The organism is Micromonospora sp. MGP-C2 (assembly GCF_057766525.1).
The window spans coordinates 3,243,426-3,355,268 of sequence record NZ_JBYMEN010000002.1; the positions used below are offsets into that span (position 1 = coordinate 3,243,426).

The window sequence follows — 111,843 nt, forward strand, 5'->3', positions numbered from 1 at the left end:
AGTTGCAGCACCTGCTCTCCGCGCCGGGCAGCGGGCCGGTCAACTGGGACCTGGCCCGGCAGGTAGCAGCCAGCCAGCTCGCGGCCGCCGGCGACCCGGCGGTTTCACCGTATGAGCGCAACGCCGTCGAGGAGGCGCTGCGCCTGGCCGACCTGTGGTTGGAGCCGGCCTCGGCGTGGCCGTCCGGCATCCAGTCCCCGGTCGCCTGGAACCGCAATGAGTGGATCTTCAAGACGCTTGACGTGTGGCGCAAGCTCTGCGACCCGGTGGCCAGCCGCATGGTCGGCGCGATGGGCGACCTGGTGCCACCGGAGGCCCGCGCCCAACTCGGCCCCATGCAGTCGATGGTGGCCTCCCTCGGCGGCGCGCTCTTCGGCGGTCAGCTGGGCCAGGCCCTCGGTTCGCTCGCCGCGGAGGTGCTCTCCGCCGGCGACATCGGGCTGCCGCTCGGCCCGGCCGGCACGGCCGCGCTGATCCCGGCCAACATCCGGGCGTACGGCGAGGGCCTGGAGCTTCCCGAGGACGAGGTCCGCCTCTACGTGGCGCTGCGTGAGGCCGCCCACCAGCGGCTGTTCCAGCACGTCCCGTGGCTGCGCGGTCACGTGCTCAGCGCAGTCGAGATGTACGCCTCGGGCATCCGGGTCAACCGGGAGGCGATCGAGGAGGCGATGGGCCGGGTCGACCCGACCGACCCGGAGTCGATGCAGGCGATCGCCCTGGAGGGCATCTTCACACCGGAGGACACTCCGGCGCAGAAGGCATCACTGGCCCGGCTGGAGACCGCACTCGCCCTGGTCGAGGGCTGGGTCTGCCACGTCGTGGACAGCGCCGCCAGCGACCGGCTGCCCAACGTCGTCCGGCTCGGTGAGGCGTTCCGCCGTCGCCGTGCCGCCGGCGGCCCCGCGGAGCAGACCTTCGCCGCACTCGTCGGCTTGGAGCTGCGCCCACGGCGCCTTCGCGAGGCCGCGGCACTCTGGGCGGCGCTCACCCAGCACCGTGGCATCGAGGGCCGCGACGCCGTGTGGGGCCACCCGGACCTGCTCCCGTCGGACGACGACTTCGCCGACCCGGTCGCCTTCGCGATGAACGACATGGACCTCAGCGAGCTGGACAGCTTCGACTTCACCGCTCCCGGTGGGGTGGAGGAGAAGTCCCCGGGCCAGCCCGACGAGACCGACGGCGAGGACGACACCAAGTCCTGAAGCCTGGGTCGCGATGCCTGGGGCCGTGATGCTTGAAGCCGGGTGCCCGCGCTGCTCGTTGGCGGGTGCCCGGCGTGCAGGTGGCCCTGGGGGGCAGCAGGTGACGGCCCTCGGTCGGGAAGCGTGCCGGTCAGGCGGGGCGGCCCGAGCCGGAGAGCAGGGCGCGGGTCGCCTCCCAACCTTCGAAGGCCGGGTCCAGCGTGGCCAGGTCGGCCGGGCCGCGCAGTCGCCGCCAGCCGGCGGTGACCGCCACGTCCCCCGGTCGAGGGGCACCGGAACGAACGTCCGTCGGCGTTGCCGTGTCCAGGTTCAGCGGGGGTAGCCAACCCGCCACGGGCAGCCGCACAGCCACCCCGAGCAGGCCCGGACCGCCGCCGTCGACCGGAGCCACCGCGACGGGTCGGGTGGTGAGCGGGCGCAGCAGCTTGCCGACAGTCAGCGCGGGCAGGTCAGGCACGTCCCCGACCAGCACCGCCGCCTGGTCGTAGCCCTCCAGCGCGGCGAACACGGCATTCGGCGTCGGCTCGGTGACCTCGTAGACCGCGGTGCCGGGCCAGACCAGCGCGTCGGCGAGGGCTCGGTCGGCCGGCGTGACCGCGACGGCGATCTCCACCTCGTTGAGCGTGGCGAGCAGGTCGATGACGTCTTCCGCGAGCGCCGCTCGCCATTCGGCCCGGTCGACGCCCGGCGGCGACCAGGGAACCGGTCCGAGCAACGCCACTACCACCCGTCGTGCCACCCCCCGACCCTAGCGCCCACCCCGGCCGCCCCGACCACCCGCTCACCCGCGTGGTGCGCGGGCACACGAGCATGACCGACTCGCTTTCATTGAAATCGCGGTGTCCGAAGGGCATCGATAGCCCGGTCTTCAGGAACGCGAGTCGATCATGCCGGCGCGCGGGGAGCGGGGCAGGGCAGAGCGAGGGGCTCGGCAGCCCGGAGACTCGGGGTCTGTGGATCAGGTGGGGAGCGGTGCGCAGGAGGCAGCGGCCACGCCTTCGAGGTAGCCGCGGGCGCGTTCCGCCTTCGGGTAGCGGCCGACCAACGCCCAGAAGCGGGCGTTGTGGCTCGGCACGATGAGGTGCGCCAACTCGTGCAGGAGCACGTAGTCGATCACCCAGTCGGGCATTTCCTGAACGCGGTGCGAGATTCGGATGCTGCGGTCGGCAGGGGTGCAGGAGCCCCACCGGCCGTTCTGGTTGGTGACCCATCGGACGCTGGCCGGCACGGCCTTCGTGGGGTATTCGGCCAGGTAGAGGTCGATGAGCCGGCGCGCCCGGGCCAGCAGCTCGGCGTCGGAGCGGGCCAGGCGCCCCTCCCGGGCGGCGAGCCGGGCGAGCATGCGGTCGACCCACTCGCTCTCCTCGGCTCGGGAGAACTGGTCCGGGATGAGGACGACGACCCGCTCACCGTCACGGTACGCAGACACCGTGCGTCGTCGGCGCTGGCTGCGCCGCACCTCGACGACCGGCTTGCGCGTCCCCGCCATCACTGGCCCGCGCAGCCTCGGCTACGTGTCACGAAGGAAAGCTAATGCGTACTGACCAGGGGTCCGCAAGGGTCAACCACGCGACACGCGCCCAGAAAATGGTGATTGGTCGCCAGGCGTCCGGAAAATTTCTTGACGACGGCCCCACCACGCCATCTCGTCACCCTTCGTGAACGCCGATGGCGGTGTCGCACGACGCCTCTCCACCGTAGGTGATCACCGGCCGGAGGCCGCGCCGGGGGCACTCGCACGGGTGGCTGTGAGGGTTTGGTCGGCGTGTCCCCGCCAAACTGACTTATCCGACCTATTTCGCCATGCACACTCTCGACGTCGACTTGCTCACAGTGTCGATGCACAGCTGACATGGAACTGCCCAGACCTGGGTAGGGTCCGCGAACCAGCGGTCACGAAGGTGGCCGCGGAGTGAGACCCAGCGCCGGCGCCCCGTGTGGCCCGCCGCCGGGCACCCCGCCGGGACGGCATTGACCGGCGGACGAGACGAGGAGGGCACCGTGGCCGACCAGGCCCAGACGACCTACAACGGTTACTGCGTCAAGTGCAAGGAGAAGCGGGACTTCGAGGGGCACGTCGAGGTCTCGAAGACCGGAATGAACATGGCCAAGGGCAAGTGTCCGGTTTGCGGGACAACAGTGAACCGCATCCTGGGCAAGGCCAAGGTCTGACCGTACGGGTGACGGGGGCGGGGTGGCCGGTGGTCACCCCGCCCCGTTGCCGTCCTGGGCGGTCGGCGGGTCGTCGACCGCCTGTCGGGTGACCGACAGCCTCGTCGGCAGCCTGTGGAAAACCCGGCAAAGCCTGTGGACAACGCTGGACAGCGGCCTGGGCGCCTGTGGACAACGATCGACCGAACGCGAAGTCACGGTCACGATTGGTGACCATGAGTCGCACCGTACTGCCCCGTCCCACGCTGCTGCCCGGCCTCAACCGGCTCTGGCGGGACCGGCACACCCTCCAGCTCGGCGTCGGCCCGGGGCCCGCCGTGCTGCTGGAGCTGGCCAATCCCCGAGCCGCCCATCTGCTCGACCTGCTCGACGGCACCCGCAGCGAACGCGCCGTCCTGACGCAGGCGGCCACCGTCCGGGTCACCGTCGACGAGGCACGTACGCTGCTCGACGCCCTGCGTACGGCCGGCCTGCTGGTGCCCGCGCACAGCCTGCTCCCCCGTGACCTGGCCGGCCCGGTCCGCGCCCGGCTGGCGGCGGAGGCCGGCGCGTTGGCCCTGGCTGCCGCTCGACTGCCCGGCACCCCCGCACAGGTCCTGCGCCGTCGGCGGACCACCCGGGTCGTGCTCACCGGCGCCGGGGCGCTCGGCGGGCCGCTGACGGTGGCGCTGGCCCAGGCCGGCGTAGGGCAGGTGATCCCCCACCTCACCGGCCCGGTCCGCCCCGTCGACCTGGTCGGCACGGGCATCCCCGCCACCGAGCTGGGTCACCCGCTGGCACCGGCCGTGCGGGCGGCGGTCAACCGTGTCGCGCCAGGCACCGGCACCCAGCGGGGCCGGTCCACCCGGGTGGACCTGGTGATCCAGCTCGGCACGGACCGGCCACCCGCGCTGGTCGCCGCCGGTCTGGCCCAACGCCGGCAGCCACACCTGCTGGTCACGCTGCGCGAGGGCGTACCGGTCGTCGGGCCGCTGGTCCGCCCACCGGCCGGGCCCTGCCTGCACTGCGTCGAGCTGCACCGGACCGACCGCGACCCGGACTGGCCGCGGCTCGCCGCCCAGCTCGCCGCCACCGACCCGGTCGCCGCCGGCGCGACCAGCACGCTGCTGGCAGCCATCGGGTACGCGCTGGCCGAGGCGCTGACGCAGCTCGACGGCGGTCAGCCCGAGACCCTCGGTGGGGCCATGGAGATCACCGGCGCGGGCCGCTTCCGCCGTCGGGGCTGGCCGCCACACCCGGCGTGCGGGTGCTCGCGAGGTCGAGTGTCCGCACCAGCCCGGCCGCAGAGCAGCAGCGGGGCCCTCCGGTCGGTAACAATGACCGTGTGACCGACATACCGCGCCGCGCCGTGTCCCGCACCGCCAAGCTCGCCGCCCTGCCGCTCGGCTTCGCCGGCCGGACCGTTCTCGGCATGGGAAAGCGCGTCACCGGGCTCGCCTCCGACGTGATCTCCGCGGAGATCCAGCAGCGCACCGCCGAGCAGCTGTTCAGCGTGTTGGGCCAGCTCAAGGGTGGGGCGATGAAGTTCGGCCAGGCGCTGTCGGTCTTCGAGGCGGCACTGCCGGAGGAGATCGCCGCGCCCTACCGCCAGGCGCTCACGAAGCTCCAGGAGGCGGCACCACCGCTGCCGGTCGCCAGCGTGCACAAGGTGCTGGCCGAGCAGCTCGGCCCCGACTGGCGGGACCTGTTCGTCGAGTTCAACGACACCCCGGCCGCCGCCGCCAGCATCGGCCAGGTGCACCGGGCACGGTGGCGGGAGCCGGGGTTCGACGAGTCCGGCGCACCGAACAGCCGCGACGTGGCGGTCAAGATCCAATATCCGGGCGCCGGTGAAGCGCTGCTCTCCGACCTCAAGCAGCTTTCCCGGCTGGGCGGGATGTTCCGGGCCATCCAACCCGGTCTGGACGTCAAGCCGCTCCTGGTCGAGCTGCGCGAGCGGATCACCGAGGAACTGGACTACGAGCTGGAGGCCGAGTCGCAGCGCGCCTTCGCGGCCGCGTACGCCGACGACCCCGAGATCTACATCCCGCAGGTGATCAACGCGGCACCCCGGGTGCTGGTCACCGAGTGGGTGACGGGCACCCCGTTGGCCGACATCATCCGCGAGGGCACCGAGGAGGAGCGGGACGAGGCGGGCCGGCTGATGGCCACCCTGCACCTCTCCGCTCCGCAGCGGGCCGGTTTGCTGCACGCCGACCCGCACCCGGGAAACTTCCGGCTGCTGCCCGACGGCCGACTCGGGGTGATCGACTTCGGCGCGGTGGCCCGGATGCCTGAGGGAACGCCGGAGCCGATCGGTCGCATCGCCGCGATGGCGCTGCGCGGCGACGCCGACGAGGTGGTGGCGGGGCTGCGCTCGGAGGGGTTCATCGGCGCCACCGAGCAGATCGACGCCGAGGGGGTGCTCGACTTCATCCGTCCGATGCTGGAGCCCATCGCGGCGGACGGGTTCCGGTTCACCCGGGCCTGGCTGCGGGCCGAGGCGGGTCGACTCGCCAGCCCGCGCTCCCCCACGTACCAGCTGAGCAGGCAGCTCAACCTGCCGCCGTCGTACCTGCTGATCCACCGGGTGACGCTCGGCTCGATCGGAATTCTCTGCCAGTTGGAGGCGAAGGCTCCGTACCGCAGCATCCTGGAGCGTTGGCTGCCCGGCTTCGCCCCGGTCGCCTGAGGACGTCCAGAAGGGCGGGTGCCGGTCGGCACCCGCCCTTCTGTGTGCGGTGGTACTAGAGAACGCCCAGGTCGCGTGCCGTCTGGTTGCGGCTGTTCATGGCGACGGTACGGGCGGATCGGGTTGCCTCAGTGCTCGTGGTGGTACGACCGGCCTGAGGCCGGCGCATTCGAGCCCGGGACAACGCTTCGTGGAGTAGTTGCATCTCGAAGGCTCCACTCGGGACGTTGAACATCGTCTTCTCACTCACTGCCGGTGTGACACCGGCGTAGTTGGTACGGATCGGGAACACGTCAGGCTGCCAGCCGGACCGCGCCACGCACCTCGGACAGCCCACTGGCCGCCAGGCGCGCCTCGGCCTCGACCCGAAGCTCGGCGTCACGAGCGACGTCCTCCTTACGCGGACGGCCACGGGGCCGCTTACGCGGGACGACCGCGCCACGCTCGAAGATCTCGCCGCCCCAGACGCCCCACGGCTCCGCTCGCTCAACGGCTCCGGCCAGGCATTCGACACGCAGCGGGCAGTCCCCGCAGAGCGACTTGGCCAGCTCGAGCTCGGTGGGCGAGTCGGAGAACCACAGGTCAGGGTCGAACTTCCGGCAGGGCAGGTTCGCCTCCATCTCGATGCTCATGTCGAGTGGGGCCAACGCCAGACTCATCTCCCGGTCACCTCTCTCTCACATTCGATCTCGTGGATCGCATTCCGACGTACTTACGGCGGGCAAAAAACTGAGGCCGCGGATCCCGGTAAGCGGGTTCCGCGGCCTCGAGGTGAGCCGGTGTCTGATGATCAGACCGGTTTACCTCGAGGTGGAACGCCGCGGACATCCATGCGCTTCTTGGCGACCTGGATGCCATTGCCCGTGAAGCCACTGGTCCCCTCGACTCCGACTGGTGCGACGGTCAGGCTCAGCTCGGTCTGAACCTGGTGCACCTGCGGAACCGACGGTCGTGCAGCCGTGAGGGCCACCCGGACAGCCGACAGCGGAGCGTGGACAGACGGCATCACCGCCAGACGCTCATAGGTGAAAATCTTCACGGGACCCACCTCCCTCACGTTCCTCGGATCGACTGGACCAACCCCGTGAGCAGCCGGAATGGCGCCGCTCGCGTGGTGTGTTCTGAGGCTATTCCTCGCGCCGGGGCGAGGGCAAACGAATTTACGACGAGATTTCGAAAGTTTTCTCAGGGCAGACATCGTCCACCCCCGCGCCCCCCACCAGCGCCAGCACCGACTCCCCGTAGAGGCCCAGCTTGCGGGGGCCGATACCGGCGATGGCGATCAGTTCCTCCGACCGCTCGGGCCGCCGCTCGGCCAGCGCGATCAGCGTCGCGTCGGTGAACACCACGTAGGCGGGGACCTTCTGCGCCCCGGCCACCCGCTGCCGCCACTCGCGCAGCCGTTCGTGCAGCTCATCGTCGATGTCGGATGGGCAGGTGGGGCACCGACCCAGCTTGCGGTCCGGGCCGGCGAGCAGGGTGGCGCCGCAGATCCGGCAGGAGACGATCTGGGTTCGACGCCGCTCGGTGCGTTTGGCCGCCGGACCGGTGCCGCCGCCGGACGCCCGTTCGGTGCCGCCGGAGCGGTCCAGCTGGGGCAGGAACCGCGACGGCCGCCGGGCCCGTCCGCCCGGCGAGCGTGCTGCGGCGTACGACAGCCAGAGCCACTGCCGCGCCCGGGTGATCCCGACGTAGAGCAGCCGACGCTCCTCCTCGACCTGCTCGACGGTCTTGGCGTACGTGGTGGGCATGGTGCCCTCGGCGAGGCCGACCAGGAAGACCGCGTCCCACTCCAGCCCCTTGGCGGAGTGCAGCGAGGCGAGGGTCACCCCGTCCACAGTCGGTACGTGCTGCTGGGCGGCCCGGCGGGCGAGCTCCTCGGTGAAGTCGGTGAGCGTGACGGGACGTTCCACCGACGCGGCCTCGCCGATCGGCACCACCTCGAGGCTGGCCGCGTACTCCTCGGAGAGCTGGACCAGCGCGGACAGCGCCTCCCACCGCTCGCGGGCGGCGCCACCGGCCGGGGGTGCGTCCGGGGCCCAGCCGACCGCGGTGAGCGCCTCGACGACGGCGGCCGGCAACGGCGTCCTCCCCGGGGATCGAGCGGGTGGCGGCGCGAAGCGCGACCATCGCCTGGCGTACCTCGGTCCGCTCGAAGAAGCGCTCCGCGCCCTGCACGACGTACGGCACCGCGGCCTCGGTGAGCGCCTTCTCGTACGCCTCGGACTGCGCGTTGACCCGGAACAGCACGGCGATCTCCTTCGCCGGCGTGCCCGCGTCGATCAGGGCGCGGCAGCGCGCGGCGACCGCGTTCGCCTCGGCCGGCTCGTCGGTGAAGATCCGCAGGTCCGGCTCGGGGCCGGGTGGGCGCTGCCCGCTCAGCTCCAGCCGCAACCGCGCCTCGGTGCCCCGGGCCTGGGAGATCACCGCGTTGGCCAGCCCGACCACCTGCGGGGTGGAGCGGTAGTCGCGGACCAGCCGGACCACAGTGGCGTTGCGGTGCCGGCGGGGGAAGTCGACCAGGTACGCCGAGGTGGCCCCGGTGAACGAGTAGATCGTCTGGCTGGCGTCGCCGACCACGGTCAGGTCGTTGCGGCCGGCCAGCCAGGCGTCCAGCAATCGCTGCTGGAGTGGGTTGACGTCCTGGTACTCGTCGACCACGAAGTGCCGGTACTGGGTGCGGATCTGCTCGCCGACGTCCGGGTGCTCCTCGATGCCCCACACCGCGGCACGCAGCATGTCCTCGAAGTCGATCACGCCGTTCGAGCGTTTGAGCTGCTCGTACGCGGTGAACACCTCGGCCACCTTCGCCGGCTCGTGCGGTGTGTCGCGCAGCGCCCGGGCGGCGGCCACCACGTAGTCCGTCGGCTCGACCAGCGACGACTTGGCCCACTCGATCTCGCCGGCCAGGTCGCGCGCGGCGGCCCGGTCGGTGCGCAGGCCGACCCGGGCCGCGGCGAGGGTGACCAGCCGCACCTTGCTGTCCAGCAGCTCGGGCATGGCCCGGCCGGACAGCAGGCGGGGCGCGAAGTACCGCACCTGCCGCAACGCAGCGGCGTGGAAGGTCCGCGCCTGGACACCGTGCGCCCCGAGCAGAGTGAGACGGTGTCGCATCTCGGCGGCGGCACGGGCGGTGAAGGTGACCGCGAGCACGTGCCGGGGGGATATCTCACCGGAGAGTGCCCGGTGGGCGATCCGGGAGGTGATCGCCCGGGTCTTGCCGGTGCCGGCGCCGGCAAGGATGCAGACCGGGCCGGCGGGCGCGGTCACCGCGGAGCGCTGCTCAGGGTCCAGCCCGGCGAGCACGTGTTCCGACGCTGAGTGAACCGCCACAACCAGGAATCATCTCAGCTCCCCTCAGCGTTGCAGCGAACAGCCTCGGCTTGATCCGCAAGCCGCGGCCGGAGGAGTTGGAGGATCCGACCATGTTGACGATGTATTCCACCCCCTGGTGCGGCTACTGCCACCGGCTGAAGTCGCAGCTCGACCGGGAGGGCATCGGTTACGAGGTGGTCGACATCGAGCAGGACCCGAAGGCCGCAGAGTTCGTGATGAGCGTCAACGGCGGCAACCAGACGGTGCCGACCCTGCGCTTCGACGACGGCAGCGCCCTGACGAATCCCTCGATCACCCAGGTCAAGCAGCACCTGGAGACCCTCACCGCCTGACCGGCCAGATGACCGTCGACGAGCGGCCGCCCCACTCGGGGCGGCCGCTCGTCGTGTTCCGAGGTCGGTCATCGTGGCGGCGGAAGGTGGGTGCCGGTCGCCAGCGGCCGGTCGGCGTCCTCTGCCGGTCGCCGGGGTGCCGGGAGCACCGGGAGGGCCGGCGTGGGCGGGCGGGTGCCGGGCGGCGCGCTCAGGTGCCGGCCCCGCCAGAGGTAGCCACCGGCGATCAGGGTGGCCGCCCCGACCAGCGCGAAGAGCAGCCGGTAGTCCAGGAACCCGACCAGCAGGGCGCCCGCCCCGATGGAGAACGCCTGCGGGCCGCTGACCACCGCCTGCGTGGCCGCGGCGACCCGGCCGACCAGCGTGGGCGGGGTCCGACGCTGGATCAGCGTGTGCAGCCCGACCATCGTCAGCGGGAGCGACACGCCGGCCAGCAGCACCGCCGCAAACCCGAGCCGGATGTCGGGGTACGCGAGCGCGAGCGCGGCCGGGGAGAAGAACGCGACACCGGCGGCCAGTGTGCCGACCTCACCGAGCCTGCGGACCAGCGCCGGTGAGCAGAGCCCGCCGAGCAGCCCACCCACGCCCTGCACGGTGACCAGCACGCCCACGAACGCGGCGTCCCGGTTCAATCCCTGGTCGACGTACGCGAAGATGAGCGACTCGCTGAAGCCCATCACCAGTGATCCCAGGCCATAGCCGAGCAGTGCCCGGCGCAGGGCTGGCTCGCCGGCCAGGTGCCGCAGGCCCGCGCCCAGCTCGGCTGGCCAGCGCAGCCGCACGGGCGGTGGCGCCTGCTGCGGAGTGGGTAGGGCGGTGACCACCGCCGCGGCGGTCAGAAATCCGACGATCCCGATCCCGGCCAGCGCCCACCCACCGAGCGCCGCGTAGAGCGCCGCGCCGGCCAGCGGACCGATCAGCCGCATCCCCTGCCGTACGGTCTGGAGCAGGCCGTTCGCCTCGGCCAGCAGCTCGACCGGCACCATCTCCCGGATCAGCCCGCTGAGCGCCGCGCCGAGCGTGATGGACGACAGCCCGTAGAGGGCGGCCACCAGGTAGACGATCCAGACGTCGCCCGCGTGCCGGACGGCGAACAACGGGGTGAGCAGGGCGGCGGTGAGCACGTTCGCGGCCAGGAAGAACGGCCGACGCGGGTACCGGTCGACGAACCAGCCGACCAGCGGTGCCAGCATCATCGGCGCGATGACGGCGAAGATCGTGGCACCGGCCAGCCCGTTCGAGCCGGTCAGATCCTTGACCCAGATGGCGAGCGCGAGCAGCAGGATCGACTCGGCGGTCATGCTGGCCAGCAGACCGCCGAAGAGCAGGCGGAAGTCGGGTCGGCGCAGGATCGTGCGCATGGGTCCCTCCGGCGGGATGGCCTGCCCGGCTGGGCGAGGTCGACGTGGGCCGCGACCGCGGGTCCGTCATCGTCCGGCATTCCCGTGGTCCGATTTTTGCAGGACACGCCCCCGCCGGAACCTCCGACACCGGTCGCGCCGTCCATACTGACCGTGGGGGGCGAATTTCATACAGTTACCGTCGCGGCAGCGGCGGTCGACGGGAAAGAGGACACTGTGCCTCCTGCCGCACCCAGCCCGATCCTGCGTCGTCGCCGATTGGGCGTCGAGCTGCGCCGCCTGCGTGAGGCTGCGGGCCTCACCGGCGACCAGGTGATCGAGCGTATCGGTTGGGCCTCCGCGTCCAAACTGTCCCGTCTGGAGAACGGCCGCAGCCGACCGGACCCGCAGGACGTCGGCGACCTGTTGGATCTCTACGGCGTCGACCAGGCGGTGCACGACGAGTTGCTCGGCATCACCAGCGAGGCCGGCGACATGCGCGGCTGGTTGAAGAACTTCCCGGTGATGACGCAGCAGCAGCGCAGTTGGGCCGAGCTGGAGGCGGGCTGCGCCGAGATCTCCGAATACAACCCGGTGCTGGTGCCCGGCCTGTTGCAGACCCCGGGCTACGCCCAGGTCCGGATCGTCTCCGCCCGCCAGGTGGGCGCGGGCGCGGGCGAGCCCGAGCCCGACGACGAGCCGGAGACCGAGGTGCAGGCGCGGATGGCCCGTCAGTCGTTGCTGACCCGTGAGCCGCACGCGCCCCGCTACACCGCGGTGCTGGAGGAGGCCGCTCTCGGCCGCCGCGCCGGGCCGCCCGAGGTGCTGCACGAACAACTGCTCCAGCTCTGTGAGCTGGCCCTGCTGCCGAACGTGACGCTGCACGTGCTGCTTCGCGACACCCAGATCGGCAATTGGTACCTCCCGCCGACCGCGTTCTCGGTCTACCGGTTCGCCGATCCCCTCGATCCGGAGACATTGGCCATCGAAGGTGGCTTCACCGACGTCATGTCGACCGAGGCAATCGCGCTAAATCGCTATAAAGTGGTGTTCGAGTGGCTATGCACGTCGGCACTGAACGCCGAGGACACCCTCTCCTGGCTGATCGAGTCAACGGGACGGATGACCGAGGCAGCGCCCCCATCCACAGTGGCGTTCGGGCCGGCAACGGCGCCGACCCAGCGCCGCCGGGCCTCGGGGCGGCTGACGGATCGGTGATCCACGGGGGACCGACCCTCCGTCGGGGCGTGCGGCACCACTCGTCCCATCGGATCGCTTCACATCAGGAGCAGAACCATGAACGACATCCGTAACACGCCGTCCGTCTCCGCTCACTCGCTGGCGGATGCCCCGTGGCGTACCAGCACACGCAGCCAGACCTCCAACTGCGTGGAGGTCGCCCCACTCAACGCCGGCCCGTCGGCGGTCGCCCTGCGCGACAGCAAGGACCGAGGCGGCCCGGTGCTGCTGTTCAACCGCGCAGGGTGGCTCGGTTTCATCACCGGAGCCAAGAAGGGCCAGTTCGATCTGAACTGATCCGGTGACAGGTACGGGGCCGTCGGCGCACTGCCGGCGGCCCCGTCGCTGTATGCGCCCGCCGACCCCCTGAGCTGCATCGGCCGATCGGACGACGCTCCGAACCGATAGGCGCGTTTCAGTTGCTGGGACGAACACGGGGCGTAACATGGCCCTCGGATACGTGGAACTTCCACACTGGCTTATCCATCGCGGCTCATCCGGAGACCCTCATGCGGTTCCTGATCGTTCGCACCGACATCCGCGCCGTCGCCGACGGGGACATCGCCGCTGCCTGGGCAGACGGCCACCGACTCCGCGACGAGACGACCACCCCCGAGCCACGACGGCAGACCGTGCACGCCGAGGACCGGGACGCCGCACTGCTGCTGGCCCGCGCTCTGGCCACGGTCGGCGCGGTCCGCGCCGGCAAGCAACGGGTCAAGGTCGTGCCGCTGATCGAGCCCCGCGCGGCCTTCCGACACAGACCGGGCCGCAACGGCACCTGACTCGACAAGACGTCCGTCGTGGTCGGATCGGCTCCCCCGCCGCGTTTATCGCACCCACCGACCACGACGGCCCGTGTTCCCGGCCCGTGACCGCCGCGGCAACGGCGGCCACGGGTCGGGACCGTGCTTCACCTGTCGGCGTCCACCCAGCCGTCCAGCCACCGGTGGATGAGGAACAGCGCGATCGACGACGGCGGCGGCAGGATCAGCTGGGCACCGTCACCCACGTCCACCGTCCGCCCGGCCAGCGCCGCCCCGATCTCCCGGCGCGAGAACCACCGGGCGTACGCGATCTCGGACGGGTCGACCCGCACCGGATCGTCCGGGTTCGCGGTGGCCAGGAAACCCAGCATCAGCGAGCCGGGGAACGGCCACGCCTGGCTGCCCACGTACCCGATGCGCTCGACCCCGATGCCCACCTCCTCGCGGACCTCGCGCAGCACGGCGGCCTCCGCCGACTCGCCGGGCTCGACGTAGCCGGCCAGGCAGGAATAGCGCCGGCCGCCCGGGGTGCCCGGCCAACCGGCGTTGTTGCCGAGCAGGCAGCGACCGTCCGGGCCGTCCACACCGTCGTGCACCAGCACGATCATCGCCGGGTCGGTACGCGGCCAGATCCGCCCACCGTTACGGTCCACCCGGGACCAGCCCGCCTCGTCCATCGCGGTCGGCGCCCCGGTGCTCGTCGAGTAACCGTGCCGGGTGTGCCAGTTGAGCAGCGCCAACCCCGTGGTGAAGATGCCGGCCTCCCGGTCGGCCAGCAGGTGGCCCACCTCGCGCAGGTTGACCGCCCGGGTCCCCGGCAACGCCGGCAGCGGCGCGTCGACCGCAAAGACCGGCACCCCGTCCGGTTCGACACCGAGGAACATCGCCGTCGACTCGGACCCGGCCGGCACGTCGGCCGCACCGAACAGCACCAACGCCGGTGGCGACGTGTCGGTGCGGGCCAACGTCCGACCCTCGTCGGTCGAGTCGAGCAGCAGCACCCGGCCACGCAGCCACGCCTCGGTCAGCCACTGCGAGTCGCCCCGCCGGTGCGCGGCCCGATCCAGCGTGGACCGCGCCAACGGCGGCGCCGCCTCCCCACTCACGCCAGCGCTCCGCTTCGCTCCACGCCGCCGTGAGACGGCCCACTGCTGAGCCCCATGGCTCGCTCGCTGCGCTCGCTCACACCAGCGCTCCGCTTCGCTCCACGCCGCCGTGAGACGGCCCACTGCTGAGCCCCATGGCTCGCTCGCTGCGCTCGCTCACACCAGCGCTCCGCTTCGCTCCACGCCGCCGTGAGACGGCCCACTGCTGAGCCCCATGGCTCGCTCGCTGCGCTCGCTCACTGCTTCGGCTCGGTGTGGACCGTGGTCAGCGCGGCGAGGCCCTGGGTGACCCGCTCGGCGTCACCGAGCACCACGATCGCCGCCCGAGCCGGTGCCAGGTACCGGGCGCCGGCACGCGCGACATCGTCGATGCTCGCCTTCGCCAACCTCGCCGCGTACTCGGCGAGAAAGTCGAGACGCAGCCCGTTGCCCGCGTACGCGCTGGTCAACGCCGCCAACCCGGCCTGGGTGGACATGCCGAGCTGGAGAGTGCCCAGGGCGTACTGACGGGCCTGCTCCAACTCCTCGGGCTTCGGTGGCAGCGACGCCAACCGGCCCAACTCGTACGTCGTCTCCAGCAGCGCCGGCCCGGTGACCTCGGTGGCCACCTCGGCGGAGGCCACCAGCACCGACCCGGCCACGGAATGCTCGATCCCCGAGTGCGGGCCGTACGTGTAGCCCTTGTCCTCGCGGATGTTCTCCACCCAACGGGAGGAGAAGTAACCGCCGAAGATCAGGTTGGCCAGTTGCAGCGGGGCGTGGTCGGGGTCGGTGCGGGACACGGCCGGAAGCGCGATCCGCAGCGAGGACTGCACCGAGCCCGGCCGGTCGACCAGCAGCAGTGGGCCCGGCTCCAGCGGCGGCGTCGCCGGCAGCTCGGCCACACGCCCGGCGCCGGCCCAACCGCCGAGCGCCCGCTCGGCGGCGTCCAGTGCCTTCTCCGGCTGCACGTCACCGACCAGCACCAACTGCGCGCCGGCCGGGTGGACCCGCTCCGCGTGCAGGGTGCGCAACGCCGCCGGTCGGACGGCGCGGATCTGGCCCGGCTCCGGGGTCTGCGTCGCGTACGGGTGCCGGCCGTAGATCCGCTTCAGCAGCGCCTCCCGGGCAAGGTGCGCCGGCTGGCTCTGCGCCACCTGGATCCGGTCGACCAGTCGGTCCCGTTCGGTGGCCACTTCGTCGCTCGGGTAGCTGGCGCTGGTCAGCACCTCGGCCAGCAGCTCCAGCATCCGGTCCAGGCCGGTGACCAGCCCAGCGCCCGAGAGCATCAGCCGGTCCGGGTCGACGCCCGCGGAGAGCCCGCCACCCACCTTCTGCAACTCGGCGGCGAGCTGCACGCTCGTCATCGACTCGGTGCCGGAGAGCATCGTCTGCGAGAGCATCGCGCCGCGAGCCAGGTGCACCCGACCGAACGGAACCCAGAGCCGCAACTCGACCAGCGGCACGGCGGGCCGGCGTACGGCGATCACGGTGAGACCGTTGCGCAGCGTACGTTCGGCCTGCTTGGGCACCTTGAGCTTGCGGGTCGGCCCCAGCGGCGGCAGCGTACGCGGCCCGACGGGAGCAGTGGTCGTAGTCACTGTGCCACCTTCGTTCGCGACTGCGGGGCTCGCAAAACCGGCTCACTCCTCGCGCTCACCGGGCGCCTCCGGCAATGACCTCGATGGCGGCCCGGCGCTCCGGTCGCAGAGTGGCCGCGGCGGCCCGGACCTGGTCCTCGGTGACGTCGCCGACCAGCCGGGGCAACTCGTTGAGCAGGCCCGGTTCGCCGCGTTGCTGCTCCAGCACGGCCATCCGCAGCGCCCGGCCGAGCACCGCGTCGGTGTCCCGCAGCAGATGGGTCGCCATCCGGGCCTGGGTGCGGGCCAGCTCACCGTCGGTCAGCCCGTCGGTGGCCAGCCGGTCCAACTCCTCGTCGATGGTGCGCAGCACCTTGTCCACGTCGCCCCCGGGCGGGAGATGCGCCTGCAGCAGCAACGCGGTGGGGTCGCGGACGTCGAACGGGTCACCCATGAAGCCGAGGTATCCGCCGAGGCTGGTCACCGTGCGGTCGCGCTGCACCAGCCGCTCGACCAGCCGCGACGCGTCGCCGTCGGTGAGCACCTCGGCCAGCACCACGTACGGCAGGTAGCCGGCGAAGTCGGTGACCGGGTCGGGCACGCGCCAGGCGCCGGCCACCGCCGGCAGCGGCGCCAGAGCATCGGTGTACGAGGTGCGCCGCTCGGCGGTCAGCTCGGGCTCGGTGAAGTCGGGCCGTTTCGGCGCCGGTCGGGCTGGCACGTCACCGAAGTGCCGGGTGACCAGCTCGGTCGCCTCGGCCACGTCGATGTCACCGCTGACGGCGAGGACCGCGTTGCCGCTGGCGTAGTAGCGGCGGAAGAAGTCCGCCGCGTCGGCGACGGTCGCCGACTCCAGGTCGTCGAAGGAGCCGTAGCCGTCGTGCGCGTTCGGGAAGGTGTCGAACATGACCGGCGGCAGGGTCAGCCAGGGGAAGCCGCCGTACGGCCGGTTGAGGACGTTGACCCGGATCTCCTCCTTGACCACGTCGACCTGGTTGCGCAGGTTCTCCTCGGTCAGTCGGGGGCCACGCATCCGGTCCGCCTCCAGGAACAGCGCGCGTTCCAGCGCGTTGCTCGGCAGCGTCTCGAAGTAGTCGGTGTAGTCCAGGTGGGTGGAGCCGTTGAAGGTGCCACCAGCGCCCTGCACGTGCCGGAAGTGGGCCAGCTTCTCAAGGTTTTCCGAACCCTGGAACATCAGGTGCTCGAAAAGATGGGCGAAGCCCGTACGCCCCTCCGGCTCCGAGCGGATGCCGACGTCGTAGACCACCGCCACCCCGATCACCGGGGCACTGCGATCAGGGGTGAGCACCACCCGCAGGCCGTTGTCGAGGGTGAACCGCTCGACCGGATACTTCGTCGCTGGAATTCTGGATCTCCGCGCCGCCACGGGATCGACCCTAGCGCGTCCACACCCCCGCCACCCGCGACCTCCCGGAGCCGCCGCCACCGCGAGGGTGAGACGACGGGTGCGTCGGGCGGTGGGGTGACATCCGGGACCGGTGGGAAGCGGGCGACCGGCCGTGCGGGGACAATGGGGAGATGAAACGAGAGACACGCCTGATGCGGTTGACCGGGGCGCGCGCGAGCGGCGCGGCGGCGACGGGCGCGGCGGCGACCGGCGCGCGGGCTACCGGCGCGGCGGCGACCGGCGCGCGGGCTACCGGCGCGCGGGCTACCGGCGCGGCGTCGCTCGGCGCCCTCGCCGTGGGGGCGGTGGCCGTCGGGGCCGTGGCCGTCGGGGCGCTGGTCATCGGGCGGCTGGCGATCCGCCGGGCGGTCGTGCGGGAGCTGCGCGTCGGCCGGCTGGAGATCGACGAGCTGGTGGTGCACAACCGACCCACCGCCGAGGGATAACCCGCGCCAGCGCGGACCACGTCGAGGGAGGCTTACCGCGCCCCCACGCGCCGTTCATCACCCGCCGCGTGATGCCGCTCGGGTGTCGGGCGGACACGGGGCAGCACCTCGGCGCCGACCCGCTCGGCCTCCTCCCGGTGCGGCCAGCCGGAGAGGACGAACTCGTCCACGCCGAGTGCCGCGTACTCGTCGATGCGGGCCGCCACCTCGGCGTAGCTACCGACCAGCGCGGTGCCGGCGCCCTCGCGGACCAGGCCGACGCCGGCCCAGAGATTCGGCGCGACGGTGAGCCCGTCGGTGCGACCGGCGTTGAGCGCGGCCATCCGGGCCTGGCCCACCGAGTCCATCCGGCGGAACCTGGCCTGTGCGGCGGCGATCCGCTCGGGGCTCATCCCGGCCAGCAGCCGGTCGGCCTCCGCCCACGCCTCGGCGCTGGTGGGTCGGGCGATGACGTGCAGCCGCAGACCGGTGCGCAGGGTGCGGCCCTGCTCGGCGGCGAGCGCCCGGACCCGGGCGGCCCGGGCGGCGATCGACGTCGGCGGTTCGCCCCACATCAGGTACACGTCGGCCTGTCGGGCGGCCACCGTCTCGGCGGCCGGGGACGCGCCGCCGAAGTAGACCGGCGGTGGCTCGGCGAGCGGGGTGGCCAGGCCGCCCTGGTCGACCCGGTAGTGCGTCCCGGCGTAGTCGAAGGGCCGGCCGGCCCAGGCGCGGCGGAGCACCTCGATGAACTCGCCGGTGCGCGCGTAGCGGTCGTCGTGCCCGAGGAAGTCGCCGTACGCCCGCTGCTCGGCCGGGTCGCCGCCGGTGACGATGTTGAGCGACAGCCGGCCACCGGAGATGGCCTGGAACGCCTCGGCCTGTTGGGCGATCAGGGTGGGCAGCGCGAAGCCGGCCCGAACGGCGACCAGCATGCCGAGCCGCTCGGTGTGCTGGGCGACCGCCGCGCAGACGATCCACGGGTCGGGGCAGCCGGCGCCCACGGGCGTGAGAACGGCGGCGAAGCCGTGCGTCTCGGCGGCCCGGCCGACCTCGGCCAGGTAGGCCACGGTGGCGGCCCGGTCGTGCCGGGCGGCGCCCGCGGTGACGGTGGCGGCACCGACCTGGTCGCCGTCGCCGGAGGTGGGCAGGAACCAGTGGAAGCTCATCGCGAATTCGCCTCTCTGCCGATCACCGAGTCCGGTTTAACCTAGCAAGCTGGTAGGAAATACCTACATAACTGAGACGCGTCATCCCGCCATGTGGATGGGTCTTGACGCTGATCGCGGCCTGGCCCAGTCTTCCTACCAACTAAGTAGGAATACTGCGGATTGGATGGACGATGAGACGGCTTCCCATGCGCCGGTTGGTCACCCTGGCCACTCTCGCCGCCCTCGGTGCGGCGACCCTGGGCAGCACCGCCGCCTGCGGCGACGACAGCGAGGGCACGGGCGGCAGCTCCGGCCCGGTGACGCTGCGCCTCGGCTACTTCCCCAACATCACGCACGCGCCGGCCGTCGTCGGCGTGGAGAAGGGCATCTTCGCCGAGAAGCTCGGCGCCGACGTCAAGCTGGAGCCGAAGACCTTCAACGCCGGCCCGGCCGCCATCGAGGCCGTGTTCTCCGGCGCGCTGGACGCCACCTACATCGGTCCGAACCCGACAGTGAACGCCTTCTCCAAGTCCAAGGGTGAGGCCGTCCGGGTCATCTCCGGCGCGGCCTCCGGCGGCGTGGCGCTGGTGGTCAAGCCCGGCATCGCCGGCGCGCAGGACCTGAAGGGCAAGAAGATCGCCACCCCGCAGCTGGGCAACACCCAGGACGTGGCGATCCGCTACTGGCTCAAGCAGCAGGGTCTGACCACCACCAAGGAGGGTGGCGGCGACGTCAAGATCGTCCCGCAGGAGAACGCCCAGACGGTCGAGACGTTCAACAGCGGCGCGATCGACGGTGCCTGGGTGCCCGAGCCGTTCGTCTCCCGCCTGGTCAACGCCGGCGGCAAGGTGCTCGTCGACGAGCGCGACCTGTGGCCGGACAAGAAGTTCGTCATCACCAACCTGCTGGTCAGCACGAAGTTCCTCAAGGCACACCCGGACGTGGTGCAGAAGCTGGTCGACGGCCAGGTGGCCGCGAACGAGTTCGTCAACACCAAGCCCGAGGAAGCTCAGCAGGCCATCTCCGAGGCGATCGGCAAGATCACCGGAAAGCCGCTGGACCTGAAGCTCATCAAGCAGGCGTGGCCGACGTTGGAATTCACCAACGACCCGATCGCGACCTCGCTCAAGGCCGGCCTCGACCACGCCGTCGAGGTCAAGCTGACCGAACCGGTCGACCTCAAGGGCCTGTACGACCTCAAGTACCTCAACAACGCCCTCAAGTCGCAGGGCAAGCCCGAGGTCGTCCAGCCATGACGTCGACCACGACGACGCCGCAGAGCGCGACCACCGCGGTCGCGCTCTCCGGCGTGACCAAGGTGTACGGGCGCGGGCCGAACGCCGTCCTGGCCCTCGACGGTGTGTCGCTGGACGTCGCACCCGGCGAGTTCGTCTGCCTGGTCGGTGCCTCCGGCTGCGGCAAGAGCACCCTGCTGAACCTCGTCGCGGGGCTGGACCGGCCCAGCGGCGGGCAGATCACGCTGGCCGGCGACGCCAACCCCGGGCTGATGTTCCAGGAACCGGCGCTGTTTCCCTGGCTGACCGTCGACGGCAACGTCGAGGTGCCGCTGAAGCTGCGCCGGCTGCCCCGGGCCGAGCGGCGCGAGCGGGTCGCCGAGTTGCTGCGTACGGTGCACCTGGCCGACTTCGGCCGCAAGCGCCCCCACGAGCTCTCCGGGGGCATGCGGCAACGGGTCGCGTTGGCCCGCACGCTGGCCCTGGACACACCGGTGCTGCTGATGGACGAGCCGTTCGGCGCACTGGACGCGATGACCCGGGACATCCTGCACGACGAGCTGGAACGCATCTGGTCCGAGCGGAACCTCTCGGTGCTCTTCGTGACGCACAACGTCCGCGAGGCCGCCCGACTGGCCGACCGGATCATCCTGCTCTCCAGCCGACCCGGCCGGATCATCTACTCCACCGAGGTGGACATCCCGCGCCCCCGACGGATCGACTCCCCCGAGGTCGCCGCCATCGCCGCCGAGGTCACCGAGCGGCTCCGTACGGAGGTGGGCCGCCATGGCCAGTGACACCCTGACCAACACGGCGCGTACCGACGCGCAGATCTCCGGCCTGGACGCGCTGGAAATCGCCGGCCGGGACCCGGAGGTTTCCCGGGGTTCCCGGTTCTGGGCAGCCACCTGGCCCAAGCTCGCCGCGCTGGCCATCGCCATCCTGGCCTGGCAGCTGGTGGTCTGGTCGGGTTGGAAGCCGCCGTATTCGCTGCCGGGGCCGCTGGAGGTCGGCCGCGAGCTGGTCAACCAGGCTCAGGGCCCGCAGCTCTGGGAAGGCCTGGTCACGACGTTGCGGCGGGCCGCCGTCGGCTATGTCTTCTCGGTCGCGGTCGGCCTGCTGCTGGGCCTGGCGGTGGCCCGGTCCAAGGTGCTCCGGGCCGCCATCGGCTCGATGATCACGGCGTTGCAGACCATGCCGTCGATCGCCTGGTTCCCGTTGGCCATCCTGCTGTTCGAGCTGAGCGAGAAGGCGATCTTCTTCGTGGTGGTGCTCGGCGCGGCGCCGTCCATCGCCAACGGCGTGATCTCCGGTGTGGACTACGTGCCACCGCTGCTGCTGCGCGCCGGCCGCAACCTGGGCGCTCGGGGGCTCAACCTCTACCGGTACGTCATCGCGCCGGCCGCCCTGCCGGCGATCGTCGCCGGGCTCAAGCAGGGCTGGGCGTTCTCCTGGCGCAGCCTGATGGCCGGTGAGCTGATCGTGGTCGGCATCTCACAGACGTCGCTCGGCGCGCAGCTGACCTACTCCCGCGAATTGTCCGACGCACCCTGGCTGCTCTCCACCATGATCGTCATCCTGGTGCTCGGCCTCGGCGTGGATGCCGCCTTCGGCGCGGCGGACAAGGCGATCCGGCGGCGCTGGGGCGTGCTCGACCAGGCGGGCAACTGACCGTGTACGTCTCCGCGCGCAGCGACTACGCGCTCCGGGCGATGCTCGCCGTCGCCGCCGCCAGTCGCGGCGGCGGGAGCGGAGGCGGTGAGTTGGTGAAGGCGGCCAGCCTGGCCGAGGTGCAGGACATCCCGCTCAGCTTCCTGCAGGGCATCCTGCTCGACCTGCGCCGAGCCGGTCTGCTGCACAGCCATCGGGGCACCGACGGCGGGTACGCGCTGACCCGCCCAGCCGACGGGATCACCGTCGGAGACGTGTTACGGGCGGCCGGCGGTTCGCTCACCACCGTGCGCGGCCTGCCGGCCGAGCGCGCCGGCTACCACGGTGTGGCCGCCGGGCTGACCGACGTCTGGCTGGCGGTGCACGGGGCGATCGCCACGGTGGTCGACAGCACCACCCTGGCCGACCTGCTCACCTGCAACTCGACCGACCACGCCCCCACCACCTCGTGAAACGACGGCGGTGATGTGGTCGGGTCGGTGCCCCGCCGACCCGACCACATCTCGTACCGATCCTGACCGGGCCTGCCCCTCCGCCGGCACCGGTCGGCCGGTCGCTGCTCAACCCACGTGGGCGACCGCCGGGCGGGAGCCCTGGTCGCCAGGGCCGTGCAGCTCCACCAGACCGGCGGGAGCGTTACCCGCCGGGGTGGCGTGCCAGGGTGCGAAGGCCGCAACCATGGCGAGCAACAGCCCGGCGAGCGCGACCGCGACCACCAGGATCAGTTCGCGTAGTGCACCCGAGCCGGCTTCGCCCGCCATGGTCACCCCTCCCGTGCCGGGCCCCCCGCCCGGCTTTCCCCCGGTGGTCAGCCTTGACCACCGTCAGCGATGACGCAGTCGGCCAGCCGACCGAGCGGAGGCTGATTACCGACTCAGAAGTCTGGCCGGCCAGGGCCGAAGACAGACCGACCCGCCTCGCCGAAGCGGGGCGGGTCGGTCGAGGCGCGGAAGATCAGACGGTACGGGGGCGGCGCGGACGGCGGGACCGACCCGACGCCCGGTGCGTCGGGCGGGCGCCGCCATCGGTGGCAGTGCCACCGACACCGCGTCCCCCACGAGCGGCGGGAGCCGGAGGCGCGACGATGGTCACCGGCACCCCGGACGGCTCACGCGCACCGGTGACCCGGGCCAACGCCTCGCCATCGGAGCGCACCTGAACCGACTCGGGCCGGATGCCGGCGGTGGCCATCAGCCGGGACATGTCCCGACGCTGCTCGGGCAGGACCAGGGTGACCACAGAGCCGGACTCGCCGGCCCGGGCGGTACGGCCGCCCCGGTGCAGGTAGTCCTTCGCCTCGGTCGGCGGGTCCACGTTGACGACCATGTCCAGGCCGTCCACGTGAATGCCCCGAGCCGCGACGTCGGTGGCGACCAGAGCGGTCACCTGGCCGTTGCGGAACTGCTCCAGGATCCGGGTGCGCTGCGGCTGGGACTTTCCGCCGTGCAGTGCGGCCGCGCGTACGCCCTTGGACAGCAACTGACGGGCAAGGCGGTCGGCGCGGTGCTTGGTGCCCATGAACAGGATGGTGCGGCCCTCACGGGCGGCGATCCGGGTCAACGCGTCGGGCTTGTCCAGGGCGTCGACGTGCAGCACGTGGTGGGTCATCGCCGTCACGGTGGCGGTGCCCGGGTCGACCGAGTGGGTGACCGGGTTGCTCAGGAAGCGGCGGACCAGCCGGTCCACACCACCGTCCAGAGTGGCGGAGAAGAGCATCCGCTGGCCCTGCGGCGCGACCTGCTCCAGCAGCTTGGTGACCTGCGGCAGGAAGCCCATGTCGGCCATCTGGTCGGCCTCGTCCAGCACGGTGATCTCGACCTGGTCGAGCCGGGCGTCGCCGCGGTTGATCAGGTCGTGTAGCCGGCCGGGGGTGGCGACAACCACCTCGGCGCCGGCACGCAGAGCGTCGGCCTGCCGCTGCAACGACAGCCCGCCGACGACTGTGGTGCAGCGCAGCCCGACAGCGCGGGCGTACGGGGCGAGCGCGGTGGTGACCTGCTGGGCCAGCTCACGGGTCGGCACCAGCACCAGGGCGAGCGGGCGACCCGGCCGGGCCTTACGGCCGGCGGTGCGGGACAGCAGCGCAAGCCCGAAGGCGAGGGTCTTGCCGGAGCCGGTACGACCCCGGCCCAGCACGTCGCGGCCGGCGAGCGAGTCGGGCAGCGTCGCCGACTGGATCGGGAACGGCTCGTTGATGCCCTGCGCGGTCAACGCGGTGAGCAGCGCCGGTGCCAGCCCGGTATGAGCGAAAGAAGGAATAACTGTGGTCATGCGGGAGCCTTCCTCGACGCGGCACGTGTCGAGGGAGGGCGCCGAAGTCGGCGCTGTCACCGGCGGCAAAAAGGCAGCCAGGACTCACAAGCACGAACCGATTGGAGTACGGGCCGGCCCGCCACCGGGCCGTCACCTGCGGAGGCAGGCAACGGCGAGGCGGGCCGGTCCCGTCACCGTCACACCCGGAGGGCGCGACAGGTAATGCTGACCGATCCGAAGATCAGAGCGGGCGGATGTTCTCCGCCTGCGGGCCCTTCTGGCCCTGGGTCACCTCGAACTCGACCCGCTGGTTCTCGTCCAGGCTCCGGTAGCCGGAGGACTGGATCGCCGAGAAGTGGGCGAAGACGTCAGCGCCGCCGCCGTCGGGGGTGATGAAGCCGAAGCCCTTGTCAGCGTTGAACCACTTCACGGTGCCAATAGCCATGTGTTTCGTCTCCTTGACGGAACGTCGGACTCGCACTTGTTGCGTGCCCGAAGAGGAGCGCTCCGCGCGGGGATGCGCGAATCGCCTGTCGCTTCTGGTCGCCCCGCCCGGAGAACTCCGGACACAACAAAGAGCGCCTGGGGCCACAATCCCGCCAGGCGCACACAGAGTCTCTGGTAACCAAAACTGCAACCCGGCCAACGTATCATGGTTTTCCCGCCAGCGGTCAAGCTTGGGCGGAATCTTCGGGCAACTGGGCGATCATGGCCGTGAGCCCCGTCACATCCAGCAGGTCGGCGGGCCGAACCGTCACACCGTGCCGGACGTAGTGGAAGGCCGCGCCCACCCGGTCGACCGGCACACCAGCCAGCTCCGCCCAGGCCAACCGGTACACCGCCAACTGCACGGCGGCCACGTCAGCCGCCGGCCCGGTCGGCTGCGCGCCGGTCTTCCAGTCGACCACGTCGAACCGCCCACCCGGCCGGGCGAAGACCGCGTCCATCCGCCCCCGCACCACCACGCCGGCGATCACCGTGGCGAACGGCACCTCCACCTCTACCGGTGACCGGTCGGCCCACTCGCTGGCCAGGAACCGCTCCTGCAACTCGACCAGCGCCTCGTCGGGCGCGGCATCCGCGTCGGCCGCACCGGGCAACTCGTCCAGGTCCAGCAGGCGGTCGGCGCCGAAGCGCTGCTCCAACCAGGCATGGAACGCGGTGCCGCGACGGGCGTACGGGTTGGGCTCGGTCGGCACCGGACGGCGCAGCGTACGGGCCAGCCCGGCCGGGTCACGCCGCAACGCCACCAGCTGGGTGACGCTCAACTGCCCGGGCAGGGCCACCTCGACCGCACCGGAGAGCCTGGTCAGCTCGGCCCGTTCGGCCAGCAGCAGATCCGCCTCCCGCTGCCAGCGCGCCACCTCCGGGTCCACCTCCGGCTCGACGGTCACCATCGGCCCGTCCACCACCGAGCCGACCGGTCCGGCGACCACCGAGGCCGGCCCGTCGGTCATCAGGCGGCGCACCAACCCGGCCGCCTCGGCCAGTGCCGGCCGGCGACCGCCCAACGGGTCGGCCGGCCACTCCGCGCGGAGCACCACCTCGGCCGTCGGGTTCGTCGCATCCGGGGTCGGCTCCGGCGCCCACACGTCGATCAGGTGCCCCGGCCCGCCGTCGAGGCAGGCGTCGTACACCTCACGCAGGAAGACCGACGGACCTCGTGGCCGCTTCGTGCCCTCCCCCCACCAGTAGCCGGAGCAGAGCAGCAGCCGGCGCGGCCGGGTGACCGCCACGTACGTCAGCCGGCGTTCCTCCCGCTCGTCATGGGCCCGCCAGGCGTCGGTGAAGTCGGTCACCGCCCGGGCTACCGCCCGCTGGTCGGCCGCCTCGTCGAGCGCCAGCTCGGGCAACCCGTCGGCGTCGCCGCGCAGCGGGAACGGCAGCACCCCGAGCCCACCCAACCAGTGGTCGGAGTTGCGGACCGGACCCGGCCACAGCCCACGGCTCAGCCCGGCCACGGCCACCACGTCCCACTCCAGGCCCTTGGCGGCGTGCGCGGTGACCACCTGCACCGCGCCCTCCACCACCTCGACCTCGCCCGGCGCCAGACCGCGCTCCTCGTCCTCGGCCGCGGCCAGGTAGGACAGGAAGCCGGAGAGCGTCGCCCCCGGCGTCTCCCCGCTGAAGCGGGCCGCCACGTCCCCCAGTGCGTCCAGGTGACCCCGGGCCAGGCCCGCGTCGCCGGCGCCGTCCCGGCCGGCCCGGACCGCGACCTCCACGTCCAGGCCGATGGTCCGCTCGATGTCCGCGATCAGGTCCGGCAGTGGCTGGTCCAGCCGGTAGCGCAGCAGCGCCAACTCCAGCCCGTACGCGCGCAACCGCGCGAAGCCCTCCGCCGAGTACGCCTGCGCCGGGCCGAGATCGGCCAGCGCCTCCACCAGGGTCGCCTCGTCCAGCAGGTCGGGGCTGATCTCCGAGGTGTCGTCGGCGGCAACCTGTCGCCGGGCGTTGGCGATGGCCCGGGCCCGCTTGTGCAACGCCACCAGGTCACGCGGCCCGATCCGCCAACGGGCGCCGGTGAGCAACCGCAGCAGCGCGGCACCGTCGGTCGGGTCGGCCAGCACCCGCAGCGTGCAGACCACGTCGCGTACCTCGGGGGTGTCCAGCAGGCCACCCAGCCCGACCACCTCGACCGGGAGACCGCGCTCCCGCAGTGCCGACTCGATCGCCGGGATCTGGCTGCGGACGCGCACCAGCACTGCCGTCGTCGGGCGTTGCGCCACCGGGATGTGCTCGGGTGCCGCGCCAGGCATCCGGGCCGCCCCACGCCAGGCCGCGAGCACGCTGTCGGCGATCCAGTCGGCCTCGTCGGCGTACGTGGGCAGCATCGCGCAGTGCACAGTGCCGCCGGCCGCGCCGCCGGGGCTGCGGTGTGGGATCGGGTCCCGGACGGTCAGCGCGGAGCGCAGCTCCGGCACCTGGGCGCCCGCCGCACGCAGTGGCGTGGACAGCGCGTTCGCCACCCGGAGGATCTCGGGGCGGTTGCGCCAGCTCGTGGTGAGCCCGAGCGCCTGGGCGGGCTGCCCGTCGGCGCGCGCGAACTCGGTGGGGAACCGGTCCAGTGTGCCCGCGCTGGCCCCCCGCCAGCCGTAGATGGACTGGCACGGGTCCCCCACCGCCGTCACCGGGTGCCCGCCACCGAACAACGCGTTGAGCAGCACCACCTGGGCGTGGCTGGTGTCCTGGTACTCGTCGAGCAGCACCACCCGGAAACGGTCCCGCTCGATCTGACCGACCCCCGGGTGGTCCCGGGCCACCCGGGCCGCCCGGGCGAGCTGGTCGGCGAAGTCCATCGCCTCGAAGTCCTCCTTGCGCCGGGCGTACGCCCGCACCAGCGGCAGCAGGCGCAGCCGGGTCTGCTGGAGGGTGAGCGCCTTGCGCACGTCGGCGTACACCCGGCCCGGCCGGGACTGCACCTCGGCGAAGAACCGGCCGGTCCAGGCCGCCAGCTGGTCCGGCGCGACCAGGTGCTCGTCCAGCTCACCGGCGAGCGCCAGCACCGCGTCGGTGATGGTGCTCGGCATCCGGTCCACCTCGGACATGTCACCGTCGTAGTTGCGCACCAGCAGGTCGACCAACTGCCAGCGGGAGGCCTCGGTGAGCAGCCGGGTGGACGGCTCGTAACCGGCCCGCAGCCCGTGCTCGGTGACGATCCGCCCCGCGTAGGAGTGGTACGTGGAGACGGTGGGTTCACCGGCGAGCGGGTCGTCCAGCGGGTCCCGACCCTGCCGGCCGACGCGGCGGATCAGCTGGTCGAGCCGGGTCCGTACCCGGTGGGCCAGCTCGCCGGCCGCCTTCCGGGTGAAGGTCAGCCCGAGGATCTGCTCGGGGCGCACGTACGAGTTGGCCACCAACCAGACCACCCGCGCGGCCATCGTCTCGGTCTTGCCGGACCCGGCGCCCGCGACCACCAGCAACGGCTCCACCGGGGCGGCGATGATCGCGGCCTGCTCCCGGGTGGGCGCCGGCAACCGCAGCAGCTTGGCCAGCTCGACGGGCGTGTAGCGGGGGCCGGAGTCCGCCAGCCGGGGCGTCGGCGCGGGGCCCGCGCCGAACAGGGTGGGCTGGGTCATGGGGTCTCCGGACGTCGGACGGTCGGCGGCTCGACCACCTGGCGCCCCTGCCCGGAGACCGGGCAGCTGGTCCGCACCGGGCAGACCCGGCACTTCGAGTTGGCCACCGCGGCGAACGTGGCGGCCGCCATCGTATCGGCGGTCCGCCGGACCAGCGCGGTCGCCCAGCCGGCCGCCGGCCCCTCACCGGGCGCCGGCTGATTCTGCTCCCGGGCGTCCTTGGCGGAGGTGCCGAGCTGCACCAGCGCAGCACCCCCCGACTCGTCTCCGAACTCGGCGAACGCCCCCGCCTCCACCGCCGCCTGGTAGGCGCCGAGCTGCGGATGCTCGGCAAGCTCGGCGCCGGTGACAGCCGTCGACTTGCCGGTCTTCAGGTCGATCACCACGAGCCGCCCGGCCTCGTCGACCTCCAGCCGGTCCACCCGACCGGTCAGGTCGACCGGCCGGTTCGGGTCGTCCAGGCGGACGGCGAACTCGTGCTCGATCGCGAGCAGCCGACGCGGGTTGGTGGCCAGCCAGCGCAGCAGCTTGTCGACCATCGCCTCGGCGCGTTCACGCTCCGGCCCGGCCATCCACCGGGCCGCCAGCTCGATCGCGTCGAACCGCGCGGCCACGTAGTCGAGCAGCGCGCCCCGGTCGGCGCTGGCGTCCTCGGCGAGCATCGCGGCGGCGTGGACCAGGTTGCCCACCCCCTGCGCGGTGCTGGTCGGGCCGCTGCCCCCGTGCCGTTCCAGCAGCCACCGCAGGCTGCACCGCAGGGCGCTCTCCATCGCCGACGGGGTGACCCGCACCGGCTTGCCCTCGTCGACCAGCGGCCGGTCGTCGGAGAGGCCCCGCAAACCCCACCAGTCGTCGGGGTGCGCGCCGGGGACACCGGCGGCCGCGAGCCGCGCCAGCTCGGCCGCCGCGGCGCGCCGCCGGGCCGCCGGGGCAGCCGGGTCGGTGATGGCGGTACGCAGCTCCGCGACCAGCGCCGGCAGGGTGAGCGCCCGGGGTGGACGGGTGACCGGCAGTGCCCCGGGGCGGTCCGGCTCGGCGTCCCCGTCCTCCCCCGTCGTGTCACTGGGGTCGGCGGGCGGCGGGCCGGTGCGCGGCCCGGGTGGCGCGGTGGGTGGGGTGGGCGGACCGGGTGGCGGGGTGGGTGGGGTGGGTGGACCGGGTGGCGGGGTGGGTGGGGTGGGTGGACCGGGTGGCGGGGCGGGTGGTGCGGTCGGGCCCAGCTCGTGCAGGAACCGGCTCGGCTGTTCCTCGTGGTCGTCACCGCCGACTGCGGCCGATGCCACGGCACTGACCAGCAGTCGGTGCCGGGCCCGGCTGATGGCCACATGGAAGAGCCGGCGTTCCTCGTCCAGCAACGCCGAGGTCTGACCCACCACGTTCGCCACAGCCGCGCCGCCGACCGATCGACCCGCCAACACGTCGACGAGGCGCTCCGAGCCGAGCAGGCTGCCGCGCAGTCGCAGGTCCGGCCAGATGCCCTCCTGCACGCCGGCCACCGCGACCAGGTCCCATTCCAGGCCCTTCGCGGCGTGGGCGGTGAGCAGACGGACCGCCGCGCCCCGGTCGGCGGTCGGGGCGATGGTGTCGGCCGGCAGGTCCTGGGCGAGCACGTGGTCGAGGAAGACCTCGGTGCGGGCACCGGGCAGCCGGTCGGTGAACCGTGCCGCCGCGTCGAAGAGCACCAGCACGGCGTCCAGGTCACGGTCGGCCGCCTCGGCCCGCCGCCGCCGGGCCAGGTCTCCCTCGCCGGCCGCCGGCCGCCCCTGGATGATCGCGCCCGCCCAACGCTCGGCGAGACCACTGGCGTCCCAGACCGCCCAGAGCACGTCCTCGGCGGTTGCCCCTGGTTGGGCGGCGGCATCCCGTGCGGTGGCCAGCAGCCCGGCCACCGCCTGCGCCGGCTCCGCCCAGCGCCGGTCGATGTCGGCCAGCTCCGTCGGATCGCGCAACGCCTCGACTATCAGCTCCCCGGAGGGGCGTCGGTCACCGCCGGCCAGCGCGAGCGCACGCAGGCCCTGCCGCAGCCGCCGCTCGGCCAGCGGGTCGGCTCCGCCCAGCGGCGAGTGCAGCAGCGCGACCGCCGCCTCCTCGTCCAGGCGGGCCGGTTCGAGCGCGCAGCGCAGCAGGAGCAGCAGCGGCGCGACCGCCGGTTGCAGGTGCAGGGGCAGGTCCTCGCCGTGCACCACGGTGGGTACGCCGGCAGCGTGCAGTGCCCGCCGCAGGGTGGGCAGTTGCAACGCGGTGGACCGCACCAGCACCGCCATCCGCGACCACGGCACGCCGTCGAGCAGGTGGGCCGAGCGCAGCGCGTGGGCCAGCCAGGCCGCCTCGCTGGTCGCCGAGCGGAACGTGTGCACCTCGACCACCCCGGGCGGCGCGTCCGGCAGCGGGTGCAGGCGGCGGTGCGCCGCCGGGCCGCGCAGCCGGCGACCCAGCCGGGCGATCGCCGCGAGCAGACCCGGCCCGGCCCGGTACGACGTGGTCAGCAGCACCTGTGCGGCCGGTGCCCCGGAGGCGGTCCGGAAGCGGTGCGGGAAGGTGGCCACCCCGGCCGGGTCGGCGCCCCGGAAGGCGTACGTGGAGGAATCCGGGTCGGCGAACGCGACAAGTGACTTGCCTCCGCCCGCGATGACCGAGAGCAGCTCCACCTGGGCGGGGTCGGTGTCCGCCAGCTCGTCGAGGTACACGTGGGTGAGGCGGCGACGCTCGGCGGCCAGCAGCTCCTCGTCGTCGCGCAGCAGCCCGGTGGCCGCCCGGACCAGCTCGGCCGGGTCGTACGCGATGGAGCCCCGGTTGCTGACGTCCCGCAGCGCGAGCACTGCCACGTACTCCCGGAGGAAGCGGGCGGCGGCCGGCCAGTCCTCGCGGCCGAGCTTCTCGCCCAGCCGGGCCAGGTCGACAGGGCCCACGCCCCGCTCGGCGGCGCGCATGAGCAGGTCGCGCAGCTGACCGGCGAACGCCCGGGTGCGCAGGGCGGGACGCAGGTCGGTCGGCCAACCGACCGGGTCGTCCTCGGGCTCCTCACCCACCACGTTCAGCAGCTCGCGGATGATCAGATCCTGCTCGGGGCCGGTGAGCAGCCGGGGTGAGGGCTCACCCCGTTCTGCGGCGGCTCGGCGGAGCAACCCGAAGGCGTACGCCGGGAAGGTGCGCACCAGCGGCTCGCGCAGCACCCGGTGGCCGTCCTGGGCGATCCGGGCCTCGATGCGCTGGCGTAGCGCGGTCGCGCCTCGGCGGCCGAAGGTCAGCACCAGGATGTGTTCGGGGTCGACCCCCTCGGCCACCCGGGCGGCGACCGACTCGACGAGCGTGCTGGTCTTGCCGGTGCCCGGACCGCCGAGCACGAGCATCGGCCCGTCGGTGTGCCCGACCACCTCGGCCTGCACCGGATCGACCCGCCAACCGCCGTCGCCGGCCAGCTCACGCCCGGCCGCCAGCTCAGACCCGGCCACACCTGCGGACCCGCCGACCGATTGAGGCCGCGCCCCGCGCTCAGGCCCTCCCGTGCGCTCTGGCCCACCCGACTCGCCGACACCGCCCCTGGGCGCGCTGCCGGCGGGCACGGAAGCGCCGGAAGGCGCTGCCCCGTCCCCCCGCGCCGGCCCTCCGGACCGCCGCACCAACCGGTACGCCTGCATCAGCTCATCCCATCAGACCCGTACGACACCCACCCCAACCCACCGAACCCCCACCCTCCCACCCAACCCCACCACCCCAACCCCACCCCATCCACCTCCGTCGATCATGAAGTTAGCCGCGCGACACGCCGACGGCGGTGACGCTAACTTCATGATCGACAGGGTGAGGACGCCCGGGGCCGGGGGCAGGGGTGGGGGGGAGGGCGGGGTCAGGTTAGGCGGGACTCTAGGGCGTTCAGGGCTTCGGGGACGGTGGTGGTCACTGTCAGGAGGTTGCGGCCGGCGGGTTTGAGGAAGTTCTGGTCGGCCAGGGCGTCGAGCCAGTCCAGCAGGGGGCGGTAGAACCCGTCGGTGTCGATCAGCACCATCGGCTTGGTGTGCAGGGCGAGGGTCGCGGTGGTCCAGACCTCGAACAGCTCGTCCAGGGTGCCCAGCCCGCCGGGCAGGGTGAGGAACGCGTCCGACTTCTCGATCATCAGCGTCTTGCGGCTGTCCATCGAGTCGGTCACCAGCAGCTCGTCCGAGGCCAGGTCTGCGACCTCCAGATCGACCAGCGACTGTGGGATCACCCCGACGGTGCGCCCACCGGCGGATCGGGCACCGTCGGCCAGCGCGCCCATCATGCCGACGCAGCCGCCACCACTGACCAGCGTGTGCCCGCGCCGGGCCAGCTCCGCGCCGGTCTCGGCGGCCAGGTCCAACCAACGCTGGTCGAGGGTGCGGGACGAGGCGCAGAAGACGCAGATCGCCGCCATCAGCTGTCCCGGGGCTGGTCGGCGGCCTGCTCGGCGGCAGCCTGCTGGTCGGCGCCGGTGCGGGCGACGGCCTCGTCACGGACCGCCTCCTGCTCGACGGAGAGCGCGGCCTCCGCCTCGACGATGTGGCGGACCGCGGCGTTGACGTCGTCGGTGAGACAGATCAGTTCCAGGTCGACCGGGCCGATCTTGCCGTCGGCGGCCATCGTGTCGCGCATCCAGTCGATCAGCCCCTGCCAGTACGCGACCCCCATCAGCACGACCGGGAACCGGGTCACCTTGCCGGTCTGCACCAGCGTGAGCGACTCGAACAGCTCGTCCATCGTGCCGAAGCCACCGGGCAGCACGACGAACGCCTGCGCGTACTTCACGAACATGGTCTTGCGGGCGAAGAAGTAGCGGAAGTCGATGGCGAGGTCGACCCACTCGTTGATGCCCTGCTCGAACGGAAGCTCGATGCCGAGCCCGACGGAGAGCCCACCGGCCTCGCTGGCACCACGGTTGGCGGCCTCCATCACCCCCGGCCCACCCCCGGTGATAACCGCGTAGCCGGCCCGGGCCAGCGCGCCGCCCAACTGCTCGGCCAGCTGGCACTCCGCGCTGTCCGGTCCGCTGCGGGCGGAACCGAACACGCTGACCGCCGGTGGCAGGTCGGCGAGGGTGTCGAAGCCTTCGACGAACTCGGAGAGGATGCGCAGCGCACGCCAGGCGTCCTTGGTCTTCCAGTCGCCCCGCCCACGCGAATCCAGCAGCCGCTGGTCGGCGGTGCTGCTCGGAATCGCCCCTCTGCGCAGTGTGACAGCGCCCCGGTGCCGCTCCTGTCCCGGACCGCGACCGGCCTCCCGCCCGTTGTTCTGGCTCATGGGGCAACCGTAGTGGAGCGACACCGGCCGGGTGTGCGGGGCGGGGACGCCGAGAAATAGTTCGGGATCATGGGCAACTATTCGGCTCCCCCGTACGTCTTACTATTCACATACCGGGTATGCCCGGGCGCGCGCCTTCGGGGGAGGAGACAGCGTGATCAGCAACAACGAGATGATCCGGATCCGTCGCCAGATGCAGCGACGGATCCGAGACGTGGTGGCCGAGCGCCGCCGCACCCGCGAACAAGACCCAACCCCCGCCTCCCCCGCACCACCCGGAGCTGATCAAGAGGTTTGCGTCGCCGACAACGGGCCAGGCTGACGCAAACCTCTTGATCACCGGCTGAGCGCCAGCAGGCGCGAGAGGGGACGGCCGGGTCAGGCTGGTGCCAGCCAGCGGTGCAGGGTTGCCGCGCCGTCGCGGATCTTGCTGATCTCGACGTGCTCGTCGGGGTGGTGGGCGAGGTTCGGGTCGCCGGGGCCGAAGTTCAGCGCCGGGATGCCCATGGCCGCGAACCGGGCCACGTCCGTCCAGCCCAGCTTGCCGATCGGCGCGGCACCGACCGCCGCCAGGAACTCCTTCGCCGGGGCCGCCTCCAGCCCTGGGGCAGCGCCCGGCGCGGTGTCGGTCACCACCACCTCGAAGCCGGCGAACACCTCCCGCAGGTGCGCCTCCGCCTCGGCCGGGCTGCGGTCCGGAGCGAACCGGTAGTTGACCTCGACCTCACAGTGGTCGGGGACCACATTGCCGGCGACCCCACCGTTGATCCGCACCGCGTTCATGCCCTCGCGGTAGTCGCAGCCGTCGATGGTGACCCGCCGCGCCTCGTACGTCTGGAGCCGCCGCAGCACCTCACCGGCGGCGTGGATGGCGTTCACCCCGTGCCAGGAGCGCGCCGAGTGGGCGCGTACTCCGGTCGTGGTGACCACCGAGCGCATGGTGCCCTGACAGCCCGCCTCGACGATGCCGTACGTCGGCTCCAGCAGCACCGCGAAGTCCGCCTCCAGCCACTCCGGGAACGCCTGGGCGACGAGGTTGAGCCCGTTGTACCGCGACTCGATCTCCTCGGCCTCGTAGAAGAAGTACGTCACGTCGTAGCGCGGGTTGGGCAGCGTCACCGCCAGGTGCAGCGCGTACGCGGTGCCGGACTTCATGTCGGAGGTGCCGCAGCCGTACATCAGGTCGCCACGCATGGTCGACGGGAAGTTGTTGTTCAGGGGCACCGTGTCGAGGTGCCCGGCCAACACGACGCGCTGCGACCGACCGAGGTCGGTGCGCGCCATCACCGTGTTGCCGTGTCGGTGGGTGGTCAGGTGCGGTACGCCCCGCAGCACCTCTTCGACACAGTCGGCGATCGCCTTCTCGTTGAGGGACACGGACTCTATGTCGACCAGAGCGCGGGTCAGCTGCACCGGATCGGCGAGGACCTCGGGGGTCAGCGGGTTCTCCATGAATCGCACGGTACCTTCAGGTCTGTAAGCGCGAGGAGCGAGCCGAGGTCAGCTCGGCCGTGACCGAGAGGTGTAACAGTGACGTCCGCAGATTCCGCCTGGGGCATCGGCCTGGCCACGGTCACCGCCGACGAGCAGGTGCTCGACACCTGGTACCCGACCGGCAAGCTGGGCCTGGGTGAGCTGCCGCTGGTCTCCGGCGAGGACAAGGCGGACGTGCTCGACCTGCCGCCGGCCGCGCTCGGTGACCGGTCGCTGCCTGGTCTGCGTACCGTCCAGGTGGTCACCGTGATCGGCTCGCTGGACGACCCGATCAAGGACGCCTCCGACGCGTACCTCCGGTTGCACCTGCTCTCGCACCGCCTGGTGCGACCCAACCAGCTCAACCTCGACGGCATCTTCGGCAAGCTGGCCAACGTGGCCTGGACGTCCGCCGGGCCGTGCCCGCCGGAGCGGGTGGACGAGCTGCGAGTGATCGAGCGCGCGGCCGGCCGGCACCTGTCCGTGTACGGGGTGGACAAGTTCCCCCGGATGACGGACTACGTGGTGCCCTCCGGTGTGCGGATCGCCGACGCCGACCGGGTCCGTCTCGGCGCGCACCTGGCCGCCGGCACCACGGTGATGCACGAGGGCTTCGTCAACTTCAACGCCGGCACCGTGGGCACCTCGATGGTGGAGGGGCGCATCGTGCAGGGCGTGCTGGTCGGCGACGGCTCCGACGTCGGCGGTGGCGCCTCGATCATGGGCACGCTCTCCGGTGGCGGCACCGAGAAGGTGAGCATCGGCGAGCGCAGCCTGATCGGCGCGAACGCCGGTGTCGGCATCTCCCTCGGCGACGACTGCGTGGTCGAGGCGGGCTGCTACATCACCGCCGCGTCGAAGATCACTCTGCCGGACGGCCGGGTGGTCAAGGCCCGGGAGTTGTCCGGCGTCGACGGCCTGCTGTTCTGGCGCAACTCGGTGAACGGCGCGTTGGAGGCCCGGCCGCGCACCGGCCGGGGCATCGAGCTCAACGCCGCCCTGCACGCCAACGACTGACGGACCCGCCGGGTCCGCGGCACTCGGCCGCGGACCCGGACGGGGTACGCCTCAGCGCAACCGGTACGCCTGGATGACCCGTTGGGTCACGGTGTTGCCGGCGGTGTCCCGGGCGGTGGCCCGCAGCGACACGTAGCCGGGGCCGGCCGGGTGCCGCAGCAGCGCCGACCAGCCGTCGGTGGAGGTGCGGACCAGCTTCGCCTTGCTCCAGGTCTTCCCACCGTCGTACGAGACGTCGACAGCGAGCTTCTCCACCCGGGTGGCCGGAGCGCCGGGCTGCCGCTGCACGCGCACCGGGACTATGAAGCCCTGACCGGCCGGAGCGCTGTTGTCGACCCGCAGCTGCGGCGCGAAGCGCACCGCCGACAGGGGCAGTCGGGCCGGCGTCTCACCGGCGACGTGCCTCGACCGGAAGGTCCAGCTGGACTCCACCTCGGTGCTCAGGTCGGTGAAGCTCCGCTTCGCCGACGTGACGAGCCGGTAGTCCGCCGCGCCCGGTGGCACGGCGAACTCTCCGGAGCCGGCGTACTCACTCTCACCGACCAGCTTGCCGTTGCGCCACAGCGTGGTGTGCTCGCTGTCGGTCAGCGAGGCGCCCGGGTGCCCGGCCGCGTCGCTGAACATCGGCACGCCGACCAGGATGGTGTCGCCGACCCGGCTGACGCTCTGTTCCGGCCAGCGCGGTTTCGGGAAGGACGGCGAGTACGGCGCCTGGTTCCAGATCTCCTGCACCGTCCGCCCGGCCCGGTAGGCGGTGGGGACGGAGAAGAGCGCCGCCTGCACGTTCAACCAGCCTTCCTCGTCCCGCTTTCCGAAGTCGATCTCGGACTCCCACTGCACACCCTTGGTGTTGTAGTACTCGACCCGCTGGCCGGGCACGGTGGTGGGGAGGATCAGGGCGGAGCCGCCGACGTTGTACTCCAGCACGGGGAACACGATCCGCTCGGCCACCATGCCCGGGTAGTCACCACGGAACCGGTGCACGACGGTGGCCAGGTCCCGTCGGGTGTAGTCGCGGACGAACCCCGTGGGCATCCGGCCGGGGACCGCTTCGGCCAGCGCGTACAGGTACGGGCTGTTGGCCGTTTCCGCCGGGGTCCACTGGCTGCTGACGGTGGCGACGAACTTGTCGGCGGGGACCGGCTTGCCGATCTGACCGCTGGTCAGGCCGGTGAACGTCTCCGCCCAGAGCCCGACGCCGTACCCACTGCCGTCGTCGGCGGTGAAGTTGCCGCTGAGGTCGATCAGTTGCGGGACGGCGGTCCGGTCCGGCACTGTCGTCCGCACCGGCTTGGCCCGGCGAGCGTCCACGACGATGCGGGTGTCCCGCTCGATGGTCAGCACGGGCTGCATCAACAGGGACATCCCGGGCTGCTCATCGTCCGGTCCGGGCTCGAAGACGAGACCGCTCAGGCCGTAGTGGCCCTTGGGCACCCGAACGGTGGCCACCCCGTCGGAACTGACGAGGTCCCAGGAGCCATAGGTGTCCATCCCGAGCAGGAGGGTCCAGTGGTCCGCGGTGCGCGCGCCGGCGCGGTTCAGGTGCTCCACGGTGAGCGTGTAGCTCTCCACCTCCCGGTTCACGGCCAGCGGGGTGACCGCGACCGCCGCACCGGACCGGGCCACGATCCGCCCGGTCCAGTAACCGTCGGCGTCGCCGAGCCGGGTGTCCGTGGTGACGGTCGTGGCGGCCGTGCCGCCCGCCGGCACTGTGAGTTGGTTGGTGCCCAGGACGAACAGGCCGGCCGGTAGCGCGCGGCCGCCGGGGCCGGCGCCCTCGATGCTCAGGTCCACGGTGACCGGGGCCGGACCGTCATTGCGCCAGGTCACCGTGCGGGTGATCGGGGTGTCGTCACCGTGCGGCCAGAGCGTACGCCCGAACGAGATGCTCACCGGGTCGCTGGTGATCTGTTGGGTGATCGCGTGTGCGACGTCGACCCGCCCGGCACCCTGCTGGTACGCGGTCTGGTCCGGGTGTGGCTTGGCGGCGGCCATCAGGGTGGCCTTGAGCCGGTCGGCCCGCCATCCCGGGTGCTGCTGGGCCAGCAGCGCGGCCGACCCGGCCACGTGCGGGGTGGCCATCGAGGTGCCGGAGAGGGTGACGTAACGGTCCCCCACCGGGTCGCCGATGACGCCGTTGGCGGACCGAGCGGCGACGATGTCGACGCCCGGCGCGGTGATGTCCGGCTTCAACGCGTCGTCGCCGACTCGCGGTCCCCGGCTGGAGAAGTCGGCCAACTCGTCGTCGCGGTCCACCGCACCCACGGCGAGCCCGGCGTCGGCGCTGGCCGGTGAGCCGACCGAACCGTCCGAGCCGTCGTTGCCGGCGGCGAGGACGAACAGCGTGCCGGTCTGGGCGGTCAGGGTCTGCACGGCCTCCTCGACCGGGTCGACCTCCGGGGTGTCCCAGCCGCTGAGGCTCATGTTGACCACTGCGGCCTTCTTCTCCACCGCCGCCCACTGCATGCCGGCGAGGATCGCCGAGTCGGTGCAGCCCGCGTCCTCACAGACCTTGCCGTCCAGCAGCGTCGCGTCCGGCGCCACACCCCGGTACTTGCCGCCCGAGGCGGCGCCGGTGCCCGCGATGGTCGAGGCCACGTGGGTGCCGTGGCCGACCGTGTCCCGGGCGTCGGCGACCTCGGTGAAGTTGCGCGCCTCGGCCACCTTGCCGGCCAGGTCCGGGTGGGTCGCGTCGACGCCGGTGTCCAGCACGGCGACGGACACTCCCGCCCCGGTGAAACCGGCCGCCCAAGCGGCGGGCGCGCCGATCTGCGGCACGCTGTGGTCGAGGGTCACTCGTCGATGGCCGTCCAGCCAGATCCGCTCGACGCCCCCCGCCGCGTCGAGCCGGGCCCCAGCGGGACCGGTGGTGACCGTCTCCCAGACGGCGTCGAGGGAAGACTTGTCGCTGCTCAGTGCGGCGCCGCCAATCACCGGCAGGTCGCGGGTCACCCTCGTGCCGGGCAGAGCGGCCGTGGCACGCCGGGCGGCGCCCGTCGAGGCGTACGCCACCAGCAGCGGCAGGGTCTTGCGGTGGGCGTCGTCGTAACCCGCCTCGACCAGGCCGGTGACGTCGAAGAGTCGCCGGTCCACCCGACCCGAGCGCAGCAACGGCAGCGCGTCCGTCGGTGTCACAGTGAGTCGACCGCGCTCACGCTGAACCAGGAACTGCACGTCCTCGCGGCCGGCACCGCGCCGGACCGAGGCGCCTGAGGCGGTGACGGTGACCCGGTCACCGGTGATCAGCGTGACGGTGACCGAGCGGTTGGCGGTGGGTCCACCCGGAGTGGACTGTTGGTCGGTGCCACCCGGTGGGGCGGGCACGGCGGCTGCGGCTGAGACGGGAGCCGGCGCGGAGAGCGCAAGCGTGAACACGAGGCCGAGGGCGGCCAATCTTCTTCCCTGGTGCAACGGATCCTCCTCGTCAAGCGTCTTGATGGATGAGAGTCACATTGACAACCCAGAATTGCATACCGGGTATGCAGAATGAAGTCCTAAAAATGACGGACCCGCCACGAGCCGACGAACCGGGCCGGCATGATCGGGCGGTGACCTCCATGAAGGACAAGATGCTCGCCGGCGAGCCATACATCGCCGACGATCCCGAGATCATCGCCGACCTGGACCGCGCCGCCCGACTCATGGAACGCTTCAACACCAGTCCCGCAGCCGACCCACAGACCCGGATCGCGGCACTGGGTGAACTCCTCGGCGAACTGGGCGAGGACACCTGGATCCGCCCGCCGTTCTACTGCGACTACGGCTGGCAGATCCGGATCGGGCCCCGCAGCTTCGTCAACTACCAGTGCGTCTTCCTCGACGTCGCACCGATCACCATCGGCGCGGACGTCCAGATCGGACCGAACGTCCAACTGCTCACCCCGACGCATCCGGTCGAGCCCGGTCCGCGACGGGACAAGTGGGAGGCGGCCAAGCCGATCACCATCGGCGACAACGTCTGGCTCGGCGGTGGCGCGATCGTGCTGGCCGGCGTGAGGATCGGCGCGAACACCGTCGTCGGCGCGGGCGCGGTGGTCACCCGGGACCTACCGGCCAACGTGGTCGCGGTCGGCAACCCGGCCCGGCCGGTCCGCGAACTGGACTGACTGCAGCCGCCCTCGACGGGCCGGTCAAGCCGAGTCCGGCCCGGACGCCCAGGCCGCGCCGACCGGTCAGGCCGCCAGGGGCTCCGACAGGCGGACCACGAGATCGGCACGGTCGGCGGTGGGGGTGATGAGAGCCGCGTTCGACTCGTCGCTGCCCAACGCCCAGGCCCGCGCCTGCTCCGGTGATCGACCGTACGCCTCGTGCCGGGCCGTCAACCGGCGCTGGCGCAGCTCGGCGTCCAGGTCCAGGAACCACGCCTCGTGCAGCAGCGGCCGGATCTCCTGCCACGGGTAGTCCGGCAGCAGCAGGTAGTTGCCCTCGGTCACCACCAGCCGCACCGACGGCGGCACCTCGATCGCCCCGGCCACCGGCTCCTCCAGCTCACGCCGGAACTCCGGCGCATAGACCGAGGTCGGCTCCAGGCGGTGTAACCGGCGCAGCATCGAGACGTACCCGTTGGCGTCGAAGGTGTCCGCCGCGCCCTTACGGTCGGCGCGGCCCAGCCGGACCAACTGCGACTGGGCCAGGTGGAAGCCGTCCATCGGCACCAGGCAGGCGGTCGGCCCGACCTCGCGCACGATCAACTCGGCCAGCGTGGACTTCCCGGCACCCGGTGCCCCGGCGATGCCGAGCAGCTGCCGTGGGCCGGCCTCGGCCAGCACCAACGCCCGTCCCACCAGCTCGTCGACGGACAGCACCTCGGCCGGCGACATCAGTCGAGAACCGGATCGCTGATGGTGAACCGCGCCTGCACCGCCGCCTGCACGGTCTGCGGCTGCGGGTCCAGCTCAAGCTCCGGCGGGCCACCACCCGCGCCGCCACCCCCGGCGAACGCCGCCCGGGCGAACATCGGCCGGTCCGCCGGGCCGGTGTCGGCCAGCTCGATCAGAGCGGTGACCCGGGCGCCGAGCGCCTCCGCGTACTCCCGGGCCCGCAGCAGAGCGTCGCGGATCGCGGCGTGTCGCGCCTCGCGGTGCACGAGGCTGTCCGGACGAAGCTCCCACCACGGACCGCTCACCGAGACCTGGTCCTGGTCGGCCAGCCGGAGCATCAGCTCACCGAGGGCGGTGAAGTCGGTAACCGTGACCGTCGTGGTGACGCTGCCGAGCCATCCCACCACACGCTCGCCCGAGCGCTTGGTCTGCGGCCGGACCCACAGGTCGCCGGTCTCCCGTCGGGCCACCGCCGGCTCGGAACCGTCCAACAGCACCCGGACGGCGGCGGCCCGCTCGGCGAGCTGCGTCAACGTCGCCTCCCGATCCCGACCACGGGCCGTCACCGTGACCGCGAACCGGGCCAGCTCGGGCGGCACCTCCCGGGTCACCTCGCCGCGCACCTGCACCACCGGGCCGTCCATCGCCATGCCTGTCAGCCTAGTCAGCCACGGGGAGCCACGCGGTGTAGGAAACCGTCCCGGAGTCGACCTGACACCCGGTCAGGTGCCCGCCGACGTCGCCCACCCCGCGCAGCCAGGTCACCTCGACGTCGTGGTCGCCGTCGACCGCGAACTCCCGGGTCTGACCGGCCAACCGCCGACCCGACAGCGCCGACCGGGCCGCTCTCGCCTCCGCGTACCGGGCGATGAGCGCTGGCGCGTCGTCGGCCCGCAGGGCGGCGGCCAGCCCGTCCAGGAAGGCGCGGACCTCGTCCAACTCGTGCAGGACCCGGTCGCGGTTGCCGAGCAGCATGTTCGCGGTCCGCTCCGCCGGTGTGCCGGCGACCCGCGTGCCGTCGGAGAAACTGCCCGCCGCCAGCGTCAGCACCGCGTCGCGCAGCGTCGCCCGCTGCGTCGCCCCGGCCAGCGCGCCGGCCAGCAGGTGCGGCACGTGCGAGGCGAGCGCAGCCGCCGAGTCGTGTGCCGACGCGGACATCGGCACGACCCGGGCTTCGAACAGCTCCACCAGCAGCCCGGTCAGCCAGCGGAAGGCGTCGGTCGCGGCACCCGGCGCCGGGCAGAGCACCCAGGCGGCACCCGCCAGCAGGGTCGGCGAGGCGGCGGTCAGACCGGCGGACTCCGCACCGGCCATGGGGTGCCCGGGGACGAACCGGTCGGTGAGCCCGAGTCGGTCGGCCGCCTCGGCCACCTCGACCTTGGTGCTGCCGACGTCGGTGAGCACACAGCCGGGCGCGGTCAGCTCGGCCACCAGGGCCAGGGTGCCCGCAAGAGTGGGCAGCGGGCCGCAGAGGAACACCACGTCCCGCCCGGCCACGGCCTGCTCGATCGTGGCCGAGGCGACCACTCCCCGGTCCTGGGCCCGCTCCCGGGTCGCCGGGTCGGGATCCCATCCGACGACGTCCAGGCCGGCCTCGGCCAGGCGCAACAGCGCCGAGCCGCCGATCAGGCCAGTACCGATCACCGCCGCCCGCACCCCGGCGTACCGCCCGGTCGTGCCGTCGGTCATCGCCGGCCGCCCGGGGTCAGGCCCGCAGCCGGCCGGCGACCGCCGCGACATGCTCGTCGGACTCGGTCAGCGCAACGCGGACGTGCTGCCCGGCGGTGGGGCCGTAGAAGATGCCGGCGGCGACCAGGATGCCCCGCCGAGCCAGCCAGTCGACCGTGTCCCAGCAATCCTCACCTCGGGTGAGCCAGAGGTAGAGACCCGCCTCGGAGTGTTCGACGGTGAACCCGGCACCGGTGAACGCGGCCGCGAGCACCTCTCGCCGGGCGCGGTAGCGCTCCCGCTGCTCCTCGGCGTGGCGCTCGTCCTCCAGTGCCGCCACCATCGCCGCCTGCACGGGTGCGGGCACGATCATGCCGGCGTGCTTGCGGACCTTCAGCAGCTCGGCGACGAGCGCCTGGTCACCGGCGACGAAACCGGCCCGGTAGCCGGCCAGGTTGGATCGCTTGGACAGCGAGTGCACAGCGAGCACCCCGGCGTAACTGCCGCCGCTGACCTGCGGAGACAGCACCGAGACCGGCTCGGCCGACCAGCCCAGCGGCAGGTAGCACTCGTCGCTGGCGACCACCGCGCCGCGTTCCCGCGCCCAGTCGACCACCTTCTTGAGGTGCGCCGCGGGCAGCACCCGGCCGGTTGGGTTGCCGGGCGAGTTGACCCAGACCAACCGGACCCGCGAGGTCGGCCCGACCGAGGTGAGCGAGTCGGTACGAACGACGGTGGCACCGGCCAGCCGGGCCCCGTCCTCGTAGGTGGGGTACGCGATCGACGGCACCACCACCACGTCACCCGGGCCGATGCCGAGCAGAGTGGGCAGCCAGGCGACCAGCTCCTTCGAGCCGATGGTCGGCAGCACACCGAGACGGTCGACGCTGGCGCCACAGGCCCGGGACACCCACGCCGCGATCGCGGCCCGCAGCGCCGGCGTGCCGGCGGTCAGCGGGTAACCGGGAGCGTCGGACGCGTCAGCCAACGCCCGGCGGATCACCTCGGGCACCGGGTCGACCGGCGTGCCCATGGAGAGGTTGATCAGGCCCTCCGGATGCGCCGCGGCCAGGGTGGCCGCGGCGTCCAGGGTGTCCCAGGTGAACTCGGGCAGCCGCGACGAGACCGGCGCGGGCCGGTTCAGTGGCCCTCGCCGCGCGGCGGCTGCGCGGCGACGAAGGTGGCGTCCTTCTCCACCTTGCCGATCTTCGAGGCACCACCGGGCGAGCCCAGCTCCTCGAAGAACTCGTAGTTGGCGCCGGTGTAGTCCTTCCACTGCTCCGGGACGTCGTCCTCGTAGAAGATCGCCTCCACGGGGCAGACGGGCTCACAGGCACCACAGTCGACGCACTCGTCGGGGTGGATGTAGAGCATCCGATTGCCCTCGTAAATGCAGTCGACCGGGCACTCCTCGATGCATGCCTTGTCGAGCACATCCACGCACGGCTCGGCGATGATGTAGGTCACCGGTCTTCTCCTCCGCAAGACACGTCGCGATCTCCCGCGACGGTAAGAGCCTAGTATCTCGCCGGGGAGGGGGTCGATCGTGCTCCGACAGCAGGATGTGGGACACCGGATCGTGGTTCGCCGTATTGTGGGGATTCGCGAAGGTCGGCCGCTATTCTCCGATGCTCTCGGCGAGCTGGTGGAGCTGAGCGAGACTCATCTCACGCTGGCCACGGCGCACGGCCCGCTGCGGGTTCCGGTGACACAGGTCCACCGCGCCAAGCGGGTGCCACCGACCCGTCGGCCGACCGCGGCAGCAGTGGTGGCGCTGGAACGCGCCGCCGACGAGGCCTGGCCGGCACCAACGCGGGGCCGCATCGGTGACTGGCTGCTCCGCTCGGCGGACGGCTGGACCGGACGAGCCAACTCCGCGCTGCCGATCGGCGACCCGGACCGCCCGTTGGCCGCCGCCGTGGACGAGGTCGAGCGCTGGTACGCCGAGCAGGGCCAACCCGCGATGATCAACACGCCGCTCCCGCTCGCCGCACCGGTGGGCACCGAGCTGGACGCCCGTGGCTGGACCGCCCGCCCGCCGACACTGGTGCAGACCGCGCCACTCCCCCTGCCTGCGCCGTCGTCCGTCGACGCCCCACCCGCTGCCGGGCGCGTCGAGCTGGCCGATGGGCAGGCCGGCGCGGCTGGTGGGCAGGCCGGCCGGTGGGAAAGTGTGGTCGTTGAGCTGGCCACCGCGCCGAGCGAGGGGTGGCTGGCCGTCGCCGCCGGCCGCAAGGGCGGCCTGCCGGACGCCGCCCGGCACGTGCTCACCGCCGTGGACCAGGTCCGCTTCGCCCACGGGTACGTCGACGGCACGCTGGTGGCGGTCGGTCGGGGCACGGTGACCGGCCAGGGGCGCTGGTTGGGCCTCAGCCTGATCGAGGTGTCACCGGAGGCTCGCCGGCAGGGGCTGGCCCGCCAGGTGATCCACGAGCTGGCCGCCTGGGGCGTGTCCGCCGGTGCGACGCGCGCGTTCCTACAGGTCGAGCAGCACAACACCGCGGCGGTCGCGCTCTACCAGCGGCTCGGCTTCGTCACTCACCACACCTACCTGACCCGGGTCGCCCCGCACTGACCCCAACCACCCCTGGCGGCTCGACAGACGCCCCGATCCACTCGGCGTTCGCTGATCCACTCGGCTTTCAGGAAATCGCGGCATCCGCACGCCCGGACACCGCAGATTCCTGGAATGTGAGTCGATCACGGCCCGGACACCGCGATTTCATGGAAACGCGAGTCGATCACGGCGCGCACACCGGAGCGGCCCGGCAGGCGGACACCCGCCTGGCCGTACGCCTGACTGGTCGACCGGCTGCCTGGCGGCGCGTGGCGGCAGGGTCAGCGGCGTACGACGCGGCGGGGTTTCGCGGCCTTGACCTCGGCGTACCGCTTGAGCTGTTGCGAGCGGTAGTCACGTCCGAGTGCGGTGAGCAGCAGGTAACCGACCAGCACCCCGGCACCGGCGGCGAGCAGGTAGAGCCAGATCTGGGCGAAGAACGTCGCCGCACCGCCCGCGAACGGGTTGTGACCGACCAGCAGGGGCCCGACCAGCACGGTCAACAGCATCGCGACCAGTACGACGAGGGCCATGTCGGCTCCCCAGCCCGCCAGTGGCCGACGACGAGCCCAGCGGAAGGCGACCACGGCCAGGATCAGCCCGATCACCGCGAACATCGCCAGTGACACCCGGTCGGCTGCGGTGTCGTCACCCTCGAAACCGAACCGGATGATCAGTCGGGCGACCACGTTGACCGCGAACAGTGCTGCAACGAGCACCCCGACGTCACGCCACCGTCTGTCCATCGCAGGACCTCCTGCCGTACGCCCCGTCGCGGGGCCCGCATCTCTGGCAGGAATATTTACCACCCCTACCTGGGTGGCGTCATCAGCCGCCGAGCGTGTGTGGTGGGGCGAGGATCTGCCGGAAGCCCATCACCGCGAAGGTCATGGCGCCGGCGACGATCATCGCCAGGCCGACCCAGTTGTCGCCGGACAGCAGGAGGTCGCCTTCGGTGGTCCGGATGGCGCCCACTGCCATCAGCGCGAACCACGGCACCGCCGGCAGTGCGACAGCCCACCTGCGGCCGACCGCCTCGTACGCGAACCAGCTCAGCGCGATGTTGGCGCCGACCGCGAGAACGGCCGACACGCCGATCAGCTGCCCACCGACGCGGACCGTGGCGAGCAGCAGCTCCAGCACCCCGGTCACCACTCCGGCGATCACCACGACGATCGCGCCGACCAGCCGCAGGCCCAGGTCCAGCAGTCGCGGCGGCGGCCCCGCCGGAGGCGGGGTGTCCTGGTCGTCCACGACCGTCATCGACGCGGCGGGCACTGTCACCGGAGACCAGCCGCCGCGACCGGGGACCGGTCCGGGGCGGTCTCCTCGGGCAGCCCGGCGAAGAGGTCGTCCTCCCAGCCGTACGGCCCGGCGCCCGGGCCCTTCTCGCCGACGGCGAGGGTGAAGAACTCCACGCCCATGAACTCGCCGCCGAAGTTGCCGGCGATCGAGTAGAGCCACGAGTTGGCCGGGATCTGGGTGGCGTGCGCCCGCATCGCGGTTTCCTTGGCGAGGTGCTGGTCGGTGCCGTCGACGCGGGCGGCGATCTGGGCGTCCGGGGTGCCGAAGGGCAGGTCGGCGATGTCCTCGATGCCGCCGAACGGGTTGTCGGCGGACTCGGCGAAGTGGGCCATGCCGGCCTCCAGCACGCTGAGCGGCATGGCCGTCCAGTAGACCTTGAGCGGGGCGCAGCCCTCGGCGGCGGCCAGCTCGACGGCACGCATCGCCACCCGGTGCGCCTGGATGTGGTCGGGGTGGCCGTAGAAGCCGTTCGGGTCGTACGTGACCAGCACCTGCGGGCGTACCTCTCGCATGATCTCCACGAGATGCCCGGCGGCCTCGTCGAGGTCGGCCTGCCAGAAGGCCCGGGGGTGGTCGTTGGTCGCGAGCCCCATCATCCCGGAATCGCGGTAGCGGCCGGCGCCGCCGAGGAAGCGGTGGTCGCTGACGCCGAGCGCGGCGCACGCGGCGGCCAGCTCGGCGATCCGGTAGCCGCCGAGCTGGTCGGCCTCGGCGGCGGCGAGCTGGGCCAGCGCGGGCACGTGGATCTCGCCCTCCTCGCCGAGGGTGCAGGTCACCAGCGTGACGTGCGCGCCGTTCGCGACGTAGTGGGCCATCGTCGAGCCGGTGCCGATCGACTCGTCGTCGGGGTGCGCGTGGACCAGCAGCAGGCGGCGGTCGGGCAGCATCGTCACGACGGTCACTCTAACCGGCGTTCTGCTCCGGCCGACGCGGACGCGTCCGCCCAGGTCGGCCACATCACCTCCGGTCCGGCTCTACGATTTGGTCTGTGGACTTTCCGGAGCTGGCCGCCCGCACACGCCGGTTCAGCCACGGCGCGCCACGCGCTGTCTCCGTGGCTGACGACGGCTCCCGAGTGATCTTTCTGCGCTCCGCGGGGCCGGAGGACCCGGCGGACGCGCTCTGGCTGCTGGACGTGGCCACCGCCGAGGAGCGCCTGGTCGCCGACCCGGCAACGCTGCTCGGCGAGGGCGGGGACGTCCGGTCGCTCTCCCCCGGTGAGCGCGCGCTGCGGGAGCGGCTGCGGCTGAGCGCCGCGGGCATCGGCTCGTACGCGTTGGACGCCCCGGGCCGGGTCGCGGTCTTCGCGCTGGCGGGGCGGTTGTTCCGGGCCGATCTGGTGCACGGCGACGTGGTGGAGGTGGCCACCGTCGGCCCGGTGCTCGACCCTCGTCCGGACCCGACCGGGCAACGGCTGGCATACGTGACCGACGCGGCCGAGGGTGTCCGCCGGGGTGAGCTGCGGGTGATCGAGGCCGACGGCACCGACACCCTGCTGGCCGGTGAGGACGCCGGGGTGAGCTGGGGCCTGGCCGAGCACATCGCGGCGGAGGAGTTCGGCCGGTACCGGGGCTACTGGTGGGCGCCGGACGGGCGCATGGTGCTCGCCGCCCGGGTCGACGAGTCCCGCCTGGAACGCTGGCACCTGCACGACCCGGCCCAGCCGGCCAGTCCGCCCACCGCCGTCGCGTACCCCCGGGCTGGCGGGCCGAACGCCGAGGTCAGCCTGCACCTGCTGGACCTGGACGACGGCTGGGTCGACGTGCACTGGGACCGGGAGACCTACCCGTACCTGACCGCCGTCAGCTGGGTCGAGGGCAGCCCGTTGATCACGGTGCTGCGCCGCTCGCAGCAGCACGGGCTGGTGCTGGCGGTGGACCCGCGCACCGGCGAGACGCAGGTGCACGCGGAGCTGGCCGACCCGCGCTGGGTGGAGCCGATCGCCGGCACCCCGGCGCACCTCCCGGACGGCCGGGTGCTGGTCGGCGGGGAGTTGGCACACGACGGGTACGACGCACGGTGCCTGTTCGCCGACGGCACCCTGCTCACCCCGCCGTCGCTGTACGTACGGCGGGTGGTGGGTCGGCTGGCTGCGGTCAGCGGCCCGGCGGACCTGCTGGTGGAGGCGAGCGACGGCGAGCCGAGCGAGCGGCACCTGTTCCGGGTCCGCACCACCATCGGCGGTGGGGTGGACGCGCGTCGGCTCACCACCGACTCGGGCTGGTACACGGCCGCCGTCGGCGGGGACGTGCTGGCGATCGGTGTCGCGTCGCTGGACCATGCCGGGGTGCGCTGGACGGTGCGTCGCGGCGGTCAGGAGATCGCCGAGCTGCGGTCGTTCGCCGCGACTCCCCCGTACTCTCCGCTGCCGTTGCTGGAACGGGTGACCGACCGGCGGCTGCCGGCGGCGGTCCTCTACCCGGACAACCACGTGACGGGCCGGCGGCTGCCGGTGCTGCTGGACATCTACGGCGGCCCGGGGCACCAGGAGGTCGTGGCGGCGCGGGCCGCGTGGTTGGAGCGGCAGTGGTGGGCCGACGCCGGGTTCGCGGTGGTCACCATCGACAACCGGGGTACGCCGGGAGTGGCCCCGTCGTTCGAGAAGGCGATCCACCGTCGGGTGGCCGACGTGATCCTGACCGACCAGATCGACGCGCTGACCGCACTCGCCGGCAAGCACCCCGACCTGGACCTGGATCGGGTGGGAGTGCGGGGCTGGTCGTTCGGCGGGTGGCTGGCCGGGTTGGCGGTGCTGCGCCACCCGGAGCTGTTCAAGTGCGGCATCGCGGGCGCCCCGGTGACCGACTGGGCGCTGTACGACACCGCGTACACCGAGCGTTATCTGGGGTTGCCGGAGGACGGCACGGACGTCTACGCGCACCATTCGCTGGTCGAGATGGCCGCCGAACCGGTCACCGGCCCGGACCAGGCCCGCCCGTTGCTGCTGGTGCACGGTCTGGCCGATGACAACGTGGTGGCGGCGCACACGCTGCGGCTCTCCGCGGCCCTGCTGAGCGCCGGCCGCCCGCACGCCGTGCTGCCGTTGACCGGTGCCACGCACATGGCCGCGAACGGCACCGCCGAGCGCCTGCTGCCCCTGGAGCTGGACTTCCTCCGCACCCACCTGCTGTAGGCAGCGCCGAGCCCTCTGTCGAAGGGGCTCCAGGGGTTCTGTTGCCCACTCCGAAGATCGTGCGGGGGCCCTACAGTTCGGCGGCGGTGTCGAGGGCCGCAACGTCCGGTCCGGTCGAGCCGCCATACGTGGCGATCTTGTATTCGGTCGCCGCGAGGGAGAGGGTCAGCTCACGAATCCGGCGACGGATGATGTCGCGATGTTCAAGCAGCATGTCAAGCCGCTCGGGCACCGTGTCCTGCCCGGCGTCCACGAGCGCAATGTAGTGCTGTAGGTCGCGCATCGGCATCCCGGACAGCCGCATCCTGGTGAGGAACACCAGGCGCCGCACCGCTGCGGCGTCGTAGACGCGATGACCGTGGCCGTCACGGGCCACCTCGACCAGCCCGGCCCGCTCGTAGTAGCGCAGCGTGTGAGGCGTGAGGTCGAGGAGGTCGGCGACCTCGGCGATCGTCATCGACTCGTGGACGTCGGCCAGGTCGGTGAGGCGGTGGATCACCTCGACCGACAGCGGGCCGTCATCCTCGACCATTTCCAAGACCCTGGTCATCAGATCGTCGGTGGCCACGACATCACCCTAGATCGGCCGGACCGACGCCGGGACGCCGTCGAAGTCGGCGCTGCGGGCAGTCTCGGCCCACCGCTCGACCTCGTCCAGACCACGCCGGTACGCGCCCGAGATGCGCTCGACCGCTTCGCGCCCGAGCGGCAGACGCAGCGGCACCTCGTTGCTGTGTGCGAGGGACACGATGATCTCGGCCGCCCGCGTCGGGTCACCTTCCTGGCGGCCGTCGGTCCCGGCCATGTCCGCGCGGACGGCGGCGAGCAGATCACTGTAGGTTTCGGACGCCTCAGTGAATTCGAGTACGTCGGCGGCGTTGAAGTCGGTCCGGAACCGGCTCGGTTCAACGATCATCACGCGGATCCCGAACGGTGCGACCTCCCCGGCCAGCGCCTCGGACCAGCCTTCGAGGGCGAACTTCGACGCGGAGTAGGCCGATACGCCGGGAAACGCCATCCTCCCGCCCTGGCTGCTCATCTGCACGATCATCCCGTTGCCCCGGCTACGCATCGCGGGCAACGCCGCCCGCACGAGCGCGGCCGGGCCGAACAGGTGCAGATCCATCAACTCGCGCAGCTGCGCGTCGCTGACCTCCTCGACCGCTCCGACCACGGCCCGGCCCGCGTTGTTGACGAGAACGTCGAGCTGACCGAAGCGGTCGAGGGTGGCCCGCACGAGCGACGCCGCCGCAGCGGTGTCCCGGGCGTCGAAGTTCGCGACCAGAACGTTGTCGGGGTATCTGGCCGTCAGCTCGGCCACGCTGTCCGGCCGGCGTACCGCCGCCACCACCTGATCGCCCGCGGCGAGCGCCGACTGCGCCAGTGCTCGCCCGAAACCCCGGGACGCACCGGTGATGATCCAGGTCTGTGTCGTCATGGCGGCAAAGCTATGGCTTCGAGCGCGCGCGAACGCAACCGCGAACCGGCTGCGACGCAATCCTCTGGTCGATGCACTCAGGGGCGTGCGTCGTACTGGGTGCGGGCTTCGAAGACGCGGTCCATGTGCGTCTCCGCCCAGTTCTTGATCGCGATCATGACCGGGAACAGCTCATGGCCGAGCGGGGTGAGCGCGTAGTCGACGCGGACCGGAACCGAGGCGGTGACCGTGCGGGTGACGAGGCCGTCGCGTTCCAGGGTGCGCAGGGTCTGGGTGAGCATCTTCTGGCTGACGCCGGCGATGCGGCGGGCAAGCTCGCCGTGCCGCTGCGGACCGTCGACGAGCCCTGGGATCACCAACGCGACCCACTTGTCGGTGAGCCTGCTCAGCAGCTCACGGGTGGGGCACTGTTCCAGGAACGCGTCGTAGTCGCGTTTGGCCTGCTCACGACGTTGCTCCGCACTCGTCGTCGCCATGCCGCCTCCTTTGGGTGCCCTAGGCACTTCACGGTACCTACTTACTGACAGTGCCGATGATTCGTACGGTCGTGGTGATCAAAGAGGTCCCACGAAGGAGTCGGCGATGCGCGCAGTCAGCTATGCAGAGTTCGGAGGGCCGGAGGTCCTGCACGTGGCCGAGGTGCCGGTGCCCGAGCCCGGGCCGGGGCAGGTCCGGGTGCGGGTCGCGGCGTCGGTCGTCCATCCGGTCGATCTGATGGTCCGCTCCGGTCGGTTCCCGGCCCCGTTGCCGACGGGTCTGCCGTACACGCCCGGCTGGGACGTTGCCGGCAGCGTCGACGCGGTCGGCCCGTCGGTCGAGGAGTTCAGGATCGGCGACGAGGTCATCGGCTTCTCGCCGTGGCTGCAAACCAATGTCGGCGCCCACGCGGAGTACGTAGTCCTCGACGCCGCCTGGCTGACCTCCGCGCCCACCAGCGTCCCCGCCACCGAATCGGCGACCCTGCCGACCAATGGTCTCGCCGCCGCCCAGGCCCTCGACCTGCTCGCGCTCCCTGCGGATTCGACAGTGCTCGTCACCGGTGCCGCCGGGCAGGTCGGCGGGTTCGTCCTGGCGCTGGCCCGGACGACCGGTCTGCACACCACGGGACTCGCCGGACCCGACGACCGTGAGTTCGTCGAGTCGCTGGGCGCGGCGTTCCTGTCGCGCGACGACGATCCGACAGGGACGTTCGACGCGGTCATCGACCTGGCGGTGATCGGCTCCTCGCTGCTGGACCTCGTCCGGGACGGCGGCGGCTACGTGGCCGCGTCACCCCCACTTCGCCCGGAGCCGGTGCGGGAAATCCGGACCTTCGCGCTGGAGGTGCTACCGGACGGATCCCGGCTGGGCGAGCTGGTCAAACTCGTCAACAGCGGCGACATCCCGCTCCGGATCGCTGGCGTGTACCCCTTCGTCGACGCGGCGACGGCCCACGAGCGGCTGGCCCGAGGTGGCGTACGCGGCGGCGTGGTGCTCGTCCCCTGATCCGCAGCGAAGGCAGGGTCGTCGCGCTCCATGGAGCGCCCCCGCCACGCGACGATGCGGGTGTCCATGGGGATGCCCCCTTGGACGGTCAGGCGGAACCTGAGCTGCGTTTTGCGTGCGAAGGGGGCCTCCGTCGCCGCCGTTCAGTCCATCGACACGAGAACTGTCACTCGCCGCCGACATAATGCGTGACTGCGGTTCAACCCAAAGTAGTTGCAGATCGATCACTAGGAGCGAAAATGCCGGGCCGTTTCGTGTACTGGATGAACGTCTCCGTCGACCTGAAGATCGAGCAGGACGACGGCGAGGAGGGCAGCGGAAGTTGGCTTCGCATCGGCGGACCGCTGCATCGAGAATTCAACGCGCGGGCCCAGGCTCTGACGGCGATGATCCAGGGCCGGAGGATTTACGAGACCATGGAAGGGTTCTGGCCAGCCGCACGCCACGACGAGACACTGCCCGACTACCTCCGCGAGTACGGCGAGATCTGGACGTCGAAAGCGAAGCTCCTCGTGTCCCGCACGCGGGCCGACGCCACGCACAACACCCGGATCGTCGGCCGGGATGGCGATGCGATCGAGCAGCTCGCGCGATTCCGCGACGAGACGGACGGCGACATTGGCGTCGGCGGCGCCACTCTCGCCACGCATCTACTCCACGCGGGGCTGCTCGATGAACTCCTACTCTTCACCCACCCCGTCATTCTCGGTACAGGACGGCCACTGTTCGACGGACACGACAGGGCGACAGAACTGGACCTGCTTGAGCAAAGGTCGTTCGACGAGGGTGTCACGCTGCATCGATATGCCGTCCGCCGCCAGACGGCATGATCGGATGAGCGTTGAAGCGACGGACGCGGCCCGGCCAACCGAGCATGGGCCGCCTCCCGAGTTTCGGATCCAGACGGCCGACCACATGCTCAAGGGCGCCGAGTGGGACCGCACGCCGCAGGAGGAACCGTTCGGCCGGTACATGGAGCTGATCCCGCCATGTTCACAGCACCCCGAGGCCGATGGCGAGCTGGGTGATCGTGGGTGGGGCGTCCGGGTCGCGGGCGACCTGGGCAACCACGTCCCGGACGGCTGGCCGGTCGCGGATCTCGGCGGGTGCGAGGCGTTCGGCACGCAACAGGACCCGGGCCGCGTTGGCGGGGTCGTCCGTCTGGAGGTAGGCGCGCGCCGCGTCGATCAGGTGCGCGGCGCGGTGCTCGATCGGCAGCCACCGCCACCCGTCCCACCCGATCGCCTTCTCGTGTCGGGCGATGGCCTGCGGCCCGTCACCCAACTCCACCGCGGCGGCGACCCGCGCCAGCTCGACGGCCGTCGGACCGAACGCCGTCCGGTGATGGTCGTGGCCGTCACCCACCTGAGCGGCCAGCTCGGCGGCCTCGTTCAGCAGGTCATCGACCACCCTGTCGTCACCGGCCCTGGCCGCGATCAGGGTGGCCTGCACGAGCAGTGATCCGCGCAGCGACATCTCTTCCGGCGTGCCAGAGGCGATCTGGGAAGCGGCGGCGAGCATCACCGGCCCTGCCCGCGCCGACGCGCGCAGCACCTGACCCAACTGCACCGCCGCGCAGGCCAGCAGCACCGGGTCACCGGCGGCTGCGGACATCGCCCGGTCAGCGGCCAGCCAGGCGAGGCTCCCCTCCCCCAGCTTGACCAGCAGCGCAGCCGTCACCCGATATGCCTCCACCACCGCTGCCCACCCGGCTTCCGGATTCAGTGCGTGGACGCGGTGAACCTCGGTCACCAACGTGGGCAGTAGCTCGACCAGACGCGGGTAACGGGCGTGCTGGAAGGTCATCCACGCGTGCCGCACCTCCCGAGCCAACCGAACGGGCGACACCACCTCCCGGTCCAGCGGGCGACCAAAAGCCACTTCGTACGCCGACAACGCCGCCCGAATTCGCTCCACGCCCTCGCGATGCTCGGCCACTCCATCGGGCTGGACATCGCGACCGAGCAACGCAGAGGCGTCCACCCTCAGCACCGCCGCGATGTCCCGAATGGTCGACACCCGTTCCAGGGAACGGATCCCACGCTCAACCTTGTCCACCCAGCTCTTCGACTTACCCAACCGATCGGCGAACGACTGCTGCGACAACCTTCGCCGCACCCGTAGGTACGCCACCCGGCGACCGATCGGAACCGGGTCACCGCCCATCGCGCCACCGCCGATCCGGCAGCGCCCGAGTCGTCTCCTGCGCCGGTATCCGCTCCGCCTCGGCCTGCGCGAGCAACCGGCGCTTGGCTTCTTCCCGTTCGGCGGCGTCGATCTGCTCGCCACGGTTGACCGGCTCTTCGTCAGAACTGGGCATCATCACCTCCGCCGCTGAGTCGCACCGGCAGGCTCAGCCGTCGCGTGCCGTCCACAATGACGCCTTGTTGTCTCCGGGCGCGACGGCACAGCCTCCGGCATACCGGGCACATTAGGGGCGACATTAAGACGACACATCGCTATTGTGGCGAACATGAATGCCCCGAACACCGCCCTCCGCGCGGTCCGCACCGGGATGCGCATGAGCCAGGACGACTTCGCCCGCGCGCTCCAGGCGGCTGGCCGCCGCGTCGGTGAGCCCAACGACGCCAACAAGAGACTCGTCCAACGCTGGGAATCCGGCGCGATCGCCGCACCGCGGCCGGTGTACGCCCGTGCCCTGGAGGTCGTCACCGGCCTGCCGGTCTCGCTGCTCGGCTTCGCCGCGATACCCAATGGCCAGGTCGTCGATGACCAACACGGCGGGCACGACCTGGCCTCACCCATGTCCAGCCTGGCCACGCCAACGCCAAAGCCACTCGCTGTTCAGGGGTCGTACGAGGGCGTCTGGCTCAGCAGATACCAATTCCACTCCAGCGGCCGGGGAGATTCGTTCGCCGGGCAGCACTTCGTGGTCGTACTCCAGCACGGTGACCGGCTGACTGTGCGCAGCCTGCCCGGCTCGGCGGCATCGTCGCTGTCGATGGATCTAACCCTGGACGGTGCCGTGGTCACCGGCACGTGGGTGGAGCAGACCGATCCCGCCGGCTACTACCGGGGAGCCCGATACCACGGCGCAATCCAACTACTTGTCGAACCCACCGGCCGACGGATGGCCGGGAAGTGGGTCGGGTTCGGCAAGGACATGGACGTCAACACCGGCCCCTGGGAGCTGACCTTCCGGGATGCTTCCACGTCCAAGGCGACGCTCGACCGGTACAACACGTCGCCCGACGAAAGCGCTTCGGGGCAGTCAAGTCGAGGCTGAGGTCGGTAGGGTGCCGTCGATGGCGTGCCGGCTATTCCCGGACGCGGTCCTCGGCACGCCCCACGTGACATCACCGATTCGAAGGAAGCCCGGCATGAGTAGCCCACGCGAAACCTTCCTCCGGCTGGTGAACGGTGTCTGCGCCGGTCCGTACGAAGACCTGGCTGACCTGTATGCCGAACAGACCCATGTCACGCATCCGTTCCACCCGCTCAACCCGCCTCCGCTGCGCAGCCGCGCTGAGCTGCACGAGCACTTCACCGCGCCCCCTCCGGTCGCCCGGACGCTGAACCGTAAGCCGGTAGACGTGACGATTCATGAAACGGCCGACCCGGAGGTGATTGTCGCCGAGTTCGCCTATCAGGGGCGGGTCAACGAGACAGGCGAGGCGTTCACGGTGCCGTGTGTCTTCGTGATGCGCATCCGCGACGGGCTCATCATCGAGTCGCGCGACTACATCGACCACATCTCCACTGCGCGGGCCTGGGGTCAACTCGACAGTCTGCTGACCGCGCTTCGTCCGCGGCAAAGCACCACAATCGAAGGCGCGGCCCAGCCCTGATCCACGGCCGACTACGGCGTCCAGTCGCGCCGCAGCAGACCGTAGATCACCATGTCTTTGAAGCCGTCGCCGTCGTACTCGCGCTCCCGCTGGGTGCCTTCGTGCGTGAAGCCGCAGGTCTCCGCGGTCCGCCGCATGGCGGTGTTGCTGGCCAGCGTCTCCAGTTCCAGACGGCGGAGGTTGCGGTTGCGGAAGCCGTACCGGCAGAGCAGTTGGATTACTTCGGTCCCGTACCCCTGGCCACGCGCCTCGGGTAGCAGCGAGATGCCGAGGTGGGCGTACTGGTTGAACGCGTTGATCCCCCACAGCGAGCCGCCACCGAGGAACGTGCCGTCGGCCGTGGTTTCGGCCAACAGCGACACCGCGGTCTGGCCGTCGGGCGGCTCGGTAACCTGTTTCTCCAGCCTGGCCCGGACCTGGCCAACGTGGCGCGGCAGGAACGGCTCGCCGTCTGTGATCAGGTGCAACTCAGGATCACCGTCGAGGCGGAACATGTTCGGCGCGTCGTCGGGCGTGGGCGGGCGCAGTCGGATCCGGTCGGTGGCGAACATGCCGCGACGCTAACAGCCGGCCTGGAGATCCACGACCGGGTAAGCGTCCTCGCGCAGGTCGCTGAGGGTGGCGGCGAGCCGGGCCGCGAGAGCCGCTGACTGACGGCCGCAACACTTTCCCTTCTGCCGCAGGTCGCACGCCCCGCGGCGCAGCCGTACTCGGCCCGGTCAGTCCTCGAACCTGGCGCGAATGGGACGATCTCACCGGCGTGTTTGACCAACCCACCGACCCAGGATGGGCAGCCGATCGGGACCTCCTCGACGATGCCGTCACCGATCCGTGGGTTGAGCGGTGAGCCGCGGGATCCTCGACACCAGCGTCCTCATCGCTACCGACGTGACCCCGATTCCGGGTGAATTGGCCATCAGCGTCGTCAGCCTCGCCGAACTTCAGTTCGGTGTCCTGGTCGCGAAGACCGCCGAGGCGAGAGCGCTCCGTCTGGCGCGGTTGAGCGCGATCCAACGCCGATTTGATCCGCTTCCCATCGATGAAGCCATCACCGACAGCTACGCGCGACTGACTGCCCGCGTCGTCGAGATCGGCCGTCAGCCACGAGCCAGGGTGATGGACCTGCTCATCGCCGCAACCGCGCACGCTCATGACGCCGCCGTCTACACCCGCAATGCCGATGACCTCGCCGGTCTCGAAGACCTCATCACGATCCATTCAATCTGACAGCGTCCCGCCGAGCTGGCCAGATGAAACGGCAGGGCCGCACCAAGTGACCCGTCCGGCAGAAGCAGAAGGGCCCCCTCCCGACGACGCTGTCGGGAGGAGACCCTTACCTGTCTGCGCCGTGAGTTACGGCTTGACGTGCGCGTTCACGAACGACGGGTAGCCGAAGACGCTGGAGATGAAGATCCCGCTCGCCTTGGACCCGTGCACGTTGTAGGCCACGTCGACGTAGAACGGCACCACCGGCGCGTGCTCCTTCATGATCCGCTCGTCGAGCTTGGCCCACTCCGGTCCCTGGTCGGCCGGGGGCATGGCCAGGATGCGGTCCATCTCGGCGTTGATCGCCGGGTCGTTGAAGTAGGACTGGTTGCTGTTGCCGTCGGCCTTGATGGTGCGGCCGTCGTAGAGCACCGGCAGGATCGACGCCCCGCTGGGCCAGTCCGCCGCCCAGTTGCCGATGTACAGGTCCCAGGGGTTGTTCTTCTTCTTGATCTCGTCGAGCTTCGCGTCGTCCGAGATGTTCCGGACGGTGATCTTGAAGCCGGCCCGCTCCAGGTTGGCCTTGAGCTGGGCACCCTGCTGCTGCTCGGTCGAGTTGTCGGCGACACCGAGAACCAGCTCCGGCGTCTTGCCGCCGAGCAGCTCCTTGACCTTTTCCACGTTGCCGTTGGCGCCGGCCGGGTACGCGTCGTACGCCTTGTAGCCGATGGTGGCCGGCGGCATCAGCGTGGTCAGCGGCGCGGCGACGGTCTGACCGCCGAGCGCCTTGATCATGCCTTCGCGATCGATGGCGTAGTTGAGCGCCTGACGCACCTTCAGGTCGGTGACCCGCTGGTTGTTGATGACGAGCTGGTTGGCGCTCGGGGTCGGCGAGAGGAGCGTCCGCGACTTGAGCGACGCGTCCCCGGCGACCTTGGCGACCAGCGAGGCGGGCACGGTGTTGAAGGCGAGCGCGCTCTGGTCGGCGCCGTTGTCGGCGATCACCCGGTTGTTGGCGGCGTCCGCGGTCGGGCCGAAGCTCCAGACGAACTGGTCCGGGTACTGGTGGCGGACCGGGTCGGTGTTCGGGTCCCAGTTGGGGTTGCGGTCCAGGGTGATCTGCACGCCGACCTGGTTCTTGGCGACCTTGTACGGCCCGGACGAGAACGGCTGCTTGTCCAGGTCGACGCCGGTGTCCTTGTCGGCGGGCAGCGGCGCGGTGGTCGGCAGCGAAACCGCGAACGGCAGGTCACAGCGGGGCTTGGCGAACTCGAAGCGCAGCGTCTTCGCGTCCGGCGTGCTCAGGCCGGGCGGCAGCGACGTCTTGTTCTTCTTGAAGTCCCACTTGGTGTCGAACTGCGGGGTGTCGGCCAGCCACTCCTGGATGTAGGTCGGGCCGCCGGAGAGGTCCGGGTCGAAGGAGCGGGCGATGCCGTACGCGATCTCCTTGGAGGTGATCGGCCGACCGTCCTCGAACTTCACCCCGTCCTTGACGGTGAATTCCCAGACCTTGCAGTCGTTGTTGACGTTCTTGCCCGGCGTGCTCGGCCAGGTCGCCCACCAGGACCAGGCCGCCCTTGCCGTCGTCCTTCCAGGTGGTCAGGTAACGGGACCAGAGGGGGTTGGCCATCAGACCGGCGAACGAGTACGTCCGCTGCGGGTCCAGGTGGGAGATCGGCGACTCCCGGATGACGCTGAAGACGCCGCCCTTCGCAGCGCCGCTCACCTCGGCCGCCGGCCCCTGCGAGTCCTTGGGGTCGGTCGCGATGACCCCGCTCTGCTTCCGGTCAGTGTTCACCGTGGTGCCCTCGCCCGTGTTCTCCGAGCACGCACCCAATGCCACAACCAGAGCGATCGCGCCGCCTGCGGCAGCCACCACGCGTGGTCTCATGAAGTACCCCCTTCACCCATGTGCCGTGCGGTTTCGTCGGGGCGAGAACCGCCGACGTCCCGAGGATCGTAAGGAAGAAAACCTACGAGTTGTGTAACAGTTGTCGATAAATTTCGCCATCGGTGGGCGTGGCGGACACCCGGCCTTCAGCGCAACCGCACCCGTGGGTCGATGGCCGCGTAGAGCAGGTCCACCAGCACGTTCGCCAGCACCACGAAGACGGCCGCGATCAGCACCGTTGCCATGATCGTGGGCAGGTCACCCGAGCGCACCGCGTCCACCGCCGTACGCCCCAACCCCTGGATGCCGAACGTCGTCTCGGTGATCACCGTGCCGCCCAGCGCCCCGCCCACGTCCAGCCCGGCGATGGTCACCACCGGGGTGATCGCCGCGCGCAGCGCGTGTCTCCCGTACACCTTGGGTTTGGCCAGGCCCTTGGCCCGCGCGGTCCGGACGAAGTCCTCGGACAGCGTCTCCAACATCTGCGCGCGGGACAACCGGGCGTAGATCGCCGAGAAGAGGAAGGCCAGCGCCACCCAGGCGAGCACCAGCCCACTGGCCCACTTCGCCGGATTGTCGAAGAGGGACGTGTAGCTCGGCACCGGCAGCAGCCGCAGGTTGTAGACGAAGACCAGCAGCAGCACCGCGCCCACGAAGTAGAGCTGCAACGAGGCCCCGGTCAGCGAGAAGCCGATGGCCAGGCGGTCCAGCCAGGTGCCCCGCCGCAACGCGGAGACCATGCCGAGGCCGACCCCGAGCAGCAACCACAGGATCGCCGCCGGGATCACGATGCTCAGCGTCACCGGCAGCACCCGGGCGATGGTGTCCGAGACGGCCTCGTTGGTGACGTACGACCAGCCCAGGCAGGGCGCGTCACACCGGCCACCCTGGGCGCTGCCCAGGTCGCGACCGGTGACGATGCCCTTCATGTAGCCGGCGTACTGGCTGACCAGGGGGTCGTTCAGGCCCAGGTCGTCGCGGACCCGCTCCAGCCGCTCCGGGTTGCAGTTCTTCGAGCAGATGCTGCTGACCGGGTCGCGCGGCAGGGCGAAGAACATCAGGAAGGTCAACACGCTCACCGCGAAGAGGGTCAGCGTGGCGGAGAAGAGTCGCTTGAGCAGAAATCGCGCCATGATTTTGACCCCTACCGGGACGACTTCGGGTCGAGCGCGTCACGCAACGCGTCGCCGAAGAGGTTGAAGGCGAACACCAGCGCGAAGATCATGATGCCCGGGAAGAACACGTAGGCCGGGTCGGTCTGGAGGAAGTCCAGACTGTCGTAGATCATCCGGCCGAAGCTCGGGGTCTCGTCGCTGAGACCGACACCGATGAACGACAGCGCGGCCTCGCTGGTGATGAACTGCGGCACCGCCAGGGAGAACGACACCAGGATCGGCGCCCAGATGTTGGGCAGCAGCTGCCGGAAGAGCATGTGCCCCAGCCCGGCCCCGCTGGCCCTGGCCGCCTCCACGAACTCCCGCTCGCGCAGCGCGATCACCTGCCCGCGAACCAGCCGGGCCGTGCTGGTCCAGCCGAAGATGGCGAAGACGGCGATCAGCACGCCCACCCCGAAGGCGGACGACACCTGCCCCCGCTCACCGTAGAAGCGCAGCGTGACGGTGGGGGTGAGCGCCAGCGCGATGATCAGGAAGGGCATGGCCAGGGTCAGGTCGGTGATCCAGTTGATCACGGCGTCGAGCCAGCCGCCGAGGTAGCCGGCGAGCGCGCCCAGCACGACCCCGATCGTCGCGGTGATCAGCGCCGCCGCGAACGCGACGAACAGCGACGTCCGCAACCCGTAGATCAACCGGATGAAGATGTCCCGACCCAGGTTCGGCTCCAGGCCGAACCAGTGGTCCCCGGTGACACCGCCGGCGTAGCCCAGTGGCATGCCGAAACCGTCCAGCAGGTTCTGGAACTGCTCCCGCGGCCCGATCCCGTAGGCCATCTCGATCAGCGGGGCGGCCAACCCCAACACCATGAAGAAGACCAGGAGTACGCCGCTGACCACGGCTGTCCGGTCACGACGCAGTCGCATCCAGGCCAGCTGACCGGGTGAGCGGCCGACGACGCCCTTCGCGGCGGGCGTGGTCGCGTCCGGGTCGGACTCGATCTCGGCCAGCGCCAGACCCTCCACCGGGGACAGGCTCACGACGGCACCTCCTCGAAGATCGGAGCCGCCACCTCGGGGAAGTGACACGCGGTGGCCTGCCGACCACCGTCGCGCGGCACCAGCGCCGGCTCCTCGGCGGCGCAGACGTCCTGCGCCTTCCAGCAGCGGGTGCGGAACCGGCAGCCCGACGGCGGGTCGAGCGGGGTCGGCACATCACCGGTCAACCGGATCCGACCCGCCGGGCCGAGCTGGGTGACGTCCGGGATCGCCGAGAGCAGCGCCCGGGTGTACGGGTGCTGGGGGCGTTCGTAGATGTCCGCCCGGTCGCCGATCTCCACGATCCGACCCAGGTACATGACCGCGACCCGCTGGCTGAAGTGCCGGATCACCGCCAGGTCGTGCGCGATGAACACGAACGCCAGGCCCAGCTCCCGTTGCAGGTTGCGCAACAGGTTGACCACCTGCGCCTGGATCGAGACGTCCAGCGCGGAGACCGGCTCGTCGGCGACGATCAGCTTCGGCCGCAGGGCCAGCGCGCGGGCGATGCCGATGCGCTGACGTTGACCGCCGGAGAACTCGTGCGGGTACCGGTTGTAGTGCTCCGGGTTCAACCCGACCAGCTCCAGCAACTCCTGCACCCGGGCCTTCACGCCACCCGGCGGCTTGATCCCGTTGACCTGCAACGGCATCGCCACGATCCGGCCCACGGTGTGCCGGGGGTTCAACGAGGCGTACGGGTCCTGGAAGATGATCTGGAGTTCCTGACGCAGCGGACGCAGCTCCCGCCGGCCGGCGTGCGTGATGTCCCGCCCGTCGAACTCGATGCTGCCGCTCGTCGGCTCCAGCAGCCGCACCAGCATCCGACCGGTGGTCGTCTTGCCGCAGCCCGACTCCCCCACCAACCCGAGCGTCTCGCCGGGTCGCACGTCGAAGTCGAGGCCGTCCACCGCCCGCACCAGGCCGGTGGCGCGCAGCCCCTGGCGTACCGGGAAGTGCTTGGTCAGCCCGCGCACCCGCAGCAGTGGTTCGTCGGTCATCGGGCCACCCCCACGGATGCGACGTCCTCGGCGTAGAACGCGGCCCGCTCCTCCGCGCTGAGGTGGCAGGCGACCAGGTGGCCGTCCGCCCCGGCCGCGCGCAGCTCGGGCACCTCGCTGCGGGAGCGGCTGCCGGCGCGGTCCGCGTACCGGCAGCGGGGGTGGAACGCGCAGCCGGACGGCAGGTTGATCAGGCTGGGCGGGTTGCCGGGGATCGGCACCAGATCCGCGTCCGCGTCGCCGTGCAGCGACGGCACGCTGGAGAGCAACCCCCAGGTGTACGGGTGTTGCGGCGAGCGGAGCACCTGCTCGACGGTGCCCCGCTCGATGGCGCGCCCCCCGTACATGACCAGCACGTCGTCGGCGACCTGGCCGACCACGCCAAGGTCGTGGGTGATCAGGATGATCGCGGAGTGGAACTCGGCCTGGAGGTCGGCGAGCAGGTCCAGGATCTGCGCCTGCACGGTGACGTCCAGTGCGGTGGTCGGCTCGTCGGCGATCAGCAGCGCCGGGTCGTTGACCAGGGACATCGCGATCATCGCCCGCTGGCGCATGCCACCGGAGAACTCGTGCGGGTACTGGTCGAAGCGACGCGCCGGCTGCGGGATGCCCACCCGGTCCAGCATGTCGACCGCCCGCTGGCGGGCCTCGCGCCGGTTGGCCTTCGGGTGGTGCACCCGGTACGCCTCGGCGATCTGCCGACCCACCGTGTAGTACGGGTGCAGCGCCGACAGTGGATCCTGGAAGATCATCGCCATGTCCCGGCCGCGCAGCCGGCGTACCTCCTCGTCGCCGAGGCCGACCACCTGACGGCCACCGACGGAGATCTCCCCGGTGATGGTGGTCCGCTTGGGGTCGTGCAGGCCCAGGATGGCCAGCGAGGTGACGCTCTTGCCGGAACCGGACTCACCCACGATGCCGAGGGTGCGGCCCCGCTCGACGGCGAACGACACGCCGTCGACCGCGCGCACCACGCCGTCCTCGGTGTCGAACCGGACCCGCAGGTCACGCACCCGCAGATAGGCATCCTCGTCGGAGCGCTGTGCCGGCACGGTGGGACGGTCGTCCGGATCGCCGGACGGCAACGGTTCCGAGCTGTCCACGGCCACCTCCCTCAGTGACGAAGGGAACTTACATGAAAGTCCCGAGGGTGAAAATAAGCTACAAAGTCGGCACGTGTCAGCGGGCCCGAGCGTAACGAGTCGGCATCGGCCGCGCACCCCCCTCACCTCGCCATCCACGCCCATTCATGCCGCAATCGCACCTTGGGTGCGACCATGGTGTCGGCAGCACCGGGAGGATTCCCGCCGGCACGAGGTGGAGGTGACGATGACCGCGGCGGTGTTCAACCACGAAGGCCCGTGGACCGAAGAGGAGTACCTCGCCCTCGGCGAGACGCAGCAACGCGTCGAACTCTTCGACGGGAGCCTCCACGTGACCCCAGCCCCCACCCCTCGACACCAGAACATCTCCGGCGAGCTACGCGCAGTGCTACGAGTCCCGGTGCGCGAAGCCGGGCTGCACGTCTTGGAAGCGGTGAACGTCCGCCTCAGGCCCGGCCGGATCCCGATCCCCGATCTTGTTATCACCGGTCCGATCGACTTCGACGAACTCAACATCGAGGCGGGTGACGTGCGGCTGGTTTGCGAGATCATCTCGCCGAGCAACGCGTCGACCGACAAAGTCCTCAAGATGCACTACTACGCGGCCGCCGGCATCGAGTGGTATCTCCTGGTGGAGCAGGACAGTGGAACCATGCATCTGTACCAGCGGCGGGGCGGTCACTACACCGAGCAGTCCGTAACCAGACCGGGCGATCTGCTGGTGCTTACCGAGCCGGTGAAGGCCACGATCCGGCCGGAGGACCTCGTCCCCTGACGGGTGTCGGTCGGCTGGCCTAGGGTCGGTCGCATGACCGAATTCGACGCGGCCAGTGCCGCCGTCCAGGCCGCCCTCGATGCGGGCGCCCGGTACGCCGACGCGCGGGTGATGCACCGCCGCTACGAGTCGATGACCGCGCGCAACGGCGACGTGGAGGAGCTGACCCAGGACGAGAGCATCGGCATCGGTGTCCGGGCACTTGTCGGTGCGAGTTGGGGCTTCTACGCCGTACCCGATCTATCCGACGCCGCCGCCCGCGACGCCGGCCGGCGCGCGACGCGGACGGCCATGGCGAGCGCGCGGGTGCCGGGCCCACCGGTCGACCTGGTTCCGGCCGAGGCGGTCACCGCGAGCTGGTCCTCCGGCTGCCAGATCGACCCGCTCGGGGTGCCCCTGTCGGACAAGGGTGACCTGCTGGTCGGCGCGACCCGCACGATGGCCGAGCACGGCGCCGACCTGGCCGAGGGCCTCTACCAGGTCTGGGACACCGCGAAGTGGTTCGTCTCCAGTGAGGGCCACCGGATCGACCAGCGGATCCGCGAGTGCGGCGGCGGCATCTCCGCCACCTCCATCGGTGACGGCGAGACGCAGCGCCGGTCCTGGCCGAGCTACCGGGGGCAGTACGGCACCACGGGATGGGAGCTGGTCGAGTCGCTCGATCTGGCCGCGCACGCCGCGCAGATCGCCGAGGAGTCCCGGGCGCTGCTGACCGCGCCGCTCTGCCCCGCGGGCGAGACCGATCTGATCCTCGGCGGTGAGCAGTTGGCCCTTCAGATCCACGAGTCGGTGGGGCACGCCATCGAGTTGGACCGGATCCTCGGCTGGGAGGCGGCGTTTGCCGGCACGTCCTGGCTGGACCTGGCGCAGCTCGGCTCGCTGCGCTACGGCTCCGAGCTGATGAACATCACCATCGATCCCACGATCCCCGGCGCGTTGGGCAGCTTCGGCTTCGACGACGAGGGCTCCCCGGCGGTCAAGCGGGACGCGGTGCGCGACGGTCGCTGGGTGGGGGTGCTCGCCGGCCGGGACTCCGCCGCCATGGCCAGCCTCGACTACGGCGGCAGCGTACGGGCCGACGGGTGGGCCCGACTGCCGATGGTGCGGATGACCAACGTCGGTCTGGAACCGGGCCCGCACACCCTGGAGGAGATCATCGCGGCCACCGACGACGGCGTGCTGATGGACCTCAACCGGTCCTGGTCGATCGACGACAAGCGGCTCAACTTCCAGTTCGGTTGCGAGGTCGGCTGGGAGATCAAGAAGGGGCGGCGGGGGCGGATGCTGCGCAATCCCACGTACACCGGGATCGGCCCGCTCTTCTGGCGCTCGATGGACATGCTCTCCAGCGAGACGGTCTCCTGGGGCACGCCCAACTGCGGCAAGGGCCAGCCCGGCCAGATCGGCCACACCGGTCACCCGGCCGCGCCGGCCCGGTTCCGCAACGTCCGGGTGGGGGTTTCAGCATGACCGAGTTGGAGCTGGCCGGGCAGGTGGTCGAGCTGGTTCGGCGTCTCGGCGGTCCGGCCGCGCAGGCCGATGCGGTGGTGACCCGGGCGGACCTGGCGCTGACCCGGTTCGCCAATTCGGCCATCCACCAGAACGTCGCGGAGTCGACCGTCGGGGTCCGGCTGCGGCTGCACATCGACGGTCGGACCGCCGCCGGCAGCGGAAGCGTGGTCACCGCCGACGGGCTGCACGCGCTCGTGGAGCGCACCCTGGCGGCGGCGCGCCTCTGCCCGCCGGACCCGGGCTGGCCGGGGCTGGTCGCACCGACGCCCGTGCCGGCCGCGCCGCCCGTCGACGAGGCGACCGCGTACGCCGAGCCGGACCAGCGGGCCGACCGGGTTGGCGCGTTCGTGGCCGCCGCCGGTGGCCTCAGCACCGCCGGCTACTGCCGCACCGCGCACCGCTCGTCGGCGTTCGCCAACTCGGCCGGGCACACGGCGTCCGGCCGATCGGTGGAGGCGGCGATGGACGGCATCGCGCGCAGCGACGGCGCGGACGGGGTGGCCAGGTTCGCCAGCGACCGGCTCTCCGACCTCGACGGTGCCGAGCTGGGCGCGCACGCCGCGGCGAAGGCGCAGGCGGCGGCCGACCCGGTGGAGCTGCCGCCGGGGCGTTACGAGGTGGTGTTCGAGCCGGCCGCCGTGGCGGATCTGTTGCAGAACCTGTCCTGGTATGGCTTCAACGGCAAGCGGTACGCCGAGCGGCAGTCCTTCGCCGAGCCGGGGGCGGCCCAGTTCGACCGGGCGGTGACCCTGGTGGACGACCCGCTGGGCGCGTCCGGCCTGCCGTTCGACGCGGAGGGCACCGCGCGAGGGGCGCTGACCCTGGTCGAGGCGGGCACCACCCGGGCGGTCGCCCACGATCGGCGGACGGCGGCCGAGGCGGGTGCGCAGTCCACCGGGCACGCGGTCGCGGGTGGCGCCACCTGGGGCCCGATGGCCCGCAACCTGCGGCTGTCCGGCGCGACGGCCGGCCCGGCCAGCGCGACCGGTCGGAGCACCACCGGCGCGGCGGCCGGGGCGGTCGTCGACGCGGACACCGCCGCGCTCGTCGCCGGCGTACGCCGTGGGCTGCTGGTCAGCGACCTCTGGTACACCCGGGTGCTGGACCCGAAGAGCCTCGTCGTCACCGGGTTGACCCGCAACGGTGTCTGGCTCATCGAGGACGGCACCGTGGTGCGGGCGGTCCGCGACCTGCGGTTCACCGAGTCGTACCCGCGGGCGCTGGGGCCCGGGGCCGTGCTCGGCCTGGGAGCGCGGGCGGTGCGCCAACCGGACCGGGTGGACGGTGCATGGTGGTCGGCGCCCTCGGTGCGGCTGGCGTCGTGGCACTTCACCGGGGGCGCCTCGGGCTGAACGAGGCGATGTGCGCGCCGACCCGCCGCCGACCGCCGTGTCGGGGTATTTCCGCAGGCCAGACACTCGGGACACTCCCTTGCGCGGACGGCTCGCAGAGATCGGCGTAACGTGTGTCACTTAGCTGCGTCGGTCGATCCGGCGTGGTCGTTGGTGTGCGCATGACGTGGCAGCGGGTGCGGGTTCGCCGGTCCGCGTGCCGACCGGAGAAAGATCCGCCCGCCCGTACGGGCCCGTCGAGGAGACGACTCGAATGACTTCAACGGCAACGAGGCCGCGGGGAGCGCGGGCGCGCGCCGCGATCGCGGCGAAGACGTTGCGTACCGACCGCTGGTGGTTCGCCCCGCTGATCACCGTGATCGGGCTGAGCGCCTGGGTCGCGTACGCGACGGTCCGGGTCTTCATGCACGACTTCTACTGGGTCGCGGATTACCACTACCTGACCCCGTTCTACTCGCCCTGCGTCACCGAGCGGTGCATCGAGGGCGCCTCACACTTCGGCCGGTTCCTGCCCGGCTGGTGGATCATTCCGGACGCGGCGCTGACCCTGCCGTTCCTGCTGCTGTTCCGGCTGACCTGCTACTACTACCGCAAGGCCTACTACCGGTCGTTCTGGCTGTCGCCGCCGGCCTGCGCCGTCCCGGACGGCCACAAGGAGTACGGCGGTGAGACCCGCTTCCCGCTGCTCGGGCAGAACCTGCACCGCTACTTCTTCTACGCCGCCGCGATCATCTCGCTGATCAACACCTGGGACGCGATCCTCGCCTTCCACTCGCCCAAGGGCTTCGGCTTCGGGCTGGGCAACATCATCCTGCTGCTCAACGTGGTGATGCTCTGGGCGTACACGATCTCCTGCCACTCCTGCCGGCACATCATCGGCGGCCGGCTCAAGCACTTCTCCAAGCACCCGGTGCGCTACAAGGCCTGGACGTTCGTCTCGGCCCTGAACGTCCGCCACATGCAGCTCGCCTGGATCACCCTCGGCACCCTGGCGCTGGCCGACTTCTACATCATGGCGCTCTCGGCCGGCTGGTTCTCCGACCTGCGGTTCATCAACTAAAGGGCCCCTGACATGACCACAACCACTCGCATCGAACGACACCACTACGACGTCGTCGTCATCGGGGCCGGCGGCGCCGGTCTGCGCGCGGCGATCGAGGCCCGGCTGGCCGGCAAGAAGACCGCGATCATCTCCAAGTCGCTCTTCGGCAAGGCGCACACGGTGATGGCCGAGGGCGGCGCGGCCGCCGCGATGGGCAACGTGAACAGCCGGGACAACTGGCAGGTGCACTTCCGCGACACCATGCGCGGCGGCAAGTTCCTGAACAACTTCCGGATGGCCGAGCTGCACGCGAAGGAGTCGCCGCAGCGGATCTGGGAGCTGGAGACGTACGGTGCGCTCTTCGACCGCACCAAGGACGGCAAGATCTCGCAGCGCAACTTCGGTGGCCACGAGTACCCGCGCCTGGCGCACGTGGGCGACCGGACCGGCCTGGAGCTGATCCGCACCCTCCAGCAGAAGATCGTGTCGCTCCAGCAGGAGGACCAACGGGAGTTCGGCTCGTACGACGCCCGGATCAAGGTGTTCTCCGAGACCACCATCACCGAGCTGCTGCTCGACGGTGACCGGGTGGCCGGTGCCTTCGGCTACTACCGCGAGTCGGGCGAGTTCATCCTCTTCGAGGCGCCGGCCGTCGTGCTGGCCACCGGCGGCGTCGGACGCTCCTACAAGGTCACCTCGAACTCCTGGGAGTACACCGGGGACGGGCACGCGTTGGCGCTGCGCGCCGGGGCGACGCTGATCAACATGGAGTTCCTCCAGTTCCACCCGACCGGCATGGTCTGGCCGCCCTCGGTGAAGGGCATCCTGGTCACCGAGTCGGTGCGTGGTGACGGTGGCGTCCTGAAGAACTCCGACGGCAAGCGGTTCATGTTCGACTACGTCCCCGACGTCTTCCGCAAGCAGTACGCGGAGACCGAGGAGGAGGCGGACCGCTGGTACACCGACCCGGACAACAACCGGCGTCCGCCGGAGCTGCTGCCCCGTGACGAGGTGGCCCGCGCGATCAACAGCGAGGTCAAGGCCGGTCGGGGCTCCCCTGCCGGTGGCGTCTTCCTGGACATCGCGAGCCGGCGTTCGGCCGAGGAGATCCGCCGGCGGCTGCCGTCGATGTACCACCAGTTCAAGGAACTGGCCGACGTCGACATCACCGCCGAGGCGATGGAGGTCGGGCCGACCTGCCACTACGTGATGGGCGGCGTCGAGGTCGACCCGGATTCGGGTGCTGCCTTCGGCCACGTACGCGGGCTGTTCGCCGCCGGTGAGGTCTCCGGCGGCATGCACGGCTCCAACCGACTGGGCGGCAACTCCCTGTCCGACCTGCTGGTCTTCGGCAAGCGGGCGGGCGGGCACGCGGCCAGCTACGCCGACGGGCTCGCCGCCCGGCCGAAGGTGGCCGTGGACGCGGTCGAGGCCGCCGTGGAGACCGCACTCGCCCCGCTCCAGCGCGACACCGGCGAGAACCCGTACACCCTTCAGCAGGACCTCCAGGCGGTCATGGGCGACCTGGTCGGAATCATCCGGCGCGAGGGCGAGCTGGCCGACGCGCTGGTGCGACTGGCCGAGCTGCGCGAGCGGGTCGCCAAGGTGAGCGCGTTCGGCGGCCGGCGCTACAACCCGGGCTGGCACCTGGCCCTGGACCTGCGCAACATGCTGGTGGTCTCGGAGTGCACCGCGAAGGCGGCGCTGGAGCGGCAGGAGTCGCGCGGCGGGCACACCCGGGAGGACTACCCGGCGATGGAGCCCAAATGGCGGCAGGTCAACCTGGTCTGCTCGCTGGACGGCGACAGCGTACGGCTGACGCGTAAGCCGCTGCCGAAGATGCGGCCGGAGCTGATCGGCCTCTTCGACCGTGCGGAGCTTTCCAAGTACCTCACCGACGAGGAGCTGGCCGACTTCGACGCCCTCGTCGCCGACGCTGGAGAGGCGGACAACCGATGAGCGCGAAGCGTCAGTTCCGGATCTGGCGGGGCGACGAGACCGGCGGGGACCTGCAGGACTACATGGTGGAGGTGAACGAGGGCGAGGTGGTCCTCGACGTCATCCACCGCTTGCAGGCCACCGACGCTCCCGACCTGGCCTGCCGGTGGAACTGCAAGGCCGGCAAGTGCGGCTCCTGCTCCATGGAGATCAACGGCAAGCCGCGACTGGGCTGCATGACCCGGATGTCGACCTTCGGCGACGAGGAGACGGTCACGGTCACCCCGCTGCGTACCTTCCCGGTCATCCGGGACCTGGTCACCGACGTCTCGTTCAACTACGAGAAGGCACGGGAGACGCCGGCGTTCGCCCCACCGGCGGATGTCGCTCCGGGTGACTACCGGATGCAGCAGGTCGACGTCGAGCGCTCGCAGGAGTTCCGCAAGTGCATCGAGTGCTTCCTGTGCCAGACGGTCTGTCACGTGATCCGTGACCACGAGGAGAACAAGCAGGCGTTCTCCGGCCCGCGGTACTTCATTCGGGCGGCCGAGCTGGACATGCACCCGCTGGACGCCCGGACGGACCGCAAGGAGTACGCACAGGCCGAACAGGGCCTCGGTTTCTGCAACATCACCAAGTGCTGCACCGAGGTCTGCCCCGAGCACATCAAGATCACTGACAACGGGATCATCCCCATGAAGGAACGGGTCGTCGACCGCAGGTACGATCCCCTTGTGTGGCTTGGTAGCAAGATCTTCCGTCGGGGCGAGACGCCCCAGACCAGCGTGTCCACCGCCCGTCAGGGCTCGCCGACGCCGGGCTCAGCCCGTGGTGGGCTGCACTCGCATGCGGGTGGCTCCCACGACTCGCAGGCTGAGGCGCAGGCGCAGAGCGGCGTCAACTGGCACCGGGAGGTGCCCCACCCGACCGCTCCGGCGGTGGACGACCGGGGCAAGCTTCCGCTGACCGAGCTCACCTTCGACCGGGCTGCCGCGCCGTCGCCGTTCGGTGACGACGTGACCTTCCCGCTGCCTCCGGAGCACCTGAACTTCGCGCACCCGGACCAGGACAACAAGCACTAGAAACCTCAACGACGACGGGGGCCGCGGCTGTAGCCGCGGCCCCCGTCCGCATACCCCCACCCACCCCGACCCGGTCCCGGTCCCGGTCGATCATGAAGTTATTGCCAGCTCAACCGGCGTGTCGAGGCAATAACTTCATGATTAACGGGAGCTGGGGGGCCGCAGCAGGGGGCGGAGGGCGGCGACGATGGGGGCGTCGGCGGGGAGCCAGGTGACCGAGTCCAGCTCGTCGGCCGTGAGCCAGCGCAGCGCCTCGTGCTCCAACGCCTGGGGTTCGTCGCCGTCGAGCAGGCGGGCCGCGTACACCTTGAGCACCGAACGGCCGTGCGCCATCCGTACGTCACGGCCGACCCTGTCGCCGATCTCGACGCGTACGGCCAGTTCCTCGACGCACTCCCGGATCAGCGCGTCGATCTCCGCCTCGCCCGGCTCGACCTTTCCGCCCGGAAACTCCCACATTCCTGCCACTTCGGGTGGGGCGGAACGCGCGCAGGCGAGCACCCGCCCGTCCCGGATTATCGCCGCGCCGACGATCACCTTCAGGTCCCGTCGTTCGACCTGCCCGCCACCATTCGCCCGTTCGGTCCGCACGGGCGTCCAGGGTGCCAGATCAATCGGCGGTTTGGGTACCGTAACCGTCCGCTAGGCCACTAGAACACGGAAGTGTGGGCGTGGACACCCCTTCCGCGCGGCGAGAGACTAGAGGACACCGACAAGACACGGGATGGCGACGATTTGGCCACGAGCCGGCAACGGCGCTTGGGGGGTGCGGTGATGCGCGTGCTGTTCAACAGCAGGGCCAAGCACGACTACCTTGCCGACGCGTTGACCTTGCTGTCTGGTTGGACACGCGAGGGGGAGCAGATCCGACGGACGCTCGCGATCGACGATACCCAACACGCGGCACTAACTGAACGGGTCAAGGTGGTCGCGGATGCACTGCACCTTCGCCCGGAGATCAGCCGGCAGTCCGACAGCACCCAGATCCGGGTCGGGCACGGCAACGGTGAACCGCTGACCGAGGGCGAGGTCCTGTTGGCCGCCCGCATCGAGGACGCCTACCGGGCGGTCACCGAGGCCTGAGCTTCTACTGATTGGTAAGTCTGAGGTTTTCCTGAAAGGCACTGGGGTACCAGTTCCACGCGGGAGTTGACAAAGCTCTCGGGACGGAACGAACTACTCAAACAGTGCTTTTGAGGAGCTGACATGACCACCCCCACGCAGAACCGCGCCAACGACCACGTCGAGCACGCCGGCCAGCACGACGTCCGCCGCGTGAACCGCCGCGGCGACGAGACGAAGCCGTCCTGGAAGACCAGCGAGCTGGCGATCTACGTGCTCGCCGTCATCGGTGTGCTGATCGCCTCGAACGCCGTCGGCGACGGCGCCGCGAATGACGGCGGCGACTACTTCGCCGCCGACAAGGCCTGGTGGTACATCACCCTGCTCACCATCGGCTACCTGGTGAGCCGGGGTCTGGCCAAGGCCGGCAGCCGCAGCACGGACCACGACCCGCGCAGCGACCACTGACCTGTCGCCGAAGCCCCGCGCCCGCCCGTCTATGACAGGCAGGCGCGGGGCTTCCGCATGTCCGTCAGGAAGCTGGGGCTCACCGGTCGGCTACGGCGTCCTGCGGGTACCAGCGCAGCTCCACCGAGTTTCCGTCCGGGTCCTGCACGTAGATGGAGGTCGCCGACCCGCGGGCGCCGAACCGCCCGACCGGCCCGGTCAGCACCGTGAAGGCTCCGGAGTCGACCACCCGGGCCCAGTCCAGCGGTGCCACCACCAGGCAGAAGTGGTCGACGTTCGTGCCCTGCCGCTCGCCACGGACCAGGTCGATGATGCTGTCGCGACTGATCCGCACGGACGGGAACGGGACGGTGCCCGCGCGCCACTCGTCGACCCGCACCGGCTCCAGGCCGAGTCGGCCGCAGTAGAAGTCCAGTGCCCGTTCCACGTCGGCGACGGTCAGCACCAGGTGGTCGAAGCCGGTTACCCGTACCGCGCTGACGTCCGCCCGCTGTTCGTGGATGCTCATGTCGCAGCCTTTCGCTCGGTGTTTCCCTGCCGCGTTCACGATCCCCGGACGTGAGACCCCGACCAAGAGCCGATATCGCTACGATCGTTGCCCACAGGTCAACGATGGGGGCGGACGTGCTGGAACGGTACGAGATCGAGACGTTCCTGACCCTCGCCGAGGAGCTGCACTTCGGCCGCACCGCCGAGCGACTGACCGTCAGCACCGGCCGGGTCAGCCACGTGATCAAGAAGCTGGAGCGTCGGATCGGCGCACCGCTGTTCGCCCGCACCAGCCGGGTCGTCCGGCTCACCCCGATCGGCCGGCAACTCGCCGACGATCTGGCCCCACTGGTTGCCGGGATGGACGAGGCCGTCCGCCGGGCCGTCGACGCCGGCCGGGGCGTGACCGGGACCCTACGGGTGGCGTTCCTCGGCGAGTGGACCGCACCGGTGCTGCTGCGGGCCGTGGCCCTGTTCACCGAGCGGCATCCCGACTGCCAGGTCGAGGTGCGGGAGGCGCAGCTGGCTAACACGCGGTCGGGCCTCCTGGACGGCTCCACCGACGTACTCATCGCCTCGTTTCCCTTCGACGGGATGGCCACCGGCCCGGCGCTGCTCTCCGAGGACCGGGCGCTGGCGGTCGCGGCGGGTCACCCGCTCACCCGGGAACGCTCGGTGTCGCTGGAGGTCCTCGCCGACCACCCGGTGGTGCAGTACCCGGAAGTGACCTCGGTGGAGTTCAAACGGGACCGCACCCCGGAGCGCACCCCGGCCGGCCGGCCGGTGCCGAAGGGACCCGCCGGGAACACCTTCTCCGAGATGCTGTCCCTGGTCGCACTGGGCCGGGGCGTCCTGCCGGTGGGCGCGCACACGCGGCGCTACTACCCCCGCCCCGACGTGGCGTACGTGCCCATCCACGACGCGCCACCGATCGAGCGAGGGCCGGTCTGGCTGCCCAGCAACACCACCACCCGGGTACGCGAGTTCGTCCGCGCCGCGACCGACGCGAACGCCGGCACGTTGGCACCGGTTTTCTAGCCTGGATCTCATGGCGAACATCGCGTACGACCGCAAAGAGCAGGTCCAGCAGATCGAGAGTGGCCTTCTCGAGGGTGAGCAGATCATCGCCGTCTACGACGCGGTCGGCACCGGCACCGGGTTCATCGGGCTGACCGACCGCCGGGTGATCATCCAGGACCGTTCCTTCGTCGGGAAGCGGTTCGCGATCACCAGCATCCCGTACTCGAAGATCACCAGCGTGAGTGTGGTCAGCAACAAGTCCTGGGGTGGCTCGTTCTTCTCCACCGGAGCGATCGCGATCCACGTGGGCACGCACACCTACGAGGTGGAGTTCCGTGGCGCGCAGAAGAGCCACCACGTGCACAACGTGATCTTGCACCACATCTCCTGACCGCACGTCCCGTCCTGGGCCCGGCTGGCGTAATTGCCTTGCCGGGCCCGCGGCGTCTCTGGTGTCCTCGGTCGACAGCCGTGCGAAGGGAGCAGCCACCATGCCAGACACGACGAGGTCCCACGAACCCACCGTCATCCGACCTGAGGAATCGAGACTTCGTGAGCACTACCGCTCCCCTGGCGCTGAGCGCCACTGACCCCAACCCCGGAGGCCGCTGATGTCGGTCTTCGACGATCCCGGCCTCTTCGGCCGGCTCTGGGCCGCCGACTACGACGGCCCCGGCAACCCCGACCCGGCGCCAGCGGTGGGCTTCCTGGCCGATCTGGCCGACGGGGGGCCGGTTCTCGAACTCGCGATCGGCACCGGCCGGGTCGCACTTCCGCTGGCCGAGCGCGGTCTCACAGTGCACGGTGTCGAGGCGTCCGAGGAGATGGTGGCGCAGTTGCGGGCCAAGCCCGGCGGCGACCAGATCCCGGTCGTCGTCGCCGACATGGCCGACGTGCCGGTGAAGGGTGAGTTCCGGCTCGCGTACCTGGTCTTCAACACGCTGTTCAACCTGGTGGACGCCGAGCGGCAGGCGGACTGCTTCCGCAACGTCGCCCGCGTGCTGTCGCCCGGCGGGGCGTTCGTCATCGAGACGTTCGTGCCCGACCCGCGCGACTTCGACTCGGACGAGCAGGTGCAGGTGCGGTCCGTCACCGAAGACTCCGCGACGATCCGGCTGCACAAGTACGACCGGCCGGCGCAGCGGTTCATCCGGCAGACCATCACCTTCGACGCGGACGGTGTACACCTGAAGCCGTTCGCCATGCGGTACGCCTGGCCACACCAGATCGACGAGATGGCGCAGCAGGCGGGGCTCCGGCTCGCCGAACGGTACGCCGACTGGCAGCGGCGACCGTTCCACGCCGACAGCCCGTCGCACATCTCCGTCTACCGGGCGGAGTAGCGGTTTGATCGGCTCGGGTTCCGGAAAGTCGGGGTGTCATCGCCCCGACGACACCCCGACCTCAAGGAACCCGAGTCGATCATCTGTGTCCGCTCAGCGCTGATTCTGCTGCCAGCAGCCTTTCTTGAATCGTCGGGTCCGCGCCGGGTGAGCTGGCAGCATGCCAACGGATGCCGCACGTTTCCCACGCTCCTCGCCCTACTGGCCGGTGGTCAGTCATCCTCAACTCCGGCGCGTTCTGCCCGGGCTGGCCGTCTCCGCGATGGGCGACGGACTGGCGGTGGTCGCGGTTATCTGGCTCGCCATTCAACTCGCCCCGGACGGTCAGCGGGAGACCTGGATCGCGCTGGCCATGGCGGCGTACACACTGCCCAGCGCGGCCGGGACTGTCGTCTTCGGTCGGCTGCTGCGTGGGCGCAGCGGCGCCCAACTCGCCGGGTGGGACGCCATCCTGCGGGCCACGGCGCTCGCGGCGATCCCCCTTGCCTACCTCCTCGGCGCATTGACCATCGGGCTGTACGTCTTCCTGCTGGCCGCGTCCGCACTGCTGCACTCGTGGGGTTCCGCCGGCCGTTTCACACTGATCGCCGAACTGCTGCCGCAGCGACACCATCTGCCGGCCAATGCCGTGCTCAGCACCATCGGAGGGTTCGCCACCATCGTCGGTCCACCACTGGCGGGCCTCCTGATCGCCTGGGTTGGGCCGGTATGGGTCATCGCCATCGACGCCGCCACCTTCGCCGCGCTGGCCCTCACGTACCGTCTCGCCCTCCCTGTACGCAAGCGCGACCACCGGCGTGAGCGCAGCGTCTCGCGGACCGAAGGCTTCGCCGTCATCCGCCGCAACCCCGCGCTGCTGGGCCTGCTGGTGCTGAGCCTCGGGTTCTTCTTCCTCTTCGGCCCGGTGTACGTGGCGATGCCGATTCACATCACCGATGACCTGCACGCCTCCGCGACGCTGCTCGGCGCCTACTACACCGCGTTCGGCGTCGGCGGTCTGGTCGGCGGTGTGGTCGCCGGCCATCTACGTCGCTGGCCGCTGCGTGCCACCACCATCAGCATCGTCGTCGGGTTCGGCGTCGCCATGCTGCCGCTCGGCCTGGGAGCACCTGTCAGCCTGTCGCTGCCCGCCTTCGCCCTCGCGGGCCTGATCTGGGCACCGTACATGGCCACGTCGATGGCGCTGTTCCAGCGCAGCACCTCCATCGCGCAGCTACCGGCGGTGCTCGCCGCGAACGGCGCCATCCTCGTGCTGGCGGTGCCGCTGGGCACCATGCTCGGCGGGCCACTGGTGGGTGCCATCGGTGCACGCCCGACGCTGCTGCTGTGCGCCATGGCGATCGTGGCCCTCGGCCTGACCGCCGGGGCAATCGCGATCTCCAGGCGGAGCTCGCGATTGCCCGGCGATGCAGCCGTCACCGAGGTCAGTGCCAGTCACTGATCCGGACGTCGTCCGGGGCCGGTCGGCCGTGGCCGGTCTCGACCTGCTCCTTGAGGCTCATCAGGAACAGCGCCCACTTGGTGCTGCAGTGGTGCATGAACTCGACCGGCTCGCGCCAGCCCTGGTGCGCGAACTGGACGATCGTGTACTCGCCGCGCTGGTCGAGACGCCAGTCGACCTCGGTGCCGACCCACTCCTCGGGGCCGTCGACGACGCGCCACCGCACCCGCCCGGCGGGGTTCAGCTCCAGGACCTCCATGTCGAAGCCGCCGGCATCGCCGAACCGGAAGGCCAGCTTTCCACCGACTTCGCTCTTGCCCACCGTGTCGGTGGTCCACCAGGCGGCGAGGCCCTCCGGCGTTGCCACCGCTCGGTAGACGTCGTCGAGCGGTGCGACGACGCCGATCCGGTGCAGGATGTCGACCATTCTCATTCTCCTTCGTCGTTGGTGCGGGTGCGTTCGATCGCCTCGGCGATCCGCTTGATCCGGCGCAGTCGGGCGTCCCAGGTGGAGCCGACCGCCGACAACTGGGCGACCGCGCGCGCGAGTTGCGCCTCGTCCACCTGGTAGTGACGCTCGCGACCGGCCGACTCGGCGTGGATCAGCCCGACCCGGTCCAGGACGGCCAGGTGCTTCGAGACGGCCTGGCGGGTGACGGGTAGCCGCCGGCTCAACGAAGTGGCAGTGCCCGGCCCGTCAGCGAGAAGAAGATCGATCATCGTACGCCGAATCGGGTCGCCGATCGCCGACCACAACTCGTCGTCGACCACAGTGCTCACGGGGTCGCGACCAGCCGGGCAACGTACGCGCCCAGCCTGGGCATGTAGTGGTCCCAACCGTTCTCATGGTCGCGGTACTGCTCTTCCAGGACAGCGACCTCCCAACCCAGCTCGCGGAACCCGGTCTCGGTCATCCGGATCAGCGTCCCGCCGCCGCTGGGCACCAGGTCAAAGGTGACGAACAGCGCCTGCCCGCTCCCGTCCGGCTCCGTGAAGCACCACCGGAACGAGAACCGCTTCGGCGGGTCGACCTCGACGACCGCGAGCGCGACGGTCTTCGTCTCACCGGTGTCAGCGTCGCGCCACACCAGCTCACCGGGCGCGCCCGCGACCGACTCGAACCGCGCGTCGTCGGGCCACCACTCCCGCATGTGCTCGGGCTGACTGACCACCTCGAAGACCACCTCGGGTGACGCGTCGACGTGGATGTCGCGTTCGATGGTTCCCTGCTCCATGAGCCTCAACCTTTCGCAACCTTTGGTTGCATTCAACCTACGACAACCCTGCGCTCTCGCGCAACCTTTAGTTGCATGTTGCGGTCGCGTCGTACCCGGGGAGCACAATGCCGTGCATGTCTGAGCAATCGCCGCACCGGCACCACGCCATCGACTACGTCGAGTTCACGGTGACCAACCTCGCCGAGGCCAAGCGCTTCTACGCCGACGCGTTCGGCTGGGAGTTCAACGACTACGGGCCGGCATACGCCGGCATCCGCAGCCCGCACGGCGACTCCGCGGCCGAGGTCGGCGGTCTCCGCGAGGATCAGGCCGTCCAGGCGGGCGGGCCGCTGGTGCTGCTCTATTCGGCCGACCTCGACCGCTCCGTCCAAGCCGTGAAGGAGGCCGGCGGGCAGGTGGTGAACGGGCCGTACGAGTTCCCCGGTGGCCGCCGGTTCCACTTCACCGACCCCAGCGGCAACGAGCTGGGCGTCTGGGCCGAGCGGTAGCGGACGCACCCGTGCACACCCTGCTGGTAGCCGTGCACCCGGAGCCCGGGTCCCTCACCCACCACACGGTTGGGCAGCTCGCTGCAGCGCTTCGCCCGGATTCGGTCGAGATCGCCGACCTGGCGGAGGAGGACTTCGACCCGAGGTTCGGTGTGGCCGACCGTCGGGCATACCAGCAGCGTGGCGAGCCCCCGCCCGACGTGCGCCGCGAGCAGCAGCGCCTCGACCGCGCCACCGACCTCGTGCTGGTCTTCCCGGTCTACTGGTGGTCGATGCCGGCCCTGCTCAAGGGTTGGATCGACCGTGTCTTCATCAACGGCTGGGCCTTCGACTACGCCCCCTCCGCCGGCATCCAACCGAGGCTGCAACGGCTCACCACCCACCTGCTCCCCATCGCCGGTGACGACGCGGGGCTCTACGAGCGCCACGGGTACGGGCAGGCGCTGCGGACGCAGATCGAACACGGGGTCGTGGACTACTGCGGCAGCCGCCGTGGCGTCACCGCATTCGTGCACGAGTCCGAACAGGACGATTCCTCCGCCACAGGGCGGGAGGTCGAGCGGGCCGTAGCCATGATCCGGGACGCCATCTCAGTACCACTCGACGCCCGGTAGCGGGGTGAAACACCGCCCTGCTGCGCATCACCGCGCCGCGACCCGCCTACGCCCAAGCCCAGAAGGTGGTCACCGGCCTGCCATCACTGCTCGGGTGTACCGAGGTCGTCGTACTCCGGCTGACACGTGACGGTAGAAGGCGCACAAACTGCCAGGTAGCTCGGAATGACCACCCTGTGTCGGGCACCTTCGTATTCGTAGACAAGCTCGACGCCGCGTCGTGCGGAGCGACCCGGCGCGACGACCTCGTACCCGATCTGCAACTCGATCCAGCGAACCTCACCCTGCCTGGGCGGCTGAACAACGAGGCCTTCGACGGGTACGGCACCAGCCGCGTCCCGAGGAAGGCACTGACTCCACGGCGGCACCAACGCCGGATGCCGTCCGCGAGCAGCCGCTGCGGCAAGCGCGATGCCTGTGAGTCATCAATATGACTCACAGGCATCAGGCTCAACAGAGCGGGACCATCCGACCGGGGACCGCAGGGTCAGACGTCGAATCGGAACTGAGAGCAGCGGTCCAGCTACCAGGGCGACACCGTCCGGTACCTGCTCACCCGGCGTCTCGGGCGCTTATGGTTTGTTCGCTGGTTGACGACGTTTTCATGGGTCCTGTGCCCCCTGTGCGTTAGCCAAGCGGTCGCGCCTCATCGGGAGGCGACCGCCCGTCCCGCCGCGATCCGCTCGAGGGCGGCCTCCGTGCCCAGCTCCGGCTGAAGGTCGGGGCGGGAGTGGTAGAAGGCCAACGCGTGGTAGACCGCCACCGGATCGCCGACCAGCCAGTACGGTCGGACCGCCACGAACGGCAGCAGCCGGGACTCCAGCGTGCCGAAGCGGCCCGTGTAGCGCCGCATCCGGGTGTCGTCGGACATGTTCGCCTTGACCACCAGCAGCGGGGTGTTCACCCTCTCGGCGGAGACCTGGTAGACGTCCCGCCACGGCGCGAACTGGGTGTGGACCAGGGCGCGGTGCTGGATGCCGGCCGGCGACAGCACCAGCTCTCCCGGCGCCAGCCGGAGCATGGTCACCAGGAACCAGCCCACCAGCACCGCGAGGATCGCGAAGCCCGCCCCGAGCAGCAGGCCGACGACCCCGGCGAACATCGCAGTCACCGCCACCGCCCCGGTAACCAGCGCAACCAGCACCAGCAGCCCACCGAGCAAGACATACGGTAGCCGTACCGCACCCCGCGCCCGCCCTGCGAGACGTCGACCAGCGTAGGTCGGCGCCCACGGCCGGAGCGCGGGCGGCGGGACTGGACCGAGAACCCGATCACGAGGGCCAGGAAGGCGGCGCCGAACGCCAGCAGCACGACCGAGCTGCCGTCATCGGACCGGGCCGCGGACACCACGCCGGCCGCCATGCCCAGGGCGACCACGGCCAGTCCGACCATCGAAGCAGTGAAGAGTACGGACATCTGTCGCCCGGCCCAGCCCGTGGGCACCGGCAGCGCCGGAGCGCCACCGTGCCCACGGACCGGATCCTGATCTGCCTGCATTCGTCGACTTCCGTGAGAAAAGGAAGTTCCATGTGTCCTTGGCGCCGTCGGCTATCGCTCCGACTGCGTCGAGAGCCCCGCTCGTGACCAGACCGGCGGCCAGGTGGTGAACGGGCCGTACGAGTTCCCGGTGGCCGGCGGTTCCACTTCACCGACCCCAGCGGCAACGAGCTGGGGCGCCTGGGCCGAGCGGCAGGACCGGTGGCTCCGGCAGAGTGTCCCCATGGCCGGAAGAGGACTGGACGTCGAGGGCTGGATTGCGCGCGAGGGTGCACTGAGCCGGGTGCCGGCCGCCTTCGCCGGTGTAGTCGACGCGGCACGCGCTCGGATAGCCGAATCGTTCGACGGTGGTCGGCTGCACAGCGCCTACATCTACGGCAGCATCCCGCGCGGCACCGCCATCCTCGGCGTCTCCGACCTCGACCTGCTTCTCGCCCTGCGCACCGAACCAACCGAGGCCGACCGGGCGGCTGCCACCAGGATCGAGCAAGACCTCGACCGGTCCTTTCCGCAGATCGACGGCGTGGGCATCCTGCTGTTCAGTGCACGTACGCTGCTCAGCGAGCTTGAGCGGCACGACCTTGGCTTCTTCGTCGCCTGCCTGTGCACCCCCCTGCTGGGCGACGACCTCGCCGACCAACTCCCCCGCTACCGGCCCACTCCCCTGCTCGCCCGCGAGACGAACGGCGACCTGTCCCTTGCGCTTCCCGGGTGGCGCCGTCAGGCCGTCGAAGCGAACACCGACCAGCAACGGAAGACCCTCAGCCGGGTCGTCGCGCGACGCATCGTCAGGACGGGGTTCACGCTGATCATGCCGCGGTGGGAAGGCTGGACGAGCGACCTCACCCAGTCCGCTGAGGCGTTCGGGCTCCACTATCCGGAACGCGCGGAGCAGATGCGTAGAGCTGCCGTTATCGGCCGCACGCCCTCGCCGGTTCCGAGTGTGCTCCGCGAACTCATCGACGACCTCGGGCCCTGGCTCGCCGCGGAGTACGCAGTCGTCCATGGCGAGAAGGCCGTCCGTCCGTGACCTATCGGAGGTCCTCGCCAGTCAGGACGGGACAGCCGAACATGTCCGTGAGGACGGCCCGCTGGTGGTCGGTCAAGCGTTCAACGCCCCGGAGCCGACACTGCGCAGTCTCGACGCCATTCATCTGGCGACCGCGCAGGCTCTTACCAACGAGTCCGGAGCGGAATTAGTTGCCTTCGTCGCTTACGACCGGCGTCTGCTCGACGCTGCCAAGGCGGCCGGCCTGCCCACCGCGAGTCCTGGCCAGAACTGAACGCGGACGACACCACACCCCGACGGCTCGCGCAACGACTGGACCGGCCACAGTGAACGCACAGGCCACCGCCACGAAGATGGCGTGTAGTGTGCTCAGACCTCCGGGAGGCGCTGACCGGGCTCATCACACCTGGCCGCCCAGGTGGTGGGTGCTCCCTGGGCCGAACACCGCCGCCAGGTCGAGCAGGCCCGAAGAAGGCGATCATCAGCACCGACGTCGCCGAGATCCAGAGTGACCAGATCACGCCGCATTCGCTCGGCAATCCTGGTGTGGCGGGCCGCAGCTACACTGACGCCTCTGAATTCCCTGCTCGTCAACGAAAACGGAGGCGCGATGGTCAATCCGCTGTTGGACGCCGAGGATGCGCGGGAACGCCTGGAGGCATGGCAGGCCAATGCCGTGCGCCGGGCCGCCGACACGCAGGCCGCCAGTGCCGGCTTGCTCGCGCTGCGGGTCACGGCCAGCGACGCCCACGGGATCGTCGAGGTCACCGTCGACTCCACGGGGGCGATGGCCGACGTCCGGCTCTCCGCGCGGGCGCAGCGCGTGAGCCTGGAGCAGACGCAGCAGGCGATCATGGGCGCCTATCGCAATGCGCGGGTCAAGCTCGCCGAGGCCGCCGCCGAGGTCGTGCGGGAGACGGTCGGCGCCGACTCGGCGACCGGCCGGGCCCTGCTGGCCGGATTCCGGACCGCCGACACCGAGGACGAAGAGGGGCGTTACTGATGCACGGGGGGTTCGAGGTCGACGTCGAGGCGCTGCGCGCGCACGCCACGGCCATGTCGGCCATTCACGACCGCTTCGCCGCCGTCATGGCCGCGAGCGGCACCATTTTCCAGGCCGACGAGGCGTACGGGCAGCTCTGCCAGTTCTTACCGCCCATCCTGGAGGGACGCCACCGGGACCAGGACAAGGGTGTGGGGATGCTCGCCGAGAACATCGCGCTGCTCGCCGCGGGAATCAAGAAAAACGCCGACGCCTACCAGCGGGCCGAGGAGTCGAACACCGACGGCTTCAACTCCTTCCACTCCGCGACCTGAGCCGGCCCGGCGCCCTCTCATGAGCAACCCACTGGTCGCCACGACCTCCGACATCGCTTCGACAAGCGCCGCGCACCGCGACGGCTGGACCGGCCTGCCGCTGGCCGACGACTACATGGGCATCAAGGACGCCATCGACTCCGGCAGCTGGATCGACGGCTCAGTCGCGGGCTTGGGCGCCGCTCTCGACGGGGCGTCCATCGTCATCGACCCGTTCAGCACGCTCCTGTCGATGGGCATCGAGTGGGCCATCGAGCAGGTCGAGCCACTGAAGCAGGCACTCGACTGGCTGGCCGGCGATCCCCAGACCATCGAGACGCACGCCTTGACCTGGGACAACATGGCCAATGAGTTGTTCTCCATCGCCGAGGACCTCAAGGCGCGGCTGGTCGGCGACCTCGACGGATGGCAGGGCGCGGCCGCCGACGCCTACCGCGACATCCTGACCATCAACATCGACGTCGCCGGGATCTTCGCTGGCACGGCCGCCGGCATGGGTGCCGCGACCCGTGGCGCGGGGGTCCTGGTGCAGACGGTGCGGGAGGTGGTGCGCGCCTTCATCGCCGACTGCATCGCCAAGGTCGTGGTGTGGCTGGCCGAGGTGGTCTTCTCTCTCGGCTTCGCCACACCGCTGGTTGCCACCCAGCTCGCGATGGCCGTTGTCCGCTGGACCGGCCGCATCTTCGGCTGGCTGATGGGCCTGATCAGCAGCCTCTCCGCCCTTCGCGCACTCCTCGACGTCTAGGCGGCCCACGATGCGACAACTCATGGCGGCTCTGCGGACCACCGCCGTCCTGGTGGTCCTGTTCGCTGTGGCGGGCCTCCACAAGCACCCCTCAGGCCCCACCCCACCGCACGGCGGTGGCGACGATGGCCCCAAGCCTAAAAAGTTCAACCCGGCAATGATGCCCAAGCGCGTGGGAGCAGCCCAGCAGCACGGCCTCGATCGCGTCCGGGAGGGCCGCCCGAAGGACGCCGACACATCCGAGCCCGAGGCGCCCAAGAGGACCAACCCCTGGGACGACCCCGAGTTCGCCGACGCCAGGTTCGACATGCGCCGCTTCGGTCAGATGGGCGACGGGGCGATGGACAAGATCTGGGACGGCGACGGGAGGGGTAATGGCGACCACAAGCCCTCGTCCACCGAGCCCAACAAGACGCTCTTCCCGCCCGGCACCACCAAGGAGCAGGTCGAGGGCTGGTTCAAGAGCATCGCCGCCAACCCCGACAGCCGCCCTGAGGCGCGTCCCGGCGGCGACGGCTGGGTAGTCACCGGCACCCGCGACGGCATCACCTGCGTCGTTATCCTGGACAAGGACGGCAGCATCTCCGGCGGCCACCCCATCAGCGGCGAGGGCGTCAGAACCAACCCGCCGGCCTAACCACCGCACCCACGGGAGACCCATGGAAGTCAACGATTACATCCGGCTCAGCCCTCGGATCATCGACCAGGTCGCACCCAAGATCAGCCCGAAGTACCGGTCGATGGTCCTGAGGGCCAGAGGCGCCGGCGCCTGGGACCACGCGATCACGACGCTCGTCGGCGCCGTGTGGGAGGAGGGCGTTGTGATCACCACGGCGGAGAAGGACGCGCTGCGGGAGCTCATCGAGTACCTCCAGGAGCCTCTGACGCGCCTGGAGCAGATCCGGACCTCGGACTGACGGCGGAAGCGTAGATCGGGTCCCTCGAACCCCTGCACCGTGTCGACCAGCTGGCGTCCCAGACCTGGCCCGATCTCGGCGGGCATGTCGATGGCGACTTTCACCGAACGGTAGATCTCGGGATCCGACTACGGAAGGTGTCACCGCTGCGGGCAGGACTGCTGGTTCGGGGTGTTTACGGACGCCGACGCGTTGCGGGCGCACATGGCGCGGTTCCCGCCGGCTGATGACAGCTCCTTGTTCACGACCCGCTTCGCCGGCCCCTACCGGCACGACTACTACGGCACGCTCATCTATTGGTGCGGCCGTGCGAAAGGCGTGCCTGCCGGAGAACATCACGAGCCACGACCTACGCCACCACTACGCCTCGGTCCTGCTGATGCAGGGCGAGTCGGTCATCACCGTGGCCGAACGGTTGGGCACGAGAACGCGACGCTAGTCCTGTCGACCTACGGTCACCTGATGCCGGACTCGGAGGAGCGCACCCGCCGGGCCGTCGACGAGGCGTGGGGTTGTGCCCCCGGTGTGCCCCCGGGCGAGGCACCAACACCCTGACCTGCGGCGACGGGGTCGGATTCAGACGTTGAAGCGGAACTCCACCACGTCGCCGTCCTGCATGACGTACTCCTTGCCCTCGATGCGGACCTTGCCCGCCGCCTTGGCCGCCGCCATGGAACCGTACTCAACCAGGTCGTTGTACGAGACGACCTCGGCCTTGATGAAGCCGCGCTGGAAGTCGCTGTGGATGACACCCGCGGCCTCCGGCGCGGTGGCGCCGACCGGGACGGTCCAGGCGCGCGCTTCCTTGGGGCCGGCCGTGAGGTACGTCTGGAGGCCGAGCGTGCGGAAGCCGACCCGGACGAGCTGGTTGAGGCCGGGCTCGTTCTGCCCGATCGACTCCAGCAGCTCGCGGGCCTCATCCTCGGGCAGGTCCACCAGCTCAGACTCGATCTTGGCGTCCATGAAGACCGCCTCGGCGGGGGCGACCAGGGCGCGCAGCTCGTCGAGGAACGACTCGTTGGCCAGTTCGGCCTCGTCGACGTTGAAGACGTACAGGAAGGGCTTGGTGGTGAGCAGGTGCAGCTCGCGCAGGTGCTCCAGCTCGATCTTGGCGGCGGCGGCCCCGGAGTAGAGGGTGGTGCCGCCGTCGAGCACCTCGATCGCGGCCTTCGCGGCGGCGACCGCGGCGGCCCGGTCCTTGCGGAGCTTGGCTTCCTTCTCCAAACGGGGCAGCGCCTTGTCCAGGGTCTGCAGGTCGGCGAGGATCAGCTCGGTGTTGATCGTCTCGATGTCGTCGGCCGGGGAGATCTTGCCGTCGACGTGCACCACGTTCGGGTCGGAGAAGGCCCGCACGACCTGGCAGATCGCCGAGGCGTCCCGGATGTTGGCCAGGAAGGCGTTGCCCCGGCCCTGCCCCTTGGAGGCGCCGCGGACCAGGCCGGCGATGTCGACGAACGACACCGGGGCCGGCAGCACCTTCTGCGAGGAGAAGATCTCGGCCAGCTTGCCCAGCCGCTCGTCGGGCAGCCCGACCACGCCGACGTTGGGCTCGATGGTGGCGAACGGGTAGTTCGCCGCCAGCACGTCGTTCTTGGTCAACGCGTTGAAAAGCGTGCTCTTGCCGACGTTGGGCAGGCCGACGATGCCGATGGAAAGACTCACGACCGGCCAGCTTACGCGGGTGCCGACCGGGCCGGTCCAGGCGGCTCGGTTTCCGGCGGCACGACCCCCGGCGGAGGGCGGCGCCGACCGGTCGTCAGCCGAGCAGGCGTGGGGCGATGACCGCCTCGCGGACGCTGCCGTCCGCGCCACGGCTGACCTCGTACGCCGAGACACCCTCGCGGTCCGCGATTGCCTCGACCAGGCGGATGCCCCGGTAGACCAGACCGACCCCGTCGTCCGTGCAGTGGCTGGTCGGGAGCGTCCCGCTGCCCACCAGCTCGTGCATCAGCGGGCGGCGCTGGCCCTCGCTGTCATAGTGCACGCCGTTGCCGTACGGCAACCAGGCCAACCCCTCGGTGAAGCCGCGCAGTCGGGGACCGAAGCTGTCGGTGGCACCGCCGACGTGCCAGCAGATCGAGCCGGCGGAGACACCGGCCAGCACCACACCGGCCTGCCAGCACTCGTGCAGGATGTCGTCGAGCCCGTGCACCCGCCAGACGGCGACCAGGTTGGCCACGCTGCCACCACCGACCCAGATCACGTCCTGGGCGAGCAGGTGGGCGCGGACGTCCTCGACGTTCGGCATGGGGAAGAGGGCGAGGTGCGACAGCCGGAACCGGGTGTCGGCGAACGCGCCGTAGACGGCGGTCAGCGAGGTGGGCTGGTCACCGACGGCCTGCCCGAGGTAGCAGATGCGTGGCTGCGGACCAGCCTCGGCGAGCTCCGCCGCCAGCTCGAAGACCGGGCTGGGGCGCATGTCGTACGGCCCTCGGTCGCCCCGGGAGAAGCCCATGCTGGTGGCGATGATGGTCGGTTCGCTGGCGGGCATCGGGCGTCCTTCCGTCGGGGCGGTGCGGCGTCCATCCTGCCGCAGCCACGAGGCGGCCGGTTACCCGCCCGCGTGCCGGCCGCCGCGCTGGCGGGGCACCTCGACCTCGGGCCAGTGGGCCTCGGGCGGCCGGTCGGCCGGGGGCAGTTGCGCCGCGGCCGCGCGGGGCAGGGTGAACCGGTCGGCTGCGGCCGGGCCTGCCGAGAACGACTCGCGCAGCATCCAGCGCACCTCGTCGGCCGTCCAGCCCAAGCCGGCTCGCGCGGCGATCTCGCGCACCAACCGCCGGCCGACGCGGGTGTCGTCGTCGTAGAAGCGCATGCACCAGTGGTGGGTCCACATCCCGAGTGCCCGCAGGCCCGCGTCGTCGAGTGAGCCGACCAACCGGCCGCAGGCGGTGTCGGAGAAGGCCTGCTCGGGGTCGGCCGCCCGGTCCCGTTCGATGGCGCCGACGGCGGCCGGTGCGACGGCCCGCATCCGCCGGTAGAAGGACTGCGCCACCGCGCGGGGCAGCGCCGGGAACGCGCCCGGTGTCGACGCCGCCGCCCAACCCGCCACGCTCGTCATGTCCCGCACCCCTTCTTCAGTTGGTTGCCGGACGGTACCCGTCACGACCGACACTTCCGGACCGAAAAACACCCCGGATCGCGGATAGCGACGATGACCTGGGGCGTCTGTATGGGTGACAACGAAACGGGGGTGGTGGGTGGACGAGGACGAACGCGCTCGGCTGGCCGAGTTCGTCGGCAGCCGGACACCGGCGCTGATGCGGGTCGCGTACCTGCTGACCGGGGACCGCAACGCCGCCGAGGACCTGTTCCAGTCGGCGTTGGCGCGAACCATCCCGAAGTGGAAGACCATCCGGCACGCCGATCCCGAGGGGTATCTCCGCGTGGTGATGTACCGCGAGCAGATCAGCTGGTGGCGGCGACTTCGCCGACGGCGGGAGACGCCGCTCAACCCGGCCGACGAGCCCGTTGGCGCCGACCCGAGCGGTGGCTCCGACGTACGGCTGGCGATGCGTGCCGCGCTGCGCCACCTGCCACCGGCGCAGCGGACGGTGGTGGTCCTGCGCTACTACGAGGACCTGCCCGAAGCCCGGGTGGCCGAGCTGCTCGGCTGCTCGGTGGGCACCGTCCGCAGCCGTACGCACCGGGCGGTCAAGCGCCTGCGCGACCTGCTGCCGGAGATCGAGTTGCTGGAGGTACGGCGATGATCGATCCCTTCGAGAGCCTCATCCGCTCCACCCTCACCGACCTGGCCGAGGAGGCACCGATCGTGCATAACCAGTTGAACCGAGCGGAACGGCGGGTTCGCAACAGACGCCGCGCCACGGTGACGATGGGGGCGGTGGGCACGCTCGCGGCGATCCTGATCGCGACGCCGATCGCCCTGGCCGCGAGCGGCTCGGACGGGCCTCCGCCAACCGTGCCGAGCCCGGCGGGTCCGGCAGCCGTCCCCGTCCCGTCCGGGCCACCGCCCGGCGTGCCGATCGTCACACCAAGCCCCGCCGACCCCACAGCGGTGCCGAGCCCGCCCGGCGTACCGGGCCGACCCACCGTCACCCCGGTTCCGGGGGGCGCACCCGGCGTACCGGGCCGACCGACGGTCACGCCGGTTCCGGGAGGCGCGCCCGGCGTGCCGGGCCGGCCCACTGTCACGCCGGTTCCGGGAGGCCCGCCCGGCGTGCCGGGCCGGCCCACTGTCAGTCCGACCCCGTCCAGATGAGCAGGACCGGTCAGGCCGGCGGCGTCCCGGCACCGGCCTGACCGGCCGCCCCACGGTCATCTCCTGCCCCGGCGGTGCCACGACGCAATTGACTTCCGTCAGCCGCAGGGCAGGGAGTCGGTCGGAGATCCCGGTCACCATCGCGCGGCGCTCCCCGTACCGGCGAGCGCCGCGCGTGCCGGCGAACACGACGCATCGGTCCACCGAGTTTGTCGAGGCCGGCATGCCCGCTCATCCTGGGGCCATGACCGACCACGACGGCCGAGCGGCTCAGGGGCAGCGATGACCACCGCCATGGCCCGGGTGCCCGACTCCCTCCGGGGGCAGATCGTCACGCCCGGCGACCGCCGGTACGCGCAACTGCGCTCGACGTACACCACGTCGGCGTCGCCGGCCGCCGTCCTGCTGCCGAAGACGACCGCGCAGGTGGTCGACGCGCTCCGGTACGCGCGGGAACAGCGGCTGCCCATCGCCGTCCGCAGCGGCGGGCACGGCTTCTCCGGGGCGTCGTCCAACAACGGTGGCGTGGTCATCGACCTGTCCATGCTCAACCGGGTGCAGGTCCTCAACGAGCGGGCCGGGCTGGTTCGGATTGAGGCCGGTGCCCGCTGGGCGAACGTCGCGAAGGCGCTGGCCCCGTACGGCCTGGTGGTCAGCTCGGGTGACCACGGCGGCGTGGGCGTCGGCGGCCTGGCCACCGGCGGCGGTGTGGGGTGGCTGGTCCGTGCCCACGGCCTCACCATCGACCGCGTCCGCGCGGTCGAGGTGGTGCTCGCCGACGGGACGCTGGTGCGTGCCGACGCCGCGCACGAGCCGGAGCTGTTCTGGCTGGTCCGGGGCGCCGGAGCAGGCGCGGGGATCGTGGTGGCCTTCGAGATCGAGGCGGCCGAGCAGCGCAACGTCGGCGTGGCGCAGCTGGTCGTCGAGGCGCACCCGGACGGTCGCACCATCCGGGAGTGGACGAGTTACCTCGCGCAGGCGCCACGGGAGCTGTCCGCAGCCGCCGTGGTGTACGCCGAGGGCCGCTCGGTCCTCATGTCCATCACCGCCGTGGTGGCCGCCGAGAGCCTGCGCCGGGCCCGACCGGCGGTGGAGCCACTGCTCGCCATCGGCAAGGTGCTCGAACACCGGACCGACCTGCTGCCCTACCCGACGCTGGTGCCGACGGCGCACCTGCACCCGAACGTCGGGCAGCAGCGGGGCACGACCACCAACGGTCTGTTCACCGGGCTGGACGACGCCGGCGCGCGGGCCGTGACGCGCGCGGTGACCGGGCCGGGGCGGGCGGTGGTCCAACTCCGCTCGTTGGGTGGGGCGGTCAACGACGTCGCGCCCGACGCGACCGCGTACTCCCATCGCCACCAGAACACGATGGTGGTCGCCTCGGTTTTCCCGCCGCAGGGTGCCGGGGCGTTGGACGCGGCCTGGCGGGCCGTCGGTGCCCGCGCCGACGGCGCGTACGTCAACTTCGAGAGCCGACCTGACCCGACCGCGTTCGCCCGGATCTACCCGGGCGAGACCGGGGCCCGGGTGCGGCGGCTGTGGAAGCGCTACGACCCGGACGGCGTGTTCCGGTCGGCCCTGCTGACCGGCCAGCCCAACCGGTCCGGCCAGTCCACCCGCGCAGGCCAGCCGGCCCGCTCCGGCCAGCCCAGCCGCGCCGGGCAGTCCGGCCGGTCCGGCCAGCCTCACCGGCGTCGCCGCTGACCACGTCGGGCGCACGCCGAGGTCCGATTCCCGCCAGCCGACGACGCACCGAGCGGGGCATCATCGGTGACATGGAGATGGACTTCGAGCGGTGTTACCGGGCTGTGGACAGCCGTGACCAGCGGTTCGACGGCTGGTTCTACACCGGCGTGACGTCCACCGGCATCTACTGCCGGCCGTCCTGTCCGGCGATCACGCCGAAGCGGAAGAACGTCCGGTTCTTCCCGTCCGCCGCCGCGGCGCAGGGCGCCGGGCTGCGCGCCTGTCGCCGCTGCCGGCCCGACGCCGCGCCCGGCTCGCCGCAGTGGGACATCCGCGCCGACGTGGTCGGCCGGGCGATGCGGTTGATCGCGGACGGGGTGATCGACCGGGACGGCGTACCGGGGTTGGCCTCCCGTCTGGGCTACACCGAACGGCACCTGCACCGGATGCTGAGCGCCGAGATGGGTGCCGGGCCGCTGGCGCTGGCCCGGGCGCAGCGGGCACAGACCGCCCGGATCCTGATCGAGACGACCGACCTCGGGATGGCCGAGATCGCGTTCGCCGCAGGCTTCGGCAGCGTGCGGCAGTTCAACGACACGCTCCGCGAGGTGTACGCGAGCGCCCCGTCCGACCTGCGCGCGGCCCGTGGTCGCCAGCAGGCGGCGGTCGGGGCGGGGACCATCGCGCTCCGGCTGGCGTACCGCCCGCCACTGCACGCCCGGGCGCTGCTGGACTTCCTCACGGTGCGGGCGTTGCCCGGCGTGGAGGAGGTTCGCGACGGGACGTACCACCGGGGTCTGCGGTTGCCACACGGCACCGGCGAGGTGGCGCTGACCCCGGCGGACGGGCACGTGGCGGCGACGCTGCGGCTGACCGACCTGCGCGACCTGGCACCCGCTGTGGCCCGCTGTCGCCGGCTGCTCGACCTGGACGCGGACCCGGTGGCGATCGACGGCACGCTCGCGGCGGACCCGGCGCTGGCGCCGTCGGTCGCCGCCGAGCCCGGCATTCGGGTGCCCCGCGCGGTGGACGGCTTCGAAATGGCCGTCCGCGCCGTCATCGGCCAACAGATCTCGGTAACCGCGGCCCAAAAAACCCTGACCCGCCTCCTGGCCGCCCATGACCCCGTTGATCATGAAGTTACTGCCACCGACATCGGCGTGTCGGGACCACAACTTCATGATCAATCGGGCGAGGGCGGGCTGCGGAGGGCGGGGGTTGGTGGGGCGGGCGGGCTGCGGGGGTTTTTGAGCGCGGACGAGCTGCTGCGCGTGCCGGACTCCGGGTTCGGGATGCCGGTGGGGCGGCGGGAGACGTTGCGAGGGCTGGCGCGGGCCGTCACCGACGGGACGGTCGACCTGGCGCCTGGGGTGGATCGGGAGGAAGCCGTGCGGCGGCTTCTCGCCCTGCCCGGCATCGGCCCGTGGACCGCCAACTACCTGGCCATGCGCGCCTTCGGCGACCCCGACATCCTGCTCAGCACCGACCTCGCGGTCCGGCGCGGCGCCGCCGCGCTCGGCCTGCCCGACACCCAACAAACCCTCGACGGGTACGCCGACCGTTGGCGTCCCTGGCGGTCCTACGCCACGATCAGACTCTGGAGAGCGGCATGAGCATCGACAGCACCGTCCTGAGCACACCGACCGGCCCGCTGAGCATCCTCATCGGCCCGGACGGCGACGTACGGGCGGCCGGCTTCACCCCGGACCCGGCGGCGCTGCTGCCCCTGGTCCACCCCACCCTGCGGGCGCCACTGCGACAGCTGGCCGACCTCGGCCCGGTGAGCACGGCAGTCCGGTCCTACCTGGACGGCGACCTCGCCGCCATCGACACGGTGCCGGTCCGTCAGCTCACCGGCGGCGAGTTCATGGCGCATGCCTGGCAGGTGCTGCGTGAGGTGCCGCCGGGCATCCCGGTCACCTACACCGGGTACGCGGCACTGGCCGGCCGGCCACCGGCGGTGCGGGCCGCCGCCGCAGCCTGCGCCCGGAACGCGGCGGCACTGTTCGTGCCCTGCCACCGGGTGCTCCGCACCGACGGGACGCTCGGCGGTTACCGCTGGGGGCTGGACGTGAAGAAGTGGCTTCTCGGTCATGAGCGGCGCTTGACAGCAAGCTGACAGAGGCATCGACACCTGTTAGACGCTACCGTCTGGTAGTGCCTGTGGAGAGCGACGGCGACCCGGCCGCCCGGGTCGCCGCGGGCAGCCACCCCGTGCACAACCTCTGGCGGCTGCGCCCCTACCTGCGCCCGTACGCGGCCGAGTTCGCCTGGTTGCTCCTCGCGGGGCTCGCCGGCACGGCGGCCGGGATCGCCGTACCGCTGGTCGTGCAGCGGGTGGTGGACGGGCCGGTGGCCCGCCACGAACCTGCCGGGCTACTCCAGCTCGGGGGCCTGGCGCTGCTGCTCGGCGTGGCCGAGGCGGTGCTCATCTTCATCCGCCGGTGGGTGCAGTCCTCCTCGGCGGTGGGCATGGAGGCGGCGCTGCGCGCCGACGTCTACGCCCACCTGCAACGGTTGCCTACGAGTTTCCACGACCGCTGGCAGTCCGGGCAGTTGCTCTCCCGGATCACCAGCGACCTGTCGGTGATCCGCCGGTTCCTCTCCTTCGGCGTGTTCTTCCTGGTGCTCAACCTGACCACCTACGTGGTCGTGGTGGTGCTGCTGATCAACCTGCACGCGGCACTCGGGGTGCTGGTGGCGGCCAGCGCGGTGCCACTGCTGCTGATCAGTCGCCGGTTCGGGCGGCACTACCACGCCGCGTCCCGACGGATGCAGGACCAGCAGGGCGACGTGGCGACCCTGGTCGAGGAGACCGCGCAGGGCCTGCGCACCATGAAGGCGTACGGCCGGGGGCCCGAACTGGCCGCCCGCTTCGCCGGTGGGGCCCGGAGGCTGCACGACACGGGCGTCGGCAAGGGTCGGCTGCTGGCCAACACCTCGGCGTTGCTCGACCTGGTGCCGAACGTGACCCTGGGCGTGGTGCTGGTGGCCGGGGCGGCCGCCGCCGCCAGAGGCGCGCTCACCATCGGCGAGCTGGTCGCGTTCGTCAGCCTCCAACTGATGCTCATCTGGCCGGTGCAGTCGCTGGGTTGGATCATCGCCAACGGCCAGGAGGCCGCCACCGCCGCCGACCGGATCCAGGAGGTGCTGGACACCCCACCCCGGATCGTGGACTCCCCCGGCGCGCTCGCGCTCCCCCGCGACGCGGTCAACGGGCGGCTCCGCTTCGAGCGCGTCGCGTTCAGCTACCCGGGTGCCACCGCGCCGGTGCTGCACGAGATCGACCTGACCATCGAGCCGGGTGAGACGCTGGCCCTGGTCGGGGCCACCGGCTCCGGCAAGAGCACCCTGCTGTCCCTGGTGCCCCGGCTGCACGACGTCACCGCCGGCCGGATCACCCTGGACGGGCACGACCTGCGCGAGCTGCGACTGGCCTCGCTGCGCCGGCTGGTCGGGGTGGCGTTCGAGGAACCCACGCTGTTCTCCATGTCGGTCCGCGAGAACCTCACCCTGGGTCACCCGGACGCCGGCGACGACGACGTACGCGCCGCTCTCGCGCTGGCTCAGGCCGACTTCGCGTACGACCTGCCGTGGGGGTTGGCCACCCGCGTGGGTGAGCAGGGGCTATCCCTCTCCGGCGGGCAACGGCAGCGGCTCGCGTTGGCGCGCGCCGTGCTCGGCCGGCCGCCGGTGCTGGTGTTGGACGACCCGCTGTCCGCGCTCGACGTGCACACCGAGGCACTGGTCGAGGCGGCGCTGCGTCGGATCCTGCGCGACAGCACCGCGCTGTTGGTCGTGCACCGGCCGTCGACGATCGCGCTGGCCGACCGGGTGGCGTTGCTCCAGGACGGCCGGATCACCGCGATCGGCCGGCACTCCGAGCTGCTCGCCACAATGCCCTCCTACCGGGCGCTGCTCGCCGCCGAACCGCCACCCAGGACCGGCGAGCCGCCCGCCGGGCACCCACCGGCGTCCGGAGCCACCGGGTCGAGCCCGTCCGCTTCGGACGGCTGGGGGCTGGTGCACTCGTGACCGTCCCGAAGCAGGCCGACCCACCGCCCGAGGAGGAGCCCGAACTCACCCGCTGGCGCGGAACCGCCACCGACCCGGAGGCCGACCGGAGCCGGGCCGAGGACACCGCGCCCGAGGCGGTAACCCGGCTACGCCGGCTCAGCCGGGTCCTGCTGGCCGACCTGCTCCGCCCGCACCGGGGGCGACTCGCCGTCGCGGTCGGCCTCCTGCTGGCCCAGAACGCCGCAGCGATGGCCGGCCCGTACCTGGTCATGATCGGCATCGACCGGGCCATCCCGCCGCTGCGGGCCGGCGACCCCGGCCCGCTGGTCGCCGTCGCCGGGGCGTTCGCGGCGGCCTCGGTGACCGAGTACGCGGCCCGTCGCGGGTTCCTCACCCTCTCCGCGCGCATCGGCCAGGCCGTCCTGCTGGACCTGCGGCAGCAGGTGTTCGGGCACTTCCTGCGGCTGTCGGTGGGCTTCCACGAGCGATACACCTCCGGCCGGATGGTCTCCCGGCTCACCAGTGACCTGGACTCGATCGCCGAGCTGGTCGACGGCGGGATCGACAGCCTGGTGCTGGCCGGGCTGTCCATCCTGTCGGTGGCCGCCATCCTGCTCTGGCTGGACCTGCCGCTGGCCGCCGTGACGCTGCTCGCCTTCCCGTTCCTGTTCTGGCTCTCCCGCTGGTTCGCCCGGTCCTCGGCCAGCGCGTACCGGCGGACCAGGGACGCTGTCGCGCTGGTCATCGTGCACTTCGTCGAGTCGATGCGGGGCATCCGTGCGGTGCAGGCGTTCCGCCGGGAGCCGCGCAACCAACGGATCTTCGTGGCGCTCGGCGACGACTACCGACGCACCAGCCTGCACACGTTCCGGCTGATCGCCACGTACTCGCCCGCGATCAAGCTGATCGGCAACGTCACAGTGGCGGTGGTGCTCTGCTACGGCGGCTGGCGGGTGCTCGGCGGGCAGACCGAGGTCGGAGTGCTCGCCGCGTTCCTGCTCTACCTGCGCCGCTTCTTCGAGCCGATGCAGGAGCTGAGCCAGTTCTACAACTCGCTCCAGTCGGCCACCGCGGCTCTGGAGAAGCTGGCCGGGGTGCTCGACGAACGACCGGCCGTCGCCGAGCCGGCCCGACCCACCCCGCTGCCGACCGGCCCCGGTCGCGGTGAGCTGACCTTCCGGGCGGTGTCCTTCGGCTACCGCCCGGACACCCCGATCCTCGCCGAGCTGGAGCTGACCGTGCCGGCCGGGCAGACCGTGGCGCTGATCGGGCCGACCGGCGCGGGCAAGTCGACCATCGCCAAGCTGGTCGCCCGGTTCCACGACCCGGACACCGGCACGGTACGGCTGGACGGGGTCGACCTGCGCGACGTGCGCGACGCCGACCTGCGCCGGGCGGTGGTGCTGGTGACGCAGGAGAACCACCTGTTCAGTGGGACCGTCGCGGAGAACATCCGGTTCGGTCGCCCGGGCGCGGACGACGCCGAGGTCCAGGCCGCGGCGCGGGCGATCGGCGCGCACAGCTTCATCGCGGCACTGCCCGACGGGTACGCCACCCAGGTGCACCGGCGCGGCGGCCGACTCTCCGCAGGGCAACGGCAGCTGGTCGCGTTCGCCCGGGCCTTCCTGGCCGACCCGGCAGTGCTGATCCTGGACGAGGCCACGTCGTCGCTGGACGTGCCGACCGAGCGGCTTGTGCAGCGGGCCCTCGGCACCATCCTGCGCGACCGCACCGCCCTGGTGATCGCGCACCGGCTCTCCACTGTGGAAACCGCCGACCGGGTGCTGGTCCTCGACGACGGCAAGGTCGTCGAGGACGGCCCGCCCGCCGTGCTGGCCGAGGCCGACGGCCGGTACGCGGCCCTGCACCGGCAGTGGCGCGACTCGCTGATCTGACTGCCTGTCCCCGGTCGATGCCCGCCCGTCTGCCCGCCGGTGTGTTCGGCGGCAACTACGTGGCCGGGCACCCGCGAGGTGCCTACGATCGCATGATGACCGAAACGGCGAGGACGGCCCGCGCCGGCGTTCCCGAGCGTCCGACCCTGGACGGGCTCGAGGAGAGCTGGGCACGCCGCTGGCAGGAGGAGGGCACGTACGCGTTCGACCGCTCGAAGAAGGAGCGTAAGGACGTGTACGCCATCGACACCCCACCGCCGACCGTATCGGGCGAGTTGCACATGGGGCACGTCTTCTCGTACACGCACACCGACACCGTCGCGCGCTACCAGCGGATGCGCGGCAAGGCCGTCTTCTACCCGATGGGCTGGGACGACAACGGCCTGCCCACCGAGCGGCGCGTGCAGAACGTGTACGGGGTGCGCTGCGATCCGGCGCTGGCGTACGACCCGGTGTGGCGGCCACCGGCGGCCCCGGTCGACGACGCGGCCCGCCGTGACCCCACCCCGATCTCCCGACGCAACTTCATCGAGCTGTGCGAACGACTGACGGTCACCGACGAGCAGGTGTTCGAGGCGTTGTGGCGGCGGCTCGGGCTCTCGGTGGACTGGTCGTTGACCTACACGACGATCGGCCGGGTCGCCCGGGCCACCAGTCAGCGGGCTTTCGTGCGCAACCTGCTGCGGGGCGAGGCGTACCAGTCGGAGGCACCGACGCTCTGGGACGTCGGCTTCGCCACCGCGGTCGCCCAGGCGGAGTTGGAGGACCGAGAGCGTCCCGGCGCGTACCACCGGCTGCGGTTCGCCACGCCCGACGGGCGGGAGGTGCTCATCGACACCACCCGACCCGAGCTGCTGCCGGCCTGTGTGGCGCTGGTCTGTCACCCCGACGACGAGCGGTACGCCGACCTGGTGGGCGGCACGGTGCGCAGCGCGTTGTTCGCCGTCGAGGTGCCGGTGTATGCCCACCCACTCGCCGACCCCGCCAAGGGCACCGGCGTCGCGATGGTCTGCACGTTCGGTGACCTGACCGACGTGACCTGGTGGCGTGAGCTGCGACTGGACACCCGGGTGGTGATCGGCCGGGACGGCCGGCTGCTGCCCGAGCCGCCGGCCGGGGTGCCGACCCAGCCGTACGCCGCGCTGGCAGGGCAGACCGTCAACGGCGCCCGCCGGGAGATCGTCGGCATGCTGGCCGACGCGGGTGACCTGATCGGTGAGCCGCGCCCGATCACCCACCCGGTCAAGTTCTACGAACGCGGCGACCGACCACTGGAGATCGTCTCGACTCGACAGTGGTATCTGCGCAACGGCGGCCGGGATGCCGAGCTGCGGGCGACGCTGCTGGCCCGGGGCGAGGAGCTGCACTGGGTGCCGGGGCACATGAAGCACCGCTACGACAACTGGGTGGGTGGCCTGACCGGGGACTGGCTGGTCAGTCGCCAGCGCTTCTTCGGGGTGCCGGTGCCGGTCTGGTACCGGCTCGACGACACTGGCGAGCCGGACTGGTCCCACCCTCTCACGCCGGACGAGTCCGCGCTGCCAGTCGATCCATCCAGCGATCCGGCGCCCGGCTACGACGAGTCGCAGCGTGGCCGTCCGGGTGGCTTCATCGGCGACCCGGACGTGTTGGACACCTGGGCCACCTCGTCGTTGACCCCGCAGATCGTCGGCGGCTGGGAGACCGAACCGGACCTGTTCGCCACGGTCTTCCCGATGGACCTCCGCCCCCAGGGGCAGGAGATCATCCGGACCTGGCTCTTCGACACAGTGGTTCGCTCGCACTTCGAGCACGGGGTGCTGCCCTGGCGGGACACGGTCCTCTCCGGCTGGATCCTCGACCCGGACCACAAGAAGATGGCCAAGTCCAAGGGCAACGTGGTTACCCCGCTGGCGCTGTTGGAGCAGCACGGCTCGGACGCGGTGCGCTACTGGGCGGCCAGCGGCAAGCCCGGCATGGATCTGGCCTACGACCCGGCGCAGATCAAGATCGGCCGGCGACTGGCAACCAAGCTGCTCAACGCGTCCAAGTTCGCGCTCGGGCTGGGTGCGGCGGACGCGTTACGCGCACCGTACGACAACTCCAGCTCGGCGCGTCTGACGCCACGCCGCGACCTGGAGCTGTCGGCCACCGCTGCACTGGACCGGGCCATGCTCGCCGAGCTGGCCACCGTGGTCACCGCCGCCAGCACCGCCTTCGACTCGTACGACCACACGGCGGCGTTGCAGGCCACCGAGGCGTTCTTCTGGCGGTTCTGCGACGACTACATCGAGCTGGTCAAGGAACGCGCCTACGGCACCGGTGCGGGGGCCGACTCGGCGCGGGCGGCGCTGGCCTCGGCGCTGTCGGTGCAGCTGCGACTGTTCGCCCCGTTCCTGCCGTACGTGACCGAGGAGGTCTGGTCGTGGTGGCGGTACGGCTCGGTGCACCGTGCGCCGTGGCCCACCACCTACGAGGTGGCCCGGACGATCGAGGGGTCGGGTGACCCGGCGCTGCTGCGCCTCGCCGGCGACGCGTTGAGCCAGGTGCGGCGGGCCAAGTCGGAGCGGAAGCTGTCGATGAGGGCGGAGGTGCCGCTGGCCGAGGCGCTCGGCCCGGCGGCGCTCCTGGAACAGCTCACCCTGGTCGCCGACGACCTGCGGGCAGCCGGCCGGATCGGCAAGCTCGACCTGCTCCCCGACCGCACCCCGGAGCTGGTGATCGCCTGCGCCTTCTGACCCGTGTCCGCCGCCGCCCACCCCCCGGGCGGCGGCGGACCGGTGTCACCAACCGCGCAGGAAACGCAGCCCGAGCAGGAACGCGACCACCGCGGGCCCCACCAGCAGGGTGATCGCCTGGAGGCGGTACGGCATCCGGTGCCGGGTCAGCTCGCCCGCGTTGCCCAGCACGATGGCCCCGGCCAGCATCAGGAACGCACCCCACCAGCCGGTCTCCAGGTCGATCAGGTCCACCCGGATCAGTTGCAGCGTCAGACCGAGCAGGGCGCCGGTCAGCGCGAGCAGGGCCACCGCCCGGTGCAGGCCACGGGCCAACGGGTGGGCCGCCCGCCAGTAGTAGGTGCCCGCGACCGCCAGACAGGGCAGCACCACCAGCAGGGGCCAACCCCGCCCCATCACGCCGAACATCAGCAGCGCGCCCACCGCGAACACCAGGGTGCCGATGCAGGCGAGCATGTAACCGGCGAACGCCCGGCCACCACCCCGGGCCAGCAACGGCCCGCCGCTGGCCGCGATCAGGGCGGCCGGGATCAGGATGAACACGGCCCACCAGTGGAACTGGCCGGTGCCCTGAGCGGCCGTGGCGACCGTGGCGCAGGCCAGCCCGGCGACGGCCAGGCTGGTCAGCCAGGGCCGGCTGCTCCGGGAGTACGGCTCAGCCAACGACGTCTGCTCCGCTTCGACGCTCACGCCCATCAGCCTGGCCTGAGGTGGCCTGACCGGTCCATCCCGCCAGCCCTACCGCCAGGCGGGGGCTGGCCGGAACAGCGCTTCGCACCGGTGTCAGCTCGTCTCGCCGGCCACGCTGAACGAGCGCAGACGGTCGATGGCCAGCACCGTGAAACCGACGCTGACCAGAGCGGTCATCACCGACGCCACCGGCACCGACACGCTGGTCTCCAGCAGCCCGGTGGGGGCGAGCCGGTCGGCGAGGGCGATCACGTACTGCTGGATGGAGAGCACCTTGGTGCCGCTGACGAAGTTGCCCAGCAGCCCCTCCCAGATCAGCACGTAGACCAGGCCGAGCAGCACCGGCCGCCTGGTGACCAGGCTGAGCGCGAGAAACAACGCCGAGTACGCCAGCGCGCCGAGCGCCGCAGCGACCGCCAGTGCCAGTCCGAGGCGTACCGAAGCGGCCAGCACGCCCGCGACGTAGAGCGGCGCCACCACGGTGGCCGCGGTGACCCCGGCGGCCACCGCGAGCTTCGGCAGGACGATCTGCCAGCGCGGCAGCGGCTTGGTCAGGATGTGCACCACAGTGCCGTCGTCGATCTCGGCGCCCAGCACGCCGGTGCCGATGATCAGCGCGACCACCGGCAGCACCACGGCCAGCCCGAGGCCGACCAGCACCGGAGGCCCCCACTCGCCCGGGTCCACCCCCAGCGACCGGCAGAGCACGGCCAGCCCGAGCAGCACCAACGGCAACGGGAGCAGCAGCAGGAACCGACGCCGGCCGAACAGCCCGCGTGCGGTGATCCAGGTAATGGTCGACATGTCAGGCCTCCACCAGGTAGGAGAAGACGCTCTCCAGAGACTCGTCGGACGGCACCAGCTGGCGCACCCGGATGCCTTGCTTGAGCGCGATCCGGGGTAGCGCCCGGGTGAAGGCGCCATAGTCACCGGCGCGCACGGTCAGGCCCGTCGGGTCCAGCTCGACTCCGCTCACCGACGGCTCGGCGATCAGCGCGACGGCCAGCGCCCTGTCGTTCGTCGACCGCACCGCGAACACGTGCGGGCGATTGGTCATCAACCGACGGATGGTCCGGAAGTCGCCGGACGCCGCCAACCGCCCGGCCACCATCACCTGCACCGTCCCGGAGACCTGCTCGACCTCCTCCAGGATGTGCGAGCTGAACAGGATCGTCCGGCCGGCGTCGCCCAGGCTGTGCAGCAGCTCCATCATGTGCAGCCGCTGGCGCGGGTCCATCCCGTTGAACGGCTCGTCGAGCAACAGCACCTGCGGGTCGTGCACCATCGCGGCGGCCACCCGGGCCCGCTGTCGCATGCCCTTGGAGTACGTGCCGATCCGGCGGTCCTGCGCCGACTCCAGCTCCACCAGGTCGATCGCCCGCCGGGCCGCCGCCGCCGGGTCGGGCAGCCGGTGCAGCTTCGCGCTGGCATGCACGAACTCGTACGCGGTGAGGAAGCCCTGCACCGCCTCCCGCTCGCTGACCAGCCCCAGCCGCCGGTAGACGTCGGGGTTGCGCCAGGTCGGCTCGTCGTCGAGCGTGACCGTGCCGCGTGACGGGGACAGGAAACCGGCCATCATGTGCAGCAGGGTGGTCTTGCCGGCGCCGTTCGGGCCGAGCAGCCCGGTCACGCCCGGCCCCAGGGCCATGCTGATGTCGTTGACCGCGACCACGTTGCCGTACCACCGGGACACCCCGGTCAGGCTCAGCGTGCTCATCAGGAGGCGACCTTCCGGTAGCGAGCCAGCAGGAGGGCGGTCGCGCCGGCGACCAACAGCACCGCGGCCAGGGCGTAGACCGGGCCGAACCCGCCGATCATCATCTCGCCCGGATCGCCCTCGACCAGCAGGTCACCCAGCGACCAGATGCCCACCCCCTGCACCAGCGTGGAGGGCGAGGCCAGCCCGGCCAGCTCGTTGGCGGCGCGCGACGGCAGGATGCTCAGCACCCCGACGATCGGGGTGGTCATCAGGAAGACCGCCACCACCCCACCGGCGGCGAAGGCGCGCTTGCCGGTCAGCGAGGCGACCAGCAGCCCGACCGAGGCGAAGACCACCGCCCACAGCCCGGCGTAGAGCAGCCCGGGCAGCAGGTCGAGCAGCTCGTTCCACACCCCGCGCATGCCCTGCTTGGTGGTGAAGGCTGCACCCAGGAACATCAGCAGCTGTGGCCCGCCGAGCAGCAGCCAGAGGGCGGTGACCAGCGCCAGCAGCTTCGCCAGCGCGTAGTCGCTGCGCGGCAGCGGTCGGGAGAAGTACAGCGGCAGCACGCCGCTGCGCAGGTCCCGAGAGACCAGCTCCGGAGCGACGACCGCGACGAAGAAGATGACAAGCCAGCTCATCGCGTCGGCGAACTGGGCGTACGTGGCGACCGGCTCGCCGATCTGGCTGCGTACCGCGGCCAGGGCCACCGCGACCAGGGAGACGATGCCGACCACCAGCCACGGGAAGATCTTGGCCTTGGCGCTGCGCCCGAACCCGAACGCGGTGCGCAGCCCGTGCAGGTAGAGGGCGCCGAAGACCTGCCGGCGGCCCAGCCTCGGGCCCTCGTAGCGCTGGTAGCCGATGTCGTGGATGACGCCTGTCGGCGCGGGGCGCACGGCGGAGGCGGTCGGCTCAGGCATGGGAGAGCTCCCTCGTGGCGAAGAGTTCGGCCACCCGGTGCCGGCGCTGGTCCAGTCGGTGCAGTGGCAGGTCCAGTTCGGCCACCGCGCCGAGGATCAGGTCGTAGGTGCCGTCGTCGGCGAGTGGCACGAGGAGCAGTCGCCCGTCCCGCGCCACCGGCAGTTTGAGCTCGGCGAGCCGGGCGGCGAGCTCCTCGGTGCCCTCGCTCACCTCGACGGCCAGCACGTCGGTGGCCGAGGTCATCGCGGAGATGTGGTCGGCGCGCAGCAGTTTGCCGCCGTCGATGGCGATCAACGTGTCGCAGATCCGCTCCACCTCCCCGAGCAGGTGCGAGCAGACCAGCACGGAGATGCCGAACTCGGTGCCGATCCGGTGTACCAGGGCCAGCATGGCGTCGCGGCCGGCCGGGTCCAGGCCGTTGGTCGGCTCGTCGAGCAGCAGCAGGTCGGGGTCGTGCACCAGCGCCTGGGCCAGCTTGACCCGCTGCTTCATGCCGGTCGAGTAGCCACCGACCGGGCGGTAGCGCTCCTCATAGAGCCCCACGTGCCGCAGCGCCTCCGAGGCCCGCTCGCGAGCCGCGGTGCGGGGCAGGCCGCTCATCCGGCCAAGATGGGTGACCAGTTCGGCGGCGGACAGGTCCGGTGGGAGGCAGTCGTGCTCCGGCATGTAGCCGACCCGGTTGCGGACAGCCGCCGGGTCTGCGGTCGGGTCGATGCCGAGCACCGAGACCTGACCGCTGGTTGGTGCGATCAGGCCGAGCAGAATCTTGATCAAGGTGGATTTACCGGCGCCGTTCGCGCCCACCAGGCCGATGATCCCGGGCTCGACGGCGACGGTGAGGTCGGCGAGCGCGGTGACCCGACCTCCGTACGTCTTGGTGAGCGACTGGGTCGCGATCAGTGTCACGGTGCCCAGCGTAGGGAGTGCGGGCCTGCCTGAGACACCGGCGCGCCCCCGGCGCTTCCCTGATCCTTGGCGTAGCGGACCCCTAAGGTCCCCTGCCCTGCTGCTGGAGAGGTTTTCCGCAGTCCGGCATCCGGCGCCACCCCGCCTCGGAAAAAGCCCATCGGGGGTGGGACGATTCACGTTCCGTTCAGCGGGCAGTAATCGGGCAGGCGACGGTCGTCAGTGGGGGCTGGCGGATGCGGCACTGCTCCCGCCCGTCGGGGTCGTGGAGTGGCGCCCTCGACCGATCGACGGTCGGCTGCGAAACTGTGTGCCGGTCAGCGAGTGGGGGGTGTGGATGAGCAACGGCTGGGTGCTGCCCGACGAGGTGCTGCGGGACGCACCGGCGTACACGCCGCGTCCGGGTGAGCTCGCGGATCTGGAGCTGCTGCTGACCGGCGCGTACGCCCCTCTGAACGGCTTCATGACCCGCGCTGACCTGGTCTCGGTGAGCCGACGCGGCCGGCTGGCCGACGGCTCGCCGTGGCAGGTCGCGGTGACCCTCCAGGTGCCGGCCGCCCTGGCACAGAGTTTCGATCCGCGCGACCCGGCCCGTCGGGCGCTGGTGCTCACCGACGGCGAGGGCGCCCCGACGGCTGCCCTGGACGTGGCGGACGTCTGGCCGGTCCGCGAGGGCGTGGCGGGGGTCGGCGGCCAGGTCCGGCGACTGGGCGACGGTGGTCACGGCCCGTTCCAACGGCTGCGCCGCAGCCCGGAGGAGGTCCGCGCGCTGCTGCCCCCGGGCCGGGTGCTCGGCGTCATCGCCGATCGGCCGCTGCATCGTCCGCAGCTCGCCCAGATCGCCCATGCCGCCCGCACCCTGGCCGCGCACCTGCTCGTGATGATCCCGGTCGGTGAGGGTGGCGTCGGCGGGCTCCCGCCGGAGGCGCTGGTACGCGCCGTCTTCGCCGCCCGCGACCGGATGCCGCCCGCCACCCTGGTCGCGGTGCCGTTGTCGCACCGGCAGGAGGAGATCAGCGACGCGCTGCTGCGCGCCCGGGTCTCCGCCTCGTACGGGGTCACGCACCTGCTCTCCACCGGCGAGATGCTCTCCGGTGCCGGGCTGCGGGTGCTGGTGCCGCGCGAGCTGGCGTACGACAACCGGGACGGGCAGTGGCGCTGGCGGGAGGACATCCCACCGCGCAACCGCCGGCTCGCGTTGACCCAGCAGGAGATCGACGACCTGCTCGACCGGGGTTTCCCGTTGCCGGAGTGGCACACCCCGCCGGCCGTGGCGAGGGAGCTGGCCCGGGCCCGGCCGCCGCGCCGGCACCGAGGGCTGGTGGTCTTCATGACCGGCCTCTCCGGTTCCGGCAAGTCGACGATCGCCCGAGGGCTGGCGGACGCGTTGCGCGAGAGCGGTGACCGGACGGTGACCCTGCTCGACGGGGACGTGGTGCGGCGGGAACTCTCCGCCGGGCTGGGCTTCAGCAAGGCGGACCGGGATCTCAACGTCCGACGGATCGGCTGGGTGGCCGCCGAGGTCGCCCGGCACCACGGGGTGGGCATCTGCTGCCCGATCGCCCCGTACGCGGCCGCCCGCGCCACTGCCCGGGAGATGGCCCTGGCCGCCGGCGCGGGTTTCGTGCTGGTGCACGTCGCCACCCCGCTGGAGGTGTGCGAGCGGCGGGACCGCAAGGGCCTGTACGCGCGGGCACGGGCGGGCCTGCTCACCGGGATGACCGGCATCGACGACCCGTACGAGGAGCCGACCGACGCCGACCTGGTGCTCGACACCACCGACCTGAGCGTCCCGGACGCGGTGCAGGCGGTGCTGCACCACCTGACCGAGACCGGCTGGGTGGAGCTGAAGATCGCCTCCGCCTGAGGCGTCGCCGTGCCCCCGTTCCTTCCGCCGCTGCCCGCTACGCGCTAGTGTTCATCTTTGTTGGAACACGTTTGACCGCGTGAGAGTACGGGGACCCCCGGGAGGCACGGCAATGCTCGCTCAGCAGCGGCAGGTGGCCATCCTGGAGCGGGTCCGGTCGACCGGCGGCGTCCGGGTGAGCGAGCTGGCCACCGAGTTCGGTGTCTCCGACATGACCATCCGCCGTGACCTGGAGGCGCTGCACGAGCGCGGCCTGCTGGCCAAGGTGCACGGCGGCGCCACCACAGCCGGGCCGGGGTCGACCGACGAGCCGGGCTTCCACGCCAAGTCGGTCCGCCAACTGCCCGAGAAGGCTGCCATCGCGGACCGGGCCGCCCAGCTCGTCCGGCCGGGCGCGGCGGTCGCCCTCTCCGCCGGCACCACCACCGCCGAGCTGGCCCGGAGGTTGGTGGACGTGCCCGGCCTGACAGTGGTGACCAACTCGCTGCCGGTGGCCGAGATCCTGCACGCCGGAGGTCGACCGGACCAGACGGTGGTGCTCACCGGCGGCGTACGCACACCGTCGGACGCGCTGGTCGGTCCACTCGCGGTCGGTGCGGTCCGGTCGCTGCACCTGGATCTGCTCTTCCTGGGCGTGCACGGCATCACCGAGCGGGCCGGCTTCACCACCCCGAACCTCATGGAGGCGGAGACCGACCGGGCGCTCGTGGCCGCGGCGGACCGGTTGGTGGTGCTCGCCGACCACACCAAGTGGGGCACGGTGGGCATCTCCTCGATCGTCGAGCTGGCCGCCGCACACGTACTGGTCAGCGACGACCGGTTGCCTCCGCCCGCTCGACGGGTACTCGGCGAACACGTGGGCGAATTGATCATGGTGAAGGCAACAGGGGCGGGCCGCGCGACGCGCACGCCGACGAGTGAGGGGACGGCGCCGTGAAGCGCACAGCGATCGACCTGGCCGACGGCCGGGAGCTGATCTACTTCGACGAGCGCGACGACGCCGTCCGCGACCAGCCGGACCGCCGCGACCTGCCGCCGCCGCCTCCCGCGTCCCAACTGCGCTACGACCCGCTGACAGACGAGTGGGTGGCGGTCGCCGTGCACCGGCAGACCCGCATCTTCCTCCCGCCGGCGAACGAGTGCCCGCTCGACCCGTCGGTGGGCGACCGACTGACCGAGATCCCCGCGCCCGACTACGACGTGGTGGTCTTCGAGAACCGGTTCCCGTCGCTGAGCGGCCGGGTCGCCGACGAGCCCGGGCAGATCACCCCGTTCACGTCGGTCCGGCCGGGCCTCGGGCGGTGCGAGGTGGTCTGCTTCACCTCGGACCACAACGCGTCCTTCGCCAGCCTGCCCCCGCGCCGGGTCCGCACGGTGCTGGACGCGCTCGCCGACCGCACCGAGGTGCTCGGTGACCTGCCCGGCGTGGAGCAGGTCTTCTGCTTCGAGAACCGGGGCGTCGAAATCGGCGTCACGCTGCACCACCCGCACGGGCAGATCTACGCGTACCCCTTCGTGACGCCGCGCACCCGCGCGCTGCTGGCCGCGGCACGCCGGCACGCCGAGCGGACCGGCGGGGGCAACCTGTACGCGGACGTGCTGGCTGCCGAGCGCGCCACCGGCGACCGGGTGGTCACCGAGAACGAACACTGGACGGCGTTCGTCCCGGCGGCGGCCCGTTGGCCGTTCGAGGTGCACGTCGCGCCGCGCCGGGTGGTGCCGGACATCCCGGCGCTCAGCGACAGCGAGCGGGACGCCTTCGGGCCGCTCTACCTGGATCTGCTGCGCCGCTTCGACGGCCTGTTCGACATGCCGATGCCGTACATCTCGGCCTGGCACCAGGCGCCGGTGCGGGTCGACCGCGAGCTGGGCCACCTGCACCTTCAGCTGTTCAGCATCCGGCGCGCCAAGGACAAGCTGAAGTATCTGGCGGGCTCCGAGTCCGGGATGGGTGTCTTCATCAACGACATCTCCCCGGAACGCGCCGCCGAGTTGCTGCGCGCCGCCTGAGCCGCGCTGCTTTCCCGCCCTGCGGTGAGCGCTGAGAAACCCCCGCGCTGAGCGCTGCGAAACAGGGCGCGGGGGGCCCGGGACAGGGCCCCCCGCAGGGAAGGGACGGCTGGCTGTGCACGGCACAGCCGGGAAGGCTGGCTGATCGGCGCACGGGTGCCGCGGGTCGACCGAGGTCAACCTTCCTGGACGCGACTGGCATCTCGTCCATCCTGGTCAACGAGGCGCGCCGACGGCGGTGACGACAATCGGCGCGTCAGCCCCGGACACGCCGAAGCCCGCCGGCTGAGACGCCGGCGGGCTCCGATGATGCGGTACGCCTGGATCAGGCGGCGATCTTGCGGGCCAGGTTCTCGTCGAGCGCGTTCATGAACTCGTCGGTGGTCAGCCACGGGGCGTCCCGCGAGATGAGCAGCGAGAGGTCCTTGGTCATCTGGCCGCCTTCGACGGTGTCGACGATGACCTGCTCCAGGGTGTTGGCGAACTCGGTGACCGCCGGGGTGCCGTCCAGCTTGCCCCGGTGGGCCAGGCCCCGGGTCCAGGCGTAGATCGACGCGATCGGGTTGGTCGACGTCTTCTCACCCTTCTGGTACTGCCGGTAGTGCCGGGTGACAGTGCCGTGGGCGGCCTCGGCCTCGACGGTACGACCGTCGGGGGAGAGCAGGACGGAGGTCATCAGACCCAGCGAGCCGAAGCCCTGCGCGACGGTGTCGGACTGCACGTCACCGTCGTAGTTCTTGCAGGCCCAGACGTAGCCACCCTCCCACTTGAGCGCGGCGGCGACCATGTCGTCGATCAGCCGGTGCTCGTAGGTGATGCCGGCGGCGTCGAACTCGGCCTTGAACTCGGCCTCGAACACCTCGGCGAAGAGGTCCTTGAACCGACCGTCGTACGCCTTGAGGATGGTGTTCTTGGTGGACAGGTAGACCGGGTAGTTGCGGTCCAGCCCGTAGCGGAACGACGCCCGGGCGAAGTCCCGGATCGACTCGTCGTAGTTGTACATGCCCATGGCGATGCCGCCGCCGGGGAAGTTGGCGACCTCCATCTCCATCGGCGCGCCACCGTCGGCGGGGGTGTAGGTGATGGTGACCGTGCCCGGGCCGGGGACGACGAAGTCGGTGGCCTTGTACTGGTCACCGTGCGCGTGCCGGCCGATGATGATCGGCTTGGTCCAGCCGGGGACCAGCCGCGGCACGTTGGACATGATGATCGGCTCACGGAAGACGACGCCGCCGAGGATGTTGCGGATGGTGCCGTTGGGCGACCGCCACATCTTCTTCAGGCCGAACTCCTCGACCCGGGCCTCGTCCGGGGTGATGGTCGCGCACTTGACGCCGACGCCGTGCTCCTTGATGGCGTTGGCGGCGTCGATCGTCACCTGGTCGTCGGTCTCGTCGCGGTGCTGGATCGACAGGTCGTAGTAGTGCAGGTCGACGTCGAGGTAGGGCAGGATCAGCTGCTCCCGGATCTGCTTCCAGATGATCCGGGTCATCTCGTCGCCGTCGAGTTCAACGACCGGGTTGTTTACCTTGATCTTCGCCATCGACCGGCGCTCCTCTCGGGGGACACGTGCTCAAGCAGTACGAGCGTACTGCAATTGGGCCGGCAGCCCCCAGCCGGCCTCGACCGACCGGCGGAAACCGGGCTGCGCGGAACAGGAATGCCCTGGAATCATCGCCCGATGCCACTGAACCGCACCCTTGGGTCTATCACGGTCACCGCAATCACCGACGGTGAGGGTGCCTTCTTCCAGCCCCGCGCGGAGGCATTCCCGCAGGCCACGGCGGCGCACTGGGCGGAGGCCGACCGGCGCGACCCAGGCTCGGTGACCGCCGACGGGCAGTGGTGGCTGCCGTTCCGCAGTTTTGCGATCCGCTCCGGCGACGGACCGGTCACCCTGGTCGACGCCGGGATCGGGCCCGTCGACGCGCCGGCCGCGAGCTGGGCGCCCGTGCCCGGCCGGATGCCCGCCGAGCTGGCCGCAGCGGGCATCGACCCGACCGACGTCGACACTGTCGTGCTGACCCACCTGCACAGCGACCACATCGGTTGGGCCGTCACCGGCACGCCGGGCCGGCCGTACTTCCCGAACGCCAGCTATCTGGTGCAGCGCGCCGAGCTGGACGCAGCGGAGACGCTCAACCCCGGGCTGCCGGACGGCCTGATCGCACCCCTGCGCGCCGCCGGCCAGCTCCGGGTGGTCGACGGCGAGACCACTCTCACCCCGGCGGTACGCCTGCTGCCCACCCCCGGCCACACCCCGGGTCACCAGTCGGTGCTCCTGACCTCGACCGACGAGCGGATGCTGGTCACCGGCGACCTGCTGGTGCACGCCGTGCAACTCGTCGACCCCGACCTCGCGTACGCCCACGAGGTGGACCCGGACCTGGCCCGCACCTCCCGGCGAACCGCCCTGCGCACCCACTCCCCCACCGTCCTGGCCACCCCCCACCTGGCCACCCCCTTCACCCCGCTTCCCCACTCCACTCCCCGTGATCACCGGCCGGTCCCACCCGGGTGATCAAGAGGTTTGCGTCAGGAATCGCGGACGCGGTGACGCAAACCTCTTGATCAACCAGGCGGGGGTGGGAGCCCCGGGGACGGGGAAGGGCCCGCCGGTTTGCCGGCGGGCCCTTCGGGTGGTTCTGGTTCGGGAACTACATGCTGGAGATGTCGCCCTGCTTGGCGCGGACGGCTTCGGCCGCCTCCAGGAGGCTGGCGCGCTCGTCGGCGTCCAGGTCGGTCTCGACGACCCGCTTGACGCCCTCGGCGCCGATCTCGGCCTCGACACCCAGGTAGACACCGGAGATGCCGTACTCGCCGTCGACCCAGGCGCAGACCGGCATGACCTCGCCCGAGTCCTCCGCGACGGCCTTCGCCATCCGAGCCGCGGCGGCGGACGGGGCGTAGTATGCCGAACCGGTCTTGAGCAGCGCGACCACCTCGGCGCCACCGTTGCGGGTCTTGACGACCAGCTCCTCGATCTGCTCGGCCGGCATCGCGTCACGCAGCGGCTTGCCGTTCACGGTGCTCTTCGAGGGCACCGGGACCATGGTGTCGCCGTGCGAGCCCAGGGTCAGCGTGCGTACCGACGCCACCGGCACGTTCAGCGCCTCGGCGACGAAGTTGCTGAACCGGGCGGTGTCGAGCATGCCGGCCTGGCCGAGCACCCGGTTCTTCGGGAACTGGGTGGCGAGCTGCGCCAGCGCGGTCATCTCGTCCAGCGGGTTGGAGACCACGATGACGACGGCGTTCGGGGCGTACTTGGCGACGTTCTCGGCGACCTGGCGGACGATCTTGGCGTTGGTCTCCAGCAGGTCCATCCGGCTCATGCCGGGCTTACGCGGCAGACCGGCGGTGATCACGACGACGTCGGAGCCCTCGATCTGCTCGTAGCCCTCACCGTTGGGGCCGGTGGTGACACCGACCACCTTGGTCTCGAAGCCCTCGATGGCCCGGGACTGGTTGAGGTCGAGCGCGAGGCCCGCGGGCTTGCCCTCCACGATGTCGGTGATCACTACGGTGTCGAAGACGTCGTACTCGGCCAGGCGCTGTGCGGTGGTGGAGCCGTAGAAGCCAGCCCCGACGACAGTGACCTTCTTACCCATGGTCGTCCCACTCCCTGATACCAGTCGGTTTTCCGGACCGTATCAGTCATCCTGGCACCGATCAGGCCAGGGGCGGCGGCCATCGCCGGGATGGGGCGAACGTCACCGCCGTCCTGGTTCGGCGCCACCGGCGCGCGGGCTCAGCCGCGCTCAGCGCGCTCGACGACGTTGGTGAGCAGCATGGCCCGGGTCATCGGCCCGACACCGCCGGGCATGGGGACCAGGGCGCCGGCCGTCTCGGCCACCTCCGGGTCGACGTCGCCGGTGTAGCGACCCTTGCCGTCCGCGCCGATCACGCGCGTGATGCCGACGTCCACCACGACCGCACCGGGGTTGATCATGTCGGCGGTGAGCAGGCCCGGCACGCCGGCCGCGACGATGACGATGTCGGCGGCCCGGGTGTGCGAGGCGAGGTCGAGGGTGCCGGTGTGACAGAGGGTGACGGTGGCGTTCTCGGAGCGGCGGGTGAGCAGCAGGCCGAGCGGTCGGCCGACGGTGTTGCCCCGACCGACCACGGCGACGGTCGCGCCGCGCAGCGCCACGTCGTGCCGGCGCAGCAGCTCGACGATGCCGCGCGGGGTGCAGGGCAGCGGGCCGTCGTAGCCGAGGACGAGCCGACCCAGGTTGACCGGGTGCAGGCCGTCTGCGTCCTTGTCCGGGTCGATCAGCTCCAGCACCCGCTGGGTGTCGAGATGGGCCGGCAGGGGCAGCTGGACGATGTAGCCGTGGCACGCCGGGTCGGCGTTCAGCTCGGCCAGCACGTCGTCGACCTGCTGCTGGGTGGCGTCGGCCGGCAACTCCCGGCGGATCGAGGCGATGCCCACCTCGGCGCAGTCGCGGTGCTTTCCGTTGACGTACGCCTGACTGCCCGGGTCCGCCCCGACCAGCACCGTGCCCAGCCCGGGGGTGATGCCGCGTTCCGCGAGTGCCTTCACCCGGATTCGCAGCTCGTCCTTGATCTCCGCCGCGGTTGCCTTGCCGTCCAGAAGCGTCGCCGTC

At 71.2% G+C, this 111,843-nt stretch carries 111 protein-coding genes and 3 pseudogenes (2 of these 114 running past the window's edge); 58 read left to right on the forward strand and 56 right to left on the reverse strand.

Annotation, left to right across the window (positions count from 1 at the left end; genetic code table 11):
* Positions 1–1,202, forward strand: partial view of a zinc-dependent metalloprotease gene (locus tag AC3CF1_RS14555; RefSeq protein ID WP_179780857.1) — the 3' portion only. It extends 88 nt beyond the left edge of the window; only the last 1,202 of its 1,290 coding nucleotides appear in the window; its start codon lies beyond the left edge, outside the window; the stop codon is at positions 1,200–1,202.
* Positions 1,203–1,332: 130 nt separating this feature from the next.
* On the opposite strand, the gene AC3CF1_RS14560 is transcribed toward AC3CF1_RS14555, so the two are convergent.
* Both AC3CF1_RS14560 and AC3CF1_RS14565 read right to left on the reverse strand, forming a co-directional pair.
* Positions 1,333–1,941, reverse strand: coding sequence for a glycosyltransferase family protein (locus tag AC3CF1_RS14560; RefSeq protein WP_488450655.1), 609 nt, complete (start codon positions 1,939–1,941; stop codon positions 1,333–1,335).
* A 219-nt stretch (positions 1,942–2,160) separates the two neighbouring features.
* Positions 2,161–2,691: a M48 metallopeptidase family protein gene (locus AC3CF1_RS14565; RefSeq protein ID WP_099848410.1), complete on the reverse strand. Its 531-nt coding sequence runs from the start codon at positions 2,689–2,691 to the stop codon at positions 2,161–2,163.
* Positions 2,692–3,203: 512 nt separating this feature from the next.
* Here AC3CF1_RS14565 and AC3CF1_RS14570 point away from each other — a divergent pair.
* From AC3CF1_RS14570 to AC3CF1_RS14580, 3 genes are all read left to right on the forward strand, one after another.
* Positions 3,204–3,374, forward strand: coding sequence for a DUF5679 domain-containing protein (locus AC3CF1_RS14570; RefSeq protein ID WP_167457767.1), 171 nt, complete (start codon positions 3,204–3,206; stop codon positions 3,372–3,374).
* A 215-nt stretch (positions 3,375–3,589) separates the two neighbouring features.
* Positions 3,590–4,702 (forward strand): TOMM precursor leader peptide-binding protein, encoded by a 1,113-nt coding sequence (locus AC3CF1_RS14575; protein WP_488450656.1) that lies wholly within the window; start codon positions 3,590–3,592, stop codon positions 4,700–4,702.
* A complete protein-coding gene (locus AC3CF1_RS14580; protein ID WP_088950047.1) occupies positions 4,699–6,045 on the forward strand; it encodes an ABC1 kinase family protein in 1,347 nt (448 codons plus the stop codon). Before AC3CF1_RS14575 ends, AC3CF1_RS14580 begins: the two co-directional genes overlap by 4 nt.
* Positions 6,046–6,338: 293 nt before the next feature.
* Here the strand turns inward: AC3CF1_RS14580 and AC3CF1_RS14585 are convergent, their stop codons facing one another.
* The 3 genes and pseudogenes from AC3CF1_RS14585 to AC3CF1_RS14595 form a co-directional block, all read right to left on the reverse strand.
* A complete protein-coding gene (locus AC3CF1_RS14585) occupies positions 6,339–6,704 on the reverse strand; it encodes a WhiB family transcriptional regulator (RefSeq protein ID WP_088950048.1) in 366 nt (121 codons plus the stop codon).
* 131 nt (positions 6,705–6,835) lie between these two features.
* A complete protein-coding gene (locus AC3CF1_RS14590; protein ID WP_488450657.1) occupies positions 6,836–7,084 on the reverse strand; it encodes a hypothetical protein in 249 nt (82 codons plus the stop codon).
* Between the two features lie 121 nt (positions 7,085–7,205).
* Positions 7,206–9,378: pseudogene (locus AC3CF1_RS14595) on the reverse strand (ATP-dependent DNA helicase UvrD2).
* Positions 9,379–9,470: 92 nt separating this feature from the next.
* Between AC3CF1_RS14595 and AC3CF1_RS14600 the strand changes: the two are divergent.
* Complete coding sequence (locus AC3CF1_RS14600) at positions 9,471–9,713, forward strand: mycoredoxin (RefSeq protein ID WP_088952000.1); 243 nt, start codon at positions 9,471–9,473, stop codon at positions 9,711–9,713.
* Between the two features lie 68 nt (positions 9,714–9,781).
* Here the strand turns inward: AC3CF1_RS14600 and AC3CF1_RS14605 are convergent, their stop codons facing one another.
* Positions 9,782–11,074: an MFS transporter gene (locus AC3CF1_RS14605; protein WP_354982430.1), complete on the reverse strand. Its 1,293-nt coding sequence runs from the start codon at positions 11,072–11,074 to the stop codon at positions 9,782–9,784.
* A 216-nt stretch (positions 11,075–11,290) separates the two neighbouring features.
* Between AC3CF1_RS14605 and AC3CF1_RS14610 the strand changes: the two genes are divergently transcribed.
* The 3 genes from AC3CF1_RS14610 (at position 11,291) to AC3CF1_RS14620 (ending at position 13,077) form a co-directional block, all read left to right on the forward strand.
* Complete coding sequence (locus tag AC3CF1_RS14610) at positions 11,291–12,271, forward strand: helix-turn-helix domain-containing protein (RefSeq protein WP_354982431.1); 981 nt, start codon at positions 11,291–11,293, stop codon at positions 12,269–12,271.
* Between the two features lie 78 nt (positions 12,272–12,349).
* A complete protein-coding gene (locus tag AC3CF1_RS14615) occupies positions 12,350–12,589 on the forward strand; it encodes a DUF397 domain-containing protein (protein ID WP_088950053.1) in 240 nt (79 codons plus the stop codon).
* A gap of 212 nt (positions 12,590–12,801) precedes the next feature.
* Entirely contained in the window at positions 12,802–13,077 is a 276-nt protein-coding gene (locus AC3CF1_RS14620; RefSeq protein ID WP_088950054.1) for a hypothetical protein, read from the forward strand.
* A gap of 128 nt (positions 13,078–13,205) precedes the next feature.
* Here the strand turns inward: AC3CF1_RS14620 and nudC are convergent, their stop codons facing one another.
* From nudC to AC3CF1_RS14635, 3 genes are all read right to left on the reverse strand, one after another.
* Complete coding sequence (nudC, locus tag AC3CF1_RS14625) at positions 13,206–14,165, reverse strand: NAD(+) diphosphatase (protein WP_488450658.1); 960 nt, start codon at positions 14,163–14,165, stop codon at positions 13,206–13,208.
* Between the two features lie 236 nt (positions 14,166–14,401).
* The gene (locus tag AC3CF1_RS14630; protein WP_354982433.1) at positions 14,402–15,745 is read right to left on the reverse strand and encodes a M16 family metallopeptidase; all 1,344 of its coding nucleotides are present in this window, start codon (positions 15,743–15,745) and stop codon (positions 14,402–14,404) included.
* Between the two features lie 55 nt (positions 15,746–15,800).
* A complete protein-coding gene (locus AC3CF1_RS14635) occupies positions 15,801–17,111 on the reverse strand; it encodes a M16 family metallopeptidase (protein ID WP_210794505.1) in 1,311 nt (436 codons plus the stop codon).
* 152 nt (positions 17,112–17,263) lie between these two features.
* Here AC3CF1_RS14635 and AC3CF1_RS14640 point away from each other — a divergent pair, with 152 nt between their 5' ends.
* Positions 17,264–17,578: a hypothetical protein gene (locus AC3CF1_RS14640; protein WP_488450659.1), complete on the forward strand. Its 315-nt coding sequence runs from the start codon at positions 17,264–17,266 to the stop codon at positions 17,576–17,578.
* A 32-nt stretch (positions 17,579–17,610) separates the two neighbouring features.
* On the opposite strand, the gene AC3CF1_RS14645 is transcribed toward AC3CF1_RS14640, so the two are convergent.
* Positions 17,611–18,726, reverse strand: a complete 1,116-nt coding sequence (locus AC3CF1_RS14645; protein WP_354982435.1) for an LLM class flavin-dependent oxidoreductase — start codon at positions 18,724–18,726, stop codon at positions 17,611–17,613.
* Between the two features lie 173 nt (positions 18,727–18,899).
* Between AC3CF1_RS14645 and AC3CF1_RS14650 the strand changes: the two genes are divergently transcribed.
* From AC3CF1_RS14650 to AC3CF1_RS14665, 4 genes are read left to right on the forward strand one after another with little or no spacing between them, the layout of a single operon-like run.
* On the forward strand, positions 18,900–19,964 hold the full coding sequence (locus AC3CF1_RS14650) for an ABC transporter substrate-binding protein (RefSeq protein WP_354982436.1): 1,065 nt from the start codon (positions 18,900–18,902) through the stop codon (positions 19,962–19,964).
* Positions 19,961–20,740, forward strand: coding sequence for an ABC transporter ATP-binding protein (locus tag AC3CF1_RS14655; RefSeq protein ID WP_088950061.1), 780 nt, complete (start codon positions 19,961–19,963; stop codon positions 20,738–20,740). Before AC3CF1_RS14650 ends, AC3CF1_RS14655 begins: the two co-directional genes overlap by 4 nt.
* On the forward strand, positions 20,730–21,614 hold the full coding sequence (locus AC3CF1_RS14660; protein WP_088950062.1) for an ABC transporter permease: 885 nt from the start codon (positions 20,730–20,732) through the stop codon (positions 21,612–21,614). The genes AC3CF1_RS14655 and AC3CF1_RS14660 overlap by 11 nt, the downstream gene beginning before the upstream one ends.
* 2 nt (positions 21,615–21,616) lie before the next feature.
* Entirely contained in the window at positions 21,617–22,066 is a 450-nt protein-coding gene (locus AC3CF1_RS14665; RefSeq protein ID WP_354982437.1) for an RrF2 family transcriptional regulator, read from the forward strand.
* Positions 22,067–22,174: 108 nt separating this feature from the next.
* On the opposite strand, the gene AC3CF1_RS14670 is transcribed toward AC3CF1_RS14665, so the two are convergent.
* The 8 genes from AC3CF1_RS14670 to dapE form a co-directional block, all read right to left on the reverse strand.
* On the reverse strand, positions 22,175–22,375 hold the full coding sequence (locus AC3CF1_RS14670) for a hypothetical protein (protein WP_354982438.1): 201 nt from the start codon (positions 22,373–22,375) through the stop codon (positions 22,175–22,177).
* Between the two features lie 193 nt (positions 22,376–22,568).
* Entirely contained in the window at positions 22,569–23,885 is a 1,317-nt protein-coding gene (locus AC3CF1_RS14675) for a DEAD/DEAH box helicase (protein ID WP_088950065.1), read from the reverse strand.
* Positions 23,886–24,108: 223 nt separating this feature from the next.
* Positions 24,109–24,312, reverse strand: a complete 204-nt coding sequence (gene cspE, locus AC3CF1_RS14680) for a transcription antiterminator/RNA stability regulator CspE (RefSeq protein ID WP_007464836.1) — start codon at positions 24,310–24,312, stop codon at positions 24,109–24,111.
* A gap of 226 nt (positions 24,313–24,538) precedes the next feature.
* The gene (locus tag AC3CF1_RS14685; protein ID WP_488450660.1) at positions 24,539–27,943 is read right to left on the reverse strand and encodes an ATP-dependent helicase; all 3,405 of its coding nucleotides are present in this window, start codon (positions 27,941–27,943) and stop codon (positions 24,539–24,541) included.
* Entirely contained in the window at positions 27,940–31,581 is a 3,642-nt protein-coding gene (locus tag AC3CF1_RS14690) for an ATP-dependent helicase (protein WP_354982440.1), read from the reverse strand. The genes AC3CF1_RS14685 and AC3CF1_RS14690 overlap by 4 nt, the downstream gene beginning before the upstream one ends.
* A 209-nt stretch (positions 31,582–31,790) precedes the next feature.
* On the reverse strand, positions 31,791–32,336 hold the full coding sequence (locus AC3CF1_RS14695) for an LOG family protein (RefSeq protein WP_088950067.1): 546 nt from the start codon (positions 32,334–32,336) through the stop codon (positions 31,791–31,793).
* Positions 32,336–33,199 (reverse strand): LOG family protein, encoded by an 864-nt coding sequence (locus AC3CF1_RS14700; protein WP_354982441.1) that lies wholly within the window; start codon positions 33,197–33,199, stop codon positions 32,336–32,338. The genes AC3CF1_RS14695 and AC3CF1_RS14700 overlap by 1 nt, the downstream gene beginning before the upstream one ends.
* A gap of 378 nt (positions 33,200–33,577) precedes the next feature.
* Positions 33,578–34,651 (reverse strand): succinyl-diaminopimelate desuccinylase, encoded by a 1,074-nt coding sequence (gene dapE / locus AC3CF1_RS14705; RefSeq protein ID WP_088950069.1) that lies wholly within the window; start codon positions 34,649–34,651, stop codon positions 33,578–33,580.
* A 78-nt stretch (positions 34,652–34,729) separates the two neighbouring features.
* Between dapE and dapD the strand changes: the two genes are divergently transcribed.
* Positions 34,730–35,689 (forward strand): 2,3,4,5-tetrahydropyridine-2,6-dicarboxylate N-succinyltransferase, encoded by a 960-nt coding sequence (dapD, locus tag AC3CF1_RS14710; protein WP_141911048.1) that lies wholly within the window; start codon positions 34,730–34,732, stop codon positions 35,687–35,689.
* A gap of 51 nt (positions 35,690–35,740) precedes the next feature.
* Here dapD and AC3CF1_RS14715 read toward each other — a convergent pair whose 3' ends face one another.
* Positions 35,741–39,064, reverse strand: a complete 3,324-nt coding sequence (locus AC3CF1_RS14715; protein WP_355161801.1) for a S8 family serine peptidase — start codon at positions 39,062–39,064, stop codon at positions 35,741–35,743.
* A 173-nt stretch (positions 39,065–39,237) separates the two neighbouring features.
* Between AC3CF1_RS14715 and AC3CF1_RS14720 the strand changes: the two genes are divergently transcribed.
* Positions 39,238–39,795 carry a sugar O-acetyltransferase gene (locus AC3CF1_RS14720; RefSeq protein ID WP_488450661.1) on the forward strand — a complete coding sequence of 186 codons (558 nt, stop codon included), beginning with the start codon at positions 39,238–39,240 and terminating at the stop codon, positions 39,793–39,795.
* A 66-nt stretch (positions 39,796–39,861) separates the two neighbouring features.
* On the opposite strand, the gene AC3CF1_RS14725 is transcribed toward AC3CF1_RS14720, so the two are convergent.
* The 5 genes from AC3CF1_RS14725 to fdxA are packed head-to-tail and all read right to left on the reverse strand — an operon-like array spanning position 39,862 to position 43,644.
* Entirely contained in the window at positions 39,862–40,509 is a 648-nt protein-coding gene (locus tag AC3CF1_RS14725) for a nucleoside/nucleotide kinase family protein (protein ID WP_488450662.1), read from the reverse strand.
* Positions 40,509–41,159: an SIMPL domain-containing protein gene (locus tag AC3CF1_RS14730; protein WP_354982444.1), complete on the reverse strand. Its 651-nt coding sequence runs from the start codon at positions 41,157–41,159 to the stop codon at positions 40,509–40,511. Before AC3CF1_RS14730 ends, AC3CF1_RS14725 begins: the two co-directional genes overlap by 1 nt.
* Positions 41,160–41,169: 10 nt before the next feature.
* The gene (locus AC3CF1_RS14735) at positions 41,170–42,198 is read right to left on the reverse strand and encodes a prephenate dehydrogenase (protein ID WP_488450663.1); all 1,029 of its coding nucleotides are present in this window, start codon (positions 42,196–42,198) and stop codon (positions 41,170–41,172) included.
* Between the two features lie 16 nt (positions 42,199–42,214).
* A complete protein-coding gene (dapC, locus tag AC3CF1_RS14740; protein ID WP_488452083.1) occupies positions 42,215–43,321 on the reverse strand; it encodes a succinyldiaminopimelate transaminase in 1,107 nt (368 codons plus the stop codon).
* Positions 43,318–43,644 carry a ferredoxin gene (gene fdxA / locus AC3CF1_RS14745; RefSeq protein WP_091422126.1) on the reverse strand — a complete coding sequence of 109 codons (327 nt, stop codon included), beginning with the start codon at positions 43,642–43,644 and terminating at the stop codon, positions 43,318–43,320. The genes dapC and fdxA overlap by 4 nt, the downstream gene beginning before the upstream one ends.
* Positions 43,645–43,723: 79 nt before the next feature.
* Between fdxA and AC3CF1_RS14750 the strand changes: the two genes are divergently transcribed.
* Positions 43,724–44,752: a GNAT family N-acetyltransferase gene (locus tag AC3CF1_RS14750; protein WP_488450664.1), complete on the forward strand. Its 1,029-nt coding sequence runs from the start codon at positions 43,724–43,726 to the stop codon at positions 44,750–44,752.
* Positions 44,753–45,015: 263 nt separating this feature from the next.
* Here the strand turns inward: AC3CF1_RS14750 and AC3CF1_RS14755 are convergent, their stop codons facing one another.
* The 3 genes from AC3CF1_RS14755 to mshB all read right to left on the reverse strand — a co-directional run bounded on the left by AC3CF1_RS14755 (position 45,016) and on the right by mshB (position 46,941).
* Positions 45,016–45,480 (reverse strand): hypothetical protein, encoded by a 465-nt coding sequence (locus AC3CF1_RS14755; RefSeq protein ID WP_099848448.1) that lies wholly within the window; start codon positions 45,478–45,480, stop codon positions 45,016–45,018.
* Positions 45,481–45,562: 82 nt separating this feature from the next.
* On the reverse strand, positions 45,563–45,997 hold the full coding sequence (locus AC3CF1_RS14760; protein ID WP_210928375.1) for a hypothetical protein: 435 nt from the start codon (positions 45,995–45,997) through the stop codon (positions 45,563–45,565).
* A 17-nt stretch (positions 45,998–46,014) separates the two neighbouring features.
* The gene (mshB, locus tag AC3CF1_RS14765) at positions 46,015–46,941 is read right to left on the reverse strand and encodes an N-acetyl-1-D-myo-inositol-2-amino-2-deoxy-alpha-D-glucopyranoside deacetylase (RefSeq protein ID WP_488450665.1); all 927 of its coding nucleotides are present in this window, start codon (positions 46,939–46,941) and stop codon (positions 46,015–46,017) included.
* 86 nt (positions 46,942–47,027) lie between these two features.
* On the opposite strand from mshB, the gene AC3CF1_RS14770 reads away from it, so the two are divergent.
* Entirely contained in the window at positions 47,028–49,172 is a 2,145-nt protein-coding gene (locus AC3CF1_RS14770) for a S9 family peptidase (protein WP_488450666.1), read from the forward strand.
* A 70-nt stretch (positions 49,173–49,242) separates the two neighbouring features.
* Here AC3CF1_RS14770 and AC3CF1_RS14775 read toward each other — a convergent pair whose 3' ends face one another.
* The 3 genes from AC3CF1_RS14775 to AC3CF1_RS14785 form a co-directional block, all read right to left on the reverse strand.
* Entirely contained in the window at positions 49,243–49,740 is a 498-nt protein-coding gene (locus AC3CF1_RS14775; protein WP_488450667.1) for a MerR family transcriptional regulator, read from the reverse strand.
* 9 nt (positions 49,741–49,749) lie between these two features.
* On the reverse strand, positions 49,750–50,610 hold the full coding sequence (locus tag AC3CF1_RS14780; RefSeq protein ID WP_488450668.1) for an SDR family NAD(P)-dependent oxidoreductase: 861 nt from the start codon (positions 50,608–50,610) through the stop codon (positions 49,750–49,752).
* A gap of 77 nt (positions 50,611–50,687) precedes the next feature.
* On the reverse strand, positions 50,688–51,086 hold the full coding sequence (locus AC3CF1_RS14785; RefSeq protein ID WP_488450669.1) for a winged helix-turn-helix transcriptional regulator: 399 nt from the start codon (positions 51,084–51,086) through the stop codon (positions 50,688–50,690).
* Between the two features lie 106 nt (positions 51,087–51,192).
* Here AC3CF1_RS14785 and AC3CF1_RS14790 point away from each other — a divergent pair, with 106 nt between their 5' ends.
* The 3 genes and pseudogenes from AC3CF1_RS14790 to AC3CF1_RS14800 form a co-directional block, all read left to right on the forward strand.
* Positions 51,193–52,095: an NADP-dependent oxidoreductase gene (locus AC3CF1_RS14790; RefSeq protein WP_488450670.1), complete on the forward strand. Its 903-nt coding sequence runs from the start codon at positions 51,193–51,195 to the stop codon at positions 52,093–52,095.
* A gap of 239 nt (positions 52,096–52,334) precedes the next feature.
* Positions 52,335–52,925, forward strand: coding sequence for a dihydrofolate reductase family protein (locus AC3CF1_RS14795; protein ID WP_354982453.1), 591 nt, complete (start codon positions 52,335–52,337; stop codon positions 52,923–52,925).
* A gap of 28 nt (positions 52,926–52,953) precedes the next feature.
* Positions 52,954–53,079: pseudogene (locus AC3CF1_RS14800) on the forward strand (MerR family transcriptional regulator); the annotation flags it as partial.
* A 9-nt stretch (positions 53,080–53,088) separates the two neighbouring features.
* On the opposite strand, the gene AC3CF1_RS14805 reads toward AC3CF1_RS14800, so the two are convergent.
* Entirely contained in the window at positions 53,089–54,261 is a 1,173-nt protein-coding gene (locus AC3CF1_RS14805; RefSeq protein WP_488450671.1) for a helix-turn-helix domain-containing protein, read from the reverse strand.
* Entirely contained in the window at positions 54,251–54,415 is a 165-nt protein-coding gene (locus AC3CF1_RS14810) for a hypothetical protein (protein ID WP_185755551.1), read from the reverse strand. Before AC3CF1_RS14810 ends, AC3CF1_RS14805 begins: the two co-directional genes overlap by 11 nt.
* Positions 54,416–54,568: 153 nt before the next feature.
* On the opposite strand from AC3CF1_RS14810, the gene AC3CF1_RS14815 reads away from it, so the two are divergent.
* Both AC3CF1_RS14815 and AC3CF1_RS14820 read left to right on the forward strand, forming a co-directional pair.
* Positions 54,569–55,342, forward strand: a complete 774-nt coding sequence (locus AC3CF1_RS14815; protein ID WP_435794790.1) for a helix-turn-helix domain-containing protein — start codon at positions 54,569–54,571, stop codon at positions 55,340–55,342.
* 94 nt (positions 55,343–55,436) lie between these two features.
* Positions 55,437–55,904, forward strand: coding sequence for a nuclear transport factor 2 family protein (locus AC3CF1_RS14820; RefSeq protein WP_210795679.1), 468 nt, complete (start codon positions 55,437–55,439; stop codon positions 55,902–55,904).
* An 11-nt stretch (positions 55,905–55,915) separates the two neighbouring features.
* On the opposite strand, the gene AC3CF1_RS14825 is transcribed toward AC3CF1_RS14820, so the two are convergent.
* Positions 55,916–56,455, reverse strand: coding sequence for a GNAT family N-acetyltransferase (locus AC3CF1_RS14825; RefSeq protein WP_210795681.1), 540 nt, complete (start codon positions 56,453–56,455; stop codon positions 55,916–55,918).
* A 292-nt stretch (positions 56,456–56,747) separates the two neighbouring features.
* Here AC3CF1_RS14825 and AC3CF1_RS14830 point away from each other — a divergent pair, with 292 nt between their 5' ends.
* Positions 56,748–57,131 (forward strand): PIN domain-containing protein, encoded by a 384-nt coding sequence (locus AC3CF1_RS14830; RefSeq protein ID WP_488450672.1) that lies wholly within the window; start codon positions 56,748–56,750, stop codon positions 57,129–57,131.
* 126 nt (positions 57,132–57,257) lie between these two features.
* On the opposite strand, the gene AC3CF1_RS14835 is transcribed toward AC3CF1_RS14830, so the two are convergent.
* The 5 genes from AC3CF1_RS14835 to AC3CF1_RS14855 all read right to left on the reverse strand — a co-directional run bounded on the left by AC3CF1_RS14835 (position 57,258) and on the right by AC3CF1_RS14855 (position 63,203).
* Complete coding sequence (locus AC3CF1_RS14835) at positions 57,258–58,592, reverse strand: ABC transporter substrate-binding protein (protein ID WP_488450673.1); 1,335 nt, start codon at positions 58,590–58,592, stop codon at positions 57,258–57,260.
* A 555-nt stretch (positions 58,593–59,147) separates the two neighbouring features.
* Positions 59,148–60,134: an ABC transporter permease gene (locus AC3CF1_RS14840; RefSeq protein WP_088950090.1), complete on the reverse strand. Its 987-nt coding sequence runs from the start codon at positions 60,132–60,134 to the stop codon at positions 59,148–59,150.
* An 11-nt stretch (positions 60,135–60,145) separates the two neighbouring features.
* Positions 60,146–61,153, reverse strand: coding sequence for an ABC transporter permease (locus tag AC3CF1_RS14845; protein WP_328381302.1), 1,008 nt, complete (start codon positions 61,151–61,153; stop codon positions 60,146–60,148).
* Positions 61,150–62,151: an ABC transporter ATP-binding protein gene (locus AC3CF1_RS14850; RefSeq protein ID WP_141911069.1), complete on the reverse strand. Its 1,002-nt coding sequence runs from the start codon at positions 62,149–62,151 to the stop codon at positions 61,150–61,152. The genes AC3CF1_RS14845 and AC3CF1_RS14850 overlap by 4 nt, the downstream gene beginning before the upstream one ends.
* Positions 62,148–63,203 carry an ABC transporter ATP-binding protein gene (locus tag AC3CF1_RS14855; RefSeq protein WP_210928862.1) on the reverse strand — a complete coding sequence of 352 codons (1,056 nt, stop codon included), beginning with the start codon at positions 63,201–63,203 and terminating at the stop codon, positions 62,148–62,150. Before AC3CF1_RS14855 ends, AC3CF1_RS14850 begins: the two co-directional genes overlap by 4 nt.
* A gap of 277 nt (positions 63,204–63,480) precedes the next feature.
* Between AC3CF1_RS14855 and AC3CF1_RS14860 the strand changes: the two genes are divergently transcribed.
* The 6 genes from AC3CF1_RS14860 (at position 63,481) to AC3CF1_RS14885 (ending at position 70,955) form a co-directional block, all read left to right on the forward strand.
* Positions 63,481–64,029, forward strand: coding sequence for a Uma2 family endonuclease (locus tag AC3CF1_RS14860; protein WP_354982459.1), 549 nt, complete (start codon positions 63,481–63,483; stop codon positions 64,027–64,029).
* Positions 64,030–64,062: 33 nt separating this feature from the next.
* Positions 64,063–65,499, forward strand: a complete 1,437-nt coding sequence (locus AC3CF1_RS14865; protein WP_088950093.1) for a TldD/PmbA family protein — start codon at positions 64,063–64,065, stop codon at positions 65,497–65,499.
* Complete coding sequence (locus AC3CF1_RS14870; RefSeq protein ID WP_488450674.1) at positions 65,496–66,893, forward strand: TldD/PmbA family protein; 1,398 nt, start codon at positions 65,496–65,498, stop codon at positions 66,891–66,893. Before AC3CF1_RS14865 ends, AC3CF1_RS14870 begins: the two co-directional genes overlap by 4 nt.
* A 253-nt stretch (positions 66,894–67,146) precedes the next feature.
* Positions 67,147–67,953 carry a hypothetical protein gene (locus tag AC3CF1_RS14875; protein ID WP_354982462.1) on the forward strand — a complete coding sequence of 269 codons (807 nt, stop codon included), beginning with the start codon at positions 67,147–67,149 and terminating at the stop codon, positions 67,951–67,953.
* A gap of 12 nt (positions 67,954–67,965) precedes the next feature.
* Complete coding sequence (locus AC3CF1_RS14880; protein WP_099848484.1) at positions 67,966–69,894, forward strand: fumarate reductase/succinate dehydrogenase flavoprotein subunit; 1,929 nt, start codon at positions 67,966–67,968, stop codon at positions 69,892–69,894.
* Positions 69,891–70,955: a succinate dehydrogenase/fumarate reductase iron-sulfur subunit gene (locus tag AC3CF1_RS14885; protein ID WP_488450675.1), complete on the forward strand. Its 1,065-nt coding sequence runs from the start codon at positions 69,891–69,893 to the stop codon at positions 70,953–70,955. The genes AC3CF1_RS14880 and AC3CF1_RS14885 overlap by 4 nt, the downstream gene beginning before the upstream one ends.
* A gap of 141 nt (positions 70,956–71,096) precedes the next feature.
* Here the strand turns inward: AC3CF1_RS14885 and AC3CF1_RS14890 are convergent, their stop codons facing one another.
* Positions 71,097–71,546, reverse strand: a complete 450-nt coding sequence (locus tag AC3CF1_RS14890; RefSeq protein ID WP_488450676.1) for a (deoxy)nucleoside triphosphate pyrophosphohydrolase — start codon at positions 71,544–71,546, stop codon at positions 71,097–71,099.
* 183 nt (positions 71,547–71,729) lie between these two features.
* Between AC3CF1_RS14890 and AC3CF1_RS14895 the strand changes: the two genes are divergently transcribed.
* Both AC3CF1_RS14895 and AC3CF1_RS14900 read left to right on the forward strand, forming a co-directional pair.
* On the forward strand, positions 71,730–72,038 hold the full coding sequence (locus AC3CF1_RS14895; RefSeq protein WP_088952008.1) for a 4a-hydroxytetrahydrobiopterin dehydratase: 309 nt from the start codon (positions 71,730–71,732) through the stop codon (positions 72,036–72,038).
* 123 nt (positions 72,039–72,161) lie between these two features.
* The gene (locus AC3CF1_RS14900) at positions 72,162–72,485 is read left to right on the forward strand and encodes a hypothetical protein (protein ID WP_088950099.1); all 324 of its coding nucleotides are present in this window, start codon (positions 72,162–72,164) and stop codon (positions 72,483–72,485) included.
* A gap of 79 nt (positions 72,486–72,564) precedes the next feature.
* Here the strand turns inward: AC3CF1_RS14900 and AC3CF1_RS14905 are convergent, their stop codons facing one another.
* On the reverse strand, positions 72,565–72,993 hold the full coding sequence (locus AC3CF1_RS14905) for a VOC family protein (protein WP_210925789.1): 429 nt from the start codon (positions 72,991–72,993) through the stop codon (positions 72,565–72,567).
* Between the two features lie 116 nt (positions 72,994–73,109).
* On the opposite strand from AC3CF1_RS14905, the gene AC3CF1_RS14910 reads away from it, so the two are divergent.
* From AC3CF1_RS14910 to AC3CF1_RS14925, 4 genes are all read left to right on the forward strand, one after another.
* Entirely contained in the window at positions 73,110–74,012 is a 903-nt protein-coding gene (locus AC3CF1_RS14910; protein WP_488452084.1) for a LysR family transcriptional regulator, read from the forward strand.
* A gap of 10 nt (positions 74,013–74,022) precedes the next feature.
* Positions 74,023–74,385, forward strand: a complete 363-nt coding sequence (locus AC3CF1_RS14915) for a PH domain-containing protein (RefSeq protein WP_030337500.1) — start codon at positions 74,023–74,025, stop codon at positions 74,383–74,385.
* A 220-nt stretch (positions 74,386–74,605) separates the two neighbouring features.
* Positions 74,606–75,337 carry a class I SAM-dependent methyltransferase gene (locus tag AC3CF1_RS14920; protein WP_488450677.1) on the forward strand — a complete coding sequence of 244 codons (732 nt, stop codon included), beginning with the start codon at positions 74,606–74,608 and terminating at the stop codon, positions 75,335–75,337.
* A 160-nt stretch (positions 75,338–75,497) separates the two neighbouring features.
* Positions 75,498–76,778: an MFS transporter gene (locus tag AC3CF1_RS14925; RefSeq protein ID WP_488450678.1), complete on the forward strand. Its 1,281-nt coding sequence runs from the start codon at positions 75,498–75,500 to the stop codon at positions 76,776–76,778.
* Here AC3CF1_RS14925 and AC3CF1_RS14930 read toward each other — a convergent pair.
* Genes AC3CF1_RS14930 through AC3CF1_RS14940 form a run of 3 tightly spaced genes read right to left on the reverse strand, consistent with a single transcriptional unit; the run spans position 76,762 to position 78,013 of the window.
* Entirely contained in the window at positions 76,762–77,205 is a 444-nt protein-coding gene (locus AC3CF1_RS14930; RefSeq protein ID WP_488450679.1) for an SRPBCC family protein, read from the reverse strand. The two genes, AC3CF1_RS14925 and AC3CF1_RS14930, sit on opposite strands and share 17 nt — an antisense overlap.
* 2 nt (positions 77,206–77,207) lie before the next feature.
* Positions 77,208–77,558, reverse strand: a complete 351-nt coding sequence (locus tag AC3CF1_RS14935) for an ArsR/SmtB family transcription factor (protein WP_328370429.1) — start codon at positions 77,556–77,558, stop codon at positions 77,208–77,210.
* On the reverse strand, positions 77,555–78,013 hold the full coding sequence (locus AC3CF1_RS14940; RefSeq protein WP_488450680.1) for an SRPBCC domain-containing protein: 459 nt from the start codon (positions 78,011–78,013) through the stop codon (positions 77,555–77,557). Before AC3CF1_RS14940 ends, AC3CF1_RS14935 begins: the two co-directional genes overlap by 4 nt.
* Before the next feature lie 116 nt (positions 78,014–78,129).
* Between AC3CF1_RS14940 and AC3CF1_RS14945 the strand changes: the two genes are divergently transcribed.
* Positions 78,130–78,504, forward strand: a complete 375-nt coding sequence (locus tag AC3CF1_RS14945) for a VOC family protein (RefSeq protein WP_354982468.1) — start codon at positions 78,130–78,132, stop codon at positions 78,502–78,504.
* Positions 78,505–78,515: 11 nt separating this feature from the next.
* Positions 78,516–79,118, forward strand: coding sequence for an NAD(P)H-dependent oxidoreductase (locus tag AC3CF1_RS14950; protein ID WP_488450681.1), 603 nt, complete (start codon positions 78,516–78,518; stop codon positions 79,116–79,118).
* A 646-nt stretch (positions 79,119–79,764) separates the two neighbouring features.
* On the opposite strand, the gene AC3CF1_RS14955 is transcribed toward AC3CF1_RS14950, so the two are convergent.
* Positions 79,765–80,229 carry a hypothetical protein gene (locus AC3CF1_RS14955; protein WP_488450682.1) on the reverse strand — a complete coding sequence of 155 codons (465 nt, stop codon included), beginning with the start codon at positions 80,227–80,229 and terminating at the stop codon, positions 79,765–79,767.
* Positions 80,226–80,615 carry a hypothetical protein gene (locus AC3CF1_RS14960; protein ID WP_488450683.1) on the reverse strand — a complete coding sequence of 130 codons (390 nt, stop codon included), beginning with the start codon at positions 80,613–80,615 and terminating at the stop codon, positions 80,226–80,228. The genes AC3CF1_RS14955 and AC3CF1_RS14960 overlap by 4 nt, the downstream gene beginning before the upstream one ends.
* Positions 80,616–80,703: 88 nt before the next feature.
* On the opposite strand from AC3CF1_RS14960, the pseudogene AC3CF1_RS14965 reads away from it, so the two are divergent.
* The 9 genes and pseudogenes from AC3CF1_RS14965 to AC3CF1_RS15005 all read left to right on the forward strand — a co-directional run.
* A pseudogene (locus tag AC3CF1_RS14965) lies at positions 80,704–80,789 on the forward strand (VOC family protein); the annotation flags it as partial.
* Positions 80,790–80,838: 49 nt separating this feature from the next.
* Complete coding sequence (locus AC3CF1_RS14970; RefSeq protein ID WP_488450684.1) at positions 80,839–81,645, forward strand: hypothetical protein; 807 nt, start codon at positions 80,839–80,841, stop codon at positions 81,643–81,645.
* A gap of 64 nt (positions 81,646–81,709) precedes the next feature.
* Positions 81,710–81,898, forward strand: a complete 189-nt coding sequence (locus AC3CF1_RS14975) for a hypothetical protein (protein WP_488450685.1) — start codon at positions 81,710–81,712, stop codon at positions 81,896–81,898.
* Between the two features lie 234 nt (positions 81,899–82,132).
* On the forward strand, positions 82,133–82,627 hold the full coding sequence (locus tag AC3CF1_RS14980) for a YbaB/EbfC family nucleoid-associated protein (protein WP_488450686.1): 495 nt from the start codon (positions 82,133–82,135) through the stop codon (positions 82,625–82,627).
* The gene (locus AC3CF1_RS14985) at positions 82,627–82,941 is read left to right on the forward strand and encodes a hypothetical protein (protein WP_355160675.1); all 315 of its coding nucleotides are present in this window, start codon (positions 82,627–82,629) and stop codon (positions 82,939–82,941) included. The genes AC3CF1_RS14980 and AC3CF1_RS14985 overlap by 1 nt, the downstream gene beginning before the upstream one ends.
* Before the next feature lie 19 nt (positions 82,942–82,960).
* Positions 82,961–83,686, forward strand: coding sequence for a WXG100 family type VII secretion target (locus AC3CF1_RS14990; RefSeq protein WP_488450687.1), 726 nt, complete (start codon positions 82,961–82,963; stop codon positions 83,684–83,686).
* A 22-nt stretch (positions 83,687–83,708) separates the two neighbouring features.
* Positions 83,709–84,323 (forward strand): EndoU domain-containing protein, encoded by a 615-nt coding sequence (locus tag AC3CF1_RS14995; protein WP_210795136.1) that lies wholly within the window; start codon positions 83,709–83,711, stop codon positions 84,321–84,323.
* A gap of 22 nt (positions 84,324–84,345) precedes the next feature.
* Positions 84,346–84,603 (forward strand): hypothetical protein, encoded by a 258-nt coding sequence (locus tag AC3CF1_RS15000; protein WP_210795138.1) that lies wholly within the window; start codon positions 84,346–84,348, stop codon positions 84,601–84,603.
* 307 nt (positions 84,604–84,910) lie between these two features.
* Positions 84,911–85,042 (forward strand): hypothetical protein, encoded by a 132-nt coding sequence (locus tag AC3CF1_RS15005; RefSeq protein ID WP_488450688.1) that lies wholly within the window; start codon positions 84,911–84,913, stop codon positions 85,040–85,042.
* 137 nt (positions 85,043–85,179) lie between these two features.
* Here AC3CF1_RS15005 and ychF read toward each other — a convergent pair whose 3' ends face one another.
* The 3 genes from ychF to AC3CF1_RS15020 form a co-directional block, all read right to left on the reverse strand.
* The gene (gene ychF / locus AC3CF1_RS15010) at positions 85,180–86,265 is read right to left on the reverse strand and encodes a redox-regulated ATPase YchF (RefSeq protein WP_088950113.1); all 1,086 of its coding nucleotides are present in this window, start codon (positions 86,263–86,265) and stop codon (positions 85,180–85,182) included.
* 94 nt (positions 86,266–86,359) lie between these two features.
* Entirely contained in the window at positions 86,360–87,094 is a 735-nt protein-coding gene (locus AC3CF1_RS15015) for a Type 1 glutamine amidotransferase-like domain-containing protein (RefSeq protein WP_099848510.1), read from the reverse strand.
* A gap of 60 nt (positions 87,095–87,154) precedes the next feature.
* On the reverse strand, positions 87,155–87,661 hold the full coding sequence (locus AC3CF1_RS15020) for a hypothetical protein (RefSeq protein ID WP_488450689.1): 507 nt from the start codon (positions 87,659–87,661) through the stop codon (positions 87,155–87,157).
* A 139-nt stretch (positions 87,662–87,800) separates the two neighbouring features.
* On the opposite strand from AC3CF1_RS15020, the gene AC3CF1_RS15025 reads away from it, so the two are divergent.
* The 8 genes from AC3CF1_RS15025 (at position 87,801) to valS (ending at position 99,140) form a co-directional block, all read left to right on the forward strand.
* Positions 87,801–88,310 (forward strand): SigE family RNA polymerase sigma factor, encoded by a 510-nt coding sequence (locus AC3CF1_RS15025; RefSeq protein WP_354982478.1) that lies wholly within the window; start codon positions 87,801–87,803, stop codon positions 88,308–88,310.
* Positions 88,307–88,822, forward strand: coding sequence for a hypothetical protein (locus tag AC3CF1_RS15030; protein ID WP_488450690.1), 516 nt, complete (start codon positions 88,307–88,309; stop codon positions 88,820–88,822). Before AC3CF1_RS15025 ends, AC3CF1_RS15030 begins: the two co-directional genes overlap by 4 nt.
* A gap of 282 nt (positions 88,823–89,104) precedes the next feature.
* A complete protein-coding gene (locus AC3CF1_RS15035; protein WP_488450691.1) occupies positions 89,105–90,529 on the forward strand; it encodes an FAD-binding oxidoreductase in 1,425 nt (474 codons plus the stop codon).
* A 71-nt stretch (positions 90,530–90,600) separates the two neighbouring features.
* A complete protein-coding gene (locus AC3CF1_RS15040; RefSeq protein ID WP_488450692.1) occupies positions 90,601–92,124 on the forward strand; it encodes a DNA-3-methyladenine glycosylase 2 family protein in 1,524 nt (507 codons plus the stop codon).
* Positions 92,121–92,630, forward strand: a complete 510-nt coding sequence (locus tag AC3CF1_RS15045; protein ID WP_488450693.1) for a methylated-DNA--[protein]-cysteine S-methyltransferase — start codon at positions 92,121–92,123, stop codon at positions 92,628–92,630. The genes AC3CF1_RS15040 and AC3CF1_RS15045 overlap by 4 nt, the downstream gene beginning before the upstream one ends.
* A 38-nt stretch (positions 92,631–92,668) precedes the next feature.
* Positions 92,669–94,546: an ABC transporter ATP-binding protein gene (locus AC3CF1_RS15050; protein ID WP_488450694.1), complete on the forward strand. Its 1,878-nt coding sequence runs from the start codon at positions 92,669–92,671 to the stop codon at positions 94,544–94,546.
* Positions 94,543–96,423 (forward strand): ABC transporter ATP-binding protein, encoded by a 1,881-nt coding sequence (locus AC3CF1_RS15055; protein ID WP_488450695.1) that lies wholly within the window; start codon positions 94,543–94,545, stop codon positions 96,421–96,423. Before AC3CF1_RS15050 ends, AC3CF1_RS15055 begins: the two co-directional genes overlap by 4 nt.
* 95 nt (positions 96,424–96,518) lie before the next feature.
* On the forward strand, positions 96,519–99,140 hold the full coding sequence (valS, locus tag AC3CF1_RS15060; RefSeq protein WP_488450696.1) for a valine--tRNA ligase: 2,622 nt from the start codon (positions 96,519–96,521) through the stop codon (positions 99,138–99,140).
* Positions 99,141–99,185: 45 nt separating this feature from the next.
* On the opposite strand, the gene AC3CF1_RS15065 is transcribed toward valS, so the two are convergent.
* The 5 genes from AC3CF1_RS15065 to AC3CF1_RS15085 all read right to left on the reverse strand — a co-directional run bounded on the left by AC3CF1_RS15065 (position 99,186) and on the right by AC3CF1_RS15085 (position 103,359).
* Entirely contained in the window at positions 99,186–99,836 is a 651-nt protein-coding gene (locus AC3CF1_RS15065; protein WP_247671908.1) for a hypothetical protein, read from the reverse strand.
* 87 nt (positions 99,837–99,923) lie between these two features.
* Positions 99,924–100,634, reverse strand: a complete 711-nt coding sequence (locus AC3CF1_RS15070) for an ABC transporter permease (RefSeq protein ID WP_488450697.1) — start codon at positions 100,632–100,634, stop codon at positions 99,924–99,926.
* 1 nt (position 100,635) lies between these two features.
* Positions 100,636–101,547 (reverse strand): ABC transporter ATP-binding protein, encoded by a 912-nt coding sequence (locus tag AC3CF1_RS15075; RefSeq protein ID WP_088950124.1) that lies wholly within the window; start codon positions 101,545–101,547, stop codon positions 100,636–100,638.
* The gene (locus tag AC3CF1_RS15080) at positions 101,547–102,452 is read right to left on the reverse strand and encodes an ABC transporter permease (protein WP_088950125.1); all 906 of its coding nucleotides are present in this window, start codon (positions 102,450–102,452) and stop codon (positions 101,547–101,549) included. Before AC3CF1_RS15080 ends, AC3CF1_RS15075 begins: the two co-directional genes overlap by 1 nt.
* Positions 102,445–103,359 carry an ABC transporter ATP-binding protein gene (locus AC3CF1_RS15085; protein WP_088950126.1) on the reverse strand — a complete coding sequence of 305 codons (915 nt, stop codon included), beginning with the start codon at positions 103,357–103,359 and terminating at the stop codon, positions 102,445–102,447. The genes AC3CF1_RS15080 and AC3CF1_RS15085 overlap by 8 nt, the downstream gene beginning before the upstream one ends.
* 337 nt (positions 103,360–103,696) lie before the next feature.
* On the opposite strand from AC3CF1_RS15085, the gene cysC reads away from it, so the two are divergent.
* The 3 genes from cysC (at position 103,697) to galT (ending at position 107,236) form a co-directional block, all read left to right on the forward strand.
* The gene (gene cysC / locus AC3CF1_RS15090; RefSeq protein ID WP_088952014.1) at positions 103,697–105,226 is read left to right on the forward strand and encodes an adenylyl-sulfate kinase; all 1,530 of its coding nucleotides are present in this window, start codon (positions 103,697–103,699) and stop codon (positions 105,224–105,226) included.
* Between the two features lie 112 nt (positions 105,227–105,338).
* Positions 105,339–106,163, forward strand: a complete 825-nt coding sequence (locus tag AC3CF1_RS15095) for a DeoR/GlpR family DNA-binding transcription regulator (RefSeq protein ID WP_141911097.1) — start codon at positions 105,339–105,341, stop codon at positions 106,161–106,163.
* Positions 106,160–107,236 (forward strand): galactose-1-phosphate uridylyltransferase, encoded by a 1,077-nt coding sequence (galT, locus tag AC3CF1_RS15100; RefSeq protein ID WP_354982485.1) that lies wholly within the window; start codon positions 106,160–106,162, stop codon positions 107,234–107,236. Before AC3CF1_RS15095 ends, galT begins: the two co-directional genes overlap by 4 nt.
* Before the next feature lie 325 nt (positions 107,237–107,561).
* Here the strand turns inward: galT and AC3CF1_RS15105 are convergent, their stop codons facing one another.
* Positions 107,562–108,779: an NADP-dependent isocitrate dehydrogenase gene (locus AC3CF1_RS15105; protein WP_091406326.1), complete on the reverse strand. Its 1,218-nt coding sequence runs from the start codon at positions 108,777–108,779 to the stop codon at positions 107,562–107,564.
* A gap of 138 nt (positions 108,780–108,917) precedes the next feature.
* Between AC3CF1_RS15105 and AC3CF1_RS15110 the strand changes: the two genes are divergently transcribed.
* Positions 108,918–109,757, forward strand: coding sequence for an MBL fold metallo-hydrolase (locus AC3CF1_RS15110; RefSeq protein WP_488450698.1), 840 nt, complete (start codon positions 108,918–108,920; stop codon positions 109,755–109,757).
* Between the two features lie 136 nt (positions 109,758–109,893).
* On the opposite strand, the gene AC3CF1_RS15115 is transcribed toward AC3CF1_RS15110, so the two are convergent.
* Positions 109,894–110,844: a malate dehydrogenase gene (locus AC3CF1_RS15115; protein ID WP_088950131.1), complete on the reverse strand. Its 951-nt coding sequence runs from the start codon at positions 110,842–110,844 to the stop codon at positions 109,894–109,896.
* Between the two features lie 140 nt (positions 110,845–110,984).
* Positions 110,985–111,843 carry the 3' portion of a bifunctional methylenetetrahydrofolate dehydrogenase/methenyltetrahydrofolate cyclohydrolase gene (locus AC3CF1_RS15120; RefSeq protein WP_088950132.1) on the reverse strand. Its footprint extends 2 nt past the window's final position, so 859 of the gene's 861 nt are visible here — the last part of the coding sequence; only part of the start codon is in view: it crosses the right edge, with 1 base visible at position 111,843; it ends in the stop codon at positions 110,985–110,987.

Excerpts from the sequence above, each read along its gene's own strand:
- AC3CF1_RS14870 (WP_488450674.1), top strand. The coding sequence starts at position 65,496 with ATGACCGAGTTGGAGCTGGCCGGGCAGGTGGTCGAGCTGGTTCGGCGT.
- AC3CF1_RS14850 (WP_141911069.1), bottom strand. The coding sequence starts at position 62,151 with ATGACCGACGAACCACTGCTGCGGGTGCGCGGGCTGACCAAGCACTTC.
- AC3CF1_RS14695 (WP_088950067.1), bottom strand. The coding sequence starts at position 32,336 with ATGGCGGCGATCTGCGTCTTCTGCGCCTCGTCCCGCACCCTCGACCAG.
- AC3CF1_RS14660 (WP_088950062.1), top strand. The coding sequence starts at position 20,730 with ATGGCCAGTGACACCCTGACCAACACGGCGCGTACCGACGCGCAGATC.
- AC3CF1_RS14825 (WP_210795681.1), bottom strand. The coding sequence starts at position 56,455 with ATGTTCGCCACCGACCGGATCCGACTGCGCCCGCCCACGCCCGACGAC.
- AC3CF1_RS14790 (WP_488450670.1), top strand. The coding sequence starts at position 51,193 with ATGCGCGCAGTCAGCTATGCAGAGTTCGGAGGGCCGGAGGTCCTGCAC.
- AC3CF1_RS14600 (WP_088952000.1), top strand. The coding sequence starts at position 9,471 with ATGTTGACGATGTATTCCACCCCCTGGTGCGGCTACTGCCACCGGCTG.
- AC3CF1_RS14820 (WP_210795679.1), top strand. The coding sequence starts at position 55,437 with ATGAGTAGCCCACGCGAAACCTTCCTCCGGCTGGTGAACGGTGTCTGC.
- AC3CF1_RS15015 (WP_099848510.1), bottom strand. The coding sequence starts at position 87,094 with ATGCCCGCCAGCGAACCGACCATCATCGCCACCAGCATGGGCTTCTCC.
- AC3CF1_RS14860 (WP_354982459.1), top strand. The coding sequence starts at position 63,481 with ATGACCGCGGCGGTGTTCAACCACGAAGGCCCGTGGACCGAAGAGGAG.
- AC3CF1_RS14640 (WP_488450659.1), top strand. The coding sequence starts at position 17,264 with ATGAAACGAGAGACACGCCTGATGCGGTTGACCGGGGCGCGCGCGAGC.
- AC3CF1_RS15045 (WP_488450693.1), top strand. The coding sequence starts at position 92,121 with ATGAGCATCGACAGCACCGTCCTGAGCACACCGACCGGCCCGCTGAGC.
- AC3CF1_RS14920 (WP_488450677.1), top strand. The coding sequence starts at position 74,606 with ATGTCGGTCTTCGACGATCCCGGCCTCTTCGGCCGGCTCTGGGCCGCC.
- AC3CF1_RS14585 (WP_088950048.1), bottom strand. The coding sequence starts at position 6,704 with ATGAGTCTGGCGTTGGCCCCACTCGACATGAGCATCGAGATGGAGGCG.
- AC3CF1_RS15105 (WP_091406326.1), bottom strand. The coding sequence starts at position 108,779 with ATGGCGAAGATCAAGGTAAACAACCCGGTCGTTGAACTCGACGGCGAC.
- AC3CF1_RS15095 (WP_141911097.1), top strand. The coding sequence starts at position 105,339 with ATGCTCGCTCAGCAGCGGCAGGTGGCCATCCTGGAGCGGGTCCGGTCG.
- AC3CF1_RS14885 (WP_488450675.1), top strand. The coding sequence starts at position 69,891 with ATGAGCGCGAAGCGTCAGTTCCGGATCTGGCGGGGCGACGAGACCGGC.
- AC3CF1_RS15070 (WP_488450697.1), bottom strand. The coding sequence starts at position 100,634 with ATGTCGACCATTACCTGGATCACCGCACGCGGGCTGTTCGGCCGGCGT.
- AC3CF1_RS14780 (WP_488450668.1), bottom strand. The coding sequence starts at position 50,610 with ATGACGACACAGACCTGGATCATCACCGGTGCGTCCCGGGGTTTCGGG.
- AC3CF1_RS14605 (WP_354982430.1), bottom strand. The coding sequence starts at position 11,074 with ATGCGCACGATCCTGCGCCGACCCGACTTCCGCCTGCTCTTCGGCGGT.
- AC3CF1_RS15110 (WP_488450698.1), top strand. The coding sequence starts at position 108,918 with ATGCCACTGAACCGCACCCTTGGGTCTATCACGGTCACCGCAATCACC.
- AC3CF1_RS14700 (WP_354982441.1), bottom strand. The coding sequence starts at position 33,199 with ATGAGCCAGAACAACGGGCGGGAGGCCGGTCGCGGTCCGGGACAGGAG.
- AC3CF1_RS14895 (WP_088952008.1), top strand. The coding sequence starts at position 71,730 with ATGCGCGTGCTGTTCAACAGCAGGGCCAAGCACGACTACCTTGCCGAC.
- AC3CF1_RS14645 (WP_354982435.1), bottom strand. The coding sequence starts at position 18,726 with ATGAGCTTCCACTGGTTCCTGCCCACCTCCGGCGACGGCGACCAGGTC.
- AC3CF1_RS14785 (WP_488450669.1), bottom strand. The coding sequence starts at position 51,086 with ATGGCGACGACGAGTGCGGAGCAACGTCGTGAGCAGGCCAAACGCGAC.
- AC3CF1_RS14795 (WP_354982453.1), top strand. The coding sequence starts at position 52,335 with ATGCCGGGCCGTTTCGTGTACTGGATGAACGTCTCCGTCGACCTGAAG.
- AC3CF1_RS14615 (WP_088950053.1), top strand. The coding sequence starts at position 12,350 with ATGAACGACATCCGTAACACGCCGTCCGTCTCCGCTCACTCGCTGGCG.
- AC3CF1_RS14620 (WP_088950054.1), top strand. The coding sequence starts at position 12,802 with ATGCGGTTCCTGATCGTTCGCACCGACATCCGCGCCGTCGCCGACGGG.
- AC3CF1_RS14655 (WP_088950061.1), top strand. The coding sequence starts at position 19,961 with ATGACGTCGACCACGACGACGCCGCAGAGCGCGACCACCGCGGTCGCG.
- AC3CF1_RS14730 (WP_354982444.1), bottom strand. The coding sequence starts at position 41,159 with ATGGCGATGGACGGCCCGGTGGTGCAGGTGCGCGGCGAGGTGACCCGG.
- AC3CF1_RS14945 (WP_354982468.1), top strand. The coding sequence starts at position 78,130 with ATGTCTGAGCAATCGCCGCACCGGCACCACGCCATCGACTACGTCGAG.
- AC3CF1_RS15020 (WP_488450689.1), bottom strand. The coding sequence starts at position 87,661 with ATGACGAGCGTGGCGGGTTGGGCGGCGGCGTCGACACCGGGCGCGTTC.
- AC3CF1_RS14675 (WP_088950065.1), bottom strand. The coding sequence starts at position 23,885 with ATGACCACAGTTATTCCTTCTTTCGCTCATACCGGGCTGGCACCGGCG.
- AC3CF1_RS14925 (WP_488450678.1), top strand. The coding sequence starts at position 75,498 with ATGCCAACGGATGCCGCACGTTTCCCACGCTCCTCGCCCTACTGGCCG.
- AC3CF1_RS14915 (WP_030337500.1), top strand. The coding sequence starts at position 74,023 with ATGGCGAACATCGCGTACGACCGCAAAGAGCAGGTCCAGCAGATCGAG.
- AC3CF1_RS14940 (WP_488450680.1), bottom strand. The coding sequence starts at position 78,013 with ATGGAGCAGGGAACCATCGAACGCGACATCCACGTCGACGCGTCACCC.
- AC3CF1_RS14650 (WP_354982436.1), top strand. The coding sequence starts at position 18,900 with ATGAGACGGCTTCCCATGCGCCGGTTGGTCACCCTGGCCACTCTCGCC.
- AC3CF1_RS15115 (WP_088950131.1), bottom strand. The coding sequence starts at position 110,844 with ATGGGTAAGAAGGTCACTGTCGTCGGGGCTGGCTTCTACGGCTCCACC.
- AC3CF1_RS14760 (WP_210928375.1), bottom strand. The coding sequence starts at position 45,997 with ATGACGGTCGTGGACGACCAGGACACCCCGCCTCCGGCGGGGCCGCCG.
- valS (WP_488450696.1), top strand. The coding sequence starts at position 96,519 with ATGACCGAAACGGCGAGGACGGCCCGCGCCGGCGTTCCCGAGCGTCCG.
- AC3CF1_RS15080 (WP_088950125.1), bottom strand. The coding sequence starts at position 102,452 with ATGCCTGAGCCGACCGCCTCCGCCGTGCGCCCCGCGCCGACAGGCGTC.
- AC3CF1_RS14865 (WP_088950093.1), top strand. The coding sequence starts at position 64,063 with ATGACCGAATTCGACGCGGCCAGTGCCGCCGTCCAGGCCGCCCTCGAT.
- AC3CF1_RS14725 (WP_488450662.1), bottom strand. The coding sequence starts at position 40,509 with ATGTCGCCGGCCGAGGTGCTGTCCGTCGACGAGCTGGTGGGACGGGCG.
- AC3CF1_RS15065 (WP_247671908.1), bottom strand. The coding sequence starts at position 99,836 with ATGGGCGTGAGCGTCGAAGCGGAGCAGACGTCGTTGGCTGAGCCGTAC.
- AC3CF1_RS14815 (WP_435794790.1), top strand. The coding sequence starts at position 54,569 with ATGAATGCCCCGAACACCGCCCTCCGCGCGGTCCGCACCGGGATGCGC.
- AC3CF1_RS14840 (WP_088950090.1), bottom strand. The coding sequence starts at position 60,134 with ATGGCGCGATTTCTGCTCAAGCGACTCTTCTCCGCCACGCTGACCCTC.
- AC3CF1_RS14810 (WP_185755551.1), bottom strand. The coding sequence starts at position 54,415 with ATGCCCAGTTCTGACGAAGAGCCGGTCAACCGTGGCGAGCAGATCGAC.
- cysC (WP_088952014.1), top strand. The coding sequence starts at position 103,697 with ATGAGCAACGGCTGGGTGCTGCCCGACGAGGTGCTGCGGGACGCACCG.
- AC3CF1_RS14875 (WP_354982462.1), top strand. The coding sequence starts at position 67,147 with ATGACTTCAACGGCAACGAGGCCGCGGGGAGCGCGGGCGCGCGCCGCG.
- AC3CF1_RS14900 (WP_088950099.1), top strand. The coding sequence starts at position 72,162 with ATGACCACCCCCACGCAGAACCGCGCCAACGACCACGTCGAGCACGCC.
- AC3CF1_RS14575 (WP_488450656.1), top strand. The coding sequence starts at position 3,590 with ATGAGTCGCACCGTACTGCCCCGTCCCACGCTGCTGCCCGGCCTCAAC.
- cspE (WP_007464836.1), bottom strand. The coding sequence starts at position 24,312 with ATGGCTATTGGCACCGTGAAGTGGTTCAACGCTGACAAGGGCTTCGGC.
- AC3CF1_RS15035 (WP_488450691.1), top strand. The coding sequence starts at position 89,105 with ATGACCACCGCCATGGCCCGGGTGCCCGACTCCCTCCGGGGGCAGATC.
- AC3CF1_RS14985 (WP_355160675.1), top strand. The coding sequence starts at position 82,627 with ATGCACGGGGGGTTCGAGGTCGACGTCGAGGCGCTGCGCGCGCACGCC.
- AC3CF1_RS14970 (WP_488450684.1), top strand. The coding sequence starts at position 80,839 with ATGGCCGGAAGAGGACTGGACGTCGAGGGCTGGATTGCGCGCGAGGGT.
- AC3CF1_RS14960 (WP_488450683.1), bottom strand. The coding sequence starts at position 80,615 with ATGCAGGCAGATCAGGATCCGGTCCGTGGGCACGGTGGCGCTCCGGCG.
- AC3CF1_RS14805 (WP_488450671.1), bottom strand. The coding sequence starts at position 54,261 with ATGGGCGGTGACCCGGTTCCGATCGGTCGCCGGGTGGCGTACCTACGG.
- AC3CF1_RS14995 (WP_210795136.1), top strand. The coding sequence starts at position 83,709 with ATGGCGGCTCTGCGGACCACCGCCGTCCTGGTGGTCCTGTTCGCTGTG.
- AC3CF1_RS14755 (WP_099848448.1), bottom strand. The coding sequence starts at position 45,480 with ATGGACAGACGGTGGCGTGACGTCGGGGTGCTCGTTGCAGCACTGTTC.
- AC3CF1_RS15030 (WP_488450690.1), top strand. The coding sequence starts at position 88,307 with ATGATCGATCCCTTCGAGAGCCTCATCCGCTCCACCCTCACCGACCTG.
- AC3CF1_RS14735 (WP_488450663.1), bottom strand. The coding sequence starts at position 42,198 with ATGACCGACGGCACGACCGGGCGGTACGCCGGGGTGCGGGCGGCGGTG.
- dapE (WP_088950069.1), bottom strand. The coding sequence starts at position 34,651 with ATGGAGAACCCGCTGACCCCCGAGGTCCTCGCCGATCCGGTGCAGCTG.
- AC3CF1_RS14880 (WP_099848484.1), top strand. The coding sequence starts at position 67,966 with ATGACCACAACCACTCGCATCGAACGACACCACTACGACGTCGTCGTC.
- AC3CF1_RS14690 (WP_354982440.1), bottom strand. The coding sequence starts at position 31,581 with ATGCAGGCGTACCGGTTGGTGCGGCGGTCCGGAGGGCCGGCGCGGGGG.
- AC3CF1_RS15075 (WP_088950124.1), bottom strand. The coding sequence starts at position 101,547 with ATGAGCACGCTGAGCCTGACCGGGGTGTCCCGGTGGTACGGCAACGTG.
- AC3CF1_RS14990 (WP_488450687.1), top strand. The coding sequence starts at position 82,961 with ATGAGCAACCCACTGGTCGCCACGACCTCCGACATCGCTTCGACAAGC.
- AC3CF1_RS15040 (WP_488450692.1), top strand. The coding sequence starts at position 90,601 with ATGGAGATGGACTTCGAGCGGTGTTACCGGGCTGTGGACAGCCGTGAC.
- AC3CF1_RS14670 (WP_354982438.1), bottom strand. The coding sequence starts at position 22,375 with ATGGCGGGCGAAGCCGGCTCGGGTGCACTACGCGAACTGATCCTGGTG.
- AC3CF1_RS14930 (WP_488450679.1), bottom strand. The coding sequence starts at position 77,205 with ATGGTCGACATCCTGCACCGGATCGGCGTCGTCGCACCGCTCGACGAC.
- AC3CF1_RS14565 (WP_099848410.1), bottom strand. The coding sequence starts at position 2,691 with ATGGCGGGGACGCGCAAGCCGGTCGTCGAGGTGCGGCGCAGCCAGCGC.
- AC3CF1_RS15000 (WP_210795138.1), top strand. The coding sequence starts at position 84,346 with ATGGAAGTCAACGATTACATCCGGCTCAGCCCTCGGATCATCGACCAG.
- AC3CF1_RS14685 (WP_488450660.1), bottom strand. The coding sequence starts at position 27,943 with ATGACCCAGCCCACCCTGTTCGGCGCGGGCCCCGCGCCGACGCCCCGG.
- AC3CF1_RS14905 (WP_210925789.1), bottom strand. The coding sequence starts at position 72,993 with ATGAGCATCCACGAACAGCGGGCGGACGTCAGCGCGGTACGGGTAACC.